This is a genomic window from Bifidobacterium sp. LH_426 (genome assembly GCF_056356875.1).
The window spans coordinates 1-105,735 of record NZ_JBKEVB010000009.1 but is presented as its reverse complement, the minus strand read 5'-3'; the positions used below and the strand labels follow the sequence as shown (position 1 = coordinate 105,735).

The following is a 105,735-nucleotide window of genomic DNA, read 5'->3' as shown; positions in this document are numbered from 1 at the left end:
TCGGAAGGGATAACCGCTGAAAGCATCTAAGCGGGAAGCCCGCTCCAAGATAAGTATTCCCAGGGAACTACGGTTCCTGAGACCCCCCATGCAGAACACGTGGTCGATAGGCCGGACGTGGAAGCCCCGCGAGGGGTGGAGCCGACCGGTACTAACGGGGAAGCGCGACACACAACCCACACCCACACGGGATGGGAGAGCATCACCACAGCGAAGACTGCGCGAAACACACGCGACACGGAACAACGGTCCGTGACCACAAAAACGATCAGCGACGCGTCCACCATCCGGTCCCCAAACCACCAGCCAGGGAACGACCCCCCCCAAGCGGGGCGCGTCCCACAATTGAAGATTTGCGGCGGTCATGGCCCAGGGGAGACGCCCGGTCCCATTCCGAACCCGGAAGCTAAGACCTGGCACGGCGATGGTACTGCACCCGACAGGGTGTGGGAGAGTAGCACGCCGCCGCACCACAACGAGAACAGGACCCCGGTCGAGCACACGCTCCCGGGGTCCACCCATACCCGGACCCGACACGCGGACAACCACACCCGGACGGGGAACCAAGCCCACGACACGACACCCGCCGGACCACCCTCCGGCGCTCACGCGCCACCTCCCGCCAGCGGGAGGAAACAACGGACACACGACGGGAACGAACCCCGCCAGCCACCCACCGACACCACACACGCGCGGGCCACGACACCACCCACCGGCGCCGCGCGCCACCTCCCGCCAGCGGGAGGGAACACTATCGGGCGGGATGGGCGATGCGGCCCAGGGCGATCGCGGTGGTCAACACATAGGCCTCACGGGGATTTGGGGGAAACAAAGAGAGAGGGGACGCCGTTGTCCGATCCTGTTGGAGCATCTGATTGATCGACATGACCGTTGGGCGATTATGTTCGGCATCGAAGGCGATGCATCCTATCGATGCGCGACGCGCGGCAGGAAGACGGCTCATGCCATCCATGCCGCTGCTGTATCGTTCTTAGGCTTTTGCGGCTCAGCGGTTTTCGATGGCTTCGAATGCCTTGGTGGTGGCCTCGCTGTAGCCGGCCTGGGCGAGGGCGTTCATGCCGCTGGCCTCGAAACCACGCATAACCGCTGCCATGAACTTCTTCTTGCTCATCATGATGATGTCCTTTCGTTGGTGCGCCTGCGGCGCATGTGGGCGGTATCTCCGTCCATCGCCGCCCAGCATAACCCCATGCGCCGACTTCTGTAAAGTCACTTTGTAAAATGCGTGTTTCGTGGTTCCTCGGTCGCCGTCCTGTGGGGCGGGGTATTCGCTCAAGGAATTGTTGAGCGTTCATAAGGTATGCAAAAAAGTATCAATTCTTGCCGTTCAATGCTGGGAAACACCGGTGTTTCCCACGGGAGAATTGTATTAACGCTTCAACGAGGAGCGATAAAGACAACGAAGTTCAGGTAAGGAGACAACGTGGCTCGGGGATTGATGAGAACACTGCTGCCGGGGTTCCTGGCCATCGCGGTGTTCATGACGGGAGACGGCTTCGAGCTGACGTTCCTGTCGAAGTATGTCGTGGATCAGGGATTCAGCTCGTCGCAGGCATCGATGTTGTTCACCATGTATGGTCTGGTCGCAGCATTGGCCGGCTGGTCGTCCGGAGTGCTTGCGGAGATGTTCGGCGCCAAGCGCATCATGCTGGTCGGTGCGGTCTCGTGGATCGCCCTGCACCTGGTGTTCATCGGCGTGGCGTTGCCGAGCCACATCTATCCGCTGATGCTGGTGTCGTACATGCTGCGCGGCATGGGCTACCCGCTGTTCATCTACAGCTACGTGGTGCTGCTTGCGCAGACCGTGGATCCCGGCAGGCTGGCCTCGGCCATGGGCTGGTTCTGGACCTCGTACTCCTTCGGTATCGGCGTCTTCGGCGCCTACCTGCCCGCGTTCATCACGCCGGTGATCGGTGAATACTATTCGCTGTGGGTGTCCCTGCCGTTCTCGATTGCCGGTCTGCTCATCTGCCTGTGGTTCGTGCCGAAGACCCGCAACGTCGATCTCGATGCGATGAGCACCGCCGACAAGCTGCGTGAACTCTCCCGCGGCGTCACCATCCTCAAAGAGAACCGCCAGATCGCCTTCGCCGCCGTGCTGCGCGTGATCTGCAACCTCACCCTCTACGGATTCCCGGTCATCATGCCGCTGTACCTCGCCACGCATACCAATGGCGGTGGCGCATGGTTCAAGGTCACCGAATGGTCCACCATCTGGGGGCTGCTCTTCGTCGTCACCGTGTTCGGCAATGTGTTCTGGGGGCGTATGGGCGACCGGTTCGGCTGGATGCGTCAGATGCGCTGGTGGGGTTGCTGGCTCTCCGCCCTCGGCACGCTCGCCATGTACTACGTGCCCCAGTTCTTCGGACGCAACCTGCCGCTCATGTACCTGTGCGCGGTGGTGCTCGGCATGGGTATCTCCGCCTTCGTGCCGATGGGTGCGGTGTTCCCCGCGCTGGAGCCCGAGCACAAGGGGGCGGCGGTCTCCGCGCACAACCTCGCCTCCGGTCTGACGACCTTCTGCGGTCCGTTCATCGCCACCGTGCTGCTGGAGACGGTCGGGTTCGCCGGCGTGTGCTGGGCGTACGCGATCTGCTACATCGGCGGATCGGTCGTCTCCCTGTGGATTCGACCGAAGCAACCCGGTTTCGATGAGAAAGGTCGTCGCATCGATCGGAGCGTGTCCACGGAGACGATGCCGGCGATGGCCTCGCAGTCCCCGGCCGTGGTCTGATCCGTCTTTCCCATCCATATCAACCAACAACCATCAACAACCATCCAATCAAAGGAGCATCATCATGAAGGCAGTCGTTCTCGAGAAGCAGGGCGTCATCAACGTGCGCGAGGTCCCGGACGTCCAGGCGCCCGGTCCCGGCGAACTGCGCATCGCGCCGCATACCGTGGGCGTGTGCGGCTCCGACCTGCACTACTACACGCACGGACGCGTCGGCAAGTACGTCGTCGAACAGCCGATGATCCTCGGTCATGAGGCCGCGGGCACCGTGCTTGAAGTCGGCCCCGGCGTCACCGATTTCAAGCCCGGCGACCGCGTCGCCCTCGAACCCGGCATCCCCGACATGACCTCGCGCGCCAGCCGACTGGGCATGTACAACGTCGACCCGGCCGTGCGCTTCTTCGCCACCCCGCCGATCGACGGTTGCCTGTGCGAGGAGGTCATCCACCCGGCCGCGTTCACCTACCACCTGCCCGACAACATGAGCTTCGGCGAGGGCGCGCTGCTCGAGCCCACCGCCGTGGGCATGTGGGCCGCCACCAAGGCGCGTATCAAGCCCGGCGACGTGTGCGTCGTGACCGGATCGGGCACGGTGGGCATGCTCACCGCCTCCGCCGCGCTCGCCGGCGGTGCCTCCAAGGTGCTTGTCTCCGACGTCTCCGCCGTCAAGCTCGGCATCATCGGCCAGATTCCGGGTGTCATCCCGGTCGATCTGACGAAGGAGGACCTCGTCGAGCGGGTCCGCGAGGAGACCGGCGGTTGGGGCGCCGACGTGGCGTTCGAATGCTCCGGCGCGCCGAAGGCCTACGAGACGTTCTGGAAGCTCATTGCCCCCGGCGGCTGCGCGGTGCTCGTCGGCATCCCGGTCGATTCGGTGCGGATCGACATCACCGAGCTGCAGGCCACGGAAGTGCGTATCGAGAACGTCTTCCGCTACGCCAACGTGTACCAGAAGGCCATCGACCTGGTCGCCAGCGGCAGGCTCAACCTCAAGCCCTTCATCACCGACACCTTCGCGATGAAGGACGCCAAGACCGCCTTCGACCGTATGGACGAGGGCCGTCCGGGTGACATCAAGCTGCAGATCACCGTCGACCGCGACTGATCGCGGATGACGGACGGCTGCTTGGCGACGGCGTGACGGCCGTCCGAGGAGTGCTATGGATAATCGATGACGGGCCGGCGGGATTCCCTTTTTCCGCCGCCGGCGCGCATCGGCATTTCCGGTGTTCCTCGGACGGTCGTCACGCCGTTTTCCGATGCCCGGTGGTATCCGTCGACGGGAGCCGGTGAACGATCGGCGATCGCGAGACATCGGGCGGCGGACGGTGCGGTATCGTAGAGGAATCGACGAGGAGGTTGGCGATGGATGCGCGTGACGCCGGCATGATCCCATACTCGGATGCTGGATCGCTGGAGGTGATCGTCCCCGATGGGGACGCCGCCATACGCTGGTCGAGCCACGGGTATCCGAGCGCGTTGGCCCGATGGCACTACCATCCGCAGATCGAAATCCACCTGATCCGTGAGGGAAGCGGACAGCTTATGGCCGGGGACGGACTCATGCCGTTCGAGGCGGGGCATGTGGCGATGATCGGCTCGAACCTGCCTCATAACTGGCTGTCGGACATCATCCCCGGCGAACGTCTCGCCCATCGTGACGTGCTGTGCCACGTCCGCCCGCAGACGTTGCGGCTGCTGGCGTCGGCATTCCCCGAGACCGCCGGGTTCGAGCAGGTGGTGCGTCGCGCGTCGCATGCGCTCGTCCTGTCGGGAGACTCCGCGCACGAGGCGGGAGTCCTGCTGGAGATGATGGGGGAGCATGGCGCGGCGCGGCGCGTGGCCGACCTCATCGCCATCCTCACGGTGTTCCAGCAGGCGCCGGCGGATGAGGTTCGCACCGTGGTGACCCCGGGATACAATCCGCAGGTCGCCTTCGGTGCCGAGGACGACGTCAACGTTGCCATCGCCTATATTTCGTCGCATCTCGATACGGTCACGCTGTCGGATGCAGCCGAAGCGGCCTCGATGAGCGTATCGACCTTCTCCCGCTTCTTCAAACGGGTGGCCGGCATCGGTTTCGCCGATTTCGTCCGTCGCCTGCGCGTGGGACGCGCCTGCCGCCTGCTGACCTGCACCGATCTGCCGATCGCACGTATCCAACGGATGAGCGGCTATGACAACGCCTCCAACTTCAACCGCCGGTTCCGCGACGAGACCGGCGTGACGCCGTCCCGCTACCGTCGCATGCACGCGTCCTGACACATGCCGGCGGGACGGGTCCGGGCCGTGTGCCGTCGGCGGGGTGCCGCAATGCGCCGCCCGCCGACACATGGGCGGGATGGGGCGATGACGTGAGTTGGTGCATGCACGCCGTTGTGTATGCAAACGCTATGATAGCTGAACGCCGGCGGAAAGATATTGATATTCCACGGAACGATATTGCGATTTTTTCGTGCGTGGCCCATGTTGTGCAAGCGCTATTATCGTAGATGTCAACCAATCGGACATCACGATACGCAGCACACGACAAAGGAGTTCACGTGGTAGACCGCAATCTCTTCTCGCTCGATACGCTCGGCGCGCATCCGGCCATGGACCCGGACCGCGTCATCCAGGGCGACCATTGGCGCATCGGCATCATCACCGAATCGCTCATCCGCTTCGAATGGTCCGATTCCGGCCGGTTCGTCGACGACGCCACGCAGTCCGTGCTCAACCGCGACTTCGGCGGCGAAAGCCCGTCCTTCACCGTCGTCGAGCGTGACGGATGGCTGGAGATCGAAACCCCCTCGCTCCACATCTCCTACAACCAGGCCCCGTTCAGCAAGGAGGGACTGTACGCCACCATCAAGCACGTCAAGGCCATCGACAACACGTGGCACTACGGCGACGACCAGATGCGCAACCTCGGCGGCACCGCGCGCACGCTCGACTTCGCCAACGGCCGCATCCCCGTCGACCCCGGCGTCAACGGCACCGACGGCTGGGCCGTCATCGACGATTCGGCATCGAACATCATCCGCGAGACGCCGGAAGTCAACGGCAAGGCGAACCCGTTCGGCACATGGGTGACGCCGAAGCCGGAACCCACCACCGACTTCTACCTGTTCGCCTACGGGCACCGCTACCGCGAGGCCGTGCGCGACCTCTACCGCCTGACCGGACCGACCCCGCTGCTGCCGCGCTTCGCGCTCGGCAACTGGTGGAGCCGCTACCACCGCTACACCGAGGCCGAATACATGACGCTCGTCGAACGGTTCGAGAAGGAGGGCATCCCGTTCACCACCGCCGTGGTCGACATGGACTGGCATCTCGTCGACGACGTCGACCCGAAGTACGGCTCCGGCTGGACCGGCTACACGTGGAACAAGGACTTCTTCCCCGATCCGAAGCGCTTCATGGCGTGGCTGCACGATCAGGGCATGAAGATCACGCTCAACGTGCACCCGAAGGACGGCGTGCGCGCGTTCGAGGAACGCTACCCGGAACTCGCCGAGGCGATGGGCATCGACCCGAAGACGGAGGAGGCCGTGCAGTTCGACCTCACCGATCCGAAGTTCATGGAGGCCTACTTCGACAAGCTCCACCACCCGATGGAGGATGAGGGCGTCGACTTCTGGTGGCTCGACTGGCAGCAGGGCGGCACTACCCGCCAGCCCGGCCTCGACCCGCTGTGGGGCTTGAACCACCTGCACTACCTCGATTCGGCGCGCGCCGACGGCAGCGAATACGCCGAGCGCAACCCGCGCCCGCTCACCTTCTCCCGCTACGCCGGTCCGGGCTCGCACCGTTACCCGATCGGCTTCTCCGGCGACACCGTCGTCAACTGGGATTCCCTGAAGTTCCAGCCCGAGTTCACCGCCACCGCCTCCAACATCGGCTACGGCTGGTGGAGCCACGACATCGGCGGCCACATGTTCGGCTACCGTGACGAGGAGCTGGAGGCGCGCTGGTACCAGCTCGGCGCGTTCAGCCCGATCAACCGTCTGCACTCCACCGATTCGCCGTTCAACGGCAAGGAGCCGTGGAACTTCCACGGCGACGTGGCCGCCTCGATGACCGCCGCGCTGCGTCTGCGCCACGCGATGATCCCGTACCTGTACACGATGAACCGCCGCGCCGCCTACGAGGGCGAGCCGCTCGTCCAGCCGCTCTACTGGGATTACCCGGAGATCCGCGACGCGTACAAGCTCGTCGACGAGTTCCTCTTCGGCACCGAACTGCTCGTCGCGCCGATTGTCACCCCGGCCGAGAAGAGCGTCCAGCGTGCGAAGGCCGACGTATGGCTGCCGCAGGGCACGTGGTTCGACTTCTTCGACGGACGCCGCTACGAGTCGCGTCCCGTCGCCGGCCGCCGCATCGAGGCGTGGCGCGGGCTCGACCGCATGCCCGTGTTCGCGAAGGCCGGCGCGATCGTGCCGCTGCAGGAGGAGACGGCCGGCGAGTCGCTCAACTCGGTCGCGAATCCGCAATCCCTGCGTGTGGTCGTCTTCCCCGGTGCGAGCGGCGCGTTCACGTTGTGGGAGGACGACGGCGCGCCCGAATCGTCCGTGCGTTGGGCGTCGACCGCGCTGTCGCTGACCGTGGACGACGCGGCTCCGGCGACGTTCACCGTCGCGCCGGTCGCCGGCGCCGCCGACGTCGTGCCGGAGACGCGCGACTGGACGCTCGTCTTCCGCGGCGTCGATGCGGCGGCCGCAGGCGACGCCGCGAACGTCGCCGTCACGTCCGGCGGACGCGCGATCGCCGCCGACGTCAGCTACGACGCGGCGACGTTGAGCGCCGTCGTGCGCGTCTCCGGCGTCGCCGCGACGGACGGCCTCACGGTGACGTTCGCCAAGGGACTGCCGCTCGCCGGCGACACCGTGGTCGAGGACGCGTTCGCCGTGCTCAAGGACGCGCAGATGCTCTACCTCACCAAGGAGACCGCCTACGCGATGGTCAAAGAGCTCGGGAAGGACGCGCTGCCCGCCATGCACACCATCGAGGACCTGCACGGCGTGGACGAGAGCCGCGAATTCGATTCGCACATGCCGCAGCCGGTGATCCAGGCCCTCGCCGAGGTCCTCACCCGCGCCTGAACCGTGATGAGGCCCCTCTGCCGAGGGGGCCTCATCCGTAGGACGGCTGGGGAGAGCGGGGATCTTCGCCTCACTCGCCGCAGATCTCGCTCAGATAGGTCTCCACGTACCGCAGGGCCGCACCGATGATCGTCTGGTCGTCGGCGCGGTAGCTGCGGCGCAGTGTGAACCGTTCCGTGCCGAACGGGCTGCGCTTGATGACCCGCTGCTTGAGGTCCTCGATGTCGGAATCCTCCAGATACTGGGAGGCCTCGCCGCCGACGATCACGTCGCCGGCGATCACCGAACGCGCGTTGACGATCGCCTGCGCCACGTAGTCGAGCCATTCGTTCATGCGCTCGCGGTGGTGGCGTTCGCCCTGTTCGAGCACGCTGAAGAAGCCGGGGATGGACTCGTAGTCCTCGGTGAGGGATTCGGGCGAGCAATACGGGTCCATGCAGCCGCGGTTGCCGCAGTAACATTCGCGGCCTCCCGGCACGAGCGTCATGTGCTCGATGGTGCCGTTGCACATGTTCGGCCCTTGGTACAGTTTGCCGTTCACGATCACCGCGCCGCCCGGCCTCCGTTCGAGGTAGACGCATACGGCGTCGGTGAGCGAATGGTCGAACCAGAGTTCGGCCATCGCCGACGCGTCGGAATCGTGGATCATCATGCACGGGCGGTGGATGGACTGCGTGATTGTGTCGAGCGTGAGTCCCGTGTTGCGCATGATGTTGCCGAAGATGATCCGGTCGCCGGCGTGACTGACGATGCCTTGGACGGAGAAGGAGACGCCGAGCACCGGTCCGTGCTTCTTCTCTACCTCCGCCGCGAAGTTCTCGATGATGGCGCCGACGCGCTGGTAGTACACGTTGGCGTTGCGGTAGGGGAGCGTGCGTTCGAGACGTTCGACGACGTCGCCGTTGAGATCGACCGCGCACATGCGTACCTCGTTCGAGCGCATGGCCACGCCGATGGCGGTGCGATGGTCCGGGTTGAACTCGTAGCCGCGGGCCTTGCGTCCGCCGGTGGACTGCTGCAGTTCGCCCTGGCGGATGATGCCGTCTTGCTCCAGCGCCCGCAGGTTCTGGGTGATGGTGGGCAGGCTCAGTCCGAGTTCGCGTTCGATCTCCTGCTTGGTGACGTGTTCGTGGTGGTACAGGTACTGGGTCATGGCGATGCGGTTGTGCGCCTTCACCGCCGTCGATGGCATTGCCTTCATGCGAGACCTCCGTTGGATGCAATACCGACAGTGTGCTTTTGTTGGTAGTGTACTTTTATAAAAGTGATTTTGCATATTGTCGGGCGTGGCGCGGGTATAGTGGCGCAATGACGCGGATATAAGCGGACGACTTTTATGAAGCGAATTTGCATATTGTTGCCTTAGCGGATTACTTTTAGAAAACCACTTTAGAAAAGTGGGGAATCGTGCCGCGTAGGCGGCTTGTGATTTTCATCAAAAAGTGAACAAAAAGCATCATTTTTGCTGAATTTGAGTGTTTTTGTGCTGTTTATCGCATATATATGAACATAAAACTTTCATATTCACACACGAAACGCCGTCGATTTTGTGCGCATGCAAGCCGTTGTCCGATTCGTTATATTGTGACCCAGGCCACAGAGAACGACATGAAGTCGAGCTGGCCGAACGTTGTCCGCCCCAGCGGCGGGAGATTACAGAACACGAGTTTTGCTTAACGCACATCGAGGAGGATTCATGGCAGAAGCAAAGAAGACCGAGGCTCCCACCAAGCCGAGCCCGGAGGAGAAGCAGGCCGCCGCGCAGGCGGAGGTCGACGCCCTCGTCGCCAAGGGTCTGAAGGCCCTGGACGAGTTCGAGAAACTCGATCAGAAGCAGGTCGACCATATCGTGGCGAAGGCGTCGGTCGCCGCGTTGAACAAGCATCTCGTGCTGGCGAAGATGGCGGTCGACGAGACCGGCCGCGGTCTCGTGGAGGACAAGGCCACCAAGAATATCTTCGCGTGCGAGCACGTGACCAACTACCTGGCCGGCCAGAAGACCGTCGGCATCATCCGCGAGGACGACGTGCTGGGCATCGACGAGGTCGCCGAGCCGGTGGGCGTGGTCGCGGGCGTCACCCCGGTCACCAACCCGACCTCCACCGCGATCTTCAAGTCTCTGATTGCCCTGAAGACCCGCTGCCCGATCATCTTCGGCTTCCACCCGGGCGCGCAGAAGTGCTCCGTGGCCGCCGCGAAGATCGTGCGCGACGCCGCCATCGAGGCCGGTGCCCCGGCGGACTGCATCCAGTGGATCGAGCACCCGTCGATCGAGGCGACCGGCGCGCTGATGAGGCACGACGGCATCGCGACGATCCTCGCGACCGGCGGCCCGGGCATGGTCAAGGCCGCGTACTCGTCCGGCAAGCCGGCCCTGGGCGTGGGCGCCGGCAACGCCCCGGCCTACGTGGACGCCGACGTGGACGTCGTGCGCGCCGCGAACGATCTGGTCCTCTCCAAGCACTTCGACTACGGCATGATCTGCGCCACCGAGCAGGCCATCATCGCCCACAAGGACGTGTACGCGCCGCTGATCGCCGAGCTCAAGCGCCGCAAGGCCTACTTCGTGAACAAGGAGGAGAAGGCCAAGCTCGAGCGGTACATGTTCGGCTGCACCGCTGGTTCCGGCCAGACCCCGAAGCTCAACTCCGTGGTGCCGGGCAAGTCCCCGCAGTACATCGCCAAGGCCGCCGGCTTCGAGATCCCGGCGGACGCGACCATCCTGGCCGCTGAGTGCTCCGAGGTCTCCGACAACGAGCCGCTCACCCACGAGAAGCTCGCCCCGGTGCAGGCCGTGCTCAAGGCCGACGGCAAGGAGCAGGCGTTCGAGATGTGCGAGGCCATGCTCAAGCTGGGCGCCGGCCATACCGCCGCCATCCACACCAACAACCAGGAGCTCGTGCGCGAGTACGGCCTTCGCATGCACGCCTGCCGCATCATCTGGAACCAGCCGAGCTCCCTGGGCGGCATCGGCGACATCTACAACGCGATCGCCCCGTCGCTGACCCTGGGCTGCGGCTCCTACGGCGGCAACTCGGTGTCCGGCAACGTGCAGGCCGTGAACCTGGTCAACATCAAGCGCATCGCTCGGAGGAACAACAACATGCAGTGGTTCAAGATCCCGGCCAAGACCTACTTCGAGCCGAACGCGATCAAGTACCTGCGCGACATGTACGGCATCGAGAAGGCCGTCATCGTGTGCGACAAGGTCATGGAGCAGCTCGGCATCGTCGACAAGATCATCGACCAGCTGCGCGCCCGCTCCAACCGCGTCACCTTCCGCATCATCGACTACGTCGAGCCGGAGCCGTCGGTCGAGACCGTCGAGAAGGGCGCCGAGATGATGCGCGAGGAGTTCGAGCCGGACACGATCATCGCGGTCGGCGGCGGCTCCCCGATGGACGCCTCCAAGATCATGTGGCTGCTCTACGAGCACCCGGAGATCAGCTTCTCCGACGTGCGCGAGAAGTTCTTCGATATCCGCAAGCGCGCGTTCAAGATCCCGCCGCTGGGCAAGAAGGCCAAGCTCGTGTGTATCCCGACCTCCTCCGGCACCGGTTCCGAGGTCACGCCGTTCGCGGTCATCACCGACCACAAGACCGGCTACAAGTACCCGATCACCGACTACGCGCTCACCCCGTCCGTCGCGATCGTGGATCCGGTCCTGGCCCGCACCCAGCCGCGCAAGCTCGCCTCCGACGCCGGCTTCGACGCGCTCACCCATGCGATGGAGGCGTACGTGTCCGTGTACGCGAACGACTTCACCGACGGCATGGCCCTGCACGCCGCCAAGCTGATCTGGGACAACCTGGCCGAGTCCGTCAACGGCGAGCCGGGCCTGGAGAAGACCAACGCGCAGGAGAAGATGCACAACGCCGCCACCATGGCCGGCATGGCGTTCGGCTCCGCGTTCCTCGGTATGTGCCACGGCATGGCCCACACGATCGGCGCCCTGTGCCACATCGCGCACGGCCGCACCAACTCCGTCCTGCTGCCGTACGTGATCCGCTACAACGGCCAGGTGCCGGAGGAGCCGACCTCGTGGCCGAAGTACAACAAGTACATCGCCGACGAGCGCTACCGCGACATCGCCGTGAACCTCGGCATCGATCCGGGCAAGACCCCGGCCGAGGCCGTCGAGAACCTGGCGAGGGCCGTCGAGGACTACCGCGACAACAAGCTCGGCATGAACAAGAGCTTCCAGGAGTGCGGCGTGGACGAGGACTACTTCTGGAGCGTCCTCGACCAGATCGGCATGCGCGCCTACGAGGACCAGTGCACGCCGGCCAACCCGCGCATCCCGCTGATCAACGATATGAAGGACATCGCCGTGGCCGCCTACTACGGCGTCTCCCAGGCCGACGGCCACAAGATTCGCGTCGAGCGCGAAGGCGAGGCCGCCACCGAGGAGGCCTCCGAGCGCTGAACACGCTAGGCTAGGCGGTCTCCGGCCCTCTCGTCAGAGTGAGACCTGCGACCGGCCTTCCCCATAACGATGAGGTCCCCTTCCGTCAGGAAGGGGACCTCATCGTCTTCGCGCATCCTTTTTCCCGCCGATTCAGTCGCCAACTGATGCCGTTCCATGTGATCCTCCCGATAATGGCCCATGAACAACGTGTCGAACGAGAGAACAAGGAGCACGACATGCGTATGGGACGGAAGATCGCAGGCGGCGTGGCCTGCGCGTTGGCGGCGGCGATGATGCTGGCCGGCTGCGGCGGGTCGACGGGCGCGACGGGGACGAATGGCGCGTCCGGTGGCTCGACGTCACCGGTGACGAAACCGCTGGACCTCTCCAAGCTCGAGACGAGCGTCGCGTCGACGCCCGTCGACGACCAGCGTCAGGACATGATGTCGTTCACGAACGGCACGAACGTCACCATCGTCGCCGTCTCACTCAACTACCGGCAGAAAAGCGACGTGACCGACGACCAGCGGCAGGCGGCGTTCGCCGACCTGCGGCAGGCCGTGACGATGATCGAGGATTCCGACTACGAGGAGCTCAAGACCGAACCGCTCAAGTGCACGAGCAACCTCATCGTCAAGCCGGGCGCGACCGGCGAGAACGGCGAATGCACGATCGGCGGGTGGAAGGCCATCGGCGACTTCACATCGCTCATGGAACCGGACACGATGTCCGTCGCCTACCTGAAGGGCGCGAACACGATCGGCAAAGCCACCTATGACTTCGTCAACAAGAAGACCGCACTCGACAAGGCCGAAAGCAAAGCGAACCAGTGGGGCGACGACAAGCTCACCAAGACCCTGCCCACGCCCGAATCGACGATCATCGGCGGCTCGGTGAGCGACACGAGCGTCGGATACAGCGTCTACGGCACCACGCACGACCAGTTCGCCGCCTACGTCGAACAGTGCAAGCAGAAAGGCTTCACCGTCGACGGCGAAGGCGACAACTACGCGTCGATGAAGGGCGCGAACGATTCCGATCTGTCTGTGAACTACTTCCCCGACGACGAGAAGATGACCATCAATCTCTATACCGCCGACTGAGCCGGGAGAAGCCTCGTTCCCCTTCGTCGTATGAGCAAGGTCACGGGAGTCGGAGGCTCTCGCGACATCATCGTCCTGTACAGTGGTCGGCAACGGACGATCATCGACGAAGGGGCATGACATGGGACTGTTCGACGGCATCAGGAATCTGGTGGGCAGCGCATTGGGGGATGTGGTCGGCGATGCCGTCGGTGATGCGGCGAACGGCGTCATCGGCAACATCGCCGAACAGTTCGCCGGTGGCGTCGACCTGAGCGCGATCGGCGACCTGCCGACGGCGGTGACGGAACAATTCGACGCCGGTCAGCTCGGCGAGATCGCGCAGATCGCCGGCGATCATTTCAACGCGGAACAGCTCGGCGACCTGACCGCCTTGGCCGAGGAGCACGTCTCCGCCGACCAGATCGGGAACGTGGCCGGCATGATCCAGGAGCAAGGCGCGAACCTCGACCTCGGGGCGATCGCCGAACAGGCCGGCCTGCCCGGCGACGTCATCGGACAGATCTCCGGACTGCTCGGACGTTGAACCGTCGCCGGACGCTCAGGCGGCGAGACGGCTGCGAATCGCCTCGGTGACGGTCACGCCGCCCAGCACGGCCATGATGCCCGCGGACACCAGACTTAGGATGCGGCGCGAACGGCCCGACTTGAGCCTGCCGGCGAAGAACGCGGCCATGCAGGCGAGCGTGACGAGCACCATCATGCTTTCCGTGAAGTGGATGAGCCCCAGCGAGACGCCCATCCGCAGGTGATCGACGCCCGGCACGAGGAACTGGGGGATGACGGCGATGTAGAACACGCCGATCTTCGGGTTGAACAGGTCGGTGAGGAATCCGCGCACGAACGAGGAGACGATGGGGGAGGCGAGCGGGCCGCGTCCGGCACCCACGGTCGCGACGGCCGCAGCCGGACCGGCCGGTTCCGGCGTTGTCGTCGTTTCCATCGCCTCGTTCTCACCGGTCTTCGGCTTGCGGACGAGGCTGAACGCCAGATAGAACAGGTACAGTCCGCCGAGCAGCCTGATCGCGTCATAGGCGAGCGGGAACGCGTTGATGATCGCGGCGAGACCGACCGCCGCGGCCACCGCCCACGCGAGCACGCCGAACGAGATGCCGCACGCCGCCGCGATGCCGCGCCGACGCGTCGAATTGATGGTCTCGTTGACCACCATCATCATGTCCAATCCCGGCAGCAGGGCCATCGACCCGGCCACCAGCGCGAATCCCAGCAGCGCCTGCACATACGTCATGTCATCTCTCCTCTCCCGATGCACCCACATCCGTCGGTTTCCGGCCACTGTACCGCCAGTACGTTGCGGCGGACGCGTCGCGTCTCGTCGGACGACGCGGGTGTACGGTGTCGCGTATGAGCGTTTCCCCCGTGCGTCATTCCGTGCATCCCGCATACGACGACGTGATTTTCGATTTCTGCGACGTGCTGGTCGACTGGCGGCCGCGTGCCGCGGTCGGCGGCGTCGTACCGGCCGACGCCGCCGACCGGCTGTTCGACCGCGACGACCCGTACGGATTCTGGCATTACGACGAACTGTCCGATTTGGGCTGGAGTGAGGAGCGCATCCTCGCCGACTATGCCGCGCATCACGCGGCCGACGCGCACGAATCCGTGGAACTCGCGGCGTTCCGCACGTACTTCACTCGGCAGCGGCTCGCACTCGTCGGCATGCTGCCCGGCATGGCCGGACTGCTGCGCGACCTCGACGCGGCCGGCGTGCGCTGCTGGGGATTGACCAACTTCACCATGAAATACGTGGACGCGGCCAGCGAACTGTTCCCTGCGCTGGGACTGCTGCGCGACGTGGTCGTCTCCAGCGCCGAACGCATCCACAAGCCCGACGCGGAGATCTACCGTCGCGCGGTCGCTCGCTTCGGCGTCGACCCGGCGCAGGCGGCGTTCGTCGACGACAAACAGCGCAACGCCGACGCCGCGGCCGCCGCCGTGCCCGGTCTGACCGGCATCCGCTTCACCGGCGCCACGTCGCTGCGCGCCCGGCTGTTCGCATAGGGCGTTCACGCGGTTGCTCATGCGTGGTCCGGACGCGAGCGACCGCGGAATCGGCGCCCCGCTTACTGCAGGCAGGCCTCGATGTTGTTGCCGTCCGGGTCGTGGATAAACGCGGCGTAGTAGGTCGGGCCGTAGTTCGGGCGTGGACCGGGCTGGCCATTGTCCGTGCCGCCGGCGGCGAGACCGGCCTCATGGAACGCCTTGACGACGTTTTGATCGGCGGCGTGGAACGCCAGATGCGCCGGGACGAGCGGATTGCCGTCCTTCGGCGACTGGATCCACACGCTGTCGCCGTCCGCATCGTTCGCGAAGCACACGGCGCCCGGGAACTCATGCTTCTTCACGTATCCCAGCGGTGCCAGTAGCTTCTCGTAGAACCCCGCACGCTCGTTCGCATCCTTGACGAACAATCCGACATGATCGATCATGACAGCCTCCTTATGACTGGTCGCGCATATGTGCGGCGGCGATTCCGCCACCTCCCAGTCTAGTGATGGCGGAACGATTCGGACGGCGTGATCTCCCGCCATTTCATCGATTCTCAATCAAGCGAAACGATGAGGACGGCCCACTATGTGTCACAATGTGAAGAGCCGGCTCCTGTTCGTTCACTTGTCGACATGGTCCTTGAACAGATCGACGATGATTCCGGTGACGGCGCACAGCAGACCGCCGATCACCCATGACATCCAGAACAGCGACCCAGGGACGAGGAACAGCAGCGTCAGACCGACGATCGTGGCGACGAGCATGATGATGCCGCTCAACGCCCCGGACAGTTTCACGGATTGCGGCACGTCACCGGAACGTTGACGCCGACTCCGCTCGATTTCCTTGTTGTAGCCGTCGATGTTCATCATGTCGTGTCGCATGCCGCAGTAGACGAATCCGAACACCGCGGCCGCGGACAGCAGCAGCATGACCGCGTTCGGCCACCCCGCGGTGACTTCCCGCACCTCGTCCATGTACACGACGACCGCGATGCCGATCAGAATCGCCGCCACGCCCGCGACCACGCCGCATGCCAGAAGCCGGGATTCCCTGCGGCGGTCATCCTCAGTGTAGAAGTCCTTGACATACGGGTGATTCCGCCTGAACGCTGCATGCGCCATGGCACCCGGAACCAACAGAACCAGTCCGATGATCACTCCCACGCAGATGCAGACGAACATCAGGAAGTCATTGAGCGGATTGACGCCGATGATCGAATGTTCCGGGTCGAACAGGTTGGCGACGCCGACCGACGCGATGATTGCCGTCACACCGGATGCGATCAGCATCGAGAACCGGAGGCGGTGGGCGTCGTATCCGGTGATGTCCTTCGGCAGTGGCGCGGTCGGAGCTCCTTCCCGTTGTGCGACCGTGTGAGACTCATCGGCGATGGTCGGGGCGGTCTCGGTCGTTCCCGTGGTGACTGTCGGTCGATCCACGTCGCCAAGCACCAGATCGTCAAGCGTGCATCCGAACAGGTCGCAGATCGCCAGCAGCTTGTCCATTTCCGGGTACGCCTTCTCGGATTCCCACTTCGAGATCGCCTGCCGCGAAACGCCGAGCAGCATGGCCAGCTGCTCCTGCGTCATGTTGCGCCTTGCACGCAGGGTCTGCAGATTGGTGCGGAAAGTCATCGTCATCATCCCCTCTGGTCGGTGGTGTCGGCTCATCACGTCCGAACGATGATTCCACTGTGACACGGTGGCGTCGCTTTCGCCACCATCTTGCGGTTGCCATGGTGAAACGCAACCGGACAATGCCGCGACCACGGCGCAACCGGTGGTTGCATGGGCGTCAATCCGCCGTTTTCTCACGAATCCCAAGTATGAGGGGGGTCAGGAACGGCGATTCACCGTTTGCCGCGCAGATTGTAGGGGTCGTAGGTGTCTCCGTCCGTTTGTGCGCGGCGTTCCTCACGGATCTCCTCGGCAGTCTCGCGGGTGATGCGCCTCAACTCTTCTCGTTGCCGGTCGATTATCGTCTGGTCCTCGCTTCGCCATGGTCGTTCGAGGCCGATGATTTCCATCAGCCGCACCGCGCCGGCAGCGATGCTCGTAGCCGCGACAATCGTCATGTCCGTGTGCCAGAGGGCGGCGATCCACGGCAGGGAGAACGGCAACACGATTCTGGCGACGATCAGCGGCCATGGCATCGGCGAAATGATGCGGTTGGCGGCCCGGCGCGGTTCATAGTCGCAACGTGAATCAATCAGCGATATCCCGATCCATGTAATCGCCAGCATTGCGGCGAGCGTGCCGCCATCGAACACGATGCGCGCGATGAAGCGCAGCCCCAGCCACGCAATGATCAGACTGATTGGGAACGATACGATGGCATTCAGCAACAGGTGGCCGACGAATACGTGGGCGTATCGGGGCCTGTCCGAGCCGGTTGATCGGCTGTCGGTGTCGTCGCCATTACGGCCGTCCATATCGAACCTTTCGCTATGCCGGATCGGAACGAAACGTCAGTTCCTGGTCGGATCCTTCTGGAGGGTGAGGAAGACGAGGGCGATGGCGAGGAGGATCGCGATGGAGAGAACGCCGATGCTCGCGTTGCCGGTGATCGACGTGGTGGTGGCCACGAGGAACGTGCCGAGAATCGATGCGGTCTTGCCGAAGATGTCGTAGAGGCCGTAGTACTCGTTGGCGTGCTCCTTGGGAATGATCTTGCCGTAGTAGGAGCGGGACAGCGCCTGGATGCCGCCTTGGAACATGCCGACCAGAATCGCCAGCACCCAGAACTCGACGGCCGAGCGCAGGAAGAACGCGGCGAAGAACACGATGCACATGTACGCGATCACCGCCGCGACGATCATCGGCTTGCATCCGAACCGGCCGGCCAGACGGCCATACAGTATCGCGCACGGGAACGCGACGAACTGCGTCACCAGCAGCGCCACGACCAGCTGCGTAGAATCGATGCCGAGCTCGGTGCCGTACGAGGTGCTCATCGAAATCACCGTGTTCACCGCGTCGATGTAGAAGAAGAACGCGATCATGAACATCCACAGCGGCTTGTTCCTCACGAGCTTGCGCAGCGTGCCGCCGAGCTCGGCGAACGTGCCGCGTACCGCCTCGCGCGTATGGTCGCGCGTCGCACGGTAGTGCACCTGCCGGTAGCTGGTCAGCAGCGGGATGGTGAACGCCACCCACCAGACGGCGGTGATGACGAACGTGGCGCGCGTGCACGCGGCCGTCGACCAGCCGAACAGCGCCGGACCGCCGAAGATCAGCGCGATGCACGCGATGAACGGCACGGTCGAACCCACATAGCCCCAGCCGTAGCCGTGCGACGAGACCTTGTCCATGCGCTCGTTCGACGTGGTGTCGATGAGCATCGAATCGTAGAAGGTGAGCGAACCGTTGAGGCCGATCGTCGCCAGCACGTACACGATGAGGAACGGCAGCCAGGTCAGCGGCAGGGCGAGCGCCGCGCACGTGACCACGCCGGTGCCGAAGAACCCTAGGAAGAACTTGATCTTCATGCCCTGCACGTCGGCGATCGAGCCGAGCAGCGGCATGAGCAGCGCGATCACCAGCGAGGCGATGGTCTGCGCGTAGCCCCAGGCGGACACGATGTTGCCGTCCGCCGGCATCAGCGACTTCGCGTAGATCGGCACGACCGCGGTCGACAACAGCACGAACGCGGAGTTGCCCACGTCGTAGACGATCCACTTCTTCTCGCGCGGCGTGAGCTTCGCCGCGGCGGGCGACGCCGCGGCCACTGGCTGTTCGGACATGATGGGACTCTCCTCGACGATGGAAACCGCAATCCATCGTAGGGGAGAGTCCATGTCGTCCGGCGCGCCAGCCGGTGAACGCAGGGTGAATTATCGCGCGTGCCGCATGCCTTCCGGGCGCTACCGCGCCGCGACGCCGGCCAGCGTGACCGCCTCCTTGTAGCCCGGGCAGACGGGCACGCCGGCGCGATGGCGCTGGATGGCGAGCGAGGCGGCCGCATTGGCGATCGCCACCGCGTCGGCCAGTGACCAGCCCTTCGCGAGCATCGCGCACATGACGCCGGTATGGCAGGAGCCCGCGGAGCGTGTGTGCACGCCCTTCGTCGGATGGCCTTCCATGTGCAGCACCTCGCCGCCGGGCTCGCGCACCCATGCGCCGCGCGATCCGGCGCGCACGACCAGCGGCGCGCGCAGCGTGTTGCCGAGCGCGTCGCACAGCGCGTTCATCGCCTGGTCGAATCCGCCGCCGACGGTCAGCGCCCCGGCCTCGCCGAGGTCGACGCCGAGACGTTCCGCGAGCGTGTTCGCCTCCTGCCGGTTGCACGACCACGTGGGGCGTGCGAGCACGAGATCCTCGAGCAGATGGTCGTTGACGAGCTTCAGCGTGTTCGTCGGGTTGATGACGAGCCGGTAGGGGCGCTTCTTCGGGTCGGTGCCGGCCCGGTGCATGAACTCGTCGATGCCGGCCGCCGCATGGTCGAGCAGCGTGTTGCCGCTGATGTGCACCACGTCGCCCGTCTCCGGTTCGACCGCGTCGAACGTGTGCCCGTCGCCCTGCGCCTCCACGCCGTAGCGTGCGACGAACGTCTTGCGGCCGTCGTCGTCGTGGAAGACGAGACGGAATCCGGAGTCCGCGTCGAGCCGGCTCGGGCCCACGTGCGTGATGCCGTCGTGCTCGTACGCTTCGCGGATCATCGTCGCCCACACGCCGTTGCCGATGATCCCGGCGTGTTTGGCGGGCACGCCCATGCTGCTCACCGCGTCCAGCACGCGGTAGCTGCCGCCGACCACCGGGCGCGCGGCGTTGGAGACCGCGAAGCCGCCGGGGGCGGGCAGTGCGTCCACGTCCATCATGATGTCGACCCACACCTGGCCGAGCGAGATCACCGAGGGGGTGTGCCCGCCGTTCGGGGAGCCCGCCGGCGTCTCGGCGGCCGTGGCCTCCTCGGCGGCCGACTCCGCCACGGCCCGGTCGATGCGTCGTTCCTCCTGCCGCTGTTCGATGAACTCGCCCAGTCGCGTTCCCTTCGTTTCCCCGTTGATGTGCTTCGACAACATGGCGTCCTCCTTGAGCGCTCGATTGCACGCGTCCGACGCGATGCACTGTCACCATTCTATGGCCGTGCGTACGGCGTATGGTGGATTGTAGGCCGTTCGGGGCGTGGCGCAACGGGCAACGGGGGTGACTTTGCCTCGTATCCGAGGCGCGTCCGCCGCGTATCCGCCGTGTACGTGGCGTGTACGGAACCGCATAGGATACCACGCGTGTTGCGTTTGTCGGGCCGCTGGGATATATTCGTGAAGTTGTGTGTTCGGCTAAGCGTGTTCGCATGCCCGGCCGAATCGCGAAAAAGACTTGATAGTCAAGGTTAAAGGGAGTCCATCATGGCAGCTCGTTGTGACGTGTGCGGCAAGGGTCCGCAGGTCGGATACACCGTGTCTCACTCGCATATCCGCAACAAGCGCACCTTCCGTCCGAACCTCCAGTCGGTCCGTACCACCGTCGAGGGCGAGAACGTTCGCCTGCGCGTGTGCGTCAAGTGCATCAAGGCCGGCAAGGTCCAGCGCGCGGTTGCGTGAGTGCGCGGATAGCGTCAACGTATCGAAGCCTCCATCGGTTCGCCGATGGGGGCTTTCGTTTTAGCCGCCGCGCGCGTCGTCGTGTGTGGGAGAATGGGACGTTATGAGCATCACCTGGGACACTCCGATCGCCGCGCTATTGGCGAACAAACGCCGCGCGTCCACGCTCAAGTCGTTCGGCATCGTCACCATCGGCGACGCGCTCACCTACTATCCGTTCCGCGTCGCCGACCCGGTGCCGGCGCGCGCGCTCGGCGAGGCGCGCGTCGGCGAGGCGATGGCGTTCGCCGGCACGGTGCGCTCGGCGCGCACGTTCCACGGTTCGCGCAACATGCGTCTCGTCGTCGACGTCGATGACGATGGATTCGCCGCCTCCCGCGGCATGCGCGCATCGGTCGCGCAGTTCGTCTTCTTCTCCGGCAAGAAGGGATATCTCGACTGGATGTCGCGCCGTCTCGCCCCCGGCGCCGTCGTGGTCGCCTCCGGCGTCCCCGGCGAGTATATGGGTCAATTGCAGTTCAACCATCCGCAGGTGATCACCGTCGCGCCGGAACCGTCGTCGCCGATTGCCGGGCGGACGATGACGCCGGACGCGAACGACCCGTGGCGCGCGTTCGCGACGTCGCCCGCCGCGCCCGCCGCGACGGCCATGCCGCGCGCGAACGGCTACGACGCGCCGACCGTCGCCGAGGCGCTGGCGCGCGTCACCCGGCCGCGCCCCGTCTACCATGCGTCCGCGCGACTGTCCAGCGAACGCATCCACGAGACGATCCTGAGTCTCATGTGGGCGCTCGGCGGGCGCGACATGCCCACGCCCGGCACCGACGACATCACCCTGCAATCCCACGACGACGAGGAGCGCTTCGCCGGCACGCTCGCCGATGCCATCCCCGACGTGCTGCCCGAGACCATCCGCGCGGAACGGGGACTCATGCACCGCGCCGAGGCGTTCCGCGCGATCCACGAGCCGAAGACCGTCGCCGACTTCCACAAGGGCATCGCCACCCTGCGCTACGAGGAGGCGTTCGTCTGCCAGACCGCATTGCTTGAGGCGAGGCGCAGCGCGCACAAGTCCGCGGCGCATCCGTGCCCGTTGCCGGACGCGGACGCCGACGCCCCGTCCCTGCGCGACCGGTTCATCGCCTCCCTGCCGTTCATGCTCACGAACGGCCAGCGCGAGGTCATCGACGACATCGCCGCCGACATGACGCGCGACGCCCCGATGCAACGCCTGCTGCAGGGCGAGGTCGGCTCCGGCAAGACCGTGGTCGCGCTCGCCGCCATGCTCCAGGCCGTCGGCGCCGGCTATCAGGCCGTGCTCGTCGCGCCCACGCAGGTGCTCGCCGAACAGCACGTGGCGACCATCACGCGCATGATCGCCGCGATGGACGGCATCGACGGCGACGGTGGCGCTGATGACGGAGGCGCCGGCGACGGTACGGACGCCAGCGACGCCGGTCCGTCCGTGTCGGTGACGCTGCTCACCGGCGGCATGAAGCTCGCGGCGCGGCGCAAGGCGCTCGCCGCCGCCGCGAGCGGCACGCCGGGCATCATCGTCGCCACACACGCCGCCTTCTCGAAGACGTTCCAGGCGCCGAGACTCGCGCTCGTCGTCATCGACGAGCAGCACCGGTTCGGCGTCGAACAGCGCGAATCGCTGAACGCGAAATCGACGGACGGTACCGCGCCACACCTGCTCGTCATGACCGCCACGCCGATCCCGCGCACCGCCGCGATGACCTGGTTCGGCGACCTTGACATCTCGTGGCTCACCGAACTGCCCGGCGGGCGCAAGCCGATCCGCACGATCGTCGTCAACGAGGCGGACGGGCGCACGATGGCGCGCATGTTCGCGCACATCCGCGCGCGCATCGACGCGGGGGAGCGCGCCTACATCGTGTGCGCGCGCATCGACGCGGACTCGGACGACGATGGCGGGGCGCGGCGCGGCGGGCGCGGCTCGCGCGGCGAGGCGGCGGTGCCGGACGGCATCGACGACGCGTATGAGACGCTCGACGAGAACGGCGAGGCGGTCGCGAGGCCGCCGCTGCACTCGGTGGCGGAGATCACGGCGCGGCTCAAGGCGCTGCCGCAGTTCGCCGGCATCCGGTTCGCGACGCTCACCGGGCGCGACAAGGACGACGTGAAGGCCGAAGTCATGGCCGGATTCGCCTCGGGGGAGACGCCGATCCTCGTCTCCACCACCGTGATCGAGGTCGGCGTGGACGTGAAGCAGGCCAGCTGCATCGTGATCTTCGACGCGGACCGCTACGGTCTGTCCCAGCTGCACCAGCTGCGCGGGCGCGTCGGCCGCGGCGGCACGGACAGTTGGGCGTTCCTCGTCTCGCGTGCCGAAACGGGCACGACGGCCGAGGCGCGGCTCGAGGTCATCCATGATTCGCTGGATGGCGCCGAGATCGCGCAGGCCGATTTGGAGTTCCGCGGCGCCGGCGATGTGCTCGGCGACGCGCAGTCCGGCGCGAAATCGAGCCTCAAACTGCTGCGCGTCGTCAAGGACGCGGACCTCATCACCGACGCGCGTGCGCGCGCCGAACGATTGCTCGCCGACGATCCGACGCTCGACGGGCACGCGCAGCTCGCCGGCGCGGTGCTCGACTTCACGCGCGGCAACGAGACCTTCCTCACCTCCAACTGACGCCCGTTTTTCCGCTCCCCTTGTCAGGGGAGCTGGACCGCGCAGCGGGACTGAGGGGTAGTCCGTACCGGCAATGGACGACGTGGCGTACCGCTAAAGTCGATGATCATGCGAGTGATCTCAGGACGATTCAAGGGCGTGGCTCTGGCCACGCCGAAGACCGGCACCAGGCCGACCACCGACCGCACCAAGGAGGCGATCTTCTCGCGTCTCGACGCGTGGGGCGTGCTCGACGAGGCGCGCGTGCTCGACCTGTTCGCCGGCACGGGGGCGCTCGGCATCGAGGCGCTGTCGCGCGGGGCCCACGAGCTGGTGGCCGTGGAGGCGTCGAAGCCGGCGGCCGCGCTCGTCGTGAAGACCATCGCGCAGCTGAAGCGCAACCGGTCATGGTCGTCGGATCTCTCGGCGCGCGTGATCGTGCGCAAGGCGGAGGCGTACGCGGCCTCCGGCGCGGGTGCGGCAGGCGCGTTCGACGTGATTTTCATCGACCCGCCGTACGCGTTCGAGACGGAGGCGTGCGACCGTCTGCTCGCCGACCTCGCGACGAACGGATTCGCGGGGGAGGGGACAGTGATCATGCTGGAGCGTTCCGCGCGGTCCGAGCGGCCGACGCCGCCGGATGGTTGGGAGATCACGGACGACCGCGACTACGGGGAGACCGCGGTGTACTACATCGAGCGGATTGCGGACTGAGAGCCGATCGGGGGCCTCGGGTTCCGGTGCGCCACGCCGGAGATACCTCGAATCGGGATATGCATGTATAGTCATATCTCGAAACGAGATATTGTGTGTGCGGCATGCGCATGTGCGGCCGCATCACGAACGAAAAGGGGAAACCATGTCCTTCGTCACCGCCCTTGAAACCCGCCGCTCCCAGTACGCGCTGACCGATGCCTCGCCAATCAGCGACCAGGAGATCGCCGACCTCGTCAAGAAGGTCGTCGTCGACGTGCCGAGCGCCTTCAACTCCCAGCCGCAGCGCGCCGTCGTCCTGTTCGGCGACGCCAGCAAGAAGCTGTGGGACATCGTCAAGGAGACCCTGCGTAAGGTCGTGAACGACGAGGAGGCCTTCAAGTCCACCGAGGCGAAGATCGACTCCTTCGCCGCCGGCCACGGCACCGTGCTCTTCTACGATGATGAGGACGTCACCAAGCAGCTGCAGGAGAACATCCCGGCCTACGCCGCCAACTTCCCGGGCTTCGCCCGCGACGCCGCCGGCATGCTCCAGCTCGCCGTGTGGACCGCCCTCGCCGAGAAGGGCCTGGGCGCCTCCCTGCAGCACTACAACCCGCTGATCGACGAGGCCGTCGCCGCCGAGTTCGGCCTGCCGAAGAGCTGGAAGCTCCAGGCCCAGATGCCGTTCGGCGTCGTCGCCCAGCCCGCCGGCCCGGTCGAGAAGCAGCCGGCCGACGAGCGCGTCAAGGTCTTCGGCCTGTAAGCTGCCGATTTTGGCCCCCTCGTCAGAGGGGGCCAAATCATATCTACCGCAGTTTGCGGGGGTGGGCGGCGGAGACCTCCCAGCCCAGGGCCATCAGGGTCTTGCGGTCGGCCTTGTCCAAGGACTTGCAGTCCAGCCGTTCGATGAGATCGGGGCGGATCTCGTCGGTGCGCGTCAGCGCCTCGTCGCGGCGGTAGCGGTCCACCTTGCCGTGATCGCCGGAGAGCAGCACGTCCGGCACCTTCAATCCGCGCCATTCCGCCGGCTTCGTATACTGGCGGTGTTCGAGCAGCGCGTTCGCGCCCGTGTATGACTCCTCGACGATGGAATCGGCGTTGCCCATGAATCCCGGAATGAGCCGCGTGATCGCCTCCACCATCACCGAGGTCGCGACCTCGCCGCCGTTGAGCACATAATCGCCGATCGAATACTCGCGCACATCCACGCCGCGCGAACGGTAGTACTCGGGGATGCGCGCGTCATAGCCCTCGTAGCGGCCGCAGCCGAACAGCAGATGATCCGCGTGCGAGAGCTCGGTCGCGTCCTTCTGCGTGAACAGCGGCGCGGACGGGTTCGGGAAGATGAGCACCGGGCGGACCTCGTCGTGAATGGTATCGGCGTCCTCCTGCGGGTCCAGGCCCAGCAGCTCGTCGAGGCATTCGGCCCAGACGGCCGGCTTCATCACCATGCCGGCGCCGCCGCCCACCGGGGTGTCGTCCACCGAATGATGCACGTCATGCGTCCAGTCGCGCAGGTTGTGCGCCGTGATGCTCAGCAGGCCCTTCTCCTGCGCCTTGCCCATCAGGCTCAATCCCATCACGTCGAAATACTCGGGGAACACGCTCACGATATCGATCTTCATAAGCATCCACCCTATCGCAAGGGGTGCGGCCGGCGGCTTTCAGGTGAATATCTCGAATCGTGGTGCGGAACGTGAGATTACGGGGGCTTGCAGCGTGATATCACGAAAAATGATGGCGTCTCCAATCCGTGGGCGGTCTGGGACTGATAACGCGCCATCAGATGATTTGATGACAAACGTTCCCGGGGCTCGAAACGAGGTATTACTCTTGCGCGGTGATGACGCGAGGGGGACGGGTCGTCGATTCCATACCTCTCGTGCGAATCGAATGAGAGGAAAACGCATATGACCAAGAAAACGACCTTCGCCACGCGCGCCGTCTCGGCGCTCGCGGCCGGCGTGGCCGCCCTGCTGCTCGTCGGATGCGGCGCGAGCAACGCGACCACCACCACGTCCACGCCCACGACGGTGGACGGCAAGCTCAACAAGATCGTCGCCACCGGCGACGCCTCGAAGAGCCCCGCCAAGGCCAACGCCCGCAAGGACACGTTCGTCGCCACCATCAGCTCGCCCAGCGGCGTGTTCCTGCCCTACTTCCAGGACAACGGCTGGGACGGCAACGCCACGCAGCCGATCTTCAACTCGCTGGTCCTGACTGACACCGCCGGCAACCCGATCCCCGACCTGGCCGAATCCTGGGAGGTCTCCGACAACGGCCTCGACTACACGTACCACCTGCGCAAGAACCTCAAGTTCTCCGACGGCAGCCCGCTGACCACCAAGGACGTGGCGTTCACGCTCACCCTGCTCAACGACCCGGCCTACTCCGGCAGCGCCGACTTCACCGACATCGGCATCAAGGGCGCCGACGAATACAAGAACGGCAGCGCCGACTCGATCTCCGGCATCAAGATCAAGGACGACCAGACCATCACCATCGAGACCACCAAGGTCAACCCGCTGGCGCTGACCACGCTCGGCGGCCAGGTGCTCTCCAAGGCCTACTACGGCAAGGACTACAAGAAGGGCAAGCTCGACTACCTCAAGGACCTGTACTCCAAGCCGATGGGCGACGGCCCCTACCAGCTCGACAAGTACGTCGACGGCCAGGAGATCCGCTACAACGCGAACCCGTACTACTACGGCGGCAAGCCGAAGATTGCCCACCTGATCTTCAAGGTCACCTCCAAGGACACCGCGCTCGCCAACTTCCAGAACGGCGAGACCGATTTCGACGGCTTCTCCCCGGACCCGGACAACGTCGACCAGCTCAAGTCCTTCGGCTTCGCCTCCGTGCGTGAATCCACCGTGCCCGACATCGGCGAGATCTGGATCAACAACAAGAACGCGATCCTCAAGGACAAGAAGGTGCGTCAGGCCCTCGTCTACGGCCTCGACCGCCAGCAGATCATCGACGTGACCTACAAGGGCTTCGGCCAAGTCGCCAACGTCTACGCCGCGCCCACCCAGTGGTCCTACACCGACAAGGGCGTGAACCCGTACAAGTTCAATGCCGACAAGGCCAAGAAGCTCCTCGACGAGGCCGGCTGGAAGGAAGGCTCCGACGGCATCCGCGTCAAGGACGGCAAGAAGCTCACCATCCACTACCTGACCAGCAAGGACGACGACCAGGTCGTCCCGATCGCCACCGAGAACTACAAGGCCATCGGCGTCGACTTCCAGCCCGAGGTGCTGGACGGCGATACGATCATCCAGCGCTGGACGCAGGGCGGCGACTGGGATCTGGTCGGCGGCTTCCGCACCAACGGCCTCGTCGATCCGGATGACGCGATCAAGGAGTTCTACAGCACCAACCCGAGCGTCAACCTGACCGGCTATGACAACCCCGAGGTCACCAAGCTGGCCAAGGAGGGCATCTCCACCCAGGACAAGGCCAAGCGCAAGGAGATCTACGCGAAGATCTACAAGCTTCTCAACGCCGACGTGCCGACCATCCCGCTGGCCTACCGCCAGTCCGTGAGCGCCTGGAACGCCCGCATCAAGGGCGCCGACAAGTACTCCACCGGCAACAGCGACGTCTCCCAGGTGCTCGCCAAGCTCGAGATCGCCAGCAAGTGACGCGGCCGACGCTCCGGTGACGCTCTGACGCCATCGAACGGTCCCGTGACGCCCCTCGCCGGGCGTCACGGGACCAACCTATGACCCCCGAGACACAAAAGCTTCCCCATGGTTCGATACACACTCAAACGCTTCGGCCAGATGATCGTGATGATGTTCCTCCTCTCGATTCTGGTCTTCTTCCTCTTCGCCCTGATGCCGGGCGACTTCTTCTCCGGCAACCGCAAGCTCACGCCGGCGCGACTCGCCGAGCTGCGCGCCCTGTACGGACTCGACAAGCCGCCGCTGCAGCGCTACTTCATCTGGCTCGGCAACGTGCTCCACGGCGACTTCGGCTGGTCGCTCAAATACAACGAGAAGGTCACCGACCTGCTCAAGACGTACATGTTCAACTCGTTCATCGTCGCGCTCGCCGCGATGGTCGTCGCCTGGACCGTGGCCGTGATCATCAGCGTGTATTCCGCCGCCCACCAGTACTCGACCATCGACAAGATCGTCACGATCGTCGTGTTCGCCTCGATGTCGTTCCCCTCGTTCTTCGTGGGGCTTCTCGCGATCAAGTTCTTCGCCGTGGATCTGCACTGGCTGCCCGTCGGCGGCATGATCGACACCGGCAGCACCAGCACGGGGCTAGCCCATGCGCTCGAGGTCGGACGCCACATGATCCTGCCGGTGCTGCTGCTCGCCTTCTTCTCCGCCGGGTCGCTCACCCGGTACTTCCGTTCCGGGATGCTCACCGCCCTGCGCGCCGACTTCGTCAAATGCGCCCGCGCCCGCGGCATCAAGGAGCATGCCGTCGTGTACCGGCACGCGCTGCGCAACGCGATGCTGCCCGCCATCACGCTGCTCGGCTTCGAGCTGCCGGGACTGTTCTCCGGCGCGATCATCACCGAGCAGATCTTCGCATGGCCCGGCATCGGCCCGATCCAGCTCGAAGCGTTGAACGCCCGCGACTACGAGGTGCTGATGACCTGCACGCTGCTGCTGTCGTTCCTGACGATCCTCGGCAACTTCCTCGCGGACATCGCCTATTCGCTCGCCGACCCGCGCGTCAGGCTCGCGCAGAAGGTGCAGGCGTGAGATGGGGGTGACGACGATGAAGACGACGAAACCGAAGACGGCGAAATCGAAGAAAACCGACCGCACGCTCCCGCTGTGGCGCCGCTACGCGCGCGACCTCGTGCGCATCCGTGCCGCGCAGATCGCGATCGGCATCCTGATCTTCATGCTGGTGTTCAGCTATCTGGGCCCGCTGTTCAGCCCGTACGGTCAGAACCAGCTCGACGTGCGCGTCGCCGAACAGGCGCCGACGCTCGCGCACTGGCTCGGCACCGACGACTACGGCCGCGACGTGCTCACCCGACTCATGTACGCCGGTCGCGTCTCGATGCTCATCGGCATCCTCTCGACCGTCATGTCGATCGTGCTGGGCGCGCTGATCGGCGTGGTCTCCGGCTACTTCGGCGGACTGGTCGACGCGGTCGTCATGCGCGTAGCCGACCTGCTCATGTCCATCCCGAGCCTGCCGCTGCTCATCATCATGGCGGCGTTCCTCTCCGCGTTCAAGGTGCCGGCCGATTCGCGCATCTACGTGGTGATGGTCATGCTGAGCCTCATCGGATGGCCCGGCATCGCCCGCATGCTGCGTGGCGAGGTGCTGTCGCTGCGCGAGGAGCTCTACATGAAGGCCACCGAGGCGCTGGGACTGAGCACCCGGTCCCGCCTGTTCCACCATCTGATGCCGAACGTCTACCCGCTGCTCATCGTGCAGACCACGCTGAGCGTCGCCGGCGGCATCCTGATGGAGTCGACGCTGAGCTTCCTCGGCCTCGGCGTGATGCCGCCGAACGCCTCGTGGGGCAACATGATGGCCGTCGCCTCGAACCTCATGGACTTCCAGAAACGCTGGTGGCTGTGGATTCCGCCGGGATTCGCGGTCTTCATCACCGTGGTCAGCATCAACGTGCTCGGCGACCGCATCCGCGACGTCGTCGACCCCCGCTCGAAGGAGGCGTGAATTGTCGGGCGACAACATCATCGACCGGAACGACCGGAACGACCGGAACCAGCGCGGCGACGGCCCGCTGCTGCGCATCGAGGAGCTGCACGTGTCCTTCCCGCAGGAGGACGGCGGCGTGCGCACGGCCGTCGACGGCGTCACGTTCGACGTGCCGCGCGGCGAGGTGACGTGCATCGTCGGCGAATCCGGCTCCGGCAAATCCGTGACCGCGATGTCGGCGATCAACCTGATCGACCGGCCGGGCCGCATCGACTCCGGCAGCATCGTCTTCGACGGACGGGACGTGCTCGCGATGGACGCCAAATCACTGCAGCGACTGCGCGGCGAAGGCATCTCGATGATCTTCCAGGAGCCGATGCACTCGCTCAACCCGGTGTTCACGATCGGCGACCAGATGGTCGAGACGATCCTGACGCACATGGACGTCACCAAGAAGGAGGCGCGGAGCAAGTCCATCGCATGGCTGGAACGCGTCGGCCTGCCGAACCCGGAACGCATCATGCGGCTGTACCCGTACGAGCTGTCCGGCGGCATGGTGCAGCGCGCGATGATCGCCATCGCATTGAGCTGCGAGCCGAAGCTGCTCATCGCCGACGAGCCGACCACCGCGCTGGACGTGACCATCCAGGCGCAGATCATCGACCTGCTGCTCTCGCTCAAACAGGAGATGGGCCTGACAATCCTGTTCATCACGCATGATTTCGGCGTGGTCGCGGAAGTCGCCGACAAGGTCGTCGTCATGTACGAGGGCCACATCATGGAGCAGGGCGACGTCTACGCGATCTTCGACCATCCGACGCACCCGTACACCAAGGCGCTGCTCGCCACCAGGCCCGTGATCGGCGACCGTCGCCGCCGTCTCGCGACCGTACGCGACATCGCGCCGGAATTCGCCGACCTGTCCGACGGAACGTTCTTCAGCAAACGGTACGGTTTCGACGGCGCGACGGCGGACGGCGGCGCCGCGGACGGGACGTCCGCAGGCCACGCCGGTCCCGCCGCGGCCGCGACGGACGCCGGCAACGCGACGGACACGATGGACGCGCTCGGCGGTCTCGACGACGTCGACCTGTCGGACCGCGACCTCGGCGACCCGAACGCGCCGCTCGTCGAGGTGAGCCATCTCAAAAAGTACTTCCCGATCAAAACCGGATTGTTCAACCGGACGACCGATGTGGTGCGCGGCGTCAACGACGTGAGCCTCACGGTGAACGCCGGCGAGACCGTGGGCCTCGTCGGGGAATCCGGTTCGGGCAAGACCACGCTCGGACAGACGATCCTGCGCCTGCAATCCAAGACCGATGGCGAGGTGCGGTTCCGCGGGCGCGACGTCTTCGCGCTGCCGCCCAAGGAGCTGCGCACGCTGCGCCCGCAGATGCAGTACATCTTCCAGGACCCGTACAGCTCGCTCAACCCGAGGCTGCCGATCGTCGACGCGATCGGCGAGCCGATGGTCGAGCACGGGCTCGCCACGAAGGACGACGTGCGCGACAAGGTCGTGCGGATGCTCGGAATCTGCGGCATGAACGCCGACGCGCTCGACCGCTACCCGCACGAGTTCTCGGGAGGCCAGCGGCAGCGCATCGGCATCGCCCGCGCGATGGCGCTGTGCCCCGATTTCGTCGTGGCCGATGAGCCGGTCGCCTCGCTCGACGTGTCGATCCAGGCGCAGATCATCAACCTGTTCAGCGATCTGAAGGAGATCCGCCGGACGGCGTTCCTGTTCATCTCGCACGACCTGAGCGTCGTCGAGCACCTGTGCGACCGGATCGTCATCATGTATCTGGGCGTCGTGGTGGAAAGCGGCAGCCGCGAGGAACTGTTCAATAACCCGCTGCACCCGTACACCAGGGAGCTGCTCGACGCGATTCCCGTGCCTGACCCGCGTCGCCGCCACGCCGCGACCGGACTGCACGGCGGGCGCGGCGGGCGCGACGGCGATCCGGCGGCGCACCGCCCCTATGCGCAGGCGATCCGCGAGGGACATGTGCCGGCGCTGCACCGGGTCGGCGACGCCGATCACTGGGTCGCGGAAGTGTGAATGCGAGCGAGGCTGCGACCGCGTCCGGTCACAGCCTCGCTTTTCGTCTGGGTGGCTCGGGTGGTTCGAGCTCGCCCGGTCAGAGTCCCGGAATCAGGCCGCCGGGCGGGTCGAGCGTGAGGTAGCCCTCCTCCACGTCGATGTCCGGCACGAGCTCGTCGACGAACGGCACGAGCGCGGTCTTCTCCATGACCGGCGTGCCGTCCTTCGCCGTGCCGACCTGCACCGGTTCGGCGAGCCTGATCTTGAGCAGCGACTGGGCGGGGGAGTCGATCACGTCGACCACCTTGCCGACCACGTGGCCCTCCTCCACGCCGAGGCCGTTGCCTTCGGCCATGCGGGCCTCGAGTCCGATGAGGTCCTTCGGGTACCATTCGTCCGCTTCGAGCATCTCGTCCGGATCGTCGGCCTCGCCGTACAGTTCGGTGCCGTTGAGCGCCTCGGAGGCGTCGCGGTTGTCGCAGCCCTCCAGCTTGATGATCCAGCGCTTCTTGAACGTGCGCGAGGACTCCACCACGTATTCGGTTTCTCCGTCCTTCGAGTAGAGCACGGAACCGGGCTCGAAGCGCCATTCCGGTTCGTCGGTGAACACCTGGACGGTGACCTCGCCCTTCATGCCCTGCGCCCGTCCGATACGACAGACCCTCAGCAGTTCGAGCTGCTGAGGGTCGTCATGCATATTCTGATCTGCCATGCCAAGCAGTGTACCCCATCGAGTACCTAGTCGTCCGTCGGCCTCGCCAGTCGGTTCAGTGGCGCACGTCCATGATGTCGACGCGCACCTTGTGGTCGGACAGCGCCTGGATCACGGTGCGAATCGCGTTGGCGGTGCGACCGGAACGGCCGATGACGCGGCCGATGTCCTCCGGGTTGACGCGCACGCGAAGCAGTTCGCCGCGCGCGTTCTCATGGGACTTGACGGACACGTCGTCCGGGAAATCGACGATGTTCTTGATGAGATGTTCCACTGCCTGTGCGAGCATTCCAATCAGCCTTTCTATGCAGCATTGCCTTCGACCACGGGTCGCTGATTACTCAGCCTACCGCGTCGAAGGCAATGTCGTCGTCAAGTACGCCTTGCGGCGTGGCTCACTCGGCCTCGGCCGGAGCCTCGGCTTCCTCAGCCGGGGCCTCTTCGGCGGCGGCAGCGGCCTCAGCCTCGGCCTTGGCCTTCGCCTCGGCTTCGGACTTGGCGGCCTTGAGCTTCTGGGCCTCGGCCTCGACGGCCTCGACGCGGGCGGCGGCGTCCGGGCCGGCCTCAACGGTCTTCAGGGTGCCCTCGGCACCGTCGAGACCCTTGAACTTCTGCCAGTCGCCGGTGATGTTCAGCAGCTTGTAGACCTGCTCGGTCGGCTGGGCGCCGACGCCGAGCCAGTACTGGGCGCGCTCGGAGTTGATCTTGATCGTGGAAGGCTGGGTGTTCGGATCGTAGGTACCGATCTCCTCGATGGCGCGGCCATCGCGCTTGGTACGGGAATCCATGATGACCACGCGGTAGAACGCGTAGAACTTCTTACCCATGCGCTTCAGACGAATCTTGGTTGCCAAAGTGGCTCTCCTTAAAAATATCAGGGGTGTGTGTTCGGTTCGCATTGTGGGGCGCAGCTCGCCGAGCCCACGTGTTCCTCGCGGCACGGGGTGTAGAGGGCGCCACGCACTCGCGAATAACCGGTTCATTATAGCGCCGTGCCCCGGACTCGCGACACGCCTATGCGCGTGCTTCGGTACGTGCGTCTCTACGCGCGCACCGTGAGGCGGGCGGTCAGCGCGAGATGGTCGGTTTCGGGGATCTCGAACGATGCGACGGCGTCGAAGTCCGCCCCGCGCGTGGCGAGGATGTGGTCGAGTTCGATGCGCGGCCACTTGAGCCAGCGGGGGAACGTGAGGTTCGGTCCCTTCGCCTGGGTGAGGCTCGCGTCGTGGAATCCGGTCTTCAGCAGCGCGCGGAAGCTCGGATGCTCGGTGGAGGAGTTGAGGTCGCCGAGCACGACGGCGATGGCGTGGTCCTCCTGCTTCGCGGCCTTGGCGAGTCCACCGAGACCGATGATGCCCGCCGACCATTCGCGCGGCCCCCTCATCGGCGACTTCGGATGCGCGGACGCGAATGTCACGTCGCGTCCGCCCGCCATCGGCAGGGTGATTGACGGCACGTCGGCCGCCGGGATGGCGATCGCGTCGGATGTGGCGTCGTCCGGTTCGACGCGGGAGAGGATCACGTTGAACCCGCCGTTGTCGGTCTCCTTCGACTCGCCGGACTGGCGGTAGGGGAGCAGATTGGCGATGCCGGCCGCGTCGAGACGCGCGAGCAGGTCGTCGGTCGCCTCCTGCAGCGCGAGCACGTCGACGCCGCGCATGCGCGCCTCGCGCGCGATCGCGGCGGCGTCGGCGCGTCCGTAGCGGCAGTTGAGCGTCATCAGCGTGAGCGACGACGGCGGTTCGGCGGGTGACGTTTCACGCGATGTTCCACGATCGTCGGAATCCGTTTCACGCGACGTTTCACGGGATGCGTCACGCGCCATGGCCTCGGTGCGGCGCTCCCGCCGCGGATGCGGGTCCGTGCCCCAATACGCGATGCGGCGGGTCGAAGCGGACAGGGCGACGCCCAGCAGACAGCACATCGGACCCCACGCGTGGATGATTCCGGCGACCACGGCGCAGGCGACGAGCGGCACCCACAGGAACGGGATCAGGGCGATCATGTACGGGAACGGCATGCGCGCCTCCATGCCCGCGGGCAGCTCGCTGAGCAGCACCCACAGCATGCCGACGATCATCACGCCCCAAAGCAACCAGACCAGCATGAACAGACACCTTTCTTGAGGACAATTAAATAGGCCCCCTCGTCGAGGGGGCTGGCAGCCGTAGGCTGACTGGGGGAGAGACCGACCAAGGATGGACTACCCCTCAGTCGCCTTCGGCGACAGCTCCCCTGACAAGGGGAGCCGAGACGTGGTCTACCGGAGCAGGCCGGCCAGGCCGCCGCCGAGGTTCGGCGGGAGTTCGCCGCCGTTCGCGTCCAGCGCCTGCTGGAGGCCGGCGGGCAGGGCCGGGTTCTGCGGCTTGGCGAACGCGGAGCCGCCCGACTTCTTGCCGGACAGACGGTCACGCAACGCCTTCTCCTCGGCCTCGCGCTTCATCGGATTGCCGGAACGGCCCTTCTTGTTCTTGTTCTTGCCCTTGGCCTTCTTGTTCTTCTTGCCGCCGCCCATCGAACCGCCGAAGCCGGGCACGCCGCCGCCCAGACCGGCCTTGTTCGACATGCGCTTCATCATCTTCGCGGCCTGCTCGAACCGCTGGAGCAGCGCGTTGACGGCGGAGACCGTGTTGCCGGAGCCATAGGCGATGCGGGCGCGGCGGGAGCCGTTGATGATCTTCGGGTTGCGACGCTCCTCGGGCGTCATCGAACGGATGATCGCCTCCGTGCGGTCGATCTCGCGCTCGTCGAACTGCTCGAGCTCCTTGCGATGGGCCGCCATGCCCGGAATCATGCCGAGCAGCGACTTCATCGAACCGAGCTTGCGGACCTGCTGCAGCTGCTCGAGGAAGTCGTCGAGACCGAACTCGCCCTCGGCCATCTTCGCCGCGGCCTCGCGGGCCTGCTTCTCGTCGAACTGCTTCTGCGCCTGCTCGATCAGGGTGAGGATGTCGCCCATGTCGAGGATGCGGGATGCCATGCGGTCCGGGTGGAAGACCTCGAAGTCCTTCAGTCCCTCGCCGTTCGAGGCGAACAGGATCGGCTTGCCGGTCACGGACGCGACCGACAGGGCGGCGCCGCCGCGCGCGTCGCCGTCGAGCTTGGACAGGACCACGCCGGTGAAGTCCACGCCCTCGTCGAACGCCTTCGCGGTGCGCACCGCGTCCTGGCCGATCATCGCGTCGATGACGAACAGGATCTCGTTCGGGTTCACGGCGTCGCGGATGTCGCGCGCCTGCTTCATCAGCTCCTCGTCGACGCCGAGACGACCGGCGGTATCGATGATGACCGTGTCGTACAGCTTCTGCTTGGCGAAGGCGATCGAATCGCGCGCCACCTTCACCGGGTCGCCGGTGGTCTGGCCCGGCGCGGACACCGCGTCGCCGCCGTCTGACTGCACGCCCTTCTCCGGGGCGTACACCGGCACGCCGGCGCGCTCGCCCACCACCTGGAGCTGGGTGACCGCGTTCGGACGCTGCAGGTCGGCCGCGACCAGCAGCGGGGTGTGGCCCGCGTCCTTGAGCCAGTAGCCGAGCTTGCCGGCGAGCGTCGTCTTGCCGGCGCCCTGCAGACCGGCGAGCATGATGATCGTCGGCGGGTTCTTCGCGAAGTTCAGCGGACGGTCCACGCCCGCGCCGAGGATCGCCGTCAGCTCCTCGTTGACGATCTTCACGACCTGCTGCGCCGGGTTCAGCGCGTCGGACACCTCGGTGCCGAGCGCGCGTTCGCGCACATGCGCGGTGAACGGGCGCACCACTTCGAGCGCCACGTCGGCGTCGAGCAGCGCGCGGCGGATCTCGCGGATCGTGCCGTCGATGTCCGTTTCGGAAAGCTTGCCCTTGCTCTTCAGATGCTTGAACGCATTCGAGAGCTTGTCAGTCAAAGAACTAAATGCTGCCATAATGGGCAACAGTCTAGCCGTGGCGGGGGAAAACGAAGGGGCACCTTCCTTGCCTCCCTCTGACGAGGGAGGTGGCCGAGCGAAGCGAGGTCGGAGGGAGAGACCGGTCGACCCCGTTCACAGTCTCTCCCTCAGGCGCGGCATCCGCCTACTTGAGGCTCCAGGTGGAGCCCTGCGGGCCGTCCTCGATGGCGATGCCGGCTCCGGCCAGCGCATCGCGGATCGCGTCCGCCTTCGCGAAGTCCTTCGCCTTGCGGGCCTCGGCGCGTGCGGCCAGCTGCTCGCCGATCAGCTTCTCCAACGCCACATGCTCCGGCGACTCGCCGGCGCCGTCGCCAGCGCCGCCCGCGGCTCCGGCGGACACCCACGGCTCGGCCAGCGGGTCGAGGCCCAGGGTATCGAGCATCGTGCGCACGGCGACGAGCGAGGCGCGCACCTCGGCGCGGGCCTCGTCCGAGTCGGCGTGGTCGGCGAGCTTGGAGAGCAGCGTGTTGCCGGATCGGATCGCCGTGAAGATCGCGGCGGTCGCGCCGGAGACGTTCACGTCGTCGTTCATCGCGGCCGTGAAGTCGGCGGGCAGATCGTCGGCGGAGACGGCCTCGATCTCGTCGCGCGCGGGCTGGCCGCCCAGCGCGACGCCGGCGCGTTCGATGAAGTTCGCGATGCGGTCGTACGCGGCCTGCGCCTCGACGAGCGCCTGATCGGACCACTCCAGCATCGAACGGTACTGGACGGAACCCAGCGCGTAGCGCACTACCCACGCGGAATGTTCGGCGAGCACGCTCGGCACGGACAGGCCGGTGCCGAGGGACTTCGACATCTTCTCGCCCTTCGCGGTGACCCACGCGGAGTGCATCCAGCGGGCGGCCGAATCGTAGCCGGCGGCGCGCGTCTGCGCCATCTCGTTCTCATGGTGGGGGAAACGCAGGTCGAGGCCGCCGCCGTGGATGTCGAATCCGTCCTTCAGGTAGCGGTGGCTCATCGCCGAGCATTCGATATGCCAGCCCGGGCGGCCCACGCCGAACGGGGTGCTCCAGCGGGCGTCCTGAGGATCGGTGTCCTTCGGGGCCTTCCACAGGGCGAAATCACGCGGGTCGTGCTTGTCGGGGGAGGCATCGGCCGGATCGACCGGATTGTACTTGTCGTCGCCGGCGGCGTCGACGGACGGGCCCATGCGGTCGGCCACGGCCGCCGCCTCGTCCACCTCGGCGGTCTGCTTCTGGTGCGTCAGCTCGCCGTAGTGCGGCCACGACGCCACGTCGAAGTACACGTTGCCGGTCGGCTTGCCGTCCGCGTCGGTCACCACGTAGCCGTGGCCGTTCGCGATGATGCGTTCGATCAGGTCGATCATATCGGACATGTGGCCGGTCGCGCGCGGCTCGACCGTCGGCGGCAGCACGCCGAGCGTCTCGTAGGCGTGCGTGAACTCGCGCTCGTAGTAGTAGGCGCGCGCCCACCACTGCTGGCCCGCGGCGGCGGCCTTGTCGAGGATCTTGTCGTCGATGTCCGTGACGTTCCTCACGAACGTGACCTTGTAGCCGAGCTTGAGGAACCACCGACGCACGATGTCGAACGCGACGGCGGCGCGGATGTGGCCGATGTGGGGCGACGACTGCACCGTCGCGCCGCACACGTAGATGCCCACCTCGCCGGGCTTGATCGGCGTGAACACGCTCGTCGTATGCGAGGCGGTGTCGTAGAGCTTGAGGCCCGCGGCGGCCTTGGCGACCTTCACCGGAGTGAACGCGCTCGGCATCACGGAAGTGCTGAAATCATGCGGTTCTTGGCTGTTTCCCATAAGTCAACAGAGTATGTGCGGACGGCGACGGGCGCAACCGGATGGCCGACGCGCCCGTCGTTTACGTGGGTCGTGCCACAATAGGAGACATGACGCCACAAGTGCTTGTTCTGCAACATGTCCCATGGGAGAAGCCCGGCCGCATCGCCACCGCCTTCGACGAGATCGGCCTCGGCTATCAGATCCTCAACGTGGTGGACAAGAAGAAACCCGACCTCCCCTCGTTCGACGAGGTCGCCGGCCTGGTCATCATGGGCGGTCCGATGGGGGCCACCGACTATGACAAGTATCCCGGCCTGAAGGCGGAGGCGAAGCTGACGCGCGCCGCCATCGCCGTGAACAAGCCGGTGCTCGGCGTATGCCTCGGCCACCAGATCATCGCCACCGCGCTCGGTGCGAAACTGCACCGCGGCGAACAGCCGGAGATTGGGTTCGCGCCGATCAAGCGCGTCGACAAGCACGACTACTTCTCCATGTGGGACAAGCAGATCAATGTGCTGCACTGGCACAACGACGTGGTCGGGCTCCCCGAGGGCGCACAGCTGCTCGCCCGCTCGCCCCTCACCAAGGTGCAGGCGTTCCGCGCCGGATCGGCCCTCGGCCTCCAGTTTCATCTCGAGGTGAGCTCCGCCCTGATGGAGGAGTGGCTCGACGAGCCGAGCATGGTCAAGGACCTGAAGGCCGCCGGCGGCTCTAAGTCGAAGCTGCGCGAGGACTTCGCGCAATACAACCCGCTGCTGCACCCGCTCGCCGACCAGGTGTTCACCGGGTTCGCCGCCCGCTGCAACAGCTACGCGCGCCGTCTCGTCCGCGAGGCGAGCGCGAACGCCCCCAAGGACCCGGTCATCTGCTGATTTCCCCCGCCTTTCCATCCCATGGTGCGGTAAACCCCTCATGGTGCGGTGAGCGGGAATGGCGTCATTCCGCCATTATGGAGAAAGTGTGTTGCCGCACCATGGGAGAAAGAGCGCACCATGGGGTGCGGGAGGGGTGCCGTGGGGCGTGAGGGGCGGCGATGCCCGGTGGTGGCGCTAAGTTAGTGGCTTATGCCGACTTACGATATTGGACTGGAACACGTTTCGCTCGCCTTCGCCACCAAGACCATCTTCACCGACGTGACGCAGGGCGTGTTCGAAGGGGACCGCATCGGCATCGTCGGCCGCAACGGCGACGGCAAATCCACGCTGCTCCACCTGTTCCGCGGCACGCAGGAGCCGGATTCCGGCCGCGTGACGAAACGCGGCGGACTCACGTTCGGCATGCTCGACCAGCGCGATCCGCTCGACGACGACGCCACGATCCGCGAGGCCGCGCTGGAGGGGCGCGCCGACTACGAGTGGGCGTCCGACAACACCTCCCGCGAGATCGTCGAGGCGCTGCTCGGCGGCATGAGCCTCGACGCGAAGGTCGGCTCCCTGTCCGGCGGCCAGCGCCGCCGCGCCGACCTCGCCCGACTGCTCCTGAAAGACTGGGACATCCTCGCGCTCGACGAGCCCACCAACCATCTCGACGTCGTCACCATCCACTGGCTCGCCGAACACCTGAAGAACCGCTGGTCGAAGGGCGCCGGCGCGCTGCTGCTCGTCACCCACGACCGCTGGTTCCTCGACGAGGTATGCGAATCGATGTGGGAGGTGCACGACGGTGTCATCGAGCCGTTCGAGGGCGGCTACTCCGCGTACATGCTCCAGCGCGTCGAACGCGACCGTCAGGCCGACGTGCGCGAGACGAAGCGCCGCAACCTCGCGCGCAAGGAGCTCGCCTGGCTGTCGCGCGGCGCCCGCGCCCGCTCCACCAAGCAGAAGTTCCACGTCAAGGCCGCGCGAGAGCTCATCGCCGACGTGCCGCCGATGCGCAACACGCTCGAGCTCAAGCAGATGGCGACCTCGCGCCTCGGCAAGCAGGTCGTCGACCTCGTCGACGTGACGCAGATCTTCGAGAAGACCGACGTCGAAGTCGATCCGGACGCGGCCGCGCTCGCCGAATCCGCCTCCCGTGTGGACGTGGTGGAACCGATGTACGCGGAACCGCAGTTGCACGGCTCGGTCGAGGTGGCCGTGACCGATATGACGGACCCGCGTCTGGTCGACGCCGGCGTGCCCGAGGCGGTCGCCGCCGCCGAGGAGGCGCGCGCGAAGGCCGAGGCGGAGGGCGGCGCCGCGACGTCGGACGACGATCGCGCTGTGCGCCGCAGGAACACCGGCGGCGAGTCCATCGGCGTGGACGCCTCCGCGGCGGGCGCGGACGGCGGCGCGGCCGACGGTTCCGGCGACGGCACGTCCGCCGCGCGCAAGGTGACCGTCTCCGGCCGTGAGATCCTCGACGACGTGACATGGCTCATCGGCCCCGGCGACCGTTTCGGCATCGTCGGCGCGAACGGCGCCGGCAAGTCCACGCTGCTCAAGCTCATCGACGGCACGCTCACGCCGACCGTGGGCCGCGTGAACATCGGCAAGACCGTGCGTTTCGCCGTGCTCTCGCAGCGTCTCGACGAACTGGAGAAGCTCGGCAAGTACAAGATCAAGGAAGTGCTGTCGCGCTACAAGCCGAGCTACATCGTCGACGGCAAGGAGGTCACGCCCGGCCAGCTCATGGAGCGTCTCGGCTTCGAGTCGGCGCAGCTGATGACCCCGATCCGTGACCTGTCCGGCGGTCAGAAGCGCCGTATGCAGCTGCTGCTCATCCTGCTCGACGAGCCGAACGTGCTCATCATGGACGAGCCCGGCAACGATCTCGACACCGACATGCTCGCCGTGATGGAGGACCTGCTCGACACGTGGCCGGGCACGCTCATCGTCGTCTCCCACGACCGCTACCTGCTCGAACGCGTCACCGACCAGCAGTTCGCGCTGATCGGCGGCAAGGTGCGCCATCTGCCCGGCGGCGTGCAGGACTACCTCGACATGGTCGAGAGCCTGAAGAACGGCAAGGGGCTGCCCGAGGACACGCCCGGTTTCGCCGGCACCGGCGGCAAGAGCGGACGGAAGAGCACCTCTTCCTCCCCCTTGCAGGGGGAGGTGTCGCCACGCGACGGAGGGGGTAGCGCCGTCGAGGGAGCCGAGGACGCAGCCGCCGCCCCGAAGCTCACCGGCAAGGCGTTCCACGAGGCTTCGAAGCGCGTGGCCGCCATCGAACGCAAGCTCGCCAAGCTGGAGGAGAGCAAGTCCGAGCTCGAAGCGCAGATGGCCGCGCACGATCCGAGTGATTACGAGGGGCTCAACAAGCTCAACGAGCAATTGCAGGCCGTCACCGACGAATCCGACGCGCTTGAAACCGAATGGATGGAACTCTCCGAACAGCTCGAACAGTAGTCGGGGCGGGCGGTCAGTCTCGGGCGAGCCTCCGCAGAAACTCCGCGGACGTCAATCCCTGGTCGATGGCCGCGTAGGCCAATCCGACGATGCCCGCCCGCGCCTCGTCGTCGCAGGATTCGATGCGCAGCGGCGCGGCGGCAAGCGGCTGCGCGCGGGCCCATACGCGCTCGCGCACACCGCTCATCAGCAGTTCGCCGCAATGGGACAGCTCCCCACCGACCACGATGCACGACGGATTGAGCATGTTGACGCAGGCGGAGACCACATCGCCGATCAGACGTCCCGCCTGACGGACCAGCCGCACCGTCTCGACATCGCCATGCGCGGCGAGATCGACCACGTCCGCCAGTGTGCGCGCCGGTTCGCCGGCATCCTGCAGCGCCTCCAATACGGCCCAGCCGCCCGCGGTGGCCTCCACGCAGCCGAGATTGCCGCATCGGCATGGGCTTTCCGCGCCGGTCGCGCCGAACACGTGGATGTGGCCGATATCGCCTGCGCCGCCGAACGCGCCGTGCATGATCTCGCCGTTCGAGACGATGCCCGCACCCAATCCCATACCCGCGTGGATGTACAGCAGGTCGGCGACCATGCGCTCGCCGTCGGCGGCCATCCGGTGCGCCTTGCACAGGGCGCGCACGTTGGCGTCGTTCTCGACGAACGCCGGCACGTGGTAGCGCGCGGAGAAGTGGTCGCGCAGATTATGGTTCTCCCAGTGGCGCATCACCGGCGCCTGGATGATGTTGCCGGTGGCGGTCTCGACGCGTGTGGTCACGGCGATGGAGCCCGCGCACAGACGATACGGGCCGGTGGCGCCGTCATCGCCGGTGTCGGCCAGCAGCGCGTCCGCCGCCGTCTCGATCAGATCGAGCGCATGCTCCGGTTCGTCCTCGGCGCCGGTCCCGATGGTCCGGACCGCGGTCGGCACGCCGGCGAGATCGCACAGGGCGATCGTGGTGACCGTGGTGGCGATGTCGATGGCGAGGATGACCGCGCATGACGGATCGAACGTGAATCCCTGTGCCGGGCGTCCGCCGGTTCGGCTGGGCATGGAGAGTGGTCGGACGATGCCGATCGATTCCAATTCCTCGATGCGTCTGTTCACGGTCGGACGCGCCCATCCGGTCGCCGCGCCGATCTCGCTGCGCGTCATCGGGCCTCGCGTGCGCAGTTGGGTGAGGAGTTCGACGGCGCCGTCACCGAGTTCGGGTTGTTCCACGGGCTTATTCATATCAGTTAGCATAGCGCATCACTGTATTGACAATATCTTCACAATAATTGCTTCTATTTTGTATAGCACTATACAAAACTATGGTACATTTATGTACTACAAGGAGAGCAATGGAAGGCGGTGAAGCTTCCGGGGCACTCCAAGGCAAACACATGCGGATGCCGCAACCCGCACATTCCACAGGAGGAAACGACGATGACTGTCCATATCGCAGATTTCGAAGAAGCCAAGTCCCGCGTCGCCCAGCTGCTCGCAACCCATGAGCGCGTGATCCTCGGCATCGTGGGCGCGCCGGGCGCCGGCAAGTCCACGCTCGCGCAGCTCCTCGCCGAGGCGTTCGCAGAAGGCGTGCCCGGCGGCGATGCCGAGCCGAAGGACCATTTCGCCGCATGGGTGCCGATGGACGGCTACCATCTGGCCGACGTCGAACTCAGGCGTCTGGGCCGTCTGGAGCGCAAGGGCGCGATTGACACGTTCGACGCGCGTGGCTACCGCTCCCTGCTGCGCCGCATCCACGAGGGCGAGGACGGCGTCATCTACGCCCCGATGTTCGAGCGTGACCTGGAGCAGCCGCTCGCCGGTGCGATTCCCGTGTTCCCGTGGACGCGCCTCGTCGTCACCGAAGGCAACTACCTGCTCGATGAGGCCGACGCGTGGCAGGACGTGCGCGCGGCCATGACCGAGGTCTGGTACGTCGACGTCGACGACGAGCTGCGCCGCGAGCGACTCGTCGAACGCCATATCAGGTTCGGCAAGACTCCGGAGCGGGCGCGCACGTGGGTCATGGAGGTCGACGAGGTCAACGCCCGCCGCATCGCCGCCTGCCGCGACCGCGCCGACGCGACCGTCTCCCTGCCGCCGCTCGACCTGTGAGCGGACGGGGCGGTGTGGTGCGCCGCCGGTGCCCGCGCGCTACCGGCGGCCGTGCTCCCACGGATTGACGAGTGTGACCCCGGTGCCCTCGAAATCCTTGACGTTGCGCGTCGCCACGGCCGCGCCGTGCGCCCGCGCAATCGCCGCGATCATCGCGTCCTGCATGCCTATGGGGTGCCCTGATGCCCGTCGTGTGGCGACGATGGCGGCGTAATATGATGCGGCTGCGGTATCGAAAGGCAGTGTCCGCTGCCGGAAGTTGTCGATGATCGCCGACGTGGTCTGTTTGAGTGTCTCCTTCCTGCGTGATTCCGGCAGCAGGGCGATGCCATACAGCAGCTCGGCGATGGTGATACTTGTGGTGTGAAGGGTCTGAAGGCGTTGTGATATGACCCAATCGCGGACGTTGACGTTCATGGGACTTCTGCTGGTGACTTCGCTGATGACGTTGGTGTCAAGGACGGTGATCATCATCGTCCCCGCAATCGTCATCGTCGTCTCCAAGGCCGAGGTCTACGGAACGTGGCCCGAAATCGTAGGTATTGCGCGGCGGGCACAGCTCCTCGTCCGGTCCGAGGCCTTCGCCATCGAGCAGACGCTGCATTTCCGCCACGAGATCGGCGGAGGTGGTGATGCGGTGCGCCAGATACTCGGTGGTGCAGTCCTCCAGCAGCGAACGCACCTCCGCCTCCATCGAGCGGTTGTTGTCCTTCGCCATCTTCTTCAGCGTGGCCAGACAGTCCGCGGGCACCTTGCGGACTGTGATGGTGCCGGTCGCCTCGCTCGTGCTCATCGTCGCCTCCTCGCCGTTTCGTCATGGCAGCCCCTCGTGCTGTCATGATGCAGTCATATATGCAAGCACAATGCTAGCAGATGAATGCCAAGGAAAAGGGGGTTTGGGAATGTCTCGCGACACTCCCAAACCCCCTATGTCCCCTATGCGTGGGTCACCCAATCGGCGGCAGGCCGATGACTGAACTCAGCGGCCGGTGATCTCCGAGCCGAGGACCTTCTCGCTCAGCGCCTTCGGGCCGCGGGTCACGGCGACCGCGCCGGAGCGGACCAGTTCGATCACGCCGTAATGCTCCAGCAGGCCCAGCAACGCGTCGATCTTGCCTTCTGCACCGGTCGCCTCGATGGTGAGCGACTCCGGGTTCACGTCGACGACGCGCACGCGGAACAGGCGCACGATCTCGAGCACGTCGGAACGGTTGGACTCGTCGGCGGCCACCTTGATGAGCACGAGCTCGCGCTCCACCGTGGTGTTCGGTTCGAGTTCGACGATCTTCAGCACGTGCAGCAGCTTGTTGAGCTGCTTGATGATCTGCTCGAGCGGCACGGCCTCCACGTCGGCCGTGACGGTCACGCGCGAGATGTCCGGGCGCTCGGTGGGGGAGACGGACAGCGAGTTGATGTTGAACGCGCGGCGAGCGAAAAGCCCCGCGATGCGCGCCAGCACGCCCGGTCGGTTCTCGACCAGCACGGACAGCGTATGGCGTTCGGAACCGGGCTTGGAAGCAGGATAGTTCGCGGGCATGTCAGTTCTCCTTTCCATCCGACGCGGCGGCGGTCGCGGTATCGGCGCCGGCGGCGGCCTCGCGGGCCTCCTCGGCGGCGTTCACGTACGCGTCGCCCTCGGTGTCGTCCAGCAGGGGCTTGACGCCCGGCTTGTACGTCACCTCGTCGTTCGACGCGCCGGCGGCGACCATCGGCCACACCATCGCGTCCTTCCACACGCGGAAGTCGATGAGCACCGGACGGTCGTCGATTGCGTTCGCCTTCTCGATGGCCTCGCGGGCCTCCTCCTCGGTGAACACGCGGAACGCGACGCAGCCGTAGGCCTCGGCCAGCTTCACGAAGTCCGGCACCTCGAGCGGCAGCTCGCCGGCGGCAGCCTGCGCGTCGCCCTCGGCGCCGTGCGCCTCGCCGTCGAGCAGGTTCGTCTGCGAGTAGTGGTGGTCGTAGAACAGGGTCTGCCACTGGCGGACCATGCCGTACACGGAGTTGTTGAGCAGCGCGATCTTCACCGGCGTGCGCGCGAAGAACGCGGCCGCCAGCTCCTCGCTGGTCATCTGGAACGAGCCGTCGCCGTCGATGAGCCACACCGGCTTCCTGCCGTCGAACTCGCGGGCCGAGCCCACGGACGCGCCGATCGCGGCCGGCAGGCCGTAGCCCATCGTGCCGAGGCCGCCGGAGGAGATCCACGACTTCGGGTTCTCGAAGTCGATGAACTGGGACGCCCACATCTGGTGCTGGCCCACGCCGGTCACCCAGATCGTGGACGGGGCGGCCATGTCGGAGAGGGTCTTGACGACCCACTGCGGGGCGAGCGAGCCGTCGGTCGGTTCGTCCCACGTCATCGGGTACTGCTTGCGCCAGTAGGCGATGCGGTCCCACCACGGCTTGTGGTTCGGCTTCGGCGTGATTGCCTGCGCGCGTTCGATCTCCGGGATGAGGTCGTCGAGCACGGTCGCCACGTCGCCGACGATCGGCACGTCCGGCGTGCGGTTCTTGCCGATCTCCGCCGGATCGATGTCGATGTGGATGACGCGCGCGCCGGGCGCGAACGCGTCGAGCTTGCCGGTCACGCGGTCGTCGAAGCGTGCGCCGATCGCGACGAGCAGGTCGCAGCGCTGCACGGCGCCGGTGGCCGCCACCGTGCCGTGCATGCCGAGCATGCCGAGGTTGTGCGGGTCGGAGTCGGGCACGATGCCGCGTGCCGGCAGCGTGGTGACGATCGGGGAGTCGGTGAGTTCCGCGAGACGCTTCACCTGCGCGCCGGCGTTGGAGCGCATCGCGCCGCCGCCGACGTACAGCACCGGGCGGTACGACTGGTTGAACAGCTTCGCCGCGTCGGACAGCACGCGGCCGTGCGCCTTCGTCGTCGGGTTGTAGCCGGGCAGGATCATGCGCTGCGGCCACGAGTAATACATGTCGCCGACCTGCGCGGTCTTCGTGAGGTCCACGACGACCGGGCCGGGGCGGCCGGTGGCGGCCACGTGGAACGCCTCGGCGAGCACGCGCGGGATGTCCTGCGCGCGGGTGACGAGGTACGAGTGCTTGGAGACCGGGTAGGTCATGCCGACGATGTCGGCCTCCTGGAACGCGTCGGTGCCGATCGCGTTGACGCCCACCTGGCCGGTGATGACGACCATCGGCACGGAGTCCATGTTCGCATCGGCGATGGCGGTGACCACGTTCGTGGCACCCGGACCGGACGTGACGATGCACACGCCCACCTTGCCGGTGGCGATCGCGTAGCCTTCCGCGGCGTGGCCGGCGGCCTGCTCGTGGCGCATCAGGATGAACCGGAACTTCAGGTCGTCGTTGATCTGATGGTAGACGGGCAGGATGGCCCCGCCCGGGATGCCGAACACGTCGGTGACGCCGAGATCCTCCAGCGAACGGACCAGCGCCTGCGCGCCGGTCATCTTCTCACCGTCGACGATGGTCTGCTTGTCGCTCACGGGCGTTTTGGGCACGCCGCTGAAAGCCTGCAAAGGCGTGGGTAAAGCCATAATCCCTCTCACACTTCACTTACTGGTCCATGGCCGCCCTTCTCCGGGCGTGTGACCCGAACCGCAGGCGGCCCCGTTGCATGGAAAGCCGGGTCGTGGCCGGCTTTCGCGCGTGTTACCAGTCTATGCGTTCCGTGGATGTTTGCGAGACATGGCCCAATGGGCGGAACGCGCGTCGCCCCGGACGCGTGTGTTCCGCGCGTCCGAGGCGACGGAATCAGTCGGACAGCTTGTGCCAGGCGATCTCCGCCGCGGCCAGCTGCGCCTTGCGCTTGCTGGAGCCGCGCGCGGTGCCGAGCACCGTCTCGTCGTCGCCGAGCGTGACGCGCGCGGTGAACACCTGCGCGTATTCCGGTCCGGAGACGGACATGTGGTAGACGGGCTCCGGTCTGCCGAGCTCGTGCGCCTTCACCGTCAGCGAGGTCTTCCAGTCGAGCGCCGGGCCTTCGGTCGCGACCTCGGCGAGCGTATCGTCGACGAGACGGTGCACGACCTCGCGCGCGCCGTCGATGCCGTGTTCGACGAACGTCGCGCCAATCAGCGATTCGACGATGTCGCACAGGATCGAGCTCTTCGAGGCGCCGCCCTGCGCCGCCTCGCCGCGGCCGAGCAGGATGTACGGCTCGACGTGCAGCTTGGTGCGGGCGATCGCGCTCAGCGCCTCCTCGCTCACCGCCTTGGCCCTCATCTTCGCCAACTGGCCTTCGGTCATGTCCGGGTGGACACGGAAGAGGGTCTCGGTGGCGACGAGTTCGAGCACGGCGTCGCCGAGGAACTCGAGACGCTCGTAGTGCTTGACGCCGGGGTGCTCGTGCGCGAAGGAACGGTGGGTGAGCGCCTGCACGAGCAGGTCGGGGCTGATCGTCGTGCCCAGACGCTCCAGCAGTTCGTTCGCCGCGTCGGACGGGCCGGCGGTGCGGGTGGATGTGGTTTCGGTCATCATATGCTCCTTGATGTCCTTGGGGATTTCGCTGTCCTTCAGGCCGTTTGCGGACGGCCGCATGAAAACGGCCGCATGAAAACGGCCGCATGAAAACGGCGTGCAGCTATGCGAAAGCCCCGCCACCCGTCGATGGCAGGGCTTTCTTCATGCCGTTATTCGTGGCTATGCCGCGATGATCACTTGGCGTGACCGGGGCGGATGGCCTCACGGTAGATGCGGCCGCGGAAGGAACCGCAGCTCGGGCAGGCCATGTGCGGCAGGGCCGGCTCGCCGCAGTTCGGGCAAGTCACGGTCGCCGTAGCGGTCGCCTTCCAGTTCGCGCGACGCGAGTGCGTGTTGGCGCGCGAGGTCTTGTACTTAGGCAGTGCCATTTCAGTATCCTCTGTTTCGTTCGAACATTGAGCTTAAGCGTTCAGTACTGTAACGCACCGCCTGTACAAAGACGGTGCGCACGCCGCCGCGTGTCGTCACTCGCCTTGTCCGTCGGCCTCCAGCTGCGCCTTCAGCGCGGCGAGTCCGGCGAAGCGGATGTCGGTGGTCTCGTGGTGGTGGTCCGGGTGCTCGTTCAGGTCGACGCCGCACTGCGAGCACAGGCCCTTGCAGTCCTCGCGGCACAGCGGCTGCAGCGGCAGCTTCTCGACGAGCGTGTCGCGCAGCAGCGCCTCGAGATCGGCGAACGCTCCGCCCTGGAGCAGCGGGTACGTGTCCTCCGACTCCTCCTCGCCGGCGATGATATCCACCTCGCCCTTGCCGTCGTCGCGGCCGCGGTTCGCGTCGCGCTCGGATTCGTAGGGGAAGAACGCGGTCACGTCCACGCCCCAGTCGCGCCTGATCGGCTTGAGGCAGCGCGTGCACTCGGCGTGCACGGGCGCGGTGACGCGCGCGGTGAGGATGAGGCCGTCGACGATCGAGTCGAACGAGCCGGCGACGTGCACCGGCGCGCCCTCCTCGACGCCGATCACCTCGTCGCCGATGCCGCTCGGCGCGGGGAAGTCGGCGTCGACGGCCTTCGACTGGCCGGCGCGCGACGCGACCTGCGCGACGGAAACGGCCCACGGGGAATCTTCGGGACGGGACATGGTCCAAGCCTTTCTTTCGGTGTGTCTGTGTCTGTTGACGTGTTTGTTGACGTTCGGTCTGTCCGGGAGCATCCGCCGGTCAGCGCGACTCGGGGTAGTCGCTGATGTCGAGGTGCGGCATCTGCTCGCCCGCCGACTTGCGGCGCTCGTAGAGCACGTTGAGCCCGGCGTCCACGTCGCCGCTCATCTTCGCGAGCTGGGATCGCAGCGACTCCATCACCTTCGTCGAGTACTCGTCGGCGCCGCGCGTGAGCCGGTCGGCCTTCGTCTGCGCCGTGTTGAGGATCGTGCGCGCCTTCTGCCGCGCGATCTCGGTGACGTTCTCCTGCCCGGCGAGGAACTGCGCCTGCTCGTTCGCCTCCTTGACGATGTCGGCGGCACGGCTCTGCGCGGAGGCGACGATCGCGTTCGCCTGCGTCTGCGCGCCCTCCAGCCGGCGTTCCGCCTCGCGCATGAGCGCGGAGGCGCGTTCCAGCTGCACCGGGAGCATCTTCTTCAGGTCGCTCAGCTGACCGGCGAACTCGGCGCGGTCGATCTTCACCTGGTCGGGGAAGAAGATGCTGCCCTTCGCCTCCTCCAGCACGGCCTCCAGCCGGTCGATGATGTCGTAGACGGTGGTGAACTCGTCGCGGCTGGCGTCGATGTCGTCGTCATCGTCGTCGCCCTCGCGCAGGTCGGGCAGCGGGAACGGCGACTTGAGCACGCGTTCGTCGTCGCCCGCGTCGCTCCCGTCGCCGGCGGAACCGTCCGCACCGTCGCCGTCCGCCGGAATCGTCGGCGCGGCGACGGTGGCGGAGCCGGGCGCGGCCTGCGTCGCGCCTTCCGGCGGCGCCGGGACGGCCGCCGGAGCGGGTGACGGGACAGGCGACGGCGCGGGAGGCGCGAGCGTGGCCTCGCCTGCCGCGCCCGCATCGGACGGTGCCGGCGGCGCGATCATCGGCTCGAACGTCACGGGTGCGGAGCCGCCGTCGCCCGCCGGCGCGGGCGCGGCAGGCTGCGCCGTGAGGTCCACATAGCCTTCCGGACGCGCCTCGGCGCCGTCCGCGCCCTCCTGGTTGTCGTCTTGCGTTGCATCGGTCATGATGCGTTCCTTTCCTTCGACGCGCTTCCCGCGCGCCCACGATTGTCGGCGGCCGTCGCGTGCGCGGCCGTCACGCCCCGGCGCGTGCCTTGCGCGCGGCCGCCTCCCGCGACAGCGCCTCGGTGAGCATCGGCACCACGCAGTCGGGCACCATGCCGGTCACGTCGCCGCCGTGACGCGCCACGTCCTTGACGATGGAGCTGGAGATGTGCTCGAGCACCGGGTCGGCGGGAAGGAAGACGGTCTCCACGTCGCCGATCTTGCGGTTCACGAGCGCCATGCCGAGTTCCGCCTCGTAGTCGCCGTTCTGCCGCAGTCCCTTCACGATTACGGTGGCACCCACCTGACGACAATAGTCGGTGATGAGGCCGTCCGTGGAGGCGACGACGACGTTCGCGCAGCCGTCTTTGGCGAGGGCGCGGCGGATGATGTCGACACGGGTCTCGGTGGGGAACATCGGCGTCTTCGCCGCGTTCACCGCCACCACCACATGCACTTCCTCGAAGAAGCGCGCACTGCGTTCGATTACGTCAAGATGTCCGGCGGTCACGGGGTCGTACGAGCCGGGGCACACTGCTATGGTCATGGTTCACTAGCCTACCGCGTCGCGCCGCCAGCGTGCGGGAGGGCGCGACGATGCGGATGCGGCGGCGGTGGGCGTGTGCGACGGCGGCGGTTATGCGCGATGACGTCCATGCGCGATGACGGCAACTATGATGGTGGGCAGTATATAAGCCCGACATAAGCCCAAAATGGCCATGCAGGAGGTCGCCATGATGAACGATGATCTGAACGATGACAGGATTCCCGCCGCATTCCTCGACGCGGACACGTCGTCGCCGCTGTCCGACCCGGATGCCGGCACCGGCACCGCGGTGCTTGAACGCCCGGAGGAGAAGGAGGAGACCAGCCGCTCCGACGACGGCGACGCGGACCGTTTCGCGCACTACGTCTCGCGCGACCGCATCGCCGAATCGCAGATGACCGGCCGCCCGGTGGTCGCGCTGTGCGGCAAGGTGTGGGTGCCCAAGCACGACCCGTCCAAGTACCCGGTCTGCCCCGACTGCAAGCGCATCTATGACGAGATGCGCGGCTGGTGAGACGGCCTGGGAATTGAATCGGCCTTCGGCCGATACGATTCATTTGTGGCCTTCCGGCCGCAGTCTCTCCCCCACCCGGCTTCGCCGGGAGCCCCCTCGTCAGAGGGGGCCGGAAAGCCTCCCTCTGACGAGGGAGGTGTCAGCCGAAGGCTGACGGAGGGAGAGAAGTCCGCGGCTGGAAGGCCGCGAAAACATCGTATCGGCCGAAGGCCGATTCCTTTTCCTTGCGGCTATCGCAGCGAGATCTCGTCGATCTTGGCGAGTTCCTCGTCGCTGAACGTGGTGTTCTTGAGCGCGCCGATGTTGTCGAGGATCTGCTGCGGCTTCGAGGCGCCGGCGAGCACGGAGGTGACGACGCCGTCGTGCAGCAGCCAGGCGAGGCTCATCTCGGCGAGCGTCTGGCCGCGGGCGATCGCGATGTCGTTGAGCTCGCGGATTTGCTGGAGGCGTTCCGGGGTGAGCGCGGAGTCCTTGAGGAAGCGCGGGTCGAGGGCGATGCGGCTGTCGGCCGGCACGCCGTCGAGGTAGCGGTTCGTGAGCAGGCCCTGCGCGAGCGGCGAGAAGGTGATGAGTCCCTTGCCGAGGCGCTTGGCCGTGTCTTTGAGTCCGTTCCGCTCGATCGTGCGGTCGAAGATGTTGTAGCGGTTCTGGTTGATGACGAACGGCACGTGCAGTTCGTCAAGGATTGCCGCCGCCTTCTCCATCGTCGGGCCGTCGTAGTTGGACAGGCCGACGTACAGCGCCTTGCCGGAGTTCACGATCTGGGCGAGCGCGCCCATCGTCTCCTCGAGCGGGGTGTCCGGGTCCGGGCGGTGGTGGTAGAAGATGTCCACGTAGTCGAGGCCGAGGCGGGTCAGGGACTGGTCGAGCGAGGCGATGAGGTACTTGCGCGAGCCGTGGTCGCCGTAGGGGCCCGTCCACATCTCGTAGCCGGCCTTCGTGGAGACGATGAGCTCGTCGCGGTGGGCCTTGAAGTACTTGTTCAGCAGCAGCCCGCAGTTCTTCTCGGCCTGGCCGGGTTCGGGGCCGTAGTTGTTGGCCAGGTCGAAGTGCGTGATGCCGTTGTCGAACGCGGTGAACACGAGCTGCTTCATATGCTCGAACGACGTCAGGTCGCCGAAGTTGTGCCAGAATCCGAGCGAGACGGCCGGCAGTTTGAGGCCGGAGGCCCCGCAACGGTTGTAGGTCATGTGGTCGTAGCGGTCTTCGGCCGGCGTGTAGGTGGTGGTCGCTTCCAGCATCGATGCTCCTTGCGTGTGTTTCCGTGAATGTTCCGTGGTTACGCAATCATCGTCGCAATTCAAGTAGACTTGAACGCAAGTCGGCGTCCGCGGCGTGTCGCGCGACGGCGCGGCGCCGCGATGACGCGCGACGGCGAAAACGGAAAGGAACGGGACGACATGGCGACGTACACGATTCGCGAGGTGGCGGAACGCTTCCACATGCAGACCTCCACGCTGAGGTACTACGAGGACCAGGGGCTGCTCACGAACGTGGGGCGTGACGCGGCCGGACGCCGCGAATACGAGGAGTGCCACATCAACCGGCTGCGCGCCATCTGCTGCTTCAAGAACGCGGGCATGACCATCGAGGACCTGAAACGGTTCTTCGCCTACGAACAGGACGAGCCGGCGCATATCGACGAAATCCTCGACCTGCTCGAATCGCGCCGGAAGACGCTCGACGAGCAGCGGCGTGCGCTCGACGAGGCCGCGATGCACGTGCAGCGCAAACTGCACTACTACGGCGACATCAAGCGCGCGCTCGACGCGGGGGAGGGGTTGCCCGACTGGAAGGACTACAAGACCCGCGTCTACACCATCGACTGCTGAGCCGGTCCGGTTCTACAGGACTGAGTCGCCGTTCTACAGAACGGTGATCTCAGTAGCTGAGCCGTGAAACGGACACCCCGGTGGGGTGTCCGTAGGCGAAGTGAGCGATTGCGCTATAGGCAATCGCGAAGGATTCCTACCGAGTCGCGGTTCTACAGAACCGTGATCTCAGTCGGAATCACCGGGTCGCCGCGCATGAGGCTCTGGGCGGCGATGGGAAGTTCGGCGAGGGCCTTCGCGCGGTATTCGTGCGCGTTGACGATCGCGTCGTGGCCCTGCCACTGGTGGTCGATCTCGCCGTGGTCGACGAACGGCACGAGCAGGTCCTTCCACCCTTCCTCCGGCGTGAACGCGGCGAGCTGGTCCTCGGAGCCGGAGACCACGTGCTCCACGTCGGCGAGATTGTACTCGTAGGAGCGGTAGGCGAGCTTCCTGCCCGGCACGGTCGCCTTGTTCTTCGACTTCTTCGCGACCGTCTGCATCGTGCCGTCCGCGCCCTCGCGTTCGGTGAGCTTGTACACCATCGCGCAGGTGGGCGCACCCGAACCGGTGACGAGCATCGTGCCCACGCCGTACGAGTCGACCGGCGCGGTCTGGAGCGCGGCGAGCGCGTACTCGTCGAGGTCGTTGGTGACGGTGATCTTCGTGTTCGTCGCCCCCAGCGCGTCCAGCTGGTTGCGCACGCGCTGCGCCATCAGGGCGAGGTCGCCCGAGTCGATGCGCACGCCGCCGAGCTCCGGTCCGGCCACTTCGACGGCCGTCTTCACGGCCTCCTCGATGTTGTACGTGTCGACGAGCAGCGTCGTGTTCTTGCCGAGCGCGGCGATCTGCGATTCGAACGCCTGACGCTCGTTGTCGTGCACGAGTGTGAAGCAGTGGGCGGCGGTGCCGATCGCCTTGAGCCCGTACATCTGGGCGGCGAGCAGGTTCGCCGTGCCCTTGAATCCGCCGACCACGGCGGCGCGGGCGGCGGCCACGGCCGACCATTCGTTCGTGCGGCGTCCGCCCATGTCCATGCACGGGCGGTCCTTCGCGGCGGAGACCATGCGGGAGGCGGCGGAGGCGACCGCCGAATCGTAGTTGAGGATGGACAGCACGAGCGTCTCCAGCAGCGTGCATTCGCCGAACGTGCCCTCGATCTCCAGGATCGGCGAGTTCGGGAAGAACATCTCGCCTTCGCGGTAGCCCTTGATCGAGCCGGAGAAGTGGAAGTCCTCCAGCCACTTGATGGTCTCGGGGCTCACCACGTGCCGGTCGGCGAGGAAGCGCAGGTCCTCGTCGTCGAGATGGAAGCGCTCGAGCGCGTCGAGGATGCGGCCGGTGCCGGCGACCACGCCGTAGCGGCGGCCGACGGGCAGGTGGCGGGTGAACACCTCGAACACGCACTTGCGGTTCGCGGTGCCGTCCTTGAGGCACGCGTCCAGCATCGTGTACTCGTACATGTCGGTCATCAACGCCGGTGAATAATCCATGTTCTCTCCTTTGCCCGTTGGGGTACCGCTGTTCTCGTTGTTTTCGTTGCCAACCAGCCTACTCGCCGTCGCCCACGGTGCGCCAGTCCCCGCCCAGGTCCCGCCCAGGTCCCCGCCTAGGGCCGCCAACCTCCCATGGTGCGGTAAACGCTCATGGTGCGGTAGGCGATTTTCGTTGGAAAATGGCGGATTCGTGAAACCGCACCATGGGAGATTTACCGCACCATGGGAGTGGGCGGGGTAGGGGTGAAGGAGGCGGGGTGAGGGATGGGCGGGAAAGGACGGCCGCGTACACTGGGGGATATGAGATTCTTCGCGGGATTGTGGCGGCTGGCGATCGCCGGCATGTGCTTCGTCGGCACCTACGAGGCGTGGCATAGGCCCGAATACTGGACATACTTCACGTTCCAGACCGGATTCGCGCTCGGATTCGTGATGCTGTGGGCCGGCGCGGCCACGATCCTGAAGGGCATCCAGCCGCCCGCCTGGCTGAAGGGGTGCCTCACCCTGTACGCGATCGTCACCGCCGTGGTCGCGTTCCTGCTCATGCCGCCCGACGACCCCGCCTACGTGCCGCAGGTGCTCGGATTGATGACGAACACGTGGCTGCACCGCGTCGCGCCGATCATGGCGGTCGTCGACTTCGTGCTCTTCGACCCGCATCGCCGGTTCCAGTGGCACTACATGTTCTCGTGGCTCATCTACTTTCCCGCGTACCTCGCGTTCGTGCTCGTGCGCGCCGCCATGTTCCCCACATCGGGCCCGGCGGCCGGCGGCAGCCCGTACCCGTACGCGTTCATCGACCCGACCGCGCTCGGATGGCCGCAGTTCGGCGTCAACTGCGGCAAACTCGCCCTAGGGTTCCTTGCGTTGAGCCTCATCGTGTTCGTCGTCGACCGCATCCTGCCTGAGCGGCAGCTGCTCGGCTGAAAGCGGACGGTCCTCGGGAGACGAGCCCGTTCCGGCCAAGTGGGGTAGGCTGGGCATCATGGTTGAAATCACAGACATGCTGGGCAATCGCTCCATCACCCGTCAGGACGGACGCAAGGTCGACGAACTGCGTCCCGTGCGCATCACCCGCCACTTCACCGACGCGCCGGAGGGCTCCGTGCTCATCGAATGCGGCAACACGCGCGTCATGTGCACCGCCACGTTCACCCCGGGCGTGCCCCGCTGGCGCAAGGACTCCGGACTCGGCTGGGTGACCGCCGAATACGCGATGCTGCCGCGCGCCACCAAGGAGCGCACCGACCGCGAGTCCGTCAAAGGCAAGATCGGCGGCCGCACGCACGAGATCAGCCGCCTCATCGGCCGCTGCCTGAGGGGCGTCATCGACATGAAGGCGCTCGGCGAGAACCAGATCCAGCTCGACTGCGACGTGCTCCAGGCCGACGGCGGCACGCGCACCGCATCCGTGACCGGCGCGTACGTCGCGCTCGTCGACGCCCTGAACTGGGCGGAACGCAACCACCACATCAAGTCCGCCGACAAGGCGATCAAGGACGTCGTCTCCGCCGTCTCCGTCGGCGTCATCAACGGCACGCCGATGCTCGACCTGCCGTACGTGGAGGACAGTCAGGCCATGACCGACATGAACGTCGCCATGACCGGCCACGGCGAATTCATCGAGCTGCAGGGCACCGCCGAACACCGCCCGTTCACGCGCGCCGAACTCGGCACGCTGCTCGATCTCGCCGAAAAGGGCAACAAGGAGCTGCAGGCCGCCCAGCGCGCCGCGCTCGCCCTCGACTGAGACGATCCGACGAACCGACCAGACCCACCGAACGAAGGAACCAGCATGAAACTCGTGGTAGCCACGCACAACGAAGGCAAACTCGTGGAGATCCGCCGCATTCTCGCCGAGGATCTGGGCGACGACGCGGCGCAGGTGGAGCTCGTCTCCGCCGGCTCGCTGCACCTGCCCGATCCGGTCGAGACCGGCGTCACCTTCCAGGAGAACGCGCTGCTCAAGGCCCGCGATGTGGCCCGCCGCACCGGACTGGCCGCCATCGCCGACGACTCCGGCCTCATCGTCGACGTGATGGGTGCCGCCCCCGGCATCCTCTCCGCGCGCTGGGCCGGCGCGCACGGCCACGACAAGGCCAACAATGCGCTCCTGCTCGCCCAGATCGAGGACATCCCGGACGACAAGCGCACCGCGCGCTTCCGTTGCGCCGCCGCGCTCGTCGTGCCCGGCGACGCGGTGGACGCGACCGGCGGCGACGCCGTGGCCGCCGGGGATGCGGCCGCGCTCGCCGCCCATCACGAGATCGTCTCCGAGACGGTCGAGGTGGGGGAGATGCCCGGACGCATCATCCGCAAGGTCCGCGGCGAGCATGGCTTCGGCTACGACCCGATCTTCGTGCCCGACGACCAGCCGGGACGCACCAGCGACGACCCCGACCATGAGGGCGAGCCGCTGACCAGTGCCGAGATGACGCCGGCCGAGAAGAACGCGATCTCCCACCGCGGCAAGGCGCTGAAGGCGCTCGTGCCGGCCATCGAGGCGCTGCTGCGGTAGCGCGGGGATGCGGCGCGCGACACGCCGGGTTGCGTTTTGCGCGACGGCCCCTATACTTTTTCTCTTGTGCATGGGTAGCGAATGCTTCCCAAGCGCAAAGCCACTTTAGCTCAGTCGGTAGAGCGGCTCACTCGTAATGAGCAGGTCGTCAGTTCGATTCTGACAAGTGGCTCCAGCACCCGGATTCGGTTCGCCGAATCCGGGTTTTTCGTTTCCCCGTCCGTCTTCCGGTGCCGTGCCCCGTTTTCCCAGCCGACTGATAGATTGTCTTCTTGCGCGCGAGTGGCGTAATGGTAGCCGCGCAGGATTTAGGTTCCTGTGTCTTCGGACGTGTGGGTTCGAGTCCCATCTCGCGCACGAAATCCCCGGGCCCCGTCCAATCCGTCGCTCGCACGGCCGCGGGGTGGGGAGGGAACCATGACGGCGATACTCGGCCCGGCCTCGCTGCTGCTCATCATCCTGGCCGGATACCTGTTCAAGCGCTTCGGGCTGTTCGGCGCGAAGGACTACCGCGTCATCCAGACGGCCGAGTTCAACGTCGTGCTGCCGGGCGCCATCGTCTACTCGTTCGCCACGAACCCGCACGACGTGAGCTATCTGTGGATCAGCGTGTTCGCGTTCTTCTGCGCGCTCATCCCGCCCGTCCTCATCTACCTGACCACGCGCCGGCGCAACGTGACCGACCGCGCGTTTCTCATGCTCAACGGCGCCGGCTTCAACCTCGGCTGCTTCTGCTTCCCGGTCGTCACCTCGTTCTGGGGCGCGGGCGCGGTGGTGCCGGCCGCCATGTTCGACATCGGCAACTGCATCATGGTCGCGGCCGGCACGAACGTGATGACCCAGCAGCTGCTGCACATCCAGCCGGGCAAGACGCTCGCCGAACAGCATGCGGGCAGCGCGCCCACTCTGCCGTACGAGAAGCCGAAGGACCGGGACGCGAGGCGACTCGCCCGGCGCGCCTTCGCCAAGAACGTGTTCAAGAGCTTCTTCGGCTCCGTGCCGTTCGACACCTACATGCTGATGATCGTGCTCATGGTCGCGCACGTCCAGATCCCCGGCTGGATCGCGACCGTCATGCAGCCGTTGAGCGGCGCGAACGCGTTCTGCTCGATGTTCATGGTCGGCATGCTCATGGACCTGCCGCGCGACCGCCACGACGTCAAGGAGGTGCTGGCCGTGGTCGCCTGGCGCCTGCCGTTCGCCGTCGTGTTCGCGGCGGTCGCTTGGTTCCTGCTGCCGTTCACTGCGGAGATCCGCGCGGTGCTGGTGATCTGCGTGCTCGCGCCGATCGCGATCTTCTCCACGCTGTTCACCGACAAGGTGCTCGGCAACGCGAAGCTCGCCGGCTTCTCGCTCGCGTTCACCGCGATCATCGCCCTCGTGATGATGGCCGTCGCCCACGCGCTGATGGGTGTGTGACGTCCCGCCGCGTCCTGTCTCCACCTTTCCGTTCACCGCTACGTCGCCGGCGCGTAGCCGCGTGTTCTTTTTGTGTTCTTGTGTCCGCTTTTGTGAGTATTCTGTTGCGTGATACGGAACGGTAGGCGGACCGAGATGCAAGCGGCCCGCACGCCGTCTCCAATCAATGATGAAAGGAATGGAATCCTATGGCCATCAATCCGCCCGTTGACGCCACCACCACCCCGGCGTGGGTCGCCCTGCAGAAGCACTACGACGAGCTTCAGGCCGAGGGCATCAGCCTCAAGAAGTGGTTCGCCGAAGACTCCGACCGTGTCAAGGAGCTGAGCTTCGACGCCGGCGACCTGCACTTCGACCTGTCCAAGAACCTCATCAAGCCGGAGACCCTCCAGCTGTTCGTCCACCTCGCCAAGGAAGTCAAGCTTGACGAGCGCATCAAGGCCATGTACAGCGGCGTCCACATCAACAACACCGAGGACCGCGCCGTCCTGCACACCGCGCTGCGCCGCCCGGTCGAGGACGAGGGCAAGTACATCGTCGACGGCCAGGACACCGTCAAGGACGTGCGCGAGACCCTCGACAAGATCTACGCCTTCGCCGACGACGTGCGTTCCGGCAAGTGGACCGGCGTGACCGGCCGCAAGATCGAGACCGTCGTCAACATCGGCATCGGCGGCTCCGACCTGGGCCCCGTCATGGCGTACGAGGCGCTCAAGCCGTACGCGGACGCCGGCATCTCCGCCCGCTACATCTCCAACATCGACCCGAACGACCTGGCCGAGAAGACCAAGGGCCTCGATCCGGAGACCACCCTGTTCATCATCGTCTCCAAGACCTTCACCACGCTGGAGACCCTGACCAACGCCCGCGAGGCCCGCACCTGGCTGCTCGAGGAGCTGGTCGCCAACGGCGCCATCTCCGACAACGACGAGGCCCAGAAGGCCGAGGCCATCAAGAAGCACTTCGTCGCCGTCTCCACCAACCTGGAGAAGGTCGAGGAGTTCGGCATCGACCCGGCCAACGCGTTCGGCTTCTGGAACTGGGTCGGCGGCCGCTACTCCGTCGACTCCGCCGTCGGCACCTCCCTGGCCGTCGTCTTCGGCCCGGCCCGCTTCGAGGAGTTCCTGCACGGCTTCCACGAGATCGACGAGTACTTCGCCAACACGCCGTTCGAGAAGAACGTCGTCGTGCTGCTCGGCATGCTCAACGTCTGGTACCGCAACTTCTTCAAGGCCGCCTCCCACGCCGTGCTGCCGTACGACCAGTACCTGCACCGCTTCCCGGCCTACCTGCAGCAGCTCACCATGGAGTCCAACGGCAAGTCCGTGCGCTGGGACGGCACCCCCGTCACCACCGAGACCGGCGAGATCTTCTGGGGCGAGCCGGGCACCAACGGCCAGCACGCCTTCTACCAGCTGATCCACCAGGGCACCCAGCTCATCCCGGCCGACTTCATCGCGTTCGTCAACACGCCGAACCCGACCAAGGACGGCGACCAGGACGTGCACGAGCTGTTCCTCGGTAACTACTTCGCGCAGACCAAGGCGCTCGCGTTCGGCAAGACCGCCGACGAGGTGCGCGCCGAGGGCACGCCGGAGGAGATCGTCCCGGCCCGCGTGTTCACCGGCAACCGTCCGACCACCTCCATCTTCGGTGTGGCCCTGACCCCGTTCGCGCTCGGCGAGCTCATCGCCCTGTACGAGCACATCACCTTCGTCGAGGGCACCGTGTGGGGCCTCGACTCCTACGACCAGTGGGGCGTCGAGCTCGGCAAGCAGCTCGCCAAGCAGATCACCCCGGCGATCTCCAAGGACGACGAGGCCCTCGCCGCCCAGGATGCCTCCACGAAGTCCCTGATCGAGTTCTACCGCAAGAACCGCGAGTTCTGATTCCGTGAACCCGATTCCGGCGAAGCCGGGCGGGGACGGGGCCGATGAGACATCGGTCCCGAATCGGAACGCATGATGATGCCCGGCGTCGAAGAGGCGCCGGGCATCATCCGTATACGACGAAAGCGCCATCGGCGCCAAGGAGAGACAGGAGATACATGGTGGCAAGCAATTCGCAGAGGAAACGCAAGGCCGCACGCCGCAATGCGCGGGGCGGCCGCGCCGACGCATCGCAGACGCGCGAACGCCGCGAACGGCCGCGCTCCGGCGCGCCGGAACCGGCACGGCGCGCCGGTGGCGGCCGGGACGGGCGTAACGGTCGGCCCGGCTTCGGCATGACCGTGCACGGCGAGTTCACCGTCGTCATCACCCAGCTCGTCGCCTATGCGCTGTTCTTCGGCATCGTCTATACGCTCGGCGTGCTGACTCCCGGCGGCATCATGGGTTCCGGCATGCTCGCCATGTCCGCCACGATGCTGCTCATCGTCGGCTGGCCGTTCGGCGGCGACGATTCGCAGGCCGTGTTCGGGCGCGCCGTGGCCGCCGCCACGTTCGTGGTCTCCGCGATCGTCGTGCTGCCCAGCGAGTTCTACACGGACGTGACCTACATCCGTTGGGCCGCGTATCTGGCGATCGCAGCCGCGCTCGTCGTCGCCGCGTCGTTCCTGTGGAACAACCTCCAGCGGGGCAAGGGCAGGGACGACGGCTACACGCGCGTCGGCATCACCGCCGGGTTCACCACGCTGTGCGGTGCCTCGTGGATTTTCCTGCCCGCCATGTACTCGGACATGTCGAAGCCCGAGGCCGCGTCCTCCGTCGGATGGACGGTGTTCATCGTGCTCGTCGTGGCGGCCGTCGTGCTGCTGCGCGTCTCCACGAAACGCTGGAACGCGCTGGAGAAGCCGGGTGCGTACTCGTGGCTCGGCATGGGCATGGTGCCGGTCATGTGGTTCGGACTGGCCGTGTTCCTCGCCTCCTGCGCCACCAACTGGCTGCTGTGAGCGCCGGGCGTCCGGCCGGTCGGAGCCTTCCGATTCCACGATGCGGTCGTTCCGCCGCATCGTAACACGACTTTCATAGAGTGCCTCTTGTCATCGCGGATCGCGTCCACATACGTGGGGCGGTCCGCTTGTGCGTTATGCACGGATTGGAAGAGAGGAAAGTCATGCAGCACTTTGCGCTGACCAGGAAGTTCGCGACCGCATGCGCCGCGTTCGCCATGGCGCTGTCGTGCGGCGCCATGGGCGTCGCCTCCACGGCGCACGCCGCCGACGCGACCCCGGTGTACTCGCCGGTCGAGCAGTCCGATGCGGCCCGCAACTACGCGGTGAACCTGCCCGAAGGCTCCGGCGAGGCCCAGATCAAGGCCGCCGTCGCCGAGGCGGAGGGTATGGGCGACGTCGTGGCGCTGGCCCAGTACCCGCAGTTCGGCACGTTCTTCGTGCAGGCCAAGTCGAAGAGCTTCGCCAAGGATTATGCCGAGAAGGCCACCGCCGACGGCATCGCCATCGACTCGGTCGGCACCACCCGCCAGGCGCGGGTGACCGGCAACGAGGACGTGGTCGACAAGGGCGCCGCCAAGGATGGCGCGAGCACGTTCTCGCTGAACCGCATGGACGCGAACAGCCAGTTCGCCAAGGAGGAGTCGCTGCAGAACGACCCGTACACCACCGCCGACAAGGCATGGGGCGTGCTTGCGCTCGGCGCGGACAAGGCCAACGAGACGCTGAAGGCCAAGGGCGTCTCGCTCGCGCCCGTGACCGTCGGCGTCATCGACTCCGGCGTCGACTACCGCCATGCCGACTTCAAGAACACCGACGGCACCAGCCAGATCGATGATTCGCTCTCCGTGGACTGCTCCACGAACGGCATCGCCACGCAGGCGACCAAGGCGAACGGCGACAAGCCGTGGATGCCGACCGCCAGCTCGCACGGCACGCACGTGGCCGGCACCATCGCGGCCGCCTCCAACGGCATCGGCGTCGACGGCGTCGTCCCGACCGTCAAGATCGCGGCCATCAAGGCCATGAACGACGGCGGCTTCCTGTACCCGGAGTACGTGACCTGCGGCTTCGCCTGGTCCGCGGACAAGGGCATCGACGTGACGAACAACAGCTACTACTCCGATCCGTGGGAGTACTGGGTGCCGTCCGATCCGACGCAGACCGCCGGCTACGAGGCCGTGCGCCGCGCCGTCGCCTACGCCACGTCCAAGGGTGTGACCAACGTCGCCGCCGCCGGCAACTCCGACCAGAACCTCGACGACCCGTCCCCCGACAACGGCAGCCCGAACGACGTCGAAGGCGATCCGGACGGCAAGACCATCATCAAGAACCGTGACGTGAAGAACGGCGTCGACATCCCGGCGTCCCTGCCCGGCGTCGTGACCGTCTCCGCGGTCGGCGAGACCGATTGGGGCAAGCTCGGCAGCTACTCGCGCGCCTCCTTCTCCAACTACGGCAAGAACAGCATCGACGTGGCCGCTCCGGGCGTGAATATTGCCTCGACCGTCGACCCCGATCTCGACAAGGCCAACTACGCCTACTACAGCGGCACCTCGATGGCGTCCCCGCACGCGGCCGGCGTCGCCGCCCTCATCAAGGGCGTCCACCCCGACTACACGCCCGCCCAGGTGCTCGACCTCATGAAGAAGCAGGCCAAGGAGAACTACGGCCAGCTCGCCGACCCGTCCGCGGACGCCGGCAAGGAGTACCGCGGCGCCGGACTGGTGAACGCGCTCTCCGTCGTCACCGAGGACCAGCCGGAGCCGAACGTCTCCGACTCCTCCGTGGAATACTCCACCGACGGCGGCACGACGTGGAACCCGCTCGAGAACGCGACCGTCAAGGGCAAGGCCACCATCCGCGCCACCGCCACCGGCGCCGTGCAGGCCTTGAAGATCGAGACCGCCGGACAGTCCAAGACTGTGACCGCCGAGAAGAAGACCTACGGCAACACGCTGACCGCCAGCGTGGACGTCGACTTCGGCACCGTGGCCGCGAAGGCCAGGTCCGCTTCGACGGACGGACAGGCCGTCACCGTCACGGTGACCGATCTCGACGGCAAGACCACATCGCCGCTGTCCGTGTCCTACTCCTCCGCCCCGGCGGATGCCGAACCGGAACCCGAGCCGACCCCGAACCCCGGCACCGGCAGTGGTTCCGACATCACCGGACAGTCCGGAGCGACGTCCGGGAACGGCGCGGCCGACTCCGGCAAGGGCGAGACGAACGCCTCCGCCGCCAAGCCGACGCTGTCGAGCACCGGCAGCACGGTCGCCGGCATCGCCGGCGTCGCGCTCCTGCTCGCGGCCGTCGCGACCGCGCTCGCCGTGCGCCGCAAGCGCGCGTGAGATGCGTATGACCGCGGACCGGTCATACGCGACAAGGCGTAGGCCATGAACCCGATGCCCGACATCCCCACGGATGCCGGGCATCGTTCTTTTGCCGGGGTGAGGGAACGAGTTCACGCGGACGAAGTATCCTTGGAAACGGGAAACCGACCGTCCGGCAGCAAGGAGGCACCACATGACGGAGACGACGCCCAGAACACCCGGAACCTACGAGACCGACTATCCGATGGCGGCCAAAGTCTACTTCACGCGCGACATCAGCCCGGCCGGGCTGATGCGCGTCTACGAGGCGCTCGGCGCGAAACCGCAGGGCAAGGTGGCCGTCAAACTCAGCTCCGGCGAAGGAGGCAACACGCACTACCTGCAGCCGGCGCTCATCAAGGACCTCGTGCAGCGGCTCGACGGCACCATCGTCGAATGCAACACCGCGTACGCGGGCACCCGCGACACCACCGAACACCATTGGAAGACCATCAAAGAGCACGGATTCCTCGACATCGCCCCCTGCGACATCCAGGACGAGGACGGCGAGATCGAAATCCCCGTGGAAGGCGGCAGGCGCATCACCGCCGACATCGTCGGCTCCCACTTCCCGAACTACGACTACTACGCCGTGCTCTCGCACTTCAAAGGCCACATGATGGGCGGCTTCGGCGGCGCGCTCAAGAACATCTCCATCGGCATGGCCTCCTCGCGAGGCAAGAAACGCCTCCACTCCGGGCAGGACGAGATTCTCGCCAACCCGTTCAGCGGCGACCAGGACGCGTTCCTCGAGGCGATGGCCGAAGCCGCCACCGCCGTGTTCAACACGCTCAAAGGCGAGATGTGCTTCATCAACGTGATGAACAACCTGTCCGTCGACTGCGACTGCGACGGCAATCCGCACGCGCCCGTCATGGCGGACATCGGCATCTGCGCCTCGCTCGACCCGGTCGCCGTCGACCAGGCGTGCGTCGACATGGTGTACGTCTCGCACGACAACAAGGAGCCGCTGATCGAGCGCATCGAATCGCGCCACGGCATCCACACCATCGAACACGCCGTCGAAATGGGCCTCGGCAGCCGCGAATACCAGCTCATCGACCTCGATTTGCGCTGAATCGAAAGGAAATCCATCATGCGACCACAATCCACCGCTTCGGCCCGCGCCGCCGCGCTGCCATCCATCAAGTTTCAATCCGTCGCCACATTGCTCGCCGTCGTGGCCGCCGTCGCCCTGCCGCAGGTCTTCCACCTCGCTGGTGCGGCGATGGGGCTCGGCGCGATGATCGGCCAGACCCTGCTGCCGATGCACCTGCCTGTGCTGCTCGTGGGGCTGCTCGCCGGTCCGTTCGCCGGCCTCGTCACCGGAGCGCTCGCCCCGATCGTGAGCTTCCTCCTTACCGGCATGCCGATGGCTCCGATGGTGCCGTTCATGGTCATCGAACTCGCCTCCTACGGCCTGATCGCCGGTCTTCTGCGCGGCGTGCGCGTCCCCGAAGCCGTCCCCTTGCCGCTCGGCTGGCTGGCGAAGCTCGTCGCCGCCCAGATCGGCGGACGACTGGTCGACGCGCTCGCAATCGCCGTGGCCGTCTTCCTGCTCGGCAACGCGCAGATGTCGGTCGCGAGCATATGGGCCGCCGTCGGCACGGGCCTGCCCGGCCTCGTGCTCCAATGGGTGCTCATCCCGCTGGTCATGTTCGCCGTGGATCGTCATCGTGACTGACGATCGTCTTCGCGCCCGCGCCGATCTGCTCGCCGATGGCGCGCTCGGCTGTGTGGCCTGCCGCACGGACGCCGCCGGCCGCACCGAAACGCTGACCGGCACGGGCCGTGGCGTGCGCCCGTTGCTCATATGGCTCGACGAAGGCCGCAGCCTCGCAGGCTTCTGCGCCGCCGACCGTGTGGTGGGCAAGGGCGCCGCCCTGCTCTACGCTCGCCTTGGAGTCAAAGCCGTATGGGCGTGCACGATGAGCGAAGCCGGACTCGCCGCCCTGCGCGCCCACGGCATCGAAGCCGCCTACGGCGCGCTGGTCCCCGTCATCCTCAACCGCGGGCGAGACGGCATGTGCCCCATCGAGCAATCGGTCGAGCACATCGACGACCCGACCGCCGCCGAACCCGCCATCCGAGCCGCCGTTGCCCGCCTCATGCGCAAGTGATGTATGCCAGTTGGTATACACTGATCATTGAAGTTGTGAAAGTCGTCGCATCACGATAGAGTATTTGCTGCTGGCAGTCGGCTCGACCAAAGTAAACCGCCAGCAGCAAACAATAAATATCCAATTATAGATTTTGGAGAAAGGAGTGGAATAATGGAACAACAGTTCATTATCTCACTCATTCTGCTCCTCATCTTGTTTTGCCTTAGCGGCGTGAAAACAAGGTGCGAAGCAACAATATCATACAGGGGTGCGCGTAAGGCGAAATGCTATCACGTTCATATGAAGCTCGCTGTTGATGTGGAATGTGCCGGAATCTCCGACCGTCGTATCTCTGCAGTTGCTCGCTGCATCTCTGCATTGTCGCTCCTCATGGGGCGTGGATTGAAATAATGATCAGATCTATGGGGTCTGTAATATAAAATAAAAGGGCATGTGTCTCCTTATCCGGAGATGCATGCCCTCTCGTTCTGCCTTTCTCCTTATCGGTATGTGCCGTGCTTTGTGTTATGGCTTGACTGGGACCCTGTTCTGGCAGCGCTGCGTCGTGTGCTGATCATGCGATGTTCGTATGCGTCGTGTCGGGTTCTCGGGTCTCGCGATGTGCAGCAGTGTCCGTAGTCTGCAGTAGATTTAAAGATTGCTGTGTCGTGGCGGGGGTCGCCGCATAAACCCCTGTCGCATGAGGTCCAGCCGGGCCGCCCTCGGGCGCGATTTCCGGCGGATCGGCACCCCTCGCAGGCAGACCTGCGGGGAAGGAACATCGGTGCGTGCACCGAAGCCGGGAGACGGATACGTCCCCGGAGCCCGCGAGAGAACCGCGGGTCGTGCGCGCGCCCCGTCCGGTGGCCGATATGCGGCGGCACCTAAGGAACAATCATGGTCAACGCCATCGAGGCTTTCGACGCCAAGCACATGAAGCCGGCCGAGGAGATCCCGACCTTCCGTCCCGGCGACACCGTCGACGTGAACGTGAAGATCAAGGAAGGCAACAACTCCCGTATCCAGACCTTCACCGGCGTGGTGATCGCCCGCCAGGGCGCCGGCGTGCGCGAGACCTTCGTGGTCCGCAAGATCAGCTTCGGCACCGGTGTGGAGCGTCGCTTCCCGCTGCACTCCCCGTCCATCGACTCCATCAAGGTCGTGCGTCTGGGCCGCGTCCGTCGCGCCAAGCTGTACTACCTGCGCGCGCTGCGCGGCAAGGCCGCTCGTATCGTCGAGCGTCGCGCCAAGTGAGCAGCCTGAGTCGCTGACTCGCTCGAAGCGTAGAACGGTCCGGAACCTCCGCGGTTCCGGACCGTTTCGTATTTCCGGCTCCCGCATCCCCGTGCGTGTTCGGTGCACGTCACGCCCGCGGCGTGCGTGTGGGCATGCGCCCGATTACGATGAGTGGAGTTTTCGCGGGGAACAGGAGGGCACATGCCATACGACAACGATGAGCGCGACCGTCACACCGTCCTGGTGGCCGACCACGGCGTCGATCCGGCCGTCATGCCGGAGACGCCGGAATCGTCGGCATCGCCCGCACGGGCCACGGCCGCGACGCCGGCGGACCCGAAGCGGACCCGTCGCGACGACCGCTTCTCCTGGCGCGACACACTCATCTGGTGCGGCATCCCGATCCTCGTCGTGATCCTCATCCGCGTGTTCCTCGTCGGCTTCTACGAGATCCCCACCCGGTCGATGGAAAGCACCATCGAACCCGGCGACCGCGTCATCACCTTCAAGCCCGCACCGAAGACGGTCGGCCTGAAGCGCGGCGACGTGGTCGTCTTCCACGATCCGGCCGGCTGGCTCGCCAACGAGCAGACCACGAGCCCGCTCGCCGGCGACTATCTCATCAAGCGCGTCATCGGTCTTCCCGGCGACACCGTCACCTGCGAGGGCGCCGGCCAGCCGATCAAGGTGAACGGCGTCGCCATCACCGAGACCGCGTATCTCAAGGACGGCGTGCAGCCGAGCGCCTTCCCGTTCAGCGTGACCGTCACCGCCGGACATGTCTTCGTCATGGGCGACAACCGCGCCAACTCCGCCGACTCCCGCTACCATCAGGACGACGGCGACCACGGTCTCGTCCCCATCGCCGACGTGGTCGGCGTGGGCCTGTGCCGCTATTGGCCGCTGAGCCGTCTCGGCTCGCTCGACGCGCACCACGAGGTGTTCGCCGACGTGCCGGACGCGAGCGTCTCGGCCACGTCGGATACGTCCGGCACGACCGCCGGTACGTCCGGCGTCACGTCCGAGTCGAGCGTGACGACCATCGACCCGAAGCACGCGAATGACGGTCTGGGCAACTGATGATCACGCCGACGCTCGACCTCGAACGTGAGCTCGCCTCCCGCGGATTCGACCTCATCGCCGGCTTCGACGAGGTGGGACGCGGTGCGCTCGCCGGCCCGGCGATGGTCGGCTGCGCCATCATCCGCGCGCGCGATCTGATGGGGAAGACGGCGGACGGCGGCGATGTCGCCGGAACCGGCGATGTCTCCGGCGACGGCTCCAGCGACGGCTCCGGCCTCGCCGTGCCCGCCGGCGTCGCCGACTCCAAGCTGCTCACCGAACGCCGCCGCGAGGCCATCTACGACGAGCTCACCGGCTGGGCCGCCGCGTGGGCGGTCGGCGCGGCGAGCAACGCGGAGATCGACGAGTGGGGCATCGGCCACGCACTCGGCATAGCCGCGTTGCGCGCGCTCGCCGAGGCGGAATCGAAGCTGGGACTCGGCGCGCCGGGCGCCGCGGGGGAGCGGCGCGTGCGCGTCGGCGCGATCCTCGACGGTCCGTACGACTACATCACCAAGGCGCTCGACACGTTCGACGCGCCCGACGTGCCCGTGCCCGCCGACGTGACGACCAAGGTGAAGGGCGATCGTTCCTGCGCGACCGTTGCGACGGCCGCCGTCATCGCGAAGGTGACGCGAGACCGGCTCATGGAGCGTCTCGCCGAACGCCCGGAATACGCGGCGTACCAGTGGGGGAGCAATAAGGGCTACGGCACGGCGGCGCACAAGGCCGCCATCGCCGCGCAGGGCCCGTGCGACCTGCACCGCGTCTCCTGGAAGCTCGTGTGACCGGCGTGCGACACATGCGACACGCGCGACACGGGAAAACCGGCGTGTGAACGTTCACGTGTCGCGGTGGTTTTCGCGCTACACTGCGTAAGTCAGTGCAGTGCCGCGCGAAAGGAGAAGAGGTTATGTCTGCTCGCCGCGCCAACAAAAGGCCATCGATGTTCGAGGTGGCGAAACTCGCGGGAGTGAGTCACCAGACCGTCTCCCGCGTCATCAACAACTCCCCGGACGTCTCCGACGCCACGCGTGCGCGCGTCAAGGCGGCGATCCGCGAGCTCGGGTACCGTCCCTCCAACTCGGCGCGCGCCCTGGCCTCCAGCCGGTCGCGCACCATCGGCCTCATCGCCGGCGGCCTTAAGTTCTTCGGTCCGATCTCCGCGATCTCGTCCATTGAGTCGATCGCGCGCGGGCACGGCCTGTTCATGAGCGTGATGATGGTGCACGAGGCGCTGTGCACGCAGGCCGAGTTCGACGACCTCATCGACACGTTCAACGAGCAGAACGTCGACGCGTTCATCTTCCTGACCCCCACCGACGTGATGCTTGACGTCGCCTGCCGCGCGCGCGTCAGCCAGCCGCGCGTCATCGTCACCTCGACGCACGGCGGCATGAGCATGCGCGAGGCGCGTTCGCTGATCCCCGCCGAGGATCTGGAGCGCACGTCGTTCGTCGGCATCGACCAGTGGGGCGCGATGGCCGACGTGATGCGCCTGGTCAAGTCCGCGGGGCATCGTCGCGTCCTCTATCTCGCGGGTCCCCACGACTGGCGTGACGCGGCGACGCGACTGGCCGCGTGGGAGACGCTGTCCGGCGCGGAGTCGATCCAGACTCAGGTGATGCGTTGCGAGACGTGGGATTCCGGCGAGGCGTACGCGAAGATGAACCGTCTCATCGACACGGCCGGCGTGACCGGCGCGAAGCTGCCGACCGTGGTCGTCGCCGCGAACGACGCGCAGGCGGTGGGCGTGGCGCGCGCGATCCAGGAGCATGGCCTGCGCATCCCGCAGGACGTGAGCCTCGTCGGCTTCGACGATATGACCGGCATGGACAACCTCTTCCCGCCGCTGACGACCGTGCGCCCCGACTTCGAGGGACTCGGCACGGCCGCCATGCGCGAGGTGCTGCGTCTGCTCGGCGAAGGCCAGGAGCCCTCGCTGCCGAACTCGCAGCATGGCGTGGGCCTGGTGCCGGCCGCGGTGCGCGACCGCATCTCGCTCGGACCGGTGCCTCGCGTGTAGGGGGTATCAGACGTGTCGATGACCTGTTATCAAACCGTTATCTTTCATGGCACGTCGGGGTTGTGATACGGCCTGAAGGCCGTTACAATGAATACGGAAATTGTGAGCGTTAACGGCCACCCAAGGAAGGGGTGCGGTAAGCGCCCAAGGAACGACGATCGGGCGGTGCTGGCCGGCCGGTCAGAAGGAGTCCACAGAATGGCAGCAACGAACGCCTCCGAGCAGGTCGCCACGATCGCGGAGAAGATTCGCGCCGGCAAGACCTCGCTGGGCATCGAATTCGGTTCCACGCGCATCAAGGCGGTCCTGATCGACGACGAATACAAGACCATCGCCTCCGGTGACTACGGCTGGGCCTCCCATCTGGAGGACGGCCTGTGGAGCTACTCCAAGGAGGAGATCTGGAAGGGCCTGCAGACCGCCTACGCCTCGATGGCCAACGACGTGAAGACCGCCTACGGCGAGACCCTCACCCACATCGGCCACATCGGCTTCTCCGCCATGATGCACGGCTACCTCGCCTTCGACAAGGACGGCGAACTGCTCGTGCCGTTCCGCACCTGGCAGAACACCAACACCTCCGAGGCCCACAAGAAGCTCTCCGAGCTGTTCCAGTACAACATCCCCGAGCGCTGGTCCATCGCCCACCTCTACCAGGCCGTGCTCAACAAGGAGGAGCACGTCTCCAAGGTCGCGTACTTCACCACGCTCGCCGGCTACGTCCACTGGAAGCTCACCGGCAAGAAGGTCCTCGGTGTCGGCGACGCCTCCGGCATGTTCCCGATCGACCCGACCACCCACGACTACGAGACCGAGTTCATCGAGAAGTTCAACGCGCTGCCCGAAGTCGCCGCCCAGCCGTGGAAGCTCACCGACCTCCTGCCGAAGCCGCTCGTCGCCGGTACCCCGGCCGGCGAGCTCACCGCCGAAGGCGCCAAGCTGCTCGACCCGTCCGGCGCCCTCGAGCCCGGCGTCGTGCTCGCCCCGCCGGAAGGCGACGCCGGCACCGGCATGGTCGCCACCAACTCCGTGCGCGTGCGCACCGGCAACGTCTCCGCCGGCACCTCCATCTTCGCGATGGTCGTGCTCGAACACAAGCTCAAGGCCCTCCACCCGGAAGTCGACCTCGTCACCACCCCGGCCGGCGACCTCGCGGGCATGAGCCACGCCAACAACTTCACCTCCGACCTCAACGCGTGGGTCGGCCTGTTCGGCCAGTTCGCCAAGGCCATCGGCAACCCGGTCGACGCCGGCACCCTGTACGGCACGCTGTTCCGCGCCGCCATCGCCGACGACGTCGACGCCAACTGTGGAGGCCTGCTCAACTACCCGTTCCGCTCCGGCGAATTCCTCGCCGGCCTGCCGGAAGGCCGCCCGCTGTTCGCCCGCAGCCCCGAGGCCAACATGACCCTCGGCAACTTCATGCGCGCCCAGCTGTTCTCCGCGTTCTCCCCGGTCAAGATCGGCATGGACGTCATGACCAAGCAGGAGCACGTCCAGATCGACTCCCTCGTCGGCCACGGCGGCATCTTCACCACCCCGAAGGTGGCCCAGAAGATCCTCGCCGCCGCGTTCAACACGCCGATCAAGGTCATGTCCACCGCGGCCGAAGGCGGCGCTTGGGGTATGGCCGTGCTCGCCGACTACCTGTGGCACACCGACGAGGCGCACGACAACCTCGCCGACTACCTCGACGGCTGCGTCTTCAAGGACGCCCAGTCCACCACCGAGGCGCCCTATGCGGGCGACGTCGTCGGCTTCGAGGACTTCTTCGAGCGCTTCAGCAAGGGCCTGCCCATCGAGCACACCGCCATCGAGAGCATCGACCTCGAGGACAAGTAACCCCATAACCCCCATATATCCATGAGACTTCGGCTCCCTCTCCGGAGGGAGCCCATAGACGTCAGAACAAACGAAAGGAAACCAACAATGGCAACTCTGGCTGATTACGGTCCCGAGGTCCGCGCCGAAGTCAAGCAGGTGCGCGAGGTCGTGTCCAACCTGCACCAGCAGCTGATCAAGTGGAACCTGGTCGTGTGGACCGCCGGCAACGTGTCCCAGCGCCTGCACACCGCCGACCTCATGGTCATCAAGCCGTCCGGCGTGCGCTACGAGAACCTGACCCCGAACTCGATGGTCGTGTGCGACCTCGAAGGCAACGTGGTCGACGGCTCCGAAGCCCCGTCCTCCGACACCGCCTCCCACGCCTACATCTACCGCAACATGCCCGACGTCTACGGCGTCGTGCACACGCACTCCACCTACGCCACCGCCTGGGCGGCCACCGGCCAGAACATCCCGTGCGGCCTGACCATGATGGGCGACGAGTTCGGCGGCCCCGTGCCGGTCGGCCCGTTCCGCCTCATCGGCTCCGAGGCCATCGGCAAGGGCGTCGTCGAGACCCTCAAGAAGTACCCGAAGTCCCCGGCCGTCCTCATGCAGAACCACGGCCCGTTCACGATCGGCAAGGATGCTGAGGGCGCCGTCAAGGCCGCCGCCATGACCGAGGAGGTCGCGCACACCATGTGGGCCGCCCGTCAGCTCGGCGACATCATCGAGATCGACCAGGCCGACATCGACAAGCTGAACGATCGCTACCAGAACGTCTACGGTCAGCACTGAGGCTTTCCCTTGGCCCCCTCTGACGAGGGGGCTCCCGGCGAAGCCGGGTGGGGGAGAGACCCCACAAGAGACCCCGACAACACAACAGCAAAAGACTTTGGGCCCCGTCCTGGAGGCGGGACCCGAGATGTGATTCCATCCATCACAACGAAGTAAAGGAAGTAACCCATGGTTATGGAGAACCCCTTCGAGGGCAAGGAAATCTGGTTCGGCGTCGGCTCGCAGGACCTGTACGGCGAGGAGGCGCTGCGCCAGGTCGCCGCGCACTCCGCCGAAATGGTCGACTACCTGAACAAGACCGGCAAGATTCCGGCCAAGATCGTCCTCAAGCCGACCCTGAAGTCCTCCGACGGCGTCAAGCAGTTCATGGTCGAAGCCTCCGCCAACCCGAACGTCATCGGCGTCATCACCTGGTGCCACACCTTCTCCCCGGCCAAGATGTGGATCCGCGGCCTCGAAGTGCTGACCAAGCCGCTGCTGCAGCTGGCCACCCAGCACCACAAGGAGATTCCGTGGGAGACCATCGACATGGACTTCATGAACCTGAACCAGGCCGCCCACGGCGACCGTGAGTTCGGTTACATCGTCTCCCGCCTCGGCATCCCGCGCAAGATCGTCGTCGGCCACTACACCGACCCGGAGGTCGCCGAGAAGGTCGGCACCTGGGCCCGCGCCTGCGCCGGCTGGGACGCCTCCAACAACATGAAGGTCATGCGCTGGGGCGACAATATGCGTAACGTCGCCGTCACCGAAGGCGACAAGACCGAGGCCGAGCGCGTCTTCGGCGCCTCCATCAACACTTGGGCCGTCAACGAGCTCGTCGCCGCGTACGACGCCGTCAAGGACGACCAGGTCAAGGAGATCATCGAGGACTACAAGGCCAAGTACGACGTCGATCCGGCCCTGCTGGACGCCAAGTACGACTCCCTGTTCATCGCCGCCAAGGAAGAGGCCGCGATGGTCAACATGATGCGCGCCAACGGCTGCACCGCCGGCGTCGACAACTTCGAGGACCTCGGTGCCCTGCCGCAGCTGCCGGGTGTCGGCCCGCAGCGCTTCCCGTCCGAGTACGGCTGGGGCTTCTCCGCCGAAGGCGACTGGAAGACCGCCGTCCTCGTGCGCATCGGCGCCGTCATGGGCTACGGCCTCGAGGGTGGCGCCTCCCTCATGGAGGACTACTCCTACAACTTCACCGAGGGCAACGAGCTCGACATGGGCTCCCACATGCTCGAGGTCTCCCCGGCCATCGGCACCATCGCCAAGCCGAAGCTGGAGATCCACCCGCTCGGCATCGGCGGCAAGGCCGACCCGGTCCGCCTGGTCTTCTCCGGCAAGCCGAAGAAGGACGCCGTCGTCGTCTCCATGGCCGACGAGCGCGAGCGCTTCCGCCTGCTCATGGACGTCGTCGACGTCGTCGAGCCGCAGGGCTCCCTCAAGGAGCTTCCGTGCGCCCGCGCCGTCTGGAAGCCGCAGCCGGATCTGAAGACCGCCGTCCAGTGCTGGATCACCGCCGGCGGCTCCCACCACACCTGCATGACCACCTCCGTCGGTCGTGAGGCCTGGGAGGACTTCGCCCGCATCGCCGGCGTCGAGCTCGCCGTCATCGACGACAAGACGACCGCCCGCCAGTTCGAGAAGGAACTGCAGCTGTCCGAGATGTACCACCGTCTCGACAACCGTCACTGATTAGAGGTGGGACGTTCGTTCCCGCTGACTGATCGGTAGATCAGGGCCCATCCCACCCGGGATGGGCCCTTGTCGTTCCCCCTCCTTCTTCCCTCCCTGTACCAAACCCCCGTTATCCCCGATTCACAGCGTCAAATGCCCGGAACAACCCCATCAAAACGGGTGTTTGGTGCTGTAAATCTCGGATAACGGGGGTTTCGTCCCTGAGATTCGCGATGCCAGGCCCTTCTACAATGGGGACATGGTAAGGCATCATGCGGTTGATGCGCTGTTCGCCGAAGCGCGTCGGGAGAAGCGTTGCGTCGTGGCTCCCACGGACACCGAATTCAAGGCGATTCAGCGTCGCATGCGTTCCGGCACCATCGTGAAGCCTTTCCGCGGACTATATGCGCAGGTCGATTATTGGAATTCCCTCGACCGTTACGAACGAATCCGGCACATCGTCCGGGCATTGGCCAAACGGCATCCTGATTGGGTGTTCGGCGGACCCACCGCAGCCGTCATGCATCGGGCTCCTATCGTCTGGCGTGGCCGTTGTATGTCGTGGGCGCTCCTGGCACGCACTACCGCAATACCAATCGGTTGGAACGGCACGTCATCTCCGATCCCGAGGTCGTGGAGGTGGAAGGAGTGAAGGTGACGGGCTTGCTGCGTACCCTGTTCGACTGCGCCGCCACCTTGAGCCTGAGATATTCGTTGGCCCCCATCGACTCGTCGGTGCGTTCCGGCTCCGTCGACAAGGATGTCCTGCTCGCCTATCCGTCGTCGGTGAAGTATTCCCGCCATCGCCAAACCGTCATGCGGGCGTTCGATCTGGCGGACGCGCGCAGCGAGAACGGCGGTGAATCGTCGGCGCGGGGCATGCTGCATGACATGGGCTGTCCTCCGGACGATATCCAGGTCGAATTTCCCTGTCTGGACCGCCCGAATCGCTGCCATCGCGTCGATTTTCTCTGGAGGACGTCGGGCGATGGGCAGGTGGCATTGGAATTCGATGGAACGCGGAAGTACGTCGATCCGGACATGACCTCCGGCAGGGCGATTCGCGAGGTCGTCGACGATGAGCGTCGTCGGCAGTATTGCCTGGAGCGGCAGGGACTATCGGTCATCCGCATGCATGCCAACGAATTGGATGCCCCATGGCGCGTCATCCACGAACTGGAGGAACAGGGCATACGGAGGACGAGGTGATGGTGACGGTTGCCGATGCAATGGCGACGGACGATGACGACCTCTACCTGCTGCCGCAGGAGCGGGCGTGAAACGTGTGCGTCATCCGCACAAAAACGCGCGTGGGAGATGTGCGAATCAACGTGGGCGAACACTTGTGAACATGAGCCGTGCCGTTGTCAATGGCGACACGCGGTGAAAGCCTTTTCCTCAAGTGGTATCGCTCTTATCGTTATAAACTTGAGACCAATCGGTTCGAGAGCGTTCACAGTCAATGTTCACAGTCAATGGAGACAAGCCCTGTAAACGCTCACGAGGAAGAAGCCGACGGCACGGCGGACAGCAGACCCACACGGCGTTCGGGCCCGTACCGTGCAGTCACCATGTAAGGAGAGAATGTGCTCGATCACATCCGAAACCATACGCTGAAGAGCCGTGCGTTCCGCGCGGCGATCGGCGTATTGGCGGCCCTCGCCATGCTCGTCACCGCGCTGCCCGCGCAGGCGGCGGTCGGCTGGGCCGGCAAGAGGCTCGTCAATCTCGCCCTCTACGCCAAGGCAGGCGCGGACAAGGAGAACACGCCCGTATCCAACGTGAACAACGGCTACCTGGCCGGCTCGGCCTCGACCTCGTGGAACACGTGGTCGCAGGGCGGCGTCGAATACCCGACCAAGGTGTGGCTCAAATGGGACACTCCGCAGCAGCTGTCCGGATCACGCGTCATCTGGTGGGCCGACAACAACGACATCACGGCCACCGACAACGTCACCTTCCCGAAATCCGCGACCATCGAATACCTCGACGACACCACCGGCGAATGGAAGCAGCTCACCGGCATGACCGACGAGGACGGCAAGGCCACCGACCAGATGGGCGTCAAATACGACACTTCCGACGGCAACGGCCTCAACGGCGCCAACAAGTACTGGAACGAGGTGCTGTTCGCCGCCGACGTGACCACCACGCAGATCCGCATGAAGGTCGAACGCAACGGCAGCGGCAAGAACGGCGTGGGCATCAGCGAATGGGAGGTGTACGGCGCGCAGGGCGAGGACTTCCAGCCCGGTATCGCCCAAGGCAAGAACATCGCGCCCGAGGGCGTCGTCTCCGCCGACTACACGAACTCCGGCACCAATACGGCCAACGTCAACGACATGAACCTCGCCGGCAAGAGCGACACCTCGTGGAACACGTGGAAGAGCGAGGGCGACCTCGAATACCCGCAGCCCATCGAACTCACGTGGAGCGAACCGAGGAACATCCGCAGCATGCAGGTCATGTGGTGGGCCGACGGCGGCGGCGTCAAGTATCCGAAGAGCGCCAGGCTCCAGTACTGGAACCACGCCACCGGCAAGTGGGCGGACGTCACCGGCATGCTCGACAAGGACGGCAAGACCGTCGACACGGTCGGAGTCGACCACGCCGACGGCAAGTACAACGGCGACAACCGCACGTGGAACGGCGTCGCCATCGACGCGAAGCACCCGATCAAGACCACGAGGATCCGCATGCTCGTCGACCGTGACGGCAGCGGCCAGACCGGCGTCGGCATCGGCGAATGGCAGGTGTACGGCGAGACCGTCACCGACGAGTTCGTCACCGCGAAGGTGACCGGCAAGGCGAAGATCGTCAACGGCGAGAACGCCACCTACACCGCCTCCCCGCTGCCCACCGGCTACGCGGGCGACTTCACCTACCAGTGGAGCACGGAAGGCGACGCCCTCTCGATCGTCGGCGACAGGACCGGGGCCACCGTGACCGTCGCCGGCGCGAAGAAGGGCGAGGGGACCGTCAAGGTCGCCATGACCGACAAGACCAGCGGCGAGACGCGCACGGCGACCGCCTCCGTCGCCGTCGAGGAGGTCACCGGCGTCGACACGTACAAGACGTCCACCGTGGCCGGCACTGCGCCGATCCTGCCGAACAGCGTCGTCGTCAACGGCATCCAGTTCGACGATCCGACACCCTCCACGCACAACACCGGACAGAAGACCGTCTCCTACGACTTCGGCGAGACCTTCGACTCGAAGCTCATGCCCGTCACCTGGGACAAGGTCGATCCGGCCAAGTACGCGGCCGACCAGGTCGGCAAGACGTTCACCGTGACCGGCACCGTGTCCGTCAACGGCGTCGCATTCCCCGCCGAGGCGGAGATCGCCGTGAACAGCAAGGTCGCCGCCTCCACGGCGAACAAGTCCGTCACCTTCGAGAACGTGACCCTCACCGACGACTTCTGGTCACCGAAGCAGAAGGTCAACATGATGAAGTCCCTCGAGGTGTCCATCGGGCACATCGAGGAGGCGTCCGGCGGCGAGCCGAACTTCGAGAACGCCGTCAAGAAGCTCAACGGCGAGGAGTACTCGGCGTTCCAGGGCTTCGTGTTCCAGGACTCCGACATCTACAAGTCCCTCGAGGCGATCAGCTACACGCTCGCCGCGATGAAGGACGAGACCGACCCGACCGTGCTCGAGCACAAGGCGCGCCTCGAGAAGAAGCTCGCCGAATGGGTGGACCTCATCCAGAAGGTGCAGTACGCGGACGGCTACATCAACACGCACTTCACGCTGCGCTCCTCCAGCTACTCCGGCGGCCGCGCCCCCGGCACCCACCGCTGGCGCAACTTCAACAACCACGAGATGTACAACGCCGGCCACTTCATCGAGTCGGCCGTCGCATACACCCGCTACCGCGAGGGCATCGGCGACCCCGACTACAGCCTGTACGTGGCCGCCAAGCGATACGCGGACGAGATCGTGAACCTGTTCGGGCCGAACGGCACCCGCCACGAGGTCCCCGGACACGAGGAGATCGAGCTCGCGCTCGCCAAGTTCTCCGAACTCGTCGAACAGCATGAGGGCGAGGTCTCCGGCGACAAGTACGTCCAGACCGCCAAGACGCTCATCGACCGCCGCGGCGAGGATCCGAAGCTGCGCGACAGCCAGTACGACGGCTACGAATACTCGCAGGATGCGCTGCCGTTCACCGAGGAGACCAACGCCGTCGGACACGCCGTGCGCGCCAACTACCTGTACGCGGGCGCGACCGACGTGGCCAGGCTCGTCGGCGGCGAGACCGAGACCTCGTACCTCCACGCGCTCGACGAGGTGTGGGATTCGGTCGTCAACCGCAAGATGTACGTCACCGGATCGATCGGCGTGGCCAGTCACGGCGAGGACTTCGGCACCGACTACGAGCTGCCCAGCAACGACTCCTACGCGGAGATCTGCGCCTCCATCGCCCTGGCGAACTGGAACCTGCGCATGAACCTCGTGCACGAGGACGCCAAGTACGCGGACGTCATCGAACGCGCCATGTACAACGCGATCCTCGACGGCGTGAACCTCGAAGGCGACCGCTTCTACTACGCGAACAGGCTCGAACTGCCCACCAAGAACGGCGGCACGCTCGGCCGCTCCAGCTGGTTCGCCTGCGCCTGCTGCCCGCCGAACCTGATGCGCACGCTCGCACGCCTCTCCGAATACATGTACACGACGCACGGCGACAACGTGTTCGTCAACATGTACATCGGCAGCGAGGCCACCATCAGCGTGTCCGGCGTGAAGGTCGGCGTCACCCAGAAGACCGCCTATCCGAACGACGGCAACGTCGAGATGACCGTCAACCCCGAGCAGTCCAAGGAGTTCACCCTCAAGGTACGCATCCCCAGCTGGCTCAAGGGCCAGAGCGACGAGACGCCGGTCATCAAGGTCAACGGCAAGAAGGTCAAGGCCGACGCCGTCAAGGGCTACGTGTCCATCGACCGCACGTGGGTCAAGGGCGACGTGGTCTCCCTCGACTTCCCGATGGAGATCAAGCTCACCGAAGGCAACGAGAAGGTCTCCGACCAGCAGGGCAAGGTCGCCGTCGAACGCGGCCCGCTCGTCTTCTCCATGGAGAAGGCCGGCAACAAGCAGCTCAACAGCGGCATCGCCAACTTCGACCCGCGCAAGATCCAGATCCGGCGCGACGAGAAGAACACGCTCAAGGCCGCCGAGGGCACGCTCATCGACGGTATGGACGCCAGCCGCATGATGATCATCACCGGCAAGGCCAAGTACGTGGACGGCGACACGACGCAGGACATCGACATCCAGGCGATCCCGTTCTACGCGACCAACAACCGCTCCGACGGCACCACCTACGTGCAGAACAGCAACTCCACCGGCATGGTGACCTGGACGAAGGCCGCCGGCACGGCCAAGGTCGACACGGCCGCCCTCGAATCGGCGCTCGCCGAAGCCAAGGGCTATGCCGCCGCCGACTATGAGGCCGACGAGGCGTGGGACGCGCTGCAGAATGCGATCGACGCCGCCGGGAAGCTGCTGAAGAAGACCGACGCCACGCAGGCCGAGGTCACCAAGGTCACCGCCGACCTCAAGAACGCGATGGCCGCGGTCACGGCGAAGAGCGTCCAACCCGAGGCGACCATCGAGAAGATCGAAGTCACCAAAGCCCCGGACAGGACGACCTACACCGTGGGCGACGCCGGTCCGGACCTCAACGGCCTCGAAGTGACCGCCACGCTCTCCGACGGCACCGTCAAGGTGCTGACCTACGGCGACGACTACGAGCTGGCCGATCCGTCCGGTTTCGACACCACGGCCGCCGGCGAGAAGACCGTCACCATCGTGCTCAAGTCAGATACGACGAAGACCGCCACGTTCACGGTCACCGTCAATCCAACCGAAGGCAACACGGTCAACAAGGAGGCGCTGGCCGCCGCGATCCAGAGCGCGTCCGCGCTCAAGGAGTCCGACTACACGCCCGCCACGTGGAAGGCGTTCCGCGCCGCGCTCGAGAACGCGATCAGCGTCCACGACGACAAGACCGTCTCGCAGATCGACGTGAACGACGCGCTCGCCAAACTCGAGGAGGCGAGGAAGGCGCTCAAGCCCGCCCCGTCCGCGGGCGAGCCGGGTGCGGGCACGCAGGACGCCGGCACGCTCACCGGCGGCAAGGGTTCCGGCAAGACCGACGGTTCCGGCACGGTCGCTGGCCTGTCGCGCACCGGCACGGCCGTCGCCAGCCTCGCCATGGCGACGCTCACGCTCGCCATGGCCGGCCTCGCCGTCCTGACCGTCCGGCGCCGCCGTCGCGAGTGACGGACGGCTGAGCCGGTTCCGATAGTGGTCCGAGTATGGTGTGGGATGATTCTCACGAGGGTCGTCCCACACCATCGTCTAGTCGATGATTTCACCGGTCTCCGGATCGACCTTCGGATTGTCTTGTCCCAAATTGTCTTGTCCCAAGTCTGTGCCTTGAGGCAAACCATCGACGAGCTGATGCGAGTATCTTCCCTCGGACCAGTCGTCACGGTCGCCTATGACGTACAGGCGGGTTTTCGCTCGGGACACGGCGACGTTCAGCAGGTTCGGTTTGCCGTTGACCCATCGGCGTGAGCCCGATCCCGCGTTCCCGGCTTGGCTGCCAAGTACGAGAATGACGACGTCGGCCTCGCGCCCCTGACTGATGTGCACGGTTCCGGAACGATTCTGCGCCAGATTCGTGGCGGTCTGATCGTCGATATGCGGATGTCCGTCGTCTCCGTTGAAGTATTGCCGTACTTCCTCCTCATAGATCGGCTTGACCTTCCTGGCCACCGCCTTGAACGGGGAGATGACCAGAATGTCCTGCGGCATCATTCCGCGGACGAACAGCCTGTGCAGCAGTTTATGCAGTCGTTCGCCTTCGTCGGGTCGCCATTGGTCGGTCGGTCTGGAGGGGACGGCCGATGAAGAAGCCGCTGCGGCGCTGTCGTACCAGCAGGATTCCTCGAGGGAATCAGCCGACGGCTGCGGTCCATCCGTGCCTGGTGTCTTTCGGGAAGAGGAGGCGCCTTGGACCATGCGGTTTTCGTACGCCATGGCGTTGCAGATGGTGAACATGGGATCAAGACACCTCCGGTGGACGATGAGCGGCATGCCGATCCACTGGTCGGTGTCTCCCAGTCGCGTGTACTGGCCCAAAGGGGTCTGCCGGTCGGCGCACTCCTGCACGTTGGAGGATTCAGGGCCGATCGTCACATGGAAGGTGCGGGCCAACAATCGTCTGACTTGCGGCGGTACGGTGTCCACCGGTTCCAGCTGGACCGGATCGCCGACGGCCACGCAGTGACGCACGCGTTGCAACAGGCCGGCGGCATACTGCGGCTGTGCCTGACCGGCTTCGTCGATCAGAGCCAATCCCAGCCGTTGCTGGTCTGCGACTCCTATGCCGCCGGCAAGCGGACCGAACATGCGCGAGACTGATGCGAATGTCGTGGAGATGACCGGAGTCACCAGGAACAGCGTCCGCCAAAGGGATGCGGACATATCGGCGGGGAGGCTTTCGCCCGACAATGAGATGCCGGACTCGAGACCGCGAAGGTTCGTCCAGAATCTCGAATGATTCGCGAGGATCGCCGTCTGATGCAGTGCCAACGCCTCCAGGAACACCCGGGTGCGTGCCTCATTCCACTCCCGGTCAAGATAGGGGGTCTTGAGGGGATCCAGATGATTCCCGAGCTCATCGTCGAGCGTCTTCTCCAAATCGTGCCGCCGATTCTTTGACTCGTCCATCTTGAACTTCAATCGCTCGATACCCTGGGTGACGTTGCGCCACTCGTTTTGCCAGCTCTCCCATTCGCGCCTTGCCTCGTCGATATGCTGGGCGTTGTCTCGTAGCTTTCTGTCCCACGCGAGACGTTTCCACACGAGAAGCCAGGATGGTTTGGACGCAAGAAGCTCGTTTCCCGCGAGTACCTGATTGCGGATGAACCCGTTGATGGAGTCCATCCGTCGCTCGATGGTAGACTTCCGGTCTTCTTGGTCGCTAATCGACTTCTGCAGCGACTGGATTTCGGCGTCCACCCGCTCTATGCCTATATGTTGGCGTATTCCGGCGATCCACCGCTCGTAGTCCTTCTGGCGTTGGTGGCGTATGTTCTCTTCGCGTCTCAGTGCGTCGTCGAAGGACTGCTTGGCCTGGAACCAGACGCGGTTCCAGTCAATGCGGTTGTCATCGACCTGATTGAGCACGCTTTTGGCGACCAGCTCGTTCCGGATGTATCTCCCCGTGACGAATTCCTTATCGAATCCGTCGAAGAAGCGATTCATGTTCTTGGTGTTGCCCAATTTCGCGCAGAACAACGCCCATGATTCGACGGCGGAGTCGTTTGTCTCGTCATCGTTGTCCTTCGCCGTCATCGCCGTTGCGGTCTTACCGAACGCGAATCCTCCATACGAGGAGGAGAAGCGTGATGCAAAATGCTTGTTGATCTCATCCTGCCAGTATGAATCGATTCCTTTCACCGAAGGCAATTCGAGGCTGATGTTTTCCACTGCCTTGTTGTTGGCGGAAGCCACGATGATTTCGAATCCAGTGATTTCCTCGTTCGGTCTCCAATACTTGGATTTTGTATCGGCGGACACCATGCCGGCGAACAGATCATCAGCCTTGTCGAGTTTCGCGAGTTTCTTCGCGCGTTCCGTGACGACAGCTGCTATCACGTCGCGCAGCAATGTCGTCTTGCCGGTTCCGGGAGGACCGTTTACTCCCAGCAGCGGCTGGATGCTTCCCGCCAGAAAAGCCTTGAGTATTTCGTTCACGGCAAGCTGCTGGTGCAGCGAGAGCGTGTACTTCGGATTGGCGGGCCAGCATGCCTGCGGAATATCACGTGGCTGTACACGGTCGAAAATGACCTGGTCGCTGCGTGATCGCCCATTCTCCGACTTCGGATTCAGATCCATGCGGTCGGGATGGTTCTCGGACAGGTACCGTGCGAGCGGCTGTGACGACGACCACGGGTTGTTCTCCGTCTCACTGACCAACCGGTTCAGATCCTGCAGATAGAAGGAGTCCATGAAGTCCGCCGCGGTGTACAGGGGGGATATGCCGTTCTTGAGATTGATGCTGACGATCCGGCACTCCATAAGCGGCGGAGAGTCCGGCTGCCTGTCCTCGTTCGCATCGATGCCGTTGCCGGTGTCGAAACGCAGTCGGGCTCGGAGAAAACCTATGAGATTCGCGATGCCTCGGAACGTGATGAACTCGTTGGGGGTATGGAAACGGACACCCGCGTCGGATTTTTCCCATTCGGAGAGAAGAGCGGCGGCTTGGTCGGGACTTCCTGCCCTGGGCCATGATTCAGGAGGAATCGGCATACCTTGGTAATCGGCGGTGATGAGATCGCTTAATGCGCGGGCGTATTGCGACAGGTGGAGTGAGTCATCGAGCAGCATCCCGTCATCGCGGACGCTGACGGTGAGACATGCGGCCTGGCCGTCCGGCGTCTGCTCATGCAGCGCCACTTCCTCCGGCGAATGACCGTCGCATCGCTGCGGATTCCCCGCTGCGGTGGAGAGTATGCGGACAAGGGTCCTGAACGCGGTCCGCTGGTTGATGGCCACGGTGATCTGATAGCTGTGGTGGGGAAGCCACGTTATGGGGTTCCTGTTCCGGAGCAGTTCCCATCGATCCCTGTACTGTCTGCGGCGTGCCGCCACGTCGCGGGTGTGCAGCACATAGTCGCATTCGCCGGAGTCCGTGATGACATGTGCGGGGCGTACCCCCCGACGAAGGCCTGGGACGATGCACGCGATAGACGATCGCGTGTTGCCGGCCGCGATCGTCGCCATGATCGAGGATACGGTCCATATATCCGTCATCGATGATGGAGCCAGGTCCCGTGAGCGTATCCGTCATCAGATGCAACCGTCGTTGGGCCGATGGGCTTACCGCGTAACGGCGTTCGCTTGACGGCTCATCGGTGAGATGCGCGCTGCGCAGCACGGCATGCGAGTCGACCTTCATGATGAGATGAGGCTTCTCGCCGTACAGGTGTCGCGCTCGGCTCTTGCGTTCCTTGGCGTTGCACGGCACTGTGGCTTCGCTCTGGTCCGCGAACGCAACGATATGCACTTCGACCTCGAATGGCTGCCAAGGCTCATGATCGCCGTACTCGTTTCCCGGCTCCGGGATCGGACCGTACATAACGTAGGGAGCGGTGCGCCGAGAATTCTCCAGGAGTTTGAAGTTCTGAGGCGTCAGTAGTTCGATGGCCCTCCAGTATTTCAGTATGTCTGCCGGAGCATTGGAAGATGCGTGCACGTCGTTGTTCATGGACACCAGTATGGCATCGTCTCCGATGATCCGCCGTTGATGACCCGTTTCATCGGCGTCGGTTCCGTGCCATGGACTGGCGGGAACCGACGCGTATGGCACGGAACCGACCGACACGAATGCTCGGGCTCCGCCTCAGCGCTTGCCGTTGTAGATCTCGTGGTCGATCACGTCGGCGAACACGCGGTTCACGGCCGGACGCACGACCTTGAGCGACGGCGTCAGGCACTTGTTCTCCTGCGTGAGACGCTCGTCGAGCACGACGAACTTGCGCACCGATTCGGCGCGGGAGACCGTCGCGTTCGCCTTGTCCACGTACTCCTGGATCTCGTCGCGCACCGCCGCGTTCGTGGCGAGGCGGTCGACCGGCGTGTCCAGCGACAGCCCGTGCGCGGGCAGCCACACGGCCAGCGCCTCCGGGTCGAGCGTGACGAGCGCGCCGATGAACGGCCGTTGGTCGCCGACCACGACCGCGTGCTCGACGATCGGGCACTTGGCGATCTCCTCCTCCAGCGGGATGGGGGAGACGTTCTTGCCGCCGGCCGTGATGATGATGTCCTTGATGCGGCCGGTGATCGTGATGCGGCCCTCGTCGTCGATCGTCGCGAGGTCGCCGGTGCGCAGCCAGCCGTCCGCGGTGAACGCCTCGGCGGTCTTCTCCGGCAGGTTGTGGTAGCCGCGGAACACGTTCGGGCCCTTCACCTGCAGCTCCCCGTCCTCGGCGATACGCACCGAGGAGCCGGGCGCGGGCTGGCCGACCGTGCCGATCACGTTGTCGTGCACGCGCGTCGCCGCGAACGGGGCGGCCGTCTCGGTCATGCCGTAGCCCTGGATCATCGGCAGGCCGATGCCGTTGTAGAAGTGCGCGAGGTCGAGCGACAGGGGGGCGCCGCCGCACGCCACGTACTTGATCTTCGGCCCCAATGCGCCGCGCACGGTGCGATAGACGAGCGTCTCGTACTTCGCATGCTCGGCGATCTCCTTCAGCGTGTGCTTCTCTCCGGCCTGCTCCTCACGGCTCCACACGCGCGCCGCCTCGGCCGCGCGAAGGAACAGGCGTCCCTTCCAGCCGGCGCCCGCCTTGTGCGAGGCCGCGTTGTACACCTTCTCGAATACGCGCGGCACGCCCAGCAGGTACGTGGGTTCGAACGAGCGCAGGTCGGGCAGCAGGGACTTCGTGTCCGGCAGGTAGCCGACCACACCGTCGTCGGAGGCGATCGACGCGTACTGGATGAAGCGCGCGAAGCAGTGGGCGAGCGGCAGGAACAGCAGCAGGCGCGGATGGTCGTCGGTGATCATCTCGTGCAGCGCCTCGGAGGCGGCGATGGTGACGGACACGAAGTTGCGGTGCGTGAGCTCCACGCCCTTCGGCGTGCCGGTGGATCCGGACGTGTACACGATGGTCGCGAGGTCGTCGATGCGCACGGAGGCGATGCGCTCGTCCAGCTCCTCGTCCGACACGGTCACGCCGAGGCCTTCCAATGCGCCCAGCGCGTTGCCTTCGATCATGAGGATCTGCTTCAATGCCGGGCAGTGGTCCTTCACCGAGTCGAGACGGTCGAAGCGCGTGCGGTCGTCGGCGACGGCGAGCTTCACGTCCGCGTCGTTCATGATGCGTTCGGCCTGCGAGGCGGAGTCGGTGTCGTAGATCGGCACGCTGACCGCGCCGATCGCGGCGAGCGCGAAGTCGAGCACGCCCCATTCGAGGCGTGTGGAGGAGAAGATCGTCACCGCGTCGCCCTTGCCGATGCCGAGCGCGATGAGGCCGCGCGCGGCGGACAGGACCATGCGGTGGAATTCGCCGGTGGTCACGTTGGCCCAGCGGCCCGGTCCGAGCTTTTTCTCGGCGATGACCGTGTCCGCGCCGGTGCGGTCGAGACGGTCGGAGAGCAGCGAGTAGATGGTCTGGTCGTCGCGCAGTTCGACGGACGATCCGGGGGTGGTGTAGTGGTCAAGCATGGTGCGCGTTCCTTACGTTCCGTTCCGCGCGCCTTACGCGCGCGTGCGGCCGGCGGTTCTCCGGCCATCCTGCCCTCAAGTTACGCTGCCGTAGCCTCGCCCGTGTTGTGCGCCATGCCACAATCGCGCCGCCGCCTTTTGTCGATTGCCGCAAACCCTTCCATTCCCCGACGTTTTCCGTTACGGTGGCTTGAGGCCAAGGAAAGGGGAAACATGTTCGACAAACGATTGTTCCGGCTGGCACCCGGCATAGGCCGTCTGGTCGCCGGCAAGGTCGTCTGCATGTGGGTGGGCCTGCTCGCCAACATCGCGTTCGTGACGGCCGTCGTCGGCCTGTTCGCCCACCTGCTCCATGCCGCCACGCCGGGATTGATCGTCTGCAGCACCACGCCCTCCGGCACCGCCTGTCCCGTGGACGAGCTGTCGATCTCCGGCGCCACCGTCACGCCGCTGCCGGGCGACATCGTGTTCTGCGCCGGCGTCATCGCCGCGGCCGCCCTCGTGCGCTATCTGACGACCGCCGTCGCCGCGCGGCTCGGCACCGAGGCCTCCGAACGCGTCAAACTCGCGCTGCGCGAGAAGCTGTACCGCAAGATGCTCGCGTTCGGCCCCTCCTACGCGCAGCGCGTGAAGACCGCCGACGTCGTCCAGTCCGCCGGCGAGGGCATCGAGCAGATCCAATCGTTCTTCGACCTGTTCCTGCCGCAGCTGTTCTACGCGGTCCTCGCGCCGCTCACCCTGTTCGCCGTGGTCGCGCCGATGGACCTGCCCGCCGCCCTCACGTTCCTCGTGTGCGCGCCGCTCATCATCGTTGTGGTCGGCATGGTCGCGATGAGCGCCGCCCGCACGTTCAAGAGATACTGGGGCCGCTATACGGACATGGGCGCCGCGTTCCTCGACGACCTGCAGGGCCTCGAGACGTTGAAGGCGTTCGATGCCGACGCGCGCGCCGCCCGCGACCTCGACGGGAAGGCCGAGAACTTCCGCGTGATGACGATGCGCGTCCTCCAGATTCAGCTGCGTTCCCTCACCGCGATGGACGCGGTCGCCTACGGCGGCACCGCGGCCGGCATCTGCGTCGCCCTGTGGCGTTTCTCCACCGGCGCGCCGATGACGCTCGCCTCGCTGCTGCTCATCGTCCTGCTGTCCGCCGACTTCTTCATCCCGTTGCGCCAACTCGGTTCGTTCTTCCACGTCGCGATGAACGGCATGACCTCCACGAAACGCATCTTCGCGCTCCTCGACGCCCCCGAACCCGCGCGTGGCGACGCCGATCTGCCCGAAACGCACGACGCCGGCCTCGACGTCACGTTCGACCACGTCGCCTACACGTACGGCGACGGTTCCGGCGACGCGGCGGAAGCATCCGGCGCGGGCACGCCCGTCGCGCCGGCGCTCGCCGACGTCGCCTTCGACGCGCGCCCCGGCGAGCTCACCGCCATCGTCGGCGTCTCCGGTTCCGGCAAGTCGACGGCGGCCTCGCTGCTCGCCGGCACGCTCGCCGGATACTCCGGCTCGCTGCGTCTCGCCGGCGTGGAGGTCGCGACGCTCGGCGGTGAGGCGCTGTCGCGCGCCGTCACGGTGATCGGCGCGCGCAGCCACCTGTTCGCCGGCACGTTGCGCGAGAACCTCGCGATGGCGTTGCCGAAACGATATGACGATGATGACGCCGCCGACGTCGCGATGATGATGTGGGACGCGCTGAGACGCGCCCGCATCGACGATTTCGTGCGCGCACAGGCCGACGGACTCGACATGACGATCGAACAGGACGCCGCCAACCTGTCCGGCGGGCAGCGCCAGCGCATCGCCATCGCGCGCGCCCTGCTGCACGACGCGCAGGTCTACGTGTTCGACGAGGCGACCAGCAGCGTCGACGTGGAAAGCGAGACGCTCATTCTCGACGCGATCCGTGACCTCGCGCACAAGGACGGCAGGACGGTCATCATGATCACGCACCGCATGGCCAACGCCGAACACGCGGACCGCATCGTCGTCCTCGACCACGGCAACAGCGTCGAAACCGGCACGCACGCCGAACTCATGGCCCTCGAAGACGGCCGCTACGCGAAACTCTTCCGCACCCAGGCCGACATCGAACGCCTCGGCGGTGACTCGGCGGTCTCTCCCTCCGCCGCTTCGCGGCACCTCCCTCATCAGAGGGAGGCAAGTGGGGAGAACAGGCCCCCTTTGACGAGGGGGCTGTCCCGCAACGCGGGACTGGGGGAGAGAACCGCCACAGCCCAGCCTGCCGACACACCGGACCAACCCCTTTCTACCTTCCGGACCATCACCCGCCTGCTGGGGGAGGCGCGGCCGCTCGCACGGCTCATGGCCGCCGCGTCGCTCGCCGGCACCGTCGGCCACCTCGCCGCCACGATGCTGCCCGTGTTCGCGATGATCGGCGCGTTCGCGCTCGCCGGCCACCCCGTATGGTCGATGGGCGTCGCGCCGGCCGTCGCCGCGATGATCGTGTGCGCGCTGCTGCGCGGCCTCATGCGCTACGTCGAACAGTATCTCAACCACAACGTCGCCTTCCGCCTGCTCGCCCTGTTCCGCTCCAAGGCGTTCGCCGCGCTGCGCCGTCTCGCGCCCGCCAAGCTCGCCGGCCACGGCAAGGGCGGCCTCATCGCCCTCGTCACCACCGACGTCGAACTGCTGGAGATCTTCTTCGCGCACACCATCAGCCCCGTCGTCATCGCCGCGACCACGACCGTCGTCTACGCGATCCTGCTGCTCACGCTCGACCCGTGGATGGCGCTCGCGCTCATCGTCGCGCATCTCGTCATCGGCGTGCTCGTGCCCCGCTTCTTCGCGACCGGCGTCAGGAACCTCGGCCCCACGATCCGCAAACAGGCGTCGTCGCTCGACGACGTCATGCTCGACGACATGCGCGGCCTGGGCGAGATCATCCGCTTCGGCCGCGGCGAGGACCGCGTCGCCGTGATCACGCGGCTCACGAAACGCCTATGGGCGGAGCACGTGCGATTGAGCCGCGTCAACGGCCGGTTCGCCGGCATCGCGGGCGTGCTCGTGCTCGCGCTCACCACGGCCGCCGCGGCGCTCGCCATCGCGCTCGCCGCCGGGGCTCCCGCACACGGTCCGGCATTGGTCGTCGCGTTCACGCTGATCGCCAGCTCGTTCGGCCCGACGATGGCGTTGAGCGCCCTGCCCGCGAACCTCACGCAGACGTTCGCCTCCGCCCGCCGCCTGTTCGCCCTGATGGACGAGGCCCCAGCCGTCGCGGAGACCGGCACCGCCACCCCCGCCTACAAGGGCATGCGCCTCGACCACGTCACCTTCGCCTACCACGCCTCCGCTTCGTGTCCCCTGCCCGAGCCTGCGAACACCCCTTCTTCGCGTCCCCTGCCTGAGCCGAAGGGCACCCCTTCTTCGCGTCCCCTGCCTGAGCCGAAGGGCACCCCTTCTTCGCGCCCCCTTGAGGGGGAGCTGTCCGCAACGCGGACTGAGGGGGTGTCCGCCGCCCTCACCGCTTCCGCCACCGTCCTCGACGACTTCTCCCTTGACGTGCCGGCCACCGGCATCCTCGGCGTGCAGGGCCCGTCCGGCCGCGGCAAGTCCACGACCATCAAACTGCTCATGCGCTATTGGGACCCGCAGTCCGGCGGCGTGACCCTGTCCGGCACGCCGCTGCCCGACGTGGACGCGCATCACCGCCGCCGCGTGCAGGCGCTCATGGGACAGGAGACGCACCTGTTCGACGGCACAATCCGCGACAACCTGCTGCTCGCCCTGCCGGAATACGATGGTGGCGATGCCGGTGACGCCGTGGCGGACGACCGTCTACGCGACGCCCTGCGCAAGGCCTCCGCGCTGGAGCTCGTCGACTCGCTGCCCAAGGGAATCGACACCCCGGTGGGCGAGCTCGGCGACCGGCTGTCGGAGGGCGAACGCCAGCGCATCGGATTGGCTCGCGTGTTCCTGCGCGACGCCGACCTCGTGCTGTACGACGAGCCGACGAGCCGTCTCGACGCGTTGAACGAGGCGGTCATCCTCCGGTCCATCCGCGACACGTCCGAGGGGCGGGCCGCCGTGCTCGTCTCGCACCGCGAATCGGCGATGCGCATCGCCGACCACGTCGTGACGTTCTGACCGTATCGCCCGTACCGTCCGCACGGTTTCCGGGCATGCGAAAGCCCCCGCCGAATCGTCGACGGGGGCTTTCGCATATCCGAATCGGGGATTATCCCTTGATGAACGAATCCAACGTGTCGAGGGCGTCGTCGATGGCCTTCGCCTCACGCGCGTCCTCGGCGCGCTGGCGGGCCATCGCCTCCGCACGCTCATGCGCGGTCGCCAGCGAATCGGGGGCGCCGGAGACCGGGGGAAGCCGCTGAAGGTCGAAATGCCGGGTCGCGTCCATGTCCGTCATGTCGGAGCCGGGGAGGGAATCCAGATCGATGTCGGTGCGCCTCGTCCCGGACGTCTCGGCGTTCCGTCCCCTGCCTTCGCAGCCGAGCATGTCGATGGCGTTCACGGCGGCCTGCGCGTCCGCGTCGAGGTCGCGCGCCGGACTATCCGGCGCGATCGCGGCCGCGGTCTTCGCCGCGTCCGCATCGGAGCCGGCCGCCCGGCGTTCCGGCAGGTCGACGGTGATGTCCTTGGCGATGTCCGCGCCGTTCATCGGATTCGATTCGACGGTGATGCGCCGTACTTCGCCGTCGCCCACTTCGGTGGCCGTGGCGGTGCCGGCCATGAGGTCGGCGGCGATGCGGTGCGCGCGCGCCGTCGCGGCGACCGCATCGTGATGCGTGCCCGACGACGGCAGCGGCACGGTGGTGGACATCAGCGTGCCGTCGGCGCGGTTCTCGGCCGTGTCGAAATCATGCGTGACGCGCGCGGTGAGGTCGTCGGCCGTGGGATGGTGCGCCGCCGTCGCCCCCGAAACCGCACCGGATGCCGGCGACGGCACGGACACGAGCGTATGCGCGGCCTTGCGTGCCTCCTCGACGGCGCGTTCGGCGGACAGGCGTTCCGCCTTCGCGCGCTCCTTCGCCTGGATCTCGAAGATCTGCTTCTGGGCGGCGACGCGTGCGCGTTCCGCCGCCTCCAGGATGCCCATCGCCTGCAGACGCTCGTTCTCGGCGCCCACGATCGTCGCCTCGGCATGGCGGATGTTCGCGTCCGCCGAGCTGAGCGCGTACTTCGCGACGGCGAGCGGCGTCTTCGGCTGCCACAGGTGCTCGATCTCCTCGAGCGTGCGTCCCATCGTCTCCGGGACGAGCGCGACGATGCCGGCCACGCAGACGATGTCGAGCAGGCCGAAGATGAGGAACGTGATGCCGCCGCCGAGACTGTCCACCAGCATCGGGGTGAACTGCGCGATTGCCCAGTTCACGGTGAGCAGGCACATGACGCACAGACCGGTCGCGCGGCCACGCAGGAATGTGGGGAACAGCTCGGGGATGACCACCCACGGGATCGGGCCCATCGAGAAGGCGAACGACGCGGCGAACAGCATGATGAACACGAGCGTGAGCAGCGGCATGCCGACGAGGTAGGAGCCGGCGATGCACAGGGCGAACACGGCCATGAGACCGGCGCCCACGGTCATGAGGCGCTTGCGGCCGACCGTGTCGATCAGATACATGCCGATCACGGTGCACACGAGCTCGCAGCCGCCCACGCATGCGGCGGTCATGAATTCGGTGTCGCCGCCGAACCCGAGGCGCGAGAACATGACGGGGCCGTAGTAGGAGATCGCGTTGATGCCGACGGCCTGGTTGAACACGGCGAGGAAGATGCCGATGAACAACGCCTTCTTGAGACCCGGGCGGAACAGGTCGGTGAACTCGTTCGACATCTCCTGCTCCAATTGGATGGACGCCTGGATGTCGTCGGTGCGCACGCGGGCGTCCTCGGTGCCGAGGATGTGCTCGAGCACGTGGAAGCCCTCCTCGGGGCGCCCGTTCTGGATGAGGAACCGAGGGCTCTCCGGCGACCGCCACATGGCGATCAGGAACGCGAGGGCCGGAATCGCGCCCAGACCGAGCATCCAGCGCCAGCCGATTGCGAGGTCCCATGCGGGCGTGCCGTAGGAGGCGATGATGTAGTTGATGACGTTCGTCAGGAAGATGCCGCACACGGCGAGCATCTGATAGGAGAACGTGAGCGTGCCGCGGATGTTCGTCGGCGCGGATTCGGTGATGTACGTGACGGCCAGCGCGGCGGTCAGGCCGATGCCGAATCCTCCGACGATGCGTGCGGCGATGAGGTCATAGGGGCCGAACGTGAACGCGCTCCATACGGCGGAGACGCAGAAGAACCATCCGCCGGCGATGAGGACGCGGCGGCGGCCGAACCGGTCGGAGAGGAAGCCCGCCCATGCGGCGCCGACGATCGCGCCGAGCATGATCGAGGAGATGACGAGGCCCTCCATCACGGTGTCGAGCCGGTAGCGGGTGCGCAGGAACTCGATGGCACCGGAGATCGACACGGTGTCGTATCCGTACAGCAGGCCGGCCAGGCCCGCGCTCAACGCCAGTCCGAAAGTGTACCGTCCCGACCCGTGCAATCGTACCGCCGTTCCCAAGGGGTTCCGCTGTTTCGAGACAGCATGAAACAGACCCGCCATGCGCCTTCCTCTCAAATGCATCGATGGGGGATTACATACCGATACTATCCGGAGGGGCCGTTTTCGTCACCGGGTATTCCACAAGCGGATGCCGAATTCAGATGCGGCCCGTGGGGTGGAGAGTGGCGTCGGCTGCGACACGCCGGCGGCGTGGTGTGGTACACGGGTGTATCATATGAACTGTTGGTACACGGGTGTACCGCTGGAAGTCACTCGTGAGGAGCGCTGTGGAGGAAGGTCTTCGCGGCGGGAACAAGGAGAATGATATGCGTAACGTCAAGAAGGTCATCGCGGCCGCCGCGGCCGTGGCCACGCTCGTCGGCCTCGCCGCATGCGGCGGCGGTGACGATACCGCGTCCGTCGACACCGATACCGCGAACGCCAAGGGCGAAGTCGTGTTCTGGGGCTGGGGCAACGGCATCAAGGAGACCATCGCCGCCTTCGAGAAGGAGAACCCCGGCATCACGGTCAAGTATTCCAGCACCGGCACCGCGGCCGACACCGCCACGGCCCTGCAGAACGCCGTGGCCGCCGGCAAGGGTGCGCCGGACGTGGTGATGATGGAGGACGCCACCATCTCCCAGTTCGCCGTGGACGGCAGCATCGTGGACCTGAGCCCGTTCGGTGCCGAGAAACTCGAATCCGATTTCGCCGCTGGCCCGTGGGCCAAGATGCTGCAGGGCGAGGGCAAGCCGTACGCCCTGCCCATCGATTCCAGCCCCGAGGTGTTCTTCTACAACAAGGCCGTGTTCGACAAGGCCGGCGTCGACGGCGAATCCATCAAGACCTGGGACGACTACTACGAGGCCGCCAAGAAGATCCGCGCCCTCGGCGACGACTACTACATCGCCAACAACGCAGGCGATTCCAACGGCTACCAGCCGTTCACCGCGCAGGCGTGGCAGGCGGGCTCCAACCCGTGGAAGGTCGACGGCGAGAACATCACCATCAATATGAACGACAAGGGTATGCAGCGCTACGTCGCGTTCCAGCAGAAGCTCATCGACGAGGGCCTGATCAACACCAAGATCTCCAACTGGTCCGACGACTGGTACCGTTCGCTCGGCGACGGCACCACCGCATCCCTGACCATCGGCGCGTGGATGCCGACGAACCTCGAGTCCAGCGCCGCCGCAGGCAAGGGCAACTGGCGCGTCGCGCAGCTGCCGCAGTGGCAGGATGGCGACCAGGCGTCCTCCGAGGACGGCGGTTCCGCGCTCGCCGTCACCGAGCAGTCCAAGAACAAGGCCGCCGCCTACAAGTTCATCGAATATCTCACCCATGGCAACGGCGCCCAGGTGATGGCCGACCACGGCACCTTCCCGGCGAAGACGGCCATCCTCGACGACGAGGACTTCCAGTCCCAGAAGAACGAGTACTTCGGCGGCCAGGAGGTCAACAGGGTGCTTGTCGAGGCTGCCAAGCGCAAGGTGAGCAAGTTCCAGTACCTGCCGTACAACCCGTACGCGCAGTCCAAGTACGGTGACGACATCGCTCCGGCCTATCAGGGCAAGAAGACCCTTAAGGCGGCCATGCAGGCGTACGCCAAGACGCTGGCCGACTACGGCGAGCAGCAGGGCTATACCGTCACCGTCAAGTAAGTGGCATGGGGCCGGTCCGGCCCGTGGCGACTGCGTCCGGGGGCGTCTCCTCCTTCCGCTCCCGGTCCTCCTTCCCTGGTCGCCGCATACCACTTGCATGATGCCGAGGGCGGGGATGCGTCCGGTATCCCCGCCCTCGCCATGTCCGACGGCGACCGAAGGCCGCTGCGGATCGTTGCATCGTCGGTTTGGCGATTGTCGATTGTTGATTGTCGTAGATCGATCATTTCGATCATTATGGAAAGCGCAAGGTGAGTAAATGTCTGGGCAGACGATGGAGTCGTCGGTCGCCATGACCGCTCGTCACACGCAACAGGCGCGTGTGAACCGGCATAAGGCGGATTGGCGTGGTTGGAAGTTCATGGGTCCGTTTGCGGTGGTGTTCGTGTTCGTGTTCATCATCCCGATCGTGTATGCGGTGTATATCAGTTTCTTTAAGAAGCAGATGATCGGTGGGACGCAGTTCGTGGGGTTGCAGAACTACGCGCGTCTGTTGGGTGATCAGCAGTTCTGGAGTTCTGTGGGTCGTGTGGCGTTGTTCACGGTGGTGCAGGTGCCGATCATGTTGTTCCTGGCGGCGGCGATGGCGTTGGCGATCGATTCGATGAAGTTGCATGGAACGAAGTTCTTCCGTATCTCGACGTTCCTGCCGTATGCGGTGCCGGCGGTGGTGTCCACGTTGATCTGGGGTTTCGTGTATGGCGCGAAGTACGGTCTGGTGGGTTCGCTGAACGACGTGTTGGGCGTGAATATCGACATGTTCGCGCCGAACGTGTTGTTGGCGTCGATCGGGAACATCAACACGTGGGAGTTCACGGGCTACAACATGCTGATCTTCTACAGCTCGCTGTCCACGATCCCGCATTCCCTGTATGAGGCGGCTTCCATTGATGGCGCGTCGGAGTGGCAGATCGTGAAGTCGATCAAGCTGCCGGAGCTCAGGGGTTCGTTGGCGATCACGGTGATCTTCTCGATCATCGGTTCGTTCCAGTTGTTCAACGAGCCTTCGATCTTGCAGAACATGGTGCCGGGCAACGCGATCACGACGTACTACACGCCGAACATGTACGCGTACAACCTGTCGTTCTCGGGCAACCAGTCGAATTACGCGGCCGCGTTGGCGATCGTGATGGCGGTGATCACGATGGCGATCGCGTATGCGGTGCAGTTGAACAGCATGAAGGAGCAGATGAAGTGAGTGCGACGACGGGTATCGAGACGTTGACTCCGGCCGAGCTCAAGGCGCAGGAGAAGGCCGCGAGGGCGGCGGAGAAGGCCAGGCAGAAGCGGGTCGCCAAAGACGAGGCGGCCGAGCGGCGCCGTGCGGAGAAGTCCGGGTTCGCGAACGTGAACAATCCGCGCCGCAGCACGTTGATGACGGTGTTGTGCGCGATCTTCGCGGTGTACTGCCTGTTCCCGTTCGTGTATCTGATGATCAACGCGACGAAGACGCAGGCCGACTTCACGTCGACGTTCGGCCTCGGGTTCGGCAAGAGCTTCGCCCTGTGGGACAACATCGTGACGGTGTTCACGTACCAGGATGGTATCTTCGGCCGTTGGCTGGTGAACACCCTGCTGTATGTGGTGGTGGGCGCGGGCGGCGCGACCTTGTTGGCGATCATGGGCGGCTACGCGTTGGCGAAGTTCCGGTTCCCTGGTCGCAAGGCCGTGTTCGCGGTGATCATCGGCAGTATTTCGGTGCCGGGCATCGCCTTGGCGGTCCCGCAGTTCCTCCTGTTCGCGAAGCTGGGATTGACGAACACGCCGTGGGCGATGATCATCCCTTCGCTGATCTCCCCGTTCGGCTTGTATCTGATGTGGATCTTCTCGGAGCAGGCCGTGCCGACCGAGCTTCTTGAGGCGGCGCGCGTGGACGGTGCGTCGGAGTTCCGCACGTTCTGGCAGATCAGCCTGCCCTTGTTGGCGCCGGGTATCGTGACTACCGCCTTGTTCACGATCGTGGCGACGTGGAACAACTATTTCCTGCCGTTGATCATGTTGAAGGACGCGGACTGGTATCCGTTGACGATCGGCTTGAACCAGTGGAAGGACCAGGCTTCCACGGCGGGCGGTCAGGCGATCCAGAACCTGGTGATCACGGGTTCGCTGATCACGATCATCCCGTTGGTGGTCGCGTTCCTGTGCCTGCAGAAGTACTGGCAGTCCGGCCTGGCCGCCGGCGCCGTCAAGGAGTGACGGAACCGGCCTCGCGGCCGGTGCCCCGTTTTCGGCTCCCTCTGACGAGGGAGCTGTCCGCCGCAGGCGGACTGAGGGAGAGCAGGAGAGCGGCCTCCGGGCCGCGGGGAAAACAGCATCGGCCGAAGGCCGATCCCGCTTCCTGCGGCCTTCCGGCCGCGGTCTCTCCCTCCGTCATCGCTTCGCGATGACACCTCCCTCGTCAGAGGGAGGCGAGAGCACCGCATCGGCTTTCGGCCGATTCCGTTCCCCTGCCGGGTGGCGGTACCCCCTCAGTCCGCCTGCGGCGGACAGCTCCCCCTGGAAGGGGGAGCGGGGAAATGGATGTGTTTGCTCCCCCTTTCAGGGGGAGCTGTCGGCGAAGCCGACTGAGGGGGTTCAGAATACCGCATCGCCCGCAGGGCGATTTCGAGATTCCGAACGATTCCGAAGCTTGATACTAAGGATTGTGTTATGACTACTCGTAGAGCGTTCAGGTGGCCGGCGTTGCTTACGCCGTCGACCCGTGGCATCGCGTTCGGTGGCGACTACAACCCCGACCAGTGGCCGGACGAGACCGTCGCCGACGACATCCGGCTCATGCGTGAGGCGCACGTCAACACGGTGGCCCTCGCCATCTTCAGCTGGGATCGGATCGAACCGCGTGAGGGCGAGTTCACCTTCGACTGGCTCGATTCCGTCATCGACCGGCTCGGCAAGGCCGGCATCGCCGTCGACCTCGCCTCCGCGACGGCGACCGCGCCGTTGTGGCTGTACGAGCGGTATCCGGAGGTCCTGCCCGTCGACCGGTACGGCCATGTCGTCAACGCCGGGTCGCGCCAATCCTGGCAGCCCACCAGCCCCGTGTTCCAGGAGTACGCGCTGCGTCTGTGCCGCATGCTCGCCGAACATTACCAGGACAACCCGTACGTCACCGCATGGCATATGGGCAACGAGTACGGCTGGAACAACCGCTACGACTATTCCGACAACGCGCTCCACGCGTTCCGATCATGGTGCGAGGCGAAGTACGGCACCGTCGAAGCATTGAACGAGGCGTGGGGCACCGCCTTCTGGTCGCAGCACGTCAACTCGTTCGACGAGGTGTTGCTGCCGCGCCACATGGGCGGCGACGCCATGGTCAATCCGCCGCAGCAGCTCGACTACGAGCGTTTCGGCAACGACATGCTCCTCGACTTCTACAAGGCGGAACGCGACGCGATCGAGGCGATCTGCCCCGGCAAGCCGTTCACCACGAACTTCATGGTCTCCACCGATCAGTGCTGCATGGATTACGCGCAGTGGGCGAACGAGGTCGACTTCGTCTCCAACGACCACTACTTCCATGAAGGCGAATCCCATCTCGACGAACTCGCCTGCTCGGACGCGCTCATGGACTCCCTCGCCCTCGGCAAACCCTGGTATGTGATGGAGCACGGCACGTCCGCCGTCCAGTGGAAGCCGCTCAACACGCGCAAGCGCCACGGCGAGCTCGTGCGCGACTCGCTTGCCCACGTGGCGATGGGCGCCGACGCCATCAACTTCTTCCAATGGCGGCAGTCCTCCTCCGGTGCCGAGGCGTTCCACTCGGCGATGGTGCCGCACGCCGGCGAGGATTCCAAGGTCTTCCGCGGCGTCGTCGAACTCGGCGCGACGCTCGCCACGCTCTCCGAGGCCGGACTGCAGGGCACGGAGCTGAAGCGTTCCGACACGGCGATCCTGTTCAGCGCCGAAAGCGAATGGGCGACGCGCAGCGAGACCCTGCCGAGCATGAAGCTCGATCATTGGCATGACGTGCGCGACTGGTACCGCGCCTTCCTCGATGCGGGAAGCCGCGCCGACATCATCCCGCTCGCCTACGACTGGAGCGGTTACCGGACCATCATCCTGCCGAGCGTGCTCGTCCTGTCCGACGCGGACACGCGACGCATCGCCGATTTCGCCGAAGCGGGCGGCACCGTCGTCGTCGACTACGCGACCGGCATCATCGACGAACACTTCCACGCCGGTCTCGGCGGCTATCCTGGCGCCGGCAACGGGCTCCTGCGCGACGTGCTCGGTGTGCGCGGCGAGGAGTTCAACATCCTCGGCGAGGAGGCGGAAGGCGAACCCGACGCGATCATCCTGTCGAACGGGCTCACGACGCGACTGTGGCAGACCGACGTGACCTCGGTCGCCTCCGACACGACCGTCATCGCCACGTACGCGGGCGAGGTGGCCGCCGACTGGGAGCTCGACGGCACGCCTGCCGTCACCAGCCATCCCTATGGTGAGGGCCGGGGCGTCTACGTCGGCTGCGATCTCGATCGCCACGACATTGCCGCCCTCATCCCCGCACTGGGGGTATCGGAACCCGAATCGTGCGGCGGTCCGGTTCCGGCTCCCTCTGACGAGGGAGCTGTCGGCCGCAGGCCGACTGAGGGAGAGACGTCCGCTCGCATCACGGATTCCCGCATCATCCACACCGTCCGCGAGTCCACGGACGGCGCCATCCGCTTCGACTTCTACCTCAACCGCACGCGCGGCGACGTCACGCTGGAAGACGTTCCTGGCGAGCCGGTCGTCGCGCATCGCACGGAAGCCGGAACGGCGGACCGTGCGAACGGCGCGGACGGCGCGAGCGATACGGACGCCGCGAACGGAACCGGCGCATACACATTGCGGCGCAACGCCATCCTCGTCACGAGGACCGTGCGTCCGGAATAGCCGGACGCAAGCGGGTACAATGGCGACGTCGAACCAACGGAAGCGAGGTGCGGAGATGAGCGGGACGAAACCGGCGAAAAGGCGCGTCACCCTGCGCGACGTGGCGCAGGAGGCCGGCGTCTCGCTCAAGACCGCCTCGAACGTGATCAACGGCAACGGGCGCATGAGCGAGGCCACGCGCGAACGCGTCGAAACGGTCATCAAGGATCTCGGCTACCGCGTCAACGTGGCCGCACGCAACCTGAACCGCGACCACACCGGATTCATCACGCTCGCCGTACCGTCGCTCACTCCGCCGTACCTCGCCGAACTCGCCAACCGCGTGATCGACGCGGCGCGGCGGCACGACTACTCCGTATACGTCACCACGTATGCGGAGGGGTCGGCGAAAGGCGCGCGCGACCTGTTGGAGAAGTTCAATTCCACCGTGTCCGACGGCATGATCCTGTCGATGAGCGAGGTGGAGAGCATCACGCCCGACGATCTCAAGGTCGATTTCCCGCTCGTCGTGGTCGGCGCGCGCACCACGTGGGGCATCGCCGACCACGTGACCCCCGACGACGTCAACGCGGCCGCCCGGGCCGCCGGATATCTGTACGACCATGGTTCCACGCGTCTCGCCGTCGTCGGCGCGCGCGGCGTCTACGACGAGACGGCGCTGCTGAAAGCGACCGAGGGCAACGCGCAGCTGCGTCTGCGCGGCATCATCGAGGAGAGCCGTCGCCGCGGCGTCGCATTGGACGCGCGGCTCGTCGGCAACACGGATTTGGATTGGACGATCGGCGCGGGGGCGCGCGTCACGCAGCGCCTCATCGACTCGGGAATCCCGTTCGACGGGGTCGTCGCATTGAACGACCAGCTGGCGATCGGCGCGATGACCGCGCTGCGCACCAGCGGCATCGACGTGCCCGCTCAGGTGCAGGTGATCGGCTTCGACAATATCGAGGAGGCGCCGTACCTGCAGATTCCGCTCACCACCATGTCGTCGCGTCTCGAATGGACGGCGCCCGTCGCGGTCGAGAGGATTCTCGGGCGCATCCGCGGCGACATCACGAAACCGGAGCTGCTCACCTGCGAGTCGGAGGTCATCGCGCGCGAATCCACGCGGTGAGCGGTGAGCGGTGAACAGCGGGTGCGTGGTGGCGTCCGACGCGTCGACTCCGTTGCATCGTTCGTCTCCGACGCGTCGCGTCCCTGTTGAGGTACACCGGTTGACCAAAGCCGGAACCGGTGCTACGCTGTAACCGTTGTGATACACAGCTGTATCTATTGGCACACAAGGAATCGTTGTGTACCAGATTGTGTACCAGAGCAGAGCCGCTGCAATCATCCCGTTCGGGAATCGTAAGGAGAAGCATGAAGCAATCAGCATTATGGGGCCGCGTCGTCGCGGCCGCCGTCGCGGCGACGACCCTGTGCGCGTCAGGCATGGTCGCGGCGTCCACCGCGGCCGCCGCCGAGACGCCGGTCAAGGCGGACATCAACGTCAAGGCCATCGACGGACTGTCCAAGGACTTCATCGGGGGAGCGGACGTCTCCTCCATGCTGTCGCTGGAGGAGAGCGGCGTCACGTTCAGGAACGAGCAGGGTCAGGTCGAGGACCTCTTCACGCTGCTCAAGGAGAGCGGTGTCAACTACGTGCGCCTGCGCGTGTGGAACGACCCGTTCACCGCCGACGGACAAGGCTACGGCGGCGGCAACGTGAACGCCGACCGCGCGCTCGTCATGGCCGAACGCGCCACCAAGGCCGGTCTCAAGGTGCTCGTCGACTTCCACTACTCCGACTTCTGGGCCGACCCCAGCAAGCAGCAGGCGCCCAAGGCGTGGAAGTCGTTCGAAGGCGACGCCGACAAGACCGCCCAGGCCGTCCACGACTACACCAAGGAGACGCTCACCAGGTTCAAGGAGGCCGGCGTGGACGTCGGCATGGTGCAGGTCGGCAACGAGACCACCGCGAAGATCGCCGGCGTCTCCGGCTGGGACGGCATGTGCAAGGTGTTCTCCGCCGGAGCCAAGGCCGTGCGCGAGACGATCCCGCAGGCCAAGGTCGCCATCCACTTCACCAATCCGGAACGCAACACGTACGCCGGCTACGCGAAGCAGCTCGCCGACCACAAGGTCGACTACGACGTGTTCGCCAGCTCCTACTACCCGTTCTGGCACGGCACCGCCGACAACCTCGCCAAGCAGCTGAAGAACGTCGCCGCCACCTACCACAAGGACGTGATGGTCGCCGAAACCTCATGGGCCTACACGCTCGACGACGGCGACGACGACTCCAACACCATCACGGCGAAGAACGTGAACGCCGCCGACGTGAAATTCGACATCAGCCCGCAAGGCCAGGCCGACGAACTACGCTACGTGGCCGAAGCGGTGAACTCGGTCGGCGACAACGACGGCGACGGCGAGAACGACGGCCTCGGCATGTTCTACTGGGAGCCCGCATGGCTGCCCGTCGGCCAAGGCGGCCGCGGCAACGCCGACCTCGTCAACCTGTGGAACGAATACGGCGGCGGCTGGGCCACCAAGGCCGCCGGCGAATACGATCCGAACGACGCCGGCAAGAAGTGGGGAGGCTCCGGCGTGGACAACCAGGCGCTGTTCGCCTTCGACGGCACCGCCCTGCCCTCGCTGAAGACCTTCTCCTACCTGCACACCGGCGCAGTCACCGACCACGTGTTCGCCGGCATCGATGACGTCGCCATTACCGCGTCCGACAAGGACTCCATCGACGCGATCAAGGCGAAACTGCCCGCCGACGTGACCGCCCGCTACAAGGACGGCGTCGACGAGACCGAAACCGTCACCTGGCGTTCCGCGGCGCTCGACTGGATCCGCGGCGCCGGCATCTACACGATCGACGGCGTGACCGCGTCCGGACACACCGTCAAGGCGGTCATCACCGTCGAAGCCACCCCCGCGACCAACCACGTCGTCAACGGAAGCTTCGAAGACGGCGCGAAGAGCGGCTGGACCGTCACCGGCAGCGGCGCGAGCATCAAATCCGACAAGGGCAACGCCTCCGACGGATCGTGGGTGCTCGGCTTCTGGGCGGACAAGGCGTACACGTTCCAGGCGTCCCAGACCGTCACCGGCCTCGAACCCGGCGCATACACGCTCACCGCGAAAAGCCAGGACGCGCTCGTCGGCGGCACCGCCGGCACGAACAAGGTGACCCTCAACGCGACGACCGGCGGCACCGGCGATACCGGCGACGCGGGCAAGACGCAATCCGCCGAACTCAAGCTCGACGGCTGGAAGCAATGGCACACCGCCAGCGTGCCCGTCACCGTCGGCGAGGACGGCACCGTGACCATCACCATCACCGGCGACCTCGGCGCCGCCGACTGGGGCAGCGTCGACGAGGTCACGCTCACCCGCACGGCCGAAACGCCTGCCAAGCCCGACACGACCGCGCTCGAAGCCGCCGTGAAGAAGGGTGAGAACGTGGACCGCGCCGGCTACACCGACGACTCGCTCGACAAGCTCGACGACGCGCTCGCCGCCGCCCGCGTGCTGCTCGCCGGCAGCGCCGCCACCACCGACGACGTCACGCAGGCGACCAAGCTCGTCGACGACGCCATCGCGGGACTGACGGCCAAGCGGTTCGTCAGCATCTCCGTCACGCCGAAGAAGACCGTCTACCAGGTGGGCGGGAAGATCGCCGCCGACGACCTGACCGTCACCGGCAACTACGAGGCCGGCTCCGGCAGCGTCGAACTCGCCGCCGACCAGTACACGCTCACCTACGGCTTCTCCGCCGTCTCCGACGCGTCGAAGGTCACCGTCGCGCTCGCCTCCGATCCGAGCGTCACCGAAACGTACACGGTGAAGGTCACCGCGAAGACCGGCGCCGGCGCCGGCGATTCCGGTGCGACCGGCGATTCCGGCGAAACCGGTGACGGCACCGTCGCCGGCGACGGTACCGGCTCCGGCGCCGGCACGACGCGTCCGGGCGCCGAGCCGGGCGCGACCGGCCGGAACGCCGAAGCCGGCGGCCTCACCGCCACCGGCGCCGCCGTCGCTTCCATCGCCGGATTCGCGGCCGTCGCGCTCGCCGCGGGCGGCGTCGCGCTGGTGGTCCGTCGCCGGCGTCGCGGCTGACATGGACGGATCGGATGTGGTTGCGTCAGCCGCTGGGACATGACGGCGTTCGTCCGGTGAGGATTTCGGACGAACGCCGTGCGTCGCGCCGACGTCGGTGGCGACGGCGGAATTCGGCGACCTCTTCCGGGCGGCCGCCGCGCGTCGTCGCCCATGCCGGGGCCGTATCGTCCCGTCGACGTTGCGCCGGAGCGGGGCGTCGGGCGGGACCCGCGCCTCCGCTGTCCCGCTCCACCCATTCTCACGTGGCCATGTTGCGCCGGGAATCACGGGAACCGCGCGATAGAATCGTGGGGAAAGTACCGTTCATCTCGGATGGCCGGTGCCGGGCCGGCGACGTGACGGATCGCGCCGCCGCCCGGTCTCCGCCGATGCCGGTGAGGAGGCATGGCAATGGTTGACGGCTTGCATGCGGATAGTGCGCGAGATGTGCGCGATGAGGTGACGCTGCCGGACGGGAGCGTGATGCCACGGCTCGGCATGGGAACCTGGTATCTGGGCGAGGGACGACGGCCGTTCGACGACGAGGCGGCGGCGTTGCGCGCTGGACTGGACGCGGGAGTGCGCCTGATCGACACGGCGGAGATGTACGCGGATGGTGGTGCCGAACGGCTCGTCGGCGCGGCGATCGACGGGTACGATCGCGGATCGCTGTACATCGTGTCGAAGGTGTATCCGCACAACGCCGGACGCCGTCACCTGCGCCGCAGTCTGGAGGCGTCGCTGCGTCGTCTCGGCACCGATTACCTCGACATGTACCTGCTGCACTGGCGCGGCAGCGTGCCGTTGCGTGAGACCGTCGACTGCATGGAACAGGCGGTCGAGGACGGTCTGATCCGCCGATGGGGCGTCTCGAACCTCGACCTGAACGACATGCGCGAACTGATGGATGTGTCCCGCGGATCGCATTGCTGCGTCGACCAGGTGCTCTACCACCTGGGATCGCGTGGCATCGAAGTCGATCTGCTGCCATGGCTGCGCGAGAGGCATATCCCCGTGATGGCGTACTGTCCGCTCGCGCAGGCCGGGCGTCTGCGTGACGGGTTGCTCGGCAGTGCGGCGGTGCGCGAGGTCGCGGCCGCGCACGGGTTCACGCCGATGCAGGTGCTGCTCGCGTTCGTGCTCCACCAGCCGGACATGATCGCCATCCCGCGTTCCGGCGTGCCCGAACACGTGCTCGCCAACGCCGCCGTACTCGATTCCCCGCTCACAGACGCGGAATACGCGGAATTATCCCAAGCGTTCCCCGCCCCCGACCACCCCGTCCCGCTCGACATGGAATGACCCGTCTCCCCGGATTTCTCTGTTGAGGGGTGGCTGTCCGAGTCGAGCACGTCGAGGTCGCCGGCGTTGAATCTGGCCCCCTTTGTGGAGGGGGCTCCCGGCTGTGCCGGGTGGGGGAGAGTGTGCTCCCCTTGTGAGGGGGAGCTGCCCGCCGGGGGCGGGCTGAGGGGGTTGGTTGTGTTTGGGTGAATGCCCGGTTGGTTGTGGGTGAATTGTGTTGGTTGGGGTGTGTGTGGTGGTGTGTGGCCGGGTAGGCTGGTGGGTGTAGGGGGTTTGGGCCCTTGTTTTCGACACGCCGTGGGAGCGCCGTCGTTGCAACGTTTCGGGCG

77 protein-coding genes, 2 tRNA genes, 2 rRNA genes and 2 pseudogenes are annotated in these 105,735 nt (G+C 65.9%); 53 read left to right on the top strand and 30 right to left on the bottom strand.

What is annotated here, in order from left to right:
* A 23S ribosomal RNA gene (locus tag AC1AYD_RS09080) occupies positions 1-175 on the top strand; the annotation flags it as partial.
* 179 nt (positions 176-354) lie between these two features.
* Positions 355-471: ribosomal RNA gene (gene rrf / locus AC1AYD_RS09075) — 5S ribosomal RNA — on the top strand.
* 535 nt (positions 472-1,006) lie between these two features.
* Here rrf and AC1AYD_RS09070 read toward each other — a convergent pair.
* Positions 1,007-1,135 (bottom strand): hypothetical protein, encoded by a 129-nt coding sequence (locus AC1AYD_RS09070; protein WP_279324950.1) that lies wholly within the window; start codon positions 1,133-1,135, stop codon positions 1,007-1,009.
* Positions 1,136-1,444: 309 nt separating this feature from the next.
* Between AC1AYD_RS09070 and AC1AYD_RS09065 the strand changes: the two genes are divergently transcribed.
* From AC1AYD_RS09065 to AC1AYD_RS09050, 4 genes are all read left to right on the top strand, one after another.
* Positions 1,445-2,755, top strand: a complete 1,311-nt coding sequence (locus tag AC1AYD_RS09065; protein WP_476533061.1) for an MFS transporter — start codon at positions 1,445-1,447, stop codon at positions 2,753-2,755.
* Positions 2,756-2,819: 64 nt separating this feature from the next.
* Entirely contained in the window at positions 2,820-3,860 is a 1,041-nt protein-coding gene (locus tag AC1AYD_RS09060; RefSeq protein WP_476533060.1) for an NAD(P)-dependent alcohol dehydrogenase, read from the top strand.
* 260 nt (positions 3,861-4,120) lie between these two features.
* Complete coding sequence (locus AC1AYD_RS09055; RefSeq protein WP_476533059.1) at positions 4,121-5,017, top strand: AraC family transcriptional regulator; 897 nt, start codon at positions 4,121-4,123, stop codon at positions 5,015-5,017.
* A gap of 332 nt (positions 5,018-5,349) precedes the next feature.
* Positions 5,350-7,839 (top strand): glycoside hydrolase family 31 protein, encoded by a 2,490-nt coding sequence (locus AC1AYD_RS09050; RefSeq protein WP_476545039.1) that lies wholly within the window; start codon positions 5,350-5,352, stop codon positions 7,837-7,839.
* A 70-nt stretch (positions 7,840-7,909) separates the two neighbouring features.
* Here AC1AYD_RS09050 and AC1AYD_RS09045 read toward each other — a convergent pair whose 3' ends face one another.
* A complete protein-coding gene (locus AC1AYD_RS09045; RefSeq protein ID WP_476545034.1) occupies positions 7,910-9,040 on the bottom strand; it encodes an ROK family transcriptional regulator in 1,131 nt (376 codons plus the stop codon).
* 495 nt (positions 9,041-9,535) lie between these two features.
* On the opposite strand from AC1AYD_RS09045, the gene adhE reads away from it, so the two are divergent.
* The 3 genes from adhE to AC1AYD_RS09030 all read left to right on the top strand — a co-directional run bounded on the left by adhE (position 9,536) and on the right by AC1AYD_RS09030 (position 13,876).
* Positions 9,536-12,265 carry a bifunctional acetaldehyde-CoA/alcohol dehydrogenase gene (gene adhE / locus AC1AYD_RS09040; protein ID WP_476545033.1) on the top strand — a complete coding sequence of 910 codons (2,730 nt, stop codon included), beginning with the start codon at positions 9,536-9,538 and terminating at the stop codon, positions 12,263-12,265.
* A gap of 224 nt (positions 12,266-12,489) precedes the next feature.
* Positions 12,490-13,350: a DUF6591 domain-containing protein gene (locus AC1AYD_RS09035; RefSeq protein WP_476545031.1), complete on the top strand. Its 861-nt coding sequence runs from the start codon at positions 12,490-12,492 to the stop codon at positions 13,348-13,350.
* 121 nt (positions 13,351-13,471) lie between these two features.
* On the top strand, positions 13,472-13,876 hold the full coding sequence (locus tag AC1AYD_RS09030) for a hypothetical protein (RefSeq protein ID WP_476545030.1): 405 nt from the start codon (positions 13,472-13,474) through the stop codon (positions 13,874-13,876).
* 15 nt (positions 13,877-13,891) lie between these two features.
* Here the strand turns inward: AC1AYD_RS09030 and AC1AYD_RS09025 are convergent, their stop codons facing one another.
* Positions 13,892-14,599, bottom strand: a complete 708-nt coding sequence (locus AC1AYD_RS09025; protein WP_476545029.1) for a LysE family translocator — start codon at positions 14,597-14,599, stop codon at positions 13,892-13,894.
* A gap of 116 nt (positions 14,600-14,715) precedes the next feature.
* Here AC1AYD_RS09025 and AC1AYD_RS09020 point away from each other — a divergent pair, with 116 nt between their 5' ends.
* Positions 14,716-15,372, top strand: coding sequence for an HAD-IA family hydrolase (locus AC1AYD_RS09020; RefSeq protein WP_476545028.1), 657 nt, complete (start codon positions 14,716-14,718; stop codon positions 15,370-15,372).
* Between the two features lie 62 nt (positions 15,373-15,434).
* On the opposite strand, the gene AC1AYD_RS09015 is transcribed toward AC1AYD_RS09020, so the two are convergent.
* The 5 genes from AC1AYD_RS09015 to AC1AYD_RS08995 form a co-directional block, all read right to left on the bottom strand.
* Positions 15,435-15,800, bottom strand: coding sequence for a VOC family protein (locus AC1AYD_RS09015; protein ID WP_476545027.1), 366 nt, complete (start codon positions 15,798-15,800; stop codon positions 15,435-15,437).
* A 180-nt stretch (positions 15,801-15,980) separates the two neighbouring features.
* Positions 15,981-16,997 (bottom strand): helix-turn-helix transcriptional regulator, encoded by a 1,017-nt coding sequence (locus AC1AYD_RS09010; RefSeq protein ID WP_476503022.1) that lies wholly within the window; start codon positions 16,995-16,997, stop codon positions 15,981-15,983.
* A gap of 215 nt (positions 16,998-17,212) precedes the next feature.
* Entirely contained in the window at positions 17,213-17,794 is a 582-nt protein-coding gene (locus tag AC1AYD_RS09005; RefSeq protein WP_476503023.1) for a hypothetical protein, read from the bottom strand.
* 36 nt (positions 17,795-17,830) lie between these two features.
* Positions 17,831-19,105: an MFS transporter gene (locus tag AC1AYD_RS09000; RefSeq protein WP_476503024.1), complete on the bottom strand. Its 1,275-nt coding sequence runs from the start codon at positions 19,103-19,105 to the stop codon at positions 17,831-17,833.
* A gap of 120 nt (positions 19,106-19,225) precedes the next feature.
* Positions 19,226-20,383 carry a PfkB family carbohydrate kinase gene (locus AC1AYD_RS08995; RefSeq protein WP_476545025.1) on the bottom strand — a complete coding sequence of 386 codons (1,158 nt, stop codon included), beginning with the start codon at positions 20,381-20,383 and terminating at the stop codon, positions 19,226-19,228.
* A gap of 327 nt (positions 20,384-20,710) precedes the next feature.
* Between AC1AYD_RS08995 and rpmB the strand changes: the two genes are divergently transcribed.
* The 4 genes from rpmB (at position 20,711) to AC1AYD_RS08975 (ending at position 24,999) form a co-directional block, all read left to right on the top strand.
* Complete coding sequence (gene rpmB, locus AC1AYD_RS08990; protein ID WP_034529605.1) at positions 20,711-20,905, top strand: 50S ribosomal protein L28; 195 nt, start codon at positions 20,711-20,713, stop codon at positions 20,903-20,905.
* 103 nt (positions 20,906-21,008) lie between these two features.
* Positions 21,009-23,561: an ATP-dependent DNA helicase RecG gene (locus AC1AYD_RS08985; protein ID WP_476545024.1), complete on the top strand. Its 2,553-nt coding sequence runs from the start codon at positions 21,009-21,011 to the stop codon at positions 23,559-23,561.
* Between the two features lie 108 nt (positions 23,562-23,669).
* Positions 23,670-24,254 carry a 16S rRNA (guanine(966)-N(2))-methyltransferase RsmD gene (gene rsmD, locus AC1AYD_RS08980; RefSeq protein ID WP_476545022.1) on the top strand — a complete coding sequence of 195 codons (585 nt, stop codon included), beginning with the start codon at positions 23,670-23,672 and terminating at the stop codon, positions 24,252-24,254.
* A 145-nt stretch (positions 24,255-24,399) separates the two neighbouring features.
* Positions 24,400-24,999: a nitroreductase family protein gene (locus AC1AYD_RS08975; RefSeq protein ID WP_476545021.1), complete on the top strand. Its 600-nt coding sequence runs from the start codon at positions 24,400-24,402 to the stop codon at positions 24,997-24,999.
* Positions 25,000-25,042: 43 nt separating this feature from the next.
* On the opposite strand, the gene trmD is transcribed toward AC1AYD_RS08975, so the two are convergent.
* On the bottom strand, positions 25,043-25,861 hold the full coding sequence (trmD, locus tag AC1AYD_RS08970; RefSeq protein ID WP_476545019.1) for a tRNA (guanosine(37)-N1)-methyltransferase TrmD: 819 nt from the start codon (positions 25,859-25,861) through the stop codon (positions 25,043-25,045).
* A gap of 285 nt (positions 25,862-26,146) precedes the next feature.
* Between trmD and AC1AYD_RS08965 the strand changes: the two genes are divergently transcribed.
* From AC1AYD_RS08965 to AC1AYD_RS08950, 4 genes are all read left to right on the top strand, one after another.
* Positions 26,147-27,880, top strand: a complete 1,734-nt coding sequence (locus AC1AYD_RS08965) for an ABC transporter substrate-binding protein (RefSeq protein WP_476545018.1) — start codon at positions 26,147-26,149, stop codon at positions 27,878-27,880.
* Between the two features lie 108 nt (positions 27,881-27,988).
* Positions 27,989-28,960: an ABC transporter permease gene (locus AC1AYD_RS08960; RefSeq protein WP_476545016.1), complete on the top strand. Its 972-nt coding sequence runs from the start codon at positions 27,989-27,991 to the stop codon at positions 28,958-28,960.
* 16 nt (positions 28,961-28,976) lie between these two features.
* On the top strand, positions 28,977-29,897 hold the full coding sequence (locus AC1AYD_RS08955) for an ABC transporter permease (protein ID WP_476503031.1): 921 nt from the start codon (positions 28,977-28,979) through the stop codon (positions 29,895-29,897).
* A 1-nt stretch (position 29,898) separates the two neighbouring features.
* Complete coding sequence (locus tag AC1AYD_RS08950; protein WP_476545015.1) at positions 29,899-31,941, top strand: ABC transporter ATP-binding protein; 2,043 nt, start codon at positions 29,899-29,901, stop codon at positions 31,939-31,941.
* Between the two features lie 79 nt (positions 31,942-32,020).
* Here the strand turns inward: AC1AYD_RS08950 and rimM are convergent, their stop codons facing one another.
* The 6 genes from rimM to cysS form a co-directional block, all read right to left on the bottom strand.
* Positions 32,021-32,620, bottom strand: a complete 600-nt coding sequence (rimM, locus tag AC1AYD_RS08945; protein WP_476545037.1) for a ribosome maturation factor RimM — start codon at positions 32,618-32,620, stop codon at positions 32,021-32,023.
* A 70-nt stretch (positions 32,621-32,690) separates the two neighbouring features.
* Positions 32,691-32,924 (bottom strand): RNA-binding protein, encoded by a 234-nt coding sequence (locus AC1AYD_RS08940; protein ID WP_034530099.1) that lies wholly within the window; start codon positions 32,922-32,924, stop codon positions 32,691-32,693.
* Positions 32,925-33,030: 106 nt separating this feature from the next.
* On the bottom strand, positions 33,031-33,489 hold the full coding sequence (gene rpsP / locus AC1AYD_RS08935; protein ID WP_476503033.1) for a 30S ribosomal protein S16: 459 nt from the start codon (positions 33,487-33,489) through the stop codon (positions 33,031-33,033).
* A gap of 188 nt (positions 33,490-33,677) precedes the next feature.
* On the bottom strand, positions 33,678-34,739 hold the full coding sequence (locus AC1AYD_RS08930; protein ID WP_476545036.1) for an endonuclease/exonuclease/phosphatase family protein: 1,062 nt from the start codon (positions 34,737-34,739) through the stop codon (positions 33,678-33,680).
* Positions 34,740-34,895: 156 nt separating this feature from the next.
* A complete protein-coding gene (gene ffh / locus AC1AYD_RS08925) occupies positions 34,896-36,536 on the bottom strand; it encodes a signal recognition particle protein (RefSeq protein ID WP_476545014.1) in 1,641 nt (546 codons plus the stop codon).
* Between the two features lie 148 nt (positions 36,537-36,684).
* Entirely contained in the window at positions 36,685-38,334 is a 1,650-nt protein-coding gene (gene cysS / locus AC1AYD_RS08920) for a cysteine--tRNA ligase (protein ID WP_476545012.1), read from the bottom strand.
* 89 nt (positions 38,335-38,423) lie between these two features.
* Between cysS and AC1AYD_RS08915 the strand changes: the two genes are divergently transcribed.
* From AC1AYD_RS08915 to AC1AYD_RS08905, 3 genes and pseudogenes are all read left to right on the top strand, one after another.
* Positions 38,424-39,188: a type 1 glutamine amidotransferase gene (locus AC1AYD_RS08915; RefSeq protein ID WP_476545010.1), complete on the top strand. Its 765-nt coding sequence runs from the start codon at positions 38,424-38,426 to the stop codon at positions 39,186-39,188.
* Positions 39,189-39,380: 192 nt separating this feature from the next.
* Positions 39,381-40,481 (top strand): annotated as a pseudogene (locus AC1AYD_RS08910) (ABC-F family ATP-binding cassette domain-containing protein); the annotation flags it as partial.
* Between the two features lie 129 nt (positions 40,482-40,610).
* Positions 40,611-41,645 (top strand): annotated as a pseudogene (locus AC1AYD_RS08905) (ATP-binding cassette domain-containing protein); the annotation flags it as partial.
* A gap of 13 nt (positions 41,646-41,658) precedes the next feature.
* Here AC1AYD_RS08905 and AC1AYD_RS08900 read toward each other — a convergent pair.
* A complete protein-coding gene (locus AC1AYD_RS08900; protein ID WP_476545009.1) occupies positions 41,659-42,876 on the bottom strand; it encodes an ROK family protein in 1,218 nt (405 codons plus the stop codon).
* Between the two features lie 195 nt (positions 42,877-43,071).
* Between AC1AYD_RS08900 and AC1AYD_RS08895 the strand changes: the two genes are divergently transcribed.
* Complete coding sequence (locus AC1AYD_RS08895; RefSeq protein WP_476503038.1) at positions 43,072-43,749, top strand: nucleoside/nucleotide kinase family protein; 678 nt, start codon at positions 43,072-43,074, stop codon at positions 43,747-43,749.
* Positions 43,750-43,788: 39 nt separating this feature from the next.
* Here AC1AYD_RS08895 and AC1AYD_RS08890 read toward each other — a convergent pair whose 3' ends face one another.
* From AC1AYD_RS08890 to coaD, 9 genes are all read right to left on the bottom strand, one after another.
* A complete protein-coding gene (locus tag AC1AYD_RS08890) occupies positions 43,789-44,223 on the bottom strand; it encodes a PIN domain-containing protein (protein ID WP_476503039.1) in 435 nt (144 codons plus the stop codon).
* Complete coding sequence (locus AC1AYD_RS08885) at positions 44,204-44,542, bottom strand: FitA-like ribbon-helix-helix domain-containing protein (protein WP_476503040.1); 339 nt, start codon at positions 44,540-44,542, stop codon at positions 44,204-44,206. The genes AC1AYD_RS08890 and AC1AYD_RS08885 overlap by 20 nt, the downstream gene beginning before the upstream one ends.
* Before the next feature lie 186 nt (positions 44,543-44,728).
* Positions 44,729-45,286 carry an acetolactate synthase small subunit gene (ilvN, locus tag AC1AYD_RS08880; RefSeq protein ID WP_476503041.1) on the bottom strand — a complete coding sequence of 186 codons (558 nt, stop codon included), beginning with the start codon at positions 45,284-45,286 and terminating at the stop codon, positions 44,729-44,731.
* Between the two features lies 1 nt (position 45,287).
* Complete coding sequence (locus AC1AYD_RS08875; RefSeq protein ID WP_476503042.1) at positions 45,288-47,267, bottom strand: acetolactate synthase large subunit; 1,980 nt, start codon at positions 47,265-47,267, stop codon at positions 45,288-45,290.
* A gap of 217 nt (positions 47,268-47,484) precedes the next feature.
* Positions 47,485-48,207: a ribonuclease III gene (gene rnc, locus AC1AYD_RS08870; protein WP_101621811.1), complete on the bottom strand. Its 723-nt coding sequence runs from the start codon at positions 48,205-48,207 to the stop codon at positions 47,485-47,487.
* 179 nt (positions 48,208-48,386) lie between these two features.
* Positions 48,387-48,581 carry a 50S ribosomal protein L32 gene (rpmF, locus tag AC1AYD_RS08865; protein ID WP_476503043.1) on the bottom strand — a complete coding sequence of 65 codons (195 nt, stop codon included), beginning with the start codon at positions 48,579-48,581 and terminating at the stop codon, positions 48,387-48,389.
* Between the two features lie 96 nt (positions 48,582-48,677).
* Positions 48,678-49,289, bottom strand: coding sequence for a YceD family protein (locus AC1AYD_RS08860; RefSeq protein ID WP_476503044.1), 612 nt, complete (start codon positions 49,287-49,289; stop codon positions 48,678-48,680).
* Positions 49,290-49,368: 79 nt separating this feature from the next.
* A complete protein-coding gene (locus tag AC1AYD_RS08855) occupies positions 49,369-50,226 on the bottom strand; it encodes an ATP synthase subunit B family protein (protein ID WP_476503076.1) in 858 nt (285 codons plus the stop codon).
* A 214-nt stretch (positions 50,227-50,440) separates the two neighbouring features.
* Positions 50,441-50,956 (bottom strand): pantetheine-phosphate adenylyltransferase, encoded by a 516-nt coding sequence (coaD, locus tag AC1AYD_RS08850; protein ID WP_476503045.1) that lies wholly within the window; start codon positions 50,954-50,956, stop codon positions 50,441-50,443.
* Between the two features lie 187 nt (positions 50,957-51,143).
* Here coaD and AC1AYD_RS08845 point away from each other — a divergent pair, with 187 nt between their 5' ends.
* Complete coding sequence (locus tag AC1AYD_RS08845) at positions 51,144-51,470, top strand: DUF3039 domain-containing protein (RefSeq protein WP_476503046.1); 327 nt, start codon at positions 51,144-51,146, stop codon at positions 51,468-51,470.
* A 230-nt stretch (positions 51,471-51,700) separates the two neighbouring features.
* Here the strand turns inward: AC1AYD_RS08845 and AC1AYD_RS08840 are convergent, their stop codons facing one another.
* Positions 51,701-52,711, bottom strand: a complete 1,011-nt coding sequence (locus AC1AYD_RS08840; protein ID WP_476503047.1) for an aldo/keto reductase — start codon at positions 52,709-52,711, stop codon at positions 51,701-51,703.
* 159 nt (positions 52,712-52,870) lie between these two features.
* Between AC1AYD_RS08840 and AC1AYD_RS08835 the strand changes: the two genes are divergently transcribed.
* Positions 52,871-53,302, top strand: coding sequence for a MerR family transcriptional regulator (locus AC1AYD_RS08835; RefSeq protein WP_476503048.1), 432 nt, complete (start codon positions 52,871-52,873; stop codon positions 53,300-53,302).
* Positions 53,303-53,454: 152 nt separating this feature from the next.
* Here AC1AYD_RS08835 and AC1AYD_RS08830 read toward each other — a convergent pair whose 3' ends face one another.
* Positions 53,455-54,774, bottom strand: a complete 1,320-nt coding sequence (locus tag AC1AYD_RS08830; protein WP_476503049.1) for a nicotinate phosphoribosyltransferase — start codon at positions 54,772-54,774, stop codon at positions 53,455-53,457.
* A gap of 303 nt (positions 54,775-55,077) precedes the next feature.
* Between AC1AYD_RS08830 and AC1AYD_RS08825 the strand changes: the two genes are divergently transcribed.
* The 21 genes from AC1AYD_RS08825 (at position 55,078) to AC1AYD_RS08725 (ending at position 80,982) form a co-directional block, all read left to right on the top strand.
* Positions 55,078-55,704 carry a Pr6Pr family membrane protein gene (locus AC1AYD_RS08825; RefSeq protein ID WP_476503050.1) on the top strand — a complete coding sequence of 209 codons (627 nt, stop codon included), beginning with the start codon at positions 55,078-55,080 and terminating at the stop codon, positions 55,702-55,704.
* Positions 55,705-55,762: 58 nt separating this feature from the next.
* Complete coding sequence (rph, locus tag AC1AYD_RS08820; protein ID WP_476533045.1) at positions 55,763-56,527, top strand: ribonuclease PH; 765 nt, start codon at positions 55,763-55,765, stop codon at positions 56,525-56,527.
* A gap of 45 nt (positions 56,528-56,572) precedes the next feature.
* The gene (locus AC1AYD_RS08815; protein WP_476533044.1) at positions 56,573-57,295 is read left to right on the top strand and encodes a non-canonical purine NTP pyrophosphatase; all 723 of its coding nucleotides are present in this window, start codon (positions 56,573-56,575) and stop codon (positions 57,293-57,295) included.
* A 99-nt stretch (positions 57,296-57,394) separates the two neighbouring features.
* Positions 57,395-57,470: transfer RNA gene (locus AC1AYD_RS08810), tRNA-Thr, on the top strand.
* A 101-nt stretch (positions 57,471-57,571) separates the two neighbouring features.
* A tRNA-Leu gene (locus AC1AYD_RS08805) sits at positions 57,572-57,652 on the top strand.
* Between the two features lie 60 nt (positions 57,653-57,712).
* On the top strand, positions 57,713-58,714 hold the full coding sequence (locus AC1AYD_RS08800) for an AEC family transporter (RefSeq protein ID WP_476533043.1): 1,002 nt from the start codon (positions 57,713-57,715) through the stop codon (positions 58,712-58,714).
* Between the two features lie 188 nt (positions 58,715-58,902).
* A complete protein-coding gene (pgi, locus tag AC1AYD_RS08795) occupies positions 58,903-60,603 on the top strand; it encodes a glucose-6-phosphate isomerase (protein WP_476533042.1) in 1,701 nt (566 codons plus the stop codon).
* A gap of 158 nt (positions 60,604-60,761) precedes the next feature.
* Positions 60,762-61,604 carry a hypothetical protein gene (locus tag AC1AYD_RS08790; RefSeq protein ID WP_476503055.1) on the top strand — a complete coding sequence of 281 codons (843 nt, stop codon included), beginning with the start codon at positions 60,762-60,764 and terminating at the stop codon, positions 61,602-61,604.
* Positions 61,605-61,768: 164 nt separating this feature from the next.
* Entirely contained in the window at positions 61,769-63,955 is a 2,187-nt protein-coding gene (locus AC1AYD_RS08785; protein WP_476503056.1) for a S8 family serine peptidase, read from the top strand.
* 175 nt (positions 63,956-64,130) lie between these two features.
* Positions 64,131-65,054: a DUF362 domain-containing protein gene (locus AC1AYD_RS08780; protein WP_476503057.1), complete on the top strand. Its 924-nt coding sequence runs from the start codon at positions 64,131-64,133 to the stop codon at positions 65,052-65,054.
* A gap of 18 nt (positions 65,055-65,072) precedes the next feature.
* On the top strand, positions 65,073-65,660 hold the full coding sequence (locus tag AC1AYD_RS08775; protein ID WP_476503058.1) for an ECF transporter S component: 588 nt from the start codon (positions 65,073-65,075) through the stop codon (positions 65,658-65,660).
* Positions 65,653-66,096, top strand: coding sequence for a DUF1893 domain-containing protein (locus tag AC1AYD_RS08770; protein ID WP_476503059.1), 444 nt, complete (start codon positions 65,653-65,655; stop codon positions 66,094-66,096). Before AC1AYD_RS08775 ends, AC1AYD_RS08770 begins: the two co-directional genes overlap by 8 nt.
* An 879-nt stretch (positions 66,097-66,975) precedes the next feature.
* Positions 66,976-67,332 (top strand): 50S ribosomal protein L19, encoded by a 357-nt coding sequence (rplS, locus tag AC1AYD_RS08765; protein WP_476503060.1) that lies wholly within the window; start codon positions 66,976-66,978, stop codon positions 67,330-67,332.
* Between the two features lie 183 nt (positions 67,333-67,515).
* Positions 67,516-68,394, top strand: coding sequence for a signal peptidase I (lepB, locus tag AC1AYD_RS08760; protein WP_476503061.1), 879 nt, complete (start codon positions 67,516-67,518; stop codon positions 68,392-68,394).
* On the top strand, positions 68,394-69,164 hold the full coding sequence (locus tag AC1AYD_RS08755) for a ribonuclease HII (RefSeq protein WP_476503062.1): 771 nt from the start codon (positions 68,394-68,396) through the stop codon (positions 69,162-69,164). Before lepB ends, AC1AYD_RS08755 begins: the two co-directional genes overlap by 1 nt.
* A gap of 125 nt (positions 69,165-69,289) precedes the next feature.
* Positions 69,290-70,402: a LacI family DNA-binding transcriptional regulator gene (locus AC1AYD_RS08750; RefSeq protein ID WP_476503063.1), complete on the top strand. Its 1,113-nt coding sequence runs from the start codon at positions 69,290-69,292 to the stop codon at positions 70,400-70,402.
* A gap of 198 nt (positions 70,403-70,600) precedes the next feature.
* On the top strand, positions 70,601-72,244 hold the full coding sequence (locus AC1AYD_RS08745) for a xylulokinase (protein ID WP_476503064.1): 1,644 nt from the start codon (positions 70,601-70,603) through the stop codon (positions 72,242-72,244).
* Positions 72,245-72,331: 87 nt separating this feature from the next.
* Entirely contained in the window at positions 72,332-73,024 is a 693-nt protein-coding gene (locus tag AC1AYD_RS08740) for an L-ribulose-5-phosphate 4-epimerase (RefSeq protein WP_163196825.1), read from the top strand.
* A gap of 168 nt (positions 73,025-73,192) precedes the next feature.
* On the top strand, positions 73,193-74,710 hold the full coding sequence (gene araA / locus AC1AYD_RS08735) for an L-arabinose isomerase (RefSeq protein WP_476503065.1): 1,518 nt from the start codon (positions 73,193-73,195) through the stop codon (positions 74,708-74,710).
* 636 nt (positions 74,711-75,346) lie between these two features.
* Entirely contained in the window at positions 75,347-75,901 is a 555-nt protein-coding gene (locus AC1AYD_RS08730) for a hypothetical protein (protein ID WP_476503066.1), read from the top strand.
* 377 nt (positions 75,902-76,278) lie between these two features.
* Positions 76,279-80,982, top strand: coding sequence for a beta-L-arabinofuranosidase domain-containing protein (locus AC1AYD_RS08725; protein ID WP_476503067.1), 4,704 nt, complete (start codon positions 76,279-76,281; stop codon positions 80,980-80,982).
* 78 nt (positions 80,983-81,060) lie between these two features.
* Here the strand turns inward: AC1AYD_RS08725 and AC1AYD_RS08720 are convergent, their stop codons facing one another.
* Both AC1AYD_RS08720 and AC1AYD_RS08715 read right to left on the bottom strand, forming a co-directional pair.
* Positions 81,061-84,495, bottom strand: a complete 3,435-nt coding sequence (locus tag AC1AYD_RS08720; protein ID WP_476503068.1) for a DEAD/DEAH box helicase — start codon at positions 84,493-84,495, stop codon at positions 81,061-81,063.
* Between the two features lie 619 nt (positions 84,496-85,114).
* Positions 85,115-86,938, bottom strand: coding sequence for an AMP-dependent synthetase/ligase (locus AC1AYD_RS08715; RefSeq protein ID WP_476503069.1), 1,824 nt, complete (start codon positions 86,936-86,938; stop codon positions 85,115-85,117).
* Between the two features lie 213 nt (positions 86,939-87,151).
* On the opposite strand from AC1AYD_RS08715, the gene AC1AYD_RS08710 reads away from it, so the two are divergent.
* Complete coding sequence (locus tag AC1AYD_RS08710) at positions 87,152-91,051, top strand: ATP-binding cassette domain-containing protein (RefSeq protein WP_476545008.1); 3,900 nt, start codon at positions 87,152-87,154, stop codon at positions 91,049-91,051.
* Positions 91,052-91,142: 91 nt separating this feature from the next.
* Here AC1AYD_RS08710 and AC1AYD_RS08705 read toward each other — a convergent pair whose 3' ends face one another.
* Positions 91,143-93,437 (bottom strand): sugar porter family MFS transporter, encoded by a 2,295-nt coding sequence (locus AC1AYD_RS08705; RefSeq protein ID WP_476503071.1) that lies wholly within the window; start codon positions 93,435-93,437, stop codon positions 91,143-91,145.
* 362 nt (positions 93,438-93,799) lie between these two features.
* Between AC1AYD_RS08705 and AC1AYD_RS08700 the strand changes: the two genes are divergently transcribed.
* From AC1AYD_RS08700 to AC1AYD_RS08670, 7 genes are all read left to right on the top strand, one after another.
* Entirely contained in the window at positions 93,800-95,134 is a 1,335-nt protein-coding gene (locus AC1AYD_RS08700; RefSeq protein WP_476503072.1) for an ABC transporter substrate-binding protein, read from the top strand.
* 259 nt (positions 95,135-95,393) lie between these two features.
* Entirely contained in the window at positions 95,394-96,332 is a 939-nt protein-coding gene (locus AC1AYD_RS08695) for a carbohydrate ABC transporter permease (protein ID WP_476533027.1), read from the top strand.
* Entirely contained in the window at positions 96,329-97,330 is a 1,002-nt protein-coding gene (locus AC1AYD_RS08690; protein ID WP_476545006.1) for a carbohydrate ABC transporter permease, read from the top strand. Before AC1AYD_RS08695 ends, AC1AYD_RS08690 begins: the two co-directional genes overlap by 4 nt.
* Positions 97,331-97,783: 453 nt before the next feature.
* Positions 97,784-100,015 carry a beta-galactosidase gene (locus AC1AYD_RS08685; protein ID WP_476545005.1) on the top strand — a complete coding sequence of 744 codons (2,232 nt, stop codon included), beginning with the start codon at positions 97,784-97,786 and terminating at the stop codon, positions 100,013-100,015.
* A 55-nt stretch (positions 100,016-100,070) separates the two neighbouring features.
* The gene (locus AC1AYD_RS08680) at positions 100,071-101,126 is read left to right on the top strand and encodes a LacI family DNA-binding transcriptional regulator (protein ID WP_476503399.1); all 1,056 of its coding nucleotides are present in this window, start codon (positions 100,071-100,073) and stop codon (positions 101,124-101,126) included.
* Between the two features lie 245 nt (positions 101,127-101,371).
* A complete protein-coding gene (locus tag AC1AYD_RS08675) occupies positions 101,372-104,122 on the top strand; it encodes a glycosyl hydrolase 53 family protein (protein ID WP_476503400.1) in 2,751 nt (916 codons plus the stop codon).
* A gap of 387 nt (positions 104,123-104,509) precedes the next feature.
* Complete coding sequence (locus AC1AYD_RS08670) at positions 104,510-105,406, top strand: aldo/keto reductase (RefSeq protein ID WP_476503401.1); 897 nt, start codon at positions 104,510-104,512, stop codon at positions 105,404-105,406.
* The last annotated feature ends 329 nt before the right edge of the window (positions 105,407-105,735 follow it).

What these genes read in the sequence shown, in the direction of transcription:
- AC1AYD_RS08740 (WP_163196825.1), top strand. Translation starts at nt 72,332, where the DNA reads ATGGCAACTCTGGCTGATTACGGTCCCGAGGTCCGCGCCGAAGTCAAG.
- AC1AYD_RS08750 (WP_476503063.1), top strand. Translation starts at nt 69,290, where the DNA reads ATGTCTGCTCGCCGCGCCAACAAAAGGCCATCGATGTTCGAGGTGGCG.
- AC1AYD_RS09055 (WP_476533059.1), top strand. Translation starts at nt 4,121, where the DNA reads ATGGATGCGCGTGACGCCGGCATGATCCCATACTCGGATGCTGGATCG.
- AC1AYD_RS08715 (WP_476503069.1), bottom strand. Translation starts at nt 86,938, where the DNA reads ATGCTTGACCACTACACCACCCCCGGATCGTCCGTCGAACTGCGCGAC.
- AC1AYD_RS09005 (WP_476503023.1), bottom strand. Translation starts at nt 17,794, where the DNA reads ATGGACGGCCGTAATGGCGACGACACCGACAGCCGATCAACCGGCTCG.
- AC1AYD_RS08855 (WP_476503076.1), bottom strand. Translation starts at nt 50,226, where the DNA reads ATGATCGCGCCGCCGGCACCGTCCGATGCGGGCGCGGCAGGCGAGGCC.
- AC1AYD_RS08900 (WP_476545009.1), bottom strand. Translation starts at nt 42,876, where the DNA reads ATGAATAAGCCCGTGGAACAACCCGAACTCGGTGACGGCGCCGTCGAA.
- AC1AYD_RS09070 (WP_279324950.1), bottom strand. Translation starts at nt 1,135, where the DNA reads ATGATGAGCAAGAAGAAGTTCATGGCAGCGGTTATGCGTGGTTTCGAG.
- AC1AYD_RS09020 (WP_476545028.1), top strand. Translation starts at nt 14,716, where the DNA reads ATGAGCGTTTCCCCCGTGCGTCATTCCGTGCATCCCGCATACGACGAC.
- AC1AYD_RS08985 (WP_476545024.1), top strand. Translation starts at nt 21,009, where the DNA reads ATGAGCATCACCTGGGACACTCCGATCGCCGCGCTATTGGCGAACAAA.
- AC1AYD_RS08955 (WP_476503031.1), top strand. Translation starts at nt 28,977, where the DNA reads ATGAAGACGACGAAACCGAAGACGGCGAAATCGAAGAAAACCGACCGC.
- AC1AYD_RS08700 (WP_476503072.1), top strand. Translation starts at nt 93,800, where the DNA reads ATGCGTAACGTCAAGAAGGTCATCGCGGCCGCCGCGGCCGTGGCCACG.
- AC1AYD_RS08745 (WP_476503064.1), top strand. Translation starts at nt 70,601, where the DNA reads ATGGCAGCAACGAACGCCTCCGAGCAGGTCGCCACGATCGCGGAGAAG.
- AC1AYD_RS08785 (WP_476503056.1), top strand. Translation starts at nt 61,769, where the DNA reads ATGCAGCACTTTGCGCTGACCAGGAAGTTCGCGACCGCATGCGCCGCG.
- rsmD (WP_476545022.1), top strand. Translation starts at nt 23,670, where the DNA reads ATGCGAGTGATCTCAGGACGATTCAAGGGCGTGGCTCTGGCCACGCCG.
- lepB (WP_476503061.1), top strand. Translation starts at nt 67,516, where the DNA reads ATGCCATACGACAACGATGAGCGCGACCGTCACACCGTCCTGGTGGCC.
- AC1AYD_RS09030 (WP_476545030.1), top strand. Translation starts at nt 13,472, where the DNA reads ATGGGACTGTTCGACGGCATCAGGAATCTGGTGGGCAGCGCATTGGGG.
- AC1AYD_RS09000 (WP_476503024.1), bottom strand. Translation starts at nt 19,105, where the DNA reads ATGTCCGAACAGCCAGTGGCCGCGGCGTCGCCCGCCGCGGCGAAGCTC.
- AC1AYD_RS08815 (WP_476533044.1), top strand. Translation starts at nt 56,573, where the DNA reads ATGAAACTCGTGGTAGCCACGCACAACGAAGGCAAACTCGTGGAGATC.
- AC1AYD_RS08830 (WP_476503049.1), bottom strand. Translation starts at nt 54,774, where the DNA reads ATGGATTATTCACCGGCGTTGATGACCGACATGTACGAGTACACGATG.
- AC1AYD_RS08845 (WP_476503046.1), top strand. Translation starts at nt 51,144, where the DNA reads ATGATGAACGATGATCTGAACGATGACAGGATTCCCGCCGCATTCCTC.
- AC1AYD_RS09060 (WP_476533060.1), top strand. Translation starts at nt 2,820, where the DNA reads ATGAAGGCAGTCGTTCTCGAGAAGCAGGGCGTCATCAACGTGCGCGAG.
- AC1AYD_RS08680 (WP_476503399.1), top strand. Translation starts at nt 100,071, where the DNA reads ATGAGCGGGACGAAACCGGCGAAAAGGCGCGTCACCCTGCGCGACGTG.
- AC1AYD_RS08710 (WP_476545008.1), top strand. Translation starts at nt 87,152, where the DNA reads ATGTTCGACAAACGATTGTTCCGGCTGGCACCCGGCATAGGCCGTCTG.
- AC1AYD_RS08800 (WP_476533043.1), top strand. Translation starts at nt 57,713, where the DNA reads ATGACGGCGATACTCGGCCCGGCCTCGCTGCTGCTCATCATCCTGGCC.
- AC1AYD_RS09010 (WP_476503022.1), bottom strand. Translation starts at nt 16,997, where the DNA reads ATGACTTTCCGCACCAATCTGCAGACCCTGCGTGCAAGGCGCAACATG.
- AC1AYD_RS09045 (WP_476545034.1), bottom strand. Translation starts at nt 9,040, where the DNA reads ATGAAGGCAATGCCATCGACGGCGGTGAAGGCGCACAACCGCATCGCC.
- rpmB (WP_034529605.1), top strand. Translation starts at nt 20,711, where the DNA reads ATGGCAGCTCGTTGTGACGTGTGCGGCAAGGGTCCGCAGGTCGGATAC.
- AC1AYD_RS08675 (WP_476503400.1), top strand. Translation starts at nt 101,372, where the DNA reads ATGAAGCAATCAGCATTATGGGGCCGCGTCGTCGCGGCCGCCGTCGCG.
- AC1AYD_RS08720 (WP_476503068.1), bottom strand. Translation starts at nt 84,495, where the DNA reads ATGGCGACGATCGCGGCCGGCAACACGCGATCGTCTATCGCGTGCATC.
- AC1AYD_RS08835 (WP_476503048.1), top strand. Translation starts at nt 52,871, where the DNA reads ATGGCGACGTACACGATTCGCGAGGTGGCGGAACGCTTCCACATGCAG.
- AC1AYD_RS08775 (WP_476503058.1), top strand. Translation starts at nt 65,073, where the DNA reads ATGCGACCACAATCCACCGCTTCGGCCCGCGCCGCCGCGCTGCCATCC.
- rplS (WP_476503060.1), top strand. Translation starts at nt 66,976, where the DNA reads ATGGTCAACGCCATCGAGGCTTTCGACGCCAAGCACATGAAGCCGGCC.
- AC1AYD_RS08780 (WP_476503057.1), top strand. Translation starts at nt 64,131, where the DNA reads ATGACGGAGACGACGCCCAGAACACCCGGAACCTACGAGACCGACTAT.
- pgi (WP_476533042.1), top strand. Translation starts at nt 58,903, where the DNA reads ATGGCCATCAATCCGCCCGTTGACGCCACCACCACCCCGGCGTGGGTC.
- AC1AYD_RS08885 (WP_476503040.1), bottom strand. Translation starts at nt 44,542, where the DNA reads ATGAGCACGAGCGAGGCGACCGGCACCATCACAGTCCGCAAGGTGCCC.
- AC1AYD_RS08755 (WP_476503062.1), top strand. Translation starts at nt 68,394, where the DNA reads ATGATCACGCCGACGCTCGACCTCGAACGTGAGCTCGCCTCCCGCGGA.
- AC1AYD_RS08670 (WP_476503401.1), top strand. Translation starts at nt 104,510, where the DNA reads ATGGCAATGGTTGACGGCTTGCATGCGGATAGTGCGCGAGATGTGCGC.
- trmD (WP_476545019.1), bottom strand. Translation starts at nt 25,861, where the DNA reads ATGAAGATCGATATCGTGAGCGTGTTCCCCGAGTATTTCGACGTGATG.
- coaD (WP_476503045.1), bottom strand. Translation starts at nt 50,956, where the DNA reads ATGACCATAGCAGTGTGCCCCGGCTCGTACGACCCCGTGACCGCCGGA.
- AC1AYD_RS08965 (WP_476545018.1), top strand. Translation starts at nt 26,147, where the DNA reads ATGACCAAGAAAACGACCTTCGCCACGCGCGCCGTCTCGGCGCTCGCG.
- AC1AYD_RS08790 (WP_476503055.1), top strand. Translation starts at nt 60,762, where the DNA reads ATGGTGGCAAGCAATTCGCAGAGGAAACGCAAGGCCGCACGCCGCAAT.
- AC1AYD_RS08960 (WP_476545016.1), top strand. Translation starts at nt 27,989, where the DNA reads ATGGTTCGATACACACTCAAACGCTTCGGCCAGATGATCGTGATGATG.
- AC1AYD_RS08840 (WP_476503047.1), bottom strand. Translation starts at nt 52,711, where the DNA reads ATGCTGGAAGCGACCACCACCTACACGCCGGCCGAAGACCGCTACGAC.
- AC1AYD_RS08825 (WP_476503050.1), top strand. Translation starts at nt 55,078, where the DNA reads ATGAGATTCTTCGCGGGATTGTGGCGGCTGGCGATCGCCGGCATGTGC.
- ffh (WP_476545014.1), bottom strand. Translation starts at nt 36,536, where the DNA reads ATGGCAGCATTTAGTTCTTTGACTGACAAGCTCTCGAATGCGTTCAAG.
- AC1AYD_RS08860 (WP_476503044.1), bottom strand. Translation starts at nt 49,289, where the DNA reads ATGTCCCGTCCCGAAGATTCCCCGTGGGCCGTTTCCGTCGCGCAGGTC.
- AC1AYD_RS08895 (WP_476503038.1), top strand. Translation starts at nt 43,072, where the DNA reads ATGACTGTCCATATCGCAGATTTCGAAGAAGCCAAGTCCCGCGTCGCC.
- adhE (WP_476545033.1), top strand. Translation starts at nt 9,536, where the DNA reads ATGGCAGAAGCAAAGAAGACCGAGGCTCCCACCAAGCCGAGCCCGGAG.
- ilvN (WP_476503041.1), bottom strand. Translation starts at nt 45,286, where the DNA reads ATGCCCGCGAACTATCCTGCTTCCAAGCCCGGTTCCGAACGCCATACG.
- AC1AYD_RS08975 (WP_476545021.1), top strand. Translation starts at nt 24,400, where the DNA reads ATGTCCTTCGTCACCGCCCTTGAAACCCGCCGCTCCCAGTACGCGCTG.
- AC1AYD_RS09015 (WP_476545027.1), bottom strand. Translation starts at nt 15,800, where the DNA reads ATGATCGATCATGTCGGATTGTTCGTCAAGGATGCGAACGAGCGTGCG.
- rnc (WP_101621811.1), bottom strand. Translation starts at nt 48,207, where the DNA reads ATGACCGAAACCACATCCACCCGCACCGCCGGCCCGTCCGACGCGGCG.
- rpmF (WP_476503043.1), bottom strand. Translation starts at nt 48,581, where the DNA reads ATGGCACTGCCTAAGTACAAGACCTCGCGCGCCAACACGCACTCGCGT.
- cysS (WP_476545012.1), bottom strand. Translation starts at nt 38,334, where the DNA reads ATGGGAAACAGCCAAGAACCGCATGATTTCAGCACTTCCGTGATGCCG.
- AC1AYD_RS09025 (WP_476545029.1), bottom strand. Translation starts at nt 14,599, where the DNA reads ATGACGTATGTGCAGGCGCTGCTGGGATTCGCGCTGGTGGCCGGGTCG.
- AC1AYD_RS08875 (WP_476503042.1), bottom strand. Translation starts at nt 47,267, where the DNA reads ATGGCTTTACCCACGCCTTTGCAGGCTTTCAGCGGCGTGCCCAAAACG.
- AC1AYD_RS08695 (WP_476533027.1), top strand. Translation starts at nt 95,394, where the DNA reads ATGTCTGGGCAGACGATGGAGTCGTCGGTCGCCATGACCGCTCGTCAC.
- araA (WP_476503065.1), top strand. Translation starts at nt 73,193, where the DNA reads ATGGTTATGGAGAACCCCTTCGAGGGCAAGGAAATCTGGTTCGGCGTC.
- AC1AYD_RS09050 (WP_476545039.1), top strand. Translation starts at nt 5,350, where the DNA reads ATGGACCCGGACCGCGTCATCCAGGGCGACCATTGGCGCATCGGCATC.
- AC1AYD_RS08915 (WP_476545010.1), top strand. Translation starts at nt 38,424, where the DNA reads ATGACGCCACAAGTGCTTGTTCTGCAACATGTCCCATGGGAGAAGCCC.
- rimM (WP_476545037.1), bottom strand. Translation starts at nt 32,620, where the DNA reads ATGCATGACGACCCTCAGCAGCTCGAACTGCTGAGGGTCTGTCGTATC.
- AC1AYD_RS09035 (WP_476545031.1), top strand. Translation starts at nt 12,490, where the DNA reads ATGGGACGGAAGATCGCAGGCGGCGTGGCCTGCGCGTTGGCGGCGGCG.
- AC1AYD_RS08685 (WP_476545005.1), top strand. Translation starts at nt 97,784, where the DNA reads ATGACTACTCGTAGAGCGTTCAGGTGGCCGGCGTTGCTTACGCCGTCG.
- AC1AYD_RS08995 (WP_476545025.1), bottom strand. Translation starts at nt 20,383, where the DNA reads ATGTTGTCGAAGCACATCAACGGGGAAACGAAGGGAACGCGACTGGGC.
- rph (WP_476533045.1), top strand. Translation starts at nt 55,763, where the DNA reads ATGGTTGAAATCACAGACATGCTGGGCAATCGCTCCATCACCCGTCAG.
- AC1AYD_RS08890 (WP_476503039.1), bottom strand. Translation starts at nt 44,223, where the DNA reads ATGATGATCACCGTCCTTGACACCAACGTCATCAGCGAAGTCACCAGC.
- AC1AYD_RS08940 (WP_034530099.1), bottom strand. Translation starts at nt 32,924, where the DNA reads ATGCTCGCACAGGCAGTGGAACATCTCATCAAGAACATCGTCGATTTC.